Origin of the sequence: Aliidongia dinghuensis (assembly GCF_014643535.1) — a bacterium.
In the GTDB taxonomy this organism is placed as follows: domain Bacteria; phylum Pseudomonadota; class Alphaproteobacteria; order ATCC43930; family CGMCC-115725; genus Aliidongia; species Aliidongia dinghuensis.
In genome coordinates this window covers 225,948-334,922 of sequence record NZ_BMJQ01000007.1, presented here as the reverse complement: position 1 = coordinate 334,922, position 108,975 = coordinate 225,948, and the positions used below count along the sequence as shown (strand labels likewise).

At 66.8% G+C, this 108,975-nt stretch carries 107 protein-coding genes and 1 tRNA gene (1 of these 108 cut by a window edge); 39 read left to right on the top strand and 69 right to left on the bottom strand.

Annotated elements, in window-relative coordinates:
- The first annotated feature begins 162 nt into the window (after window positions 1–162).
- Both IEY58_RS15615 and IEY58_RS15610 read left to right on the top strand, forming a co-directional pair.
- Entirely contained in the window at window positions 163–528 is a 366-nt protein-coding gene (locus IEY58_RS15615) for a DUF2019 domain-containing protein (protein ID WP_189047354.1), read from the top strand.
- 658 nt (window positions 529–1,186) lie between these two features.
- The gene (locus IEY58_RS15610; protein WP_189047352.1) at window positions 1,187–3,298 is read left to right on the top strand and encodes a polysaccharide lyase 8 family protein; all 2,112 of its coding nucleotides are present in this window, start codon (window positions 1,187–1,189) and stop codon (window positions 3,296–3,298) included.
- Window positions 3,299–3,383: 85 nt separating this feature from the next.
- Here the strand turns inward: IEY58_RS15610 and IEY58_RS15605 are convergent, their stop codons facing one another.
- The 8 genes from IEY58_RS15605 to IEY58_RS15570 form a co-directional block, all read right to left on the bottom strand.
- Window positions 3,384–4,310 (bottom strand): phytanoyl-CoA dioxygenase family protein, encoded by a 927-nt coding sequence (locus IEY58_RS15605; RefSeq protein ID WP_189047350.1) that lies wholly within the window; start codon window positions 4,308–4,310, stop codon window positions 3,384–3,386.
- A gap of 78 nt (window positions 4,311–4,388) precedes the next feature.
- Window positions 4,389–5,600: a hypothetical protein gene (locus IEY58_RS15600; RefSeq protein ID WP_189047349.1), complete on the bottom strand. Its 1,212-nt coding sequence runs from the start codon at window positions 5,598–5,600 to the stop codon at window positions 4,389–4,391.
- Window positions 5,597–7,999, bottom strand: coding sequence for a putative bifunctional diguanylate cyclase/phosphodiesterase (locus IEY58_RS15595; RefSeq protein ID WP_189047347.1), 2,403 nt, complete (start codon window positions 7,997–7,999; stop codon window positions 5,597–5,599). Before IEY58_RS15595 ends, IEY58_RS15600 begins: the two co-directional genes overlap by 4 nt.
- Window positions 8,000–8,023: 24 nt before the next feature.
- Window positions 8,024–8,689 carry a carboxypeptidase regulatory-like domain-containing protein gene (locus IEY58_RS15590; RefSeq protein WP_189047345.1) on the bottom strand — a complete coding sequence of 222 codons (666 nt, stop codon included), beginning with the start codon at window positions 8,687–8,689 and terminating at the stop codon, window positions 8,024–8,026.
- Between the two features lie 117 nt (window positions 8,690–8,806).
- Entirely contained in the window at window positions 8,807–9,907 is a 1,101-nt protein-coding gene (locus tag IEY58_RS15585) for an ABC transporter substrate-binding protein (protein ID WP_189047343.1), read from the bottom strand.
- Window positions 9,908–10,093: 186 nt separating this feature from the next.
- Window positions 10,094–11,557: a catalase gene (locus IEY58_RS15580; protein ID WP_189047341.1), complete on the bottom strand. Its 1,464-nt coding sequence runs from the start codon at window positions 11,555–11,557 to the stop codon at window positions 10,094–10,096.
- A gap of 266 nt (window positions 11,558–11,823) precedes the next feature.
- On the bottom strand, window positions 11,824–12,942 hold the full coding sequence (locus tag IEY58_RS15575; RefSeq protein ID WP_189047339.1) for an NAD(P)/FAD-dependent oxidoreductase: 1,119 nt from the start codon (window positions 12,940–12,942) through the stop codon (window positions 11,824–11,826).
- Between the two features lie 11 nt (window positions 12,943–12,953).
- Complete coding sequence (locus IEY58_RS15570; protein ID WP_189047337.1) at window positions 12,954–13,457, bottom strand: CreA family protein; 504 nt, start codon at window positions 13,455–13,457, stop codon at window positions 12,954–12,956.
- 197 nt (window positions 13,458–13,654) lie between these two features.
- On the opposite strand from IEY58_RS15570, the gene IEY58_RS15565 reads away from it, so the two are divergent.
- Window positions 13,655–13,912: an anti-sigma factor family protein gene (locus IEY58_RS15565; RefSeq protein WP_189047335.1), complete on the top strand. Its 258-nt coding sequence runs from the start codon at window positions 13,655–13,657 to the stop codon at window positions 13,910–13,912.
- Between the two features lie 69 nt (window positions 13,913–13,981).
- On the opposite strand, the gene IEY58_RS15560 is transcribed toward IEY58_RS15565, so the two are convergent.
- A complete protein-coding gene (locus IEY58_RS15560) occupies window positions 13,982–14,548 on the bottom strand; it encodes a sigma-70 family RNA polymerase sigma factor (protein WP_189047333.1) in 567 nt (188 codons plus the stop codon).
- Window positions 14,549–14,776: 228 nt separating this feature from the next.
- Between IEY58_RS15560 and IEY58_RS15555 the strand changes: the two genes are divergently transcribed.
- Complete coding sequence (locus IEY58_RS15555; protein ID WP_189047331.1) at window positions 14,777–15,496, top strand: response regulator; 720 nt, start codon at window positions 14,777–14,779, stop codon at window positions 15,494–15,496.
- 97 nt (window positions 15,497–15,593) lie between these two features.
- Here the strand turns inward: IEY58_RS15555 and IEY58_RS15550 are convergent, their stop codons facing one another.
- Window positions 15,594–16,028: a hypothetical protein gene (locus IEY58_RS15550; RefSeq protein ID WP_189047329.1), complete on the bottom strand. Its 435-nt coding sequence runs from the start codon at window positions 16,026–16,028 to the stop codon at window positions 15,594–15,596.
- 334 nt (window positions 16,029–16,362) lie between these two features.
- On the opposite strand from IEY58_RS15550, the gene IEY58_RS15545 reads away from it, so the two are divergent.
- Both IEY58_RS15545 and IEY58_RS15540 read left to right on the top strand, forming a co-directional pair.
- Entirely contained in the window at window positions 16,363–17,316 is a 954-nt protein-coding gene (locus IEY58_RS15545) for a helix-turn-helix domain-containing protein (protein ID WP_189047327.1), read from the top strand.
- A gap of 99 nt (window positions 17,317–17,415) precedes the next feature.
- On the top strand, window positions 17,416–18,204 hold the full coding sequence (locus tag IEY58_RS15540; RefSeq protein ID WP_189047325.1) for a hypothetical protein: 789 nt from the start codon (window positions 17,416–17,418) through the stop codon (window positions 18,202–18,204).
- Window positions 18,205–18,293: 89 nt separating this feature from the next.
- Here IEY58_RS15540 and IEY58_RS15535 read toward each other — a convergent pair whose 3' ends face one another.
- The 3 genes from IEY58_RS15535 to IEY58_RS15525 all read right to left on the bottom strand — a co-directional run bounded on the left by IEY58_RS15535 (window position 18,294) and on the right by IEY58_RS15525 (window position 22,024).
- Window positions 18,294–20,561, bottom strand: a complete 2,268-nt coding sequence (locus IEY58_RS15535) for a tetratricopeptide repeat protein (RefSeq protein WP_189047323.1) — start codon at window positions 20,559–20,561, stop codon at window positions 18,294–18,296.
- An 82-nt stretch (window positions 20,562–20,643) separates the two neighbouring features.
- A complete protein-coding gene (locus tag IEY58_RS15530) occupies window positions 20,644–21,582 on the bottom strand; it encodes a cytochrome c (protein ID WP_189047321.1) in 939 nt (312 codons plus the stop codon).
- On the bottom strand, window positions 21,548–22,024 hold the full coding sequence (locus IEY58_RS15525) for a cytochrome c (RefSeq protein WP_189047319.1): 477 nt from the start codon (window positions 22,022–22,024) through the stop codon (window positions 21,548–21,550). Before IEY58_RS15525 ends, IEY58_RS15530 begins: the two co-directional genes overlap by 35 nt.
- A 391-nt stretch (window positions 22,025–22,415) precedes the next feature.
- Between IEY58_RS15525 and IEY58_RS15520 the strand changes: the two genes are divergently transcribed.
- Together IEY58_RS15520 and IEY58_RS34645 are read left to right on the top strand one after the other, a co-directional pair.
- Window positions 22,416–22,910, top strand: coding sequence for a helix-turn-helix domain-containing protein (locus tag IEY58_RS15520; RefSeq protein ID WP_189047317.1), 495 nt, complete (start codon window positions 22,416–22,418; stop codon window positions 22,908–22,910).
- Window positions 22,911–23,060: 150 nt separating this feature from the next.
- The gene (locus IEY58_RS34645) at window positions 23,061–23,192 is read left to right on the top strand and encodes a hypothetical protein (protein WP_268237576.1); all 132 of its coding nucleotides are present in this window, start codon (window positions 23,061–23,063) and stop codon (window positions 23,190–23,192) included.
- Window positions 23,193–23,286: 94 nt separating this feature from the next.
- Here the strand turns inward: IEY58_RS34645 and IEY58_RS15515 are convergent, their stop codons facing one another.
- Window positions 23,287–23,811, bottom strand: coding sequence for a hypothetical protein (locus IEY58_RS15515; protein WP_189047315.1), 525 nt, complete (start codon window positions 23,809–23,811; stop codon window positions 23,287–23,289).
- Between the two features lie 24 nt (window positions 23,812–23,835).
- Window positions 23,836–24,288 (bottom strand): structural protein P5, encoded by a 453-nt coding sequence (locus tag IEY58_RS15510; protein WP_189047314.1) that lies wholly within the window; start codon window positions 24,286–24,288, stop codon window positions 23,836–23,838.
- A 165-nt stretch (window positions 24,289–24,453) separates the two neighbouring features.
- Here IEY58_RS15510 and IEY58_RS15505 point away from each other — a divergent pair, with 165 nt between their 5' ends.
- The 7 genes from IEY58_RS15505 (at window position 24,454) to IEY58_RS15485 (ending at window position 28,582) form a co-directional block, all read left to right on the top strand.
- Window positions 24,454–25,434 carry a phage portal protein gene (locus tag IEY58_RS15505; protein WP_189047312.1) on the top strand — a complete coding sequence of 327 codons (981 nt, stop codon included), beginning with the start codon at window positions 24,454–24,456 and terminating at the stop codon, window positions 25,432–25,434.
- A gap of 12 nt (window positions 25,435–25,446) precedes the next feature.
- Entirely contained in the window at window positions 25,447–25,653 is a 207-nt protein-coding gene (locus IEY58_RS15500; RefSeq protein WP_189047310.1) for an RNA-binding protein, read from the top strand.
- An 87-nt stretch (window positions 25,654–25,740) separates the two neighbouring features.
- On the top strand, window positions 25,741–26,016 hold the full coding sequence (locus tag IEY58_RS15495; RefSeq protein ID WP_189047308.1) for a DUF7336 domain-containing protein: 276 nt from the start codon (window positions 25,741–25,743) through the stop codon (window positions 26,014–26,016).
- A gap of 24 nt (window positions 26,017–26,040) precedes the next feature.
- Complete coding sequence (locus IEY58_RS34890; protein WP_456057522.1) at window positions 26,041–26,349, top strand: DUF7919 family protein; 309 nt, start codon at window positions 26,041–26,043, stop codon at window positions 26,347–26,349.
- Window positions 26,286–26,441, top strand: coding sequence for a DUF7919 family protein (locus tag IEY58_RS34885; RefSeq protein WP_456057523.1), 156 nt, complete (start codon window positions 26,286–26,288; stop codon window positions 26,439–26,441). The genes IEY58_RS34890 and IEY58_RS34885 overlap by 64 nt, the downstream gene beginning before the upstream one ends.
- A 214-nt stretch (window positions 26,442–26,655) precedes the next feature.
- A complete protein-coding gene (locus IEY58_RS15490; protein WP_189047305.1) occupies window positions 26,656–27,444 on the top strand; it encodes an XkdF-like putative serine protease domain-containing protein in 789 nt (262 codons plus the stop codon).
- Window positions 27,445–27,541: 97 nt separating this feature from the next.
- Window positions 27,542–28,582, top strand: a complete 1,041-nt coding sequence (locus IEY58_RS15485) for a baseplate hub domain-containing protein (RefSeq protein WP_189047303.1) — start codon at window positions 27,542–27,544, stop codon at window positions 28,580–28,582.
- 350 nt (window positions 28,583–28,932) lie between these two features.
- Here the strand turns inward: IEY58_RS15485 and IEY58_RS15480 are convergent, their stop codons facing one another.
- The 3 genes from IEY58_RS15480 to IEY58_RS15470 all read right to left on the bottom strand — a co-directional run bounded on the left by IEY58_RS15480 (window position 28,933) and on the right by IEY58_RS15470 (window position 31,207).
- The gene (locus IEY58_RS15480; protein WP_189047301.1) at window positions 28,933–29,685 is read right to left on the bottom strand and encodes a hypothetical protein; all 753 of its coding nucleotides are present in this window, start codon (window positions 29,683–29,685) and stop codon (window positions 28,933–28,935) included.
- A 107-nt stretch (window positions 29,686–29,792) separates the two neighbouring features.
- A complete protein-coding gene (locus tag IEY58_RS15475; protein ID WP_189047299.1) occupies window positions 29,793–30,233 on the bottom strand; it encodes a hypothetical protein in 441 nt (146 codons plus the stop codon).
- The gene (locus tag IEY58_RS15470) at window positions 30,230–31,207 is read right to left on the bottom strand and encodes an IS1595 family transposase (RefSeq protein WP_189047297.1); all 978 of its coding nucleotides are present in this window, start codon (window positions 31,205–31,207) and stop codon (window positions 30,230–30,232) included. The genes IEY58_RS15475 and IEY58_RS15470 overlap by 4 nt, the downstream gene beginning before the upstream one ends.
- Before the next feature lie 116 nt (window positions 31,208–31,323).
- Here IEY58_RS15470 and IEY58_RS15465 point away from each other — a divergent pair, with 116 nt between their 5' ends.
- Complete coding sequence (locus IEY58_RS15465) at window positions 31,324–31,548, top strand: DUF6471 domain-containing protein (RefSeq protein WP_189047295.1); 225 nt, start codon at window positions 31,324–31,326, stop codon at window positions 31,546–31,548.
- On the opposite strand, the gene IEY58_RS15460 is transcribed toward IEY58_RS15465, so the two are convergent.
- Window positions 31,541–32,383 carry a hypothetical protein gene (locus IEY58_RS15460; protein ID WP_189047293.1) on the bottom strand — a complete coding sequence of 281 codons (843 nt, stop codon included), beginning with the start codon at window positions 32,381–32,383 and terminating at the stop codon, window positions 31,541–31,543. The genes IEY58_RS15465 and IEY58_RS15460 overlap by 8 nt on opposite strands.
- Before the next feature lie 35 nt (window positions 32,384–32,418).
- The gene (locus tag IEY58_RS15455) at window positions 32,419–33,273 is read right to left on the bottom strand and encodes a hypothetical protein (protein ID WP_189047291.1); all 855 of its coding nucleotides are present in this window, start codon (window positions 33,271–33,273) and stop codon (window positions 32,419–32,421) included.
- 421 nt (window positions 33,274–33,694) lie between these two features.
- Between IEY58_RS15455 and IEY58_RS15450 the strand changes: the two genes are divergently transcribed.
- The gene (locus tag IEY58_RS15450) at window positions 33,695–34,270 is read left to right on the top strand and encodes a PEP-CTERM sorting domain-containing protein (RefSeq protein WP_189047289.1); all 576 of its coding nucleotides are present in this window, start codon (window positions 33,695–33,697) and stop codon (window positions 34,268–34,270) included.
- Between the two features lie 300 nt (window positions 34,271–34,570).
- Here IEY58_RS15450 and IEY58_RS15445 read toward each other — a convergent pair whose 3' ends face one another.
- From IEY58_RS15445 to IEY58_RS15410, 8 genes are all read right to left on the bottom strand, one after another.
- Window positions 34,571–34,978, bottom strand: a complete 408-nt coding sequence (locus IEY58_RS15445; RefSeq protein WP_189047287.1) for a hypothetical protein — start codon at window positions 34,976–34,978, stop codon at window positions 34,571–34,573.
- 551 nt (window positions 34,979–35,529) lie between these two features.
- Window positions 35,530–35,739, bottom strand: a complete 210-nt coding sequence (locus IEY58_RS15440) for a hypothetical protein (RefSeq protein WP_189047286.1) — start codon at window positions 35,737–35,739, stop codon at window positions 35,530–35,532.
- 175 nt (window positions 35,740–35,914) lie between these two features.
- On the bottom strand, window positions 35,915–36,418 hold the full coding sequence (locus tag IEY58_RS15435) for an anthrax toxin lethal factor-related metalloendopeptidase (RefSeq protein ID WP_407648405.1): 504 nt from the start codon (window positions 36,416–36,418) through the stop codon (window positions 35,915–35,917).
- Between the two features lie 173 nt (window positions 36,419–36,591).
- On the bottom strand, window positions 36,592–36,954 hold the full coding sequence (locus IEY58_RS15430; RefSeq protein WP_189047282.1) for a hypothetical protein: 363 nt from the start codon (window positions 36,952–36,954) through the stop codon (window positions 36,592–36,594).
- A gap of 2 nt (window positions 36,955–36,956) precedes the next feature.
- Entirely contained in the window at window positions 36,957–38,720 is a 1,764-nt protein-coding gene (locus tag IEY58_RS15425) for a phage portal protein (protein ID WP_189047280.1), read from the bottom strand.
- Between the two features lie 20 nt (window positions 38,721–38,740).
- Entirely contained in the window at window positions 38,741–40,195 is a 1,455-nt protein-coding gene (locus IEY58_RS15420) for a terminase family protein (protein ID WP_189047278.1), read from the bottom strand.
- Window positions 40,110–40,616, bottom strand: a complete 507-nt coding sequence (locus IEY58_RS15415) for a terminase (RefSeq protein WP_189047276.1) — start codon at window positions 40,614–40,616, stop codon at window positions 40,110–40,112. Before IEY58_RS15415 ends, IEY58_RS15420 begins: the two co-directional genes overlap by 86 nt.
- Before the next feature lie 166 nt (window positions 40,617–40,782).
- Window positions 40,783–41,415, bottom strand: a complete 633-nt coding sequence (locus IEY58_RS15410) for a DUF6456 domain-containing protein (RefSeq protein WP_189047274.1) — start codon at window positions 41,413–41,415, stop codon at window positions 40,783–40,785.
- A 125-nt stretch (window positions 41,416–41,540) separates the two neighbouring features.
- Here IEY58_RS15410 and IEY58_RS15405 point away from each other — a divergent pair, with 125 nt between their 5' ends.
- Window positions 41,541–42,209, top strand: coding sequence for an XRE family transcriptional regulator (locus IEY58_RS15405; RefSeq protein ID WP_189047272.1), 669 nt, complete (start codon window positions 41,541–41,543; stop codon window positions 42,207–42,209).
- Window positions 42,210–42,418: 209 nt separating this feature from the next.
- Window positions 42,419–43,483, top strand: a complete 1,065-nt coding sequence (locus IEY58_RS15400; RefSeq protein WP_189047270.1) for an OmpA family protein — start codon at window positions 42,419–42,421, stop codon at window positions 43,481–43,483.
- 108 nt (window positions 43,484–43,591) lie between these two features.
- Here IEY58_RS15400 and IEY58_RS15395 read toward each other — a convergent pair whose 3' ends face one another.
- Window positions 43,592–44,125: a hypothetical protein gene (locus tag IEY58_RS15395; RefSeq protein ID WP_189047269.1), complete on the bottom strand. Its 534-nt coding sequence runs from the start codon at window positions 44,123–44,125 to the stop codon at window positions 43,592–43,594.
- Between the two features lie 525 nt (window positions 44,126–44,650).
- On the opposite strand from IEY58_RS15395, the gene IEY58_RS15390 reads away from it, so the two are divergent.
- On the top strand, window positions 44,651–45,196 hold the full coding sequence (locus IEY58_RS15390) for a GNAT family N-acetyltransferase (RefSeq protein WP_189047267.1): 546 nt from the start codon (window positions 44,651–44,653) through the stop codon (window positions 45,194–45,196).
- Window positions 45,197–45,223: 27 nt separating this feature from the next.
- Here IEY58_RS15390 and IEY58_RS15385 read toward each other — a convergent pair whose 3' ends face one another.
- Both IEY58_RS15385 and IEY58_RS15380 read right to left on the bottom strand, forming a co-directional pair.
- Window positions 45,224–46,294: a GGDEF domain-containing protein gene (locus IEY58_RS15385; protein WP_189047265.1), complete on the bottom strand. Its 1,071-nt coding sequence runs from the start codon at window positions 46,292–46,294 to the stop codon at window positions 45,224–45,226.
- Between the two features lie 85 nt (window positions 46,295–46,379).
- On the bottom strand, window positions 46,380–49,070 hold the full coding sequence (locus IEY58_RS15380) for a putative bifunctional diguanylate cyclase/phosphodiesterase (protein ID WP_189047263.1): 2,691 nt from the start codon (window positions 49,068–49,070) through the stop codon (window positions 46,380–46,382).
- 285 nt (window positions 49,071–49,355) lie between these two features.
- Here IEY58_RS15380 and IEY58_RS15375 point away from each other — a divergent pair, with 285 nt between their 5' ends.
- Window positions 49,356–49,565, top strand: coding sequence for a hypothetical protein (locus IEY58_RS15375; RefSeq protein ID WP_189047261.1), 210 nt, complete (start codon window positions 49,356–49,358; stop codon window positions 49,563–49,565).
- Here the strand turns inward: IEY58_RS15375 and IEY58_RS15370 are convergent.
- The 5 genes from IEY58_RS15370 to IEY58_RS15350 all read right to left on the bottom strand — a co-directional run bounded on the left by IEY58_RS15370 (window position 49,562) and on the right by IEY58_RS15350 (window position 54,087).
- Window positions 49,562–50,887 carry a branched-chain amino acid ABC transporter permease gene (locus tag IEY58_RS15370; protein WP_189047259.1) on the bottom strand — a complete coding sequence of 442 codons (1,326 nt, stop codon included), beginning with the start codon at window positions 50,885–50,887 and terminating at the stop codon, window positions 49,562–49,564. The two genes, IEY58_RS15375 and IEY58_RS15370, sit on opposite strands and share 4 nt — an antisense overlap.
- Window positions 50,888–50,945: 58 nt before the next feature.
- Complete coding sequence (gene panC / locus IEY58_RS15365) at window positions 50,946–51,815, bottom strand: pantoate--beta-alanine ligase (protein WP_189047257.1); 870 nt, start codon at window positions 51,813–51,815, stop codon at window positions 50,946–50,948.
- A gap of 121 nt (window positions 51,816–51,936) precedes the next feature.
- A complete protein-coding gene (locus tag IEY58_RS15360; protein WP_189047255.1) occupies window positions 51,937–52,926 on the bottom strand; it encodes a hypothetical protein in 990 nt (329 codons plus the stop codon).
- Between the two features lie 85 nt (window positions 52,927–53,011).
- Window positions 53,012–53,626, bottom strand: coding sequence for an alpha-ketoglutarate-dependent dioxygenase AlkB (locus tag IEY58_RS15355; RefSeq protein WP_229743743.1), 615 nt, complete (start codon window positions 53,624–53,626; stop codon window positions 53,012–53,014).
- Window positions 53,623–54,087, bottom strand: coding sequence for an MmcB family DNA repair protein (locus IEY58_RS15350; protein WP_189047253.1), 465 nt, complete (start codon window positions 54,085–54,087; stop codon window positions 53,623–53,625). The genes IEY58_RS15355 and IEY58_RS15350 overlap by 4 nt, the downstream gene beginning before the upstream one ends.
- Window positions 54,088–54,245: 158 nt before the next feature.
- Between IEY58_RS15350 and lysS the strand changes: the two genes are divergently transcribed.
- The 3 genes from lysS to IEY58_RS15335 all read left to right on the top strand — a co-directional run bounded on the left by lysS (window position 54,246) and on the right by IEY58_RS15335 (window position 57,644).
- Window positions 54,246–55,784: a lysine--tRNA ligase gene (lysS, locus tag IEY58_RS15345; RefSeq protein ID WP_189047251.1), complete on the top strand. Its 1,539-nt coding sequence runs from the start codon at window positions 54,246–54,248 to the stop codon at window positions 55,782–55,784.
- Between the two features lie 511 nt (window positions 55,785–56,295).
- Window positions 56,296–57,120 carry a cold-shock protein gene (locus tag IEY58_RS15340; RefSeq protein ID WP_189047250.1) on the top strand — a complete coding sequence of 275 codons (825 nt, stop codon included), beginning with the start codon at window positions 56,296–56,298 and terminating at the stop codon, window positions 57,118–57,120.
- 71 nt (window positions 57,121–57,191) lie between these two features.
- On the top strand, window positions 57,192–57,644 hold the full coding sequence (locus tag IEY58_RS15335; protein WP_189047248.1) for a MucR family transcriptional regulator: 453 nt from the start codon (window positions 57,192–57,194) through the stop codon (window positions 57,642–57,644).
- Window positions 57,645–57,727: 83 nt separating this feature from the next.
- Here IEY58_RS15335 and ptsP read toward each other — a convergent pair whose 3' ends face one another.
- The 7 genes from ptsP to IEY58_RS15300 form a co-directional block, all read right to left on the bottom strand.
- Window positions 57,728–59,554 carry a phosphoenolpyruvate--protein phosphotransferase gene (gene ptsP, locus IEY58_RS15330; RefSeq protein WP_189047246.1) on the bottom strand — a complete coding sequence of 609 codons (1,827 nt, stop codon included), beginning with the start codon at window positions 59,552–59,554 and terminating at the stop codon, window positions 57,728–57,730.
- Complete coding sequence (locus IEY58_RS15325) at window positions 59,541–59,840, bottom strand: HPr family phosphocarrier protein (protein WP_189047244.1); 300 nt, start codon at window positions 59,838–59,840, stop codon at window positions 59,541–59,543. The genes ptsP and IEY58_RS15325 overlap by 14 nt, the downstream gene beginning before the upstream one ends.
- 8 nt (window positions 59,841–59,848) lie before the next feature.
- Window positions 59,849–60,256, bottom strand: a complete 408-nt coding sequence (locus IEY58_RS15320; RefSeq protein WP_189047242.1) for a PTS sugar transporter subunit IIA — start codon at window positions 60,254–60,256, stop codon at window positions 59,849–59,851.
- The gene (gene rapZ, locus IEY58_RS15315; RefSeq protein ID WP_189047240.1) at window positions 60,253–61,692 is read right to left on the bottom strand and encodes an RNase adapter RapZ; all 1,440 of its coding nucleotides are present in this window, start codon (window positions 61,690–61,692) and stop codon (window positions 60,253–60,255) included. Before rapZ ends, IEY58_RS15320 begins: the two co-directional genes overlap by 4 nt.
- Before the next feature lie 22 nt (window positions 61,693–61,714).
- The gene (locus tag IEY58_RS15310; protein WP_189047238.1) at window positions 61,715–63,400 is read right to left on the bottom strand and encodes a stimulus-sensing domain-containing protein; all 1,686 of its coding nucleotides are present in this window, start codon (window positions 63,398–63,400) and stop codon (window positions 61,715–61,717) included.
- The gene (locus tag IEY58_RS15305) at window positions 63,369–64,067 is read right to left on the bottom strand and encodes a response regulator transcription factor (RefSeq protein WP_189047236.1); all 699 of its coding nucleotides are present in this window, start codon (window positions 64,065–64,067) and stop codon (window positions 63,369–63,371) included. Before IEY58_RS15305 ends, IEY58_RS15310 begins: the two co-directional genes overlap by 32 nt.
- A gap of 99 nt (window positions 64,068–64,166) precedes the next feature.
- Complete coding sequence (locus tag IEY58_RS15300; RefSeq protein ID WP_189047234.1) at window positions 64,167–64,481, bottom strand: DMT family transporter; 315 nt, start codon at window positions 64,479–64,481, stop codon at window positions 64,167–64,169.
- A 102-nt stretch (window positions 64,482–64,583) separates the two neighbouring features.
- On the opposite strand from IEY58_RS15300, the gene IEY58_RS15295 reads away from it, so the two are divergent.
- The 3 genes from IEY58_RS15295 to IEY58_RS15285 all read left to right on the top strand — a co-directional run bounded on the left by IEY58_RS15295 (window position 64,584) and on the right by IEY58_RS15285 (window position 68,244).
- Window positions 64,584–65,360, top strand: coding sequence for a HugZ family pyridoxamine 5'-phosphate oxidase (locus tag IEY58_RS15295; protein ID WP_189047232.1), 777 nt, complete (start codon window positions 64,584–64,586; stop codon window positions 65,358–65,360).
- A gap of 181 nt (window positions 65,361–65,541) precedes the next feature.
- Window positions 65,542–67,131, top strand: a complete 1,590-nt coding sequence (locus IEY58_RS15290; protein WP_229743742.1) for a phosphoenolpyruvate carboxykinase — start codon at window positions 65,542–65,544, stop codon at window positions 67,129–67,131.
- 183 nt (window positions 67,132–67,314) lie between these two features.
- A complete protein-coding gene (locus IEY58_RS15285; RefSeq protein ID WP_189047230.1) occupies window positions 67,315–68,244 on the top strand; it encodes a hypothetical protein in 930 nt (309 codons plus the stop codon).
- A 428-nt stretch (window positions 68,245–68,672) separates the two neighbouring features.
- Here IEY58_RS15285 and polA read toward each other — a convergent pair whose 3' ends face one another.
- The gene (gene polA / locus IEY58_RS15280) at window positions 68,673–71,519 is read right to left on the bottom strand and encodes a DNA polymerase I (protein ID WP_189047228.1); all 2,847 of its coding nucleotides are present in this window, start codon (window positions 71,517–71,519) and stop codon (window positions 68,673–68,675) included.
- 92 nt (window positions 71,520–71,611) lie between these two features.
- Entirely contained in the window at window positions 71,612–71,803 is a 192-nt protein-coding gene (locus tag IEY58_RS15275) for a zinc-finger domain-containing protein (protein ID WP_189047226.1), read from the bottom strand.
- A gap of 107 nt (window positions 71,804–71,910) precedes the next feature.
- Between IEY58_RS15275 and IEY58_RS15270 the strand changes: the two genes are divergently transcribed.
- From IEY58_RS15270 to IEY58_RS15260, 3 genes are all read left to right on the top strand, one after another.
- Window positions 71,911–72,972: an ABC transporter ATP-binding protein gene (locus IEY58_RS15270; RefSeq protein WP_189047224.1), complete on the top strand. Its 1,062-nt coding sequence runs from the start codon at window positions 71,911–71,913 to the stop codon at window positions 72,970–72,972.
- A gap of 7 nt (window positions 72,973–72,979) precedes the next feature.
- Entirely contained in the window at window positions 72,980–74,047 is a 1,068-nt protein-coding gene (locus tag IEY58_RS15265; RefSeq protein ID WP_189047223.1) for an alpha/beta hydrolase, read from the top strand.
- A gap of 143 nt (window positions 74,048–74,190) precedes the next feature.
- Window positions 74,191–74,267, top strand: a tRNA-Arg gene (locus tag IEY58_RS15260).
- A gap of 51 nt (window positions 74,268–74,318) precedes the next feature.
- Here IEY58_RS15260 and IEY58_RS15255 read toward each other — a convergent pair.
- The 6 genes from IEY58_RS15255 to IEY58_RS15230 all read right to left on the bottom strand — a co-directional run bounded on the left by IEY58_RS15255 (window position 74,319) and on the right by IEY58_RS15230 (window position 80,242).
- Entirely contained in the window at window positions 74,319–74,678 is a 360-nt protein-coding gene (locus tag IEY58_RS15255) for a cytochrome C oxidase subunit IV family protein (RefSeq protein WP_189047220.1), read from the bottom strand.
- Window positions 74,679–74,687: 9 nt separating this feature from the next.
- On the bottom strand, window positions 74,688–75,410 hold the full coding sequence (locus IEY58_RS15250) for a heme-copper oxidase subunit III family protein (RefSeq protein WP_189047218.1): 723 nt from the start codon (window positions 75,408–75,410) through the stop codon (window positions 74,688–74,690).
- Window positions 75,411–75,438: 28 nt separating this feature from the next.
- Complete coding sequence (locus IEY58_RS15245; RefSeq protein ID WP_189047216.1) at window positions 75,439–76,146, bottom strand: cytochrome c oxidase subunit 3; 708 nt, start codon at window positions 76,144–76,146, stop codon at window positions 75,439–75,441.
- Window positions 76,147–76,151: 5 nt separating this feature from the next.
- Window positions 76,152–77,927 (bottom strand): cytochrome c oxidase subunit I, encoded by a 1,776-nt coding sequence (gene ctaD / locus IEY58_RS15240; protein WP_189047214.1) that lies wholly within the window; start codon window positions 77,925–77,927, stop codon window positions 76,152–76,154.
- Between the two features lie 118 nt (window positions 77,928–78,045).
- On the bottom strand, window positions 78,046–78,903 hold the full coding sequence (locus IEY58_RS15235; protein WP_189047212.1) for a cytochrome c oxidase subunit II: 858 nt from the start codon (window positions 78,901–78,903) through the stop codon (window positions 78,046–78,048).
- A 361-nt stretch (window positions 78,904–79,264) separates the two neighbouring features.
- Window positions 79,265–80,242, bottom strand: coding sequence for a malate dehydrogenase (locus tag IEY58_RS15230; protein ID WP_189047210.1), 978 nt, complete (start codon window positions 80,240–80,242; stop codon window positions 79,265–79,267).
- A gap of 224 nt (window positions 80,243–80,466) precedes the next feature.
- Here IEY58_RS15230 and IEY58_RS15225 point away from each other — a divergent pair, with 224 nt between their 5' ends.
- Window positions 80,467–81,645 (top strand): TDT family transporter, encoded by a 1,179-nt coding sequence (locus tag IEY58_RS15225; protein ID WP_189047208.1) that lies wholly within the window; start codon window positions 80,467–80,469, stop codon window positions 81,643–81,645.
- A gap of 32 nt (window positions 81,646–81,677) precedes the next feature.
- Complete coding sequence (locus tag IEY58_RS15220; protein ID WP_189047206.1) at window positions 81,678–82,559, top strand: LysR family transcriptional regulator; 882 nt, start codon at window positions 81,678–81,680, stop codon at window positions 82,557–82,559.
- Here IEY58_RS15220 and IEY58_RS15215 read toward each other — a convergent pair.
- Both IEY58_RS15215 and IEY58_RS15210 read right to left on the bottom strand, forming a co-directional pair.
- Window positions 82,556–83,059: a CYTH domain-containing protein gene (locus IEY58_RS15215; RefSeq protein WP_189047204.1), complete on the bottom strand. Its 504-nt coding sequence runs from the start codon at window positions 83,057–83,059 to the stop codon at window positions 82,556–82,558. The two genes, IEY58_RS15220 and IEY58_RS15215, sit on opposite strands and share 4 nt — an antisense overlap.
- Before the next feature lie 435 nt (window positions 83,060–83,494).
- A complete protein-coding gene (locus tag IEY58_RS15210) occupies window positions 83,495–83,725 on the bottom strand; it encodes a hypothetical protein (RefSeq protein ID WP_189047202.1) in 231 nt (76 codons plus the stop codon).
- Window positions 83,726–83,946: 221 nt separating this feature from the next.
- Here IEY58_RS15210 and IEY58_RS15205 point away from each other — a divergent pair, with 221 nt between their 5' ends.
- Entirely contained in the window at window positions 83,947–85,515 is a 1,569-nt protein-coding gene (locus IEY58_RS15205) for a sigma 54-interacting transcriptional regulator (protein WP_229743741.1), read from the top strand.
- A 13-nt stretch (window positions 85,516–85,528) separates the two neighbouring features.
- The gene (locus IEY58_RS15200) at window positions 85,529–86,317 is read left to right on the top strand and encodes a response regulator (protein WP_189047198.1); all 789 of its coding nucleotides are present in this window, start codon (window positions 85,529–85,531) and stop codon (window positions 86,315–86,317) included.
- A 426-nt stretch (window positions 86,318–86,743) separates the two neighbouring features.
- Here the strand turns inward: IEY58_RS15200 and IEY58_RS15195 are convergent, their stop codons facing one another.
- The 4 genes from IEY58_RS15195 to nadA form a co-directional block, all read right to left on the bottom strand.
- A complete protein-coding gene (locus IEY58_RS15195) occupies window positions 86,744–87,868 on the bottom strand; it encodes a TIGR03118 family protein (protein ID WP_189047196.1) in 1,125 nt (374 codons plus the stop codon).
- Between the two features lie 161 nt (window positions 87,869–88,029).
- On the bottom strand, window positions 88,030–88,878 hold the full coding sequence (nadC, locus tag IEY58_RS15190; protein WP_189047194.1) for a carboxylating nicotinate-nucleotide diphosphorylase: 849 nt from the start codon (window positions 88,876–88,878) through the stop codon (window positions 88,030–88,032).
- On the bottom strand, window positions 88,875–90,419 hold the full coding sequence (locus IEY58_RS15185; RefSeq protein ID WP_189047192.1) for an L-aspartate oxidase: 1,545 nt from the start codon (window positions 90,417–90,419) through the stop codon (window positions 88,875–88,877). The genes nadC and IEY58_RS15185 overlap by 4 nt, the downstream gene beginning before the upstream one ends.
- Before the next feature lie 7 nt (window positions 90,420–90,426).
- Window positions 90,427–91,410, bottom strand: a complete 984-nt coding sequence (nadA, locus tag IEY58_RS15180) for a quinolinate synthase NadA (protein ID WP_189047191.1) — start codon at window positions 91,408–91,410, stop codon at window positions 90,427–90,429.
- Between the two features lie 297 nt (window positions 91,411–91,707).
- On the opposite strand from nadA, the gene IEY58_RS15175 reads away from it, so the two are divergent.
- From IEY58_RS15175 to IEY58_RS15165, 3 genes are all read left to right on the top strand, one after another.
- Entirely contained in the window at window positions 91,708–92,169 is a 462-nt protein-coding gene (locus tag IEY58_RS15175) for a (2Fe-2S)-binding protein (RefSeq protein ID WP_189047189.1), read from the top strand.
- Between the two features lie 3 nt (window positions 92,170–92,172).
- Window positions 92,173–94,356 carry a xanthine dehydrogenase family protein molybdopterin-binding subunit gene (locus IEY58_RS15170; protein ID WP_189047187.1) on the top strand — a complete coding sequence of 728 codons (2,184 nt, stop codon included), beginning with the start codon at window positions 92,173–92,175 and terminating at the stop codon, window positions 94,354–94,356.
- A gap of 73 nt (window positions 94,357–94,429) precedes the next feature.
- The gene (locus IEY58_RS15165; RefSeq protein ID WP_229743740.1) at window positions 94,430–94,810 is read left to right on the top strand and encodes a c-type cytochrome; all 381 of its coding nucleotides are present in this window, start codon (window positions 94,430–94,432) and stop codon (window positions 94,808–94,810) included.
- A gap of 55 nt (window positions 94,811–94,865) precedes the next feature.
- On the opposite strand, the gene IEY58_RS15160 is transcribed toward IEY58_RS15165, so the two are convergent.
- The 5 genes from IEY58_RS15160 to IEY58_RS15140 all read right to left on the bottom strand — a co-directional run bounded on the left by IEY58_RS15160 (window position 94,866) and on the right by IEY58_RS15140 (window position 99,237).
- A complete protein-coding gene (locus tag IEY58_RS15160) occupies window positions 94,866–95,804 on the bottom strand; it encodes an NUDIX hydrolase (RefSeq protein WP_189047185.1) in 939 nt (312 codons plus the stop codon).
- 93 nt (window positions 95,805–95,897) lie between these two features.
- Window positions 95,898–97,766: an aspartyl protease family protein gene (locus tag IEY58_RS15155; protein WP_189047183.1), complete on the bottom strand. Its 1,869-nt coding sequence runs from the start codon at window positions 97,764–97,766 to the stop codon at window positions 95,898–95,900.
- Window positions 97,767–97,945: 179 nt separating this feature from the next.
- On the bottom strand, window positions 97,946–98,137 hold the full coding sequence (locus IEY58_RS15150) for a hypothetical protein (RefSeq protein WP_189047181.1): 192 nt from the start codon (window positions 98,135–98,137) through the stop codon (window positions 97,946–97,948).
- Window positions 98,134–98,877: a COG4280 domain-containing protein gene (locus IEY58_RS15145; protein WP_189047178.1), complete on the bottom strand. Its 744-nt coding sequence runs from the start codon at window positions 98,875–98,877 to the stop codon at window positions 98,134–98,136. Before IEY58_RS15145 ends, IEY58_RS15150 begins: the two co-directional genes overlap by 4 nt.
- 93 nt (window positions 98,878–98,970) lie before the next feature.
- The gene (locus IEY58_RS15140; RefSeq protein WP_189047175.1) at window positions 98,971–99,237 is read right to left on the bottom strand and encodes a hypothetical protein; all 267 of its coding nucleotides are present in this window, start codon (window positions 99,235–99,237) and stop codon (window positions 98,971–98,973) included.
- Window positions 99,238–99,543: 306 nt separating this feature from the next.
- Here IEY58_RS15140 and IEY58_RS15135 point away from each other — a divergent pair, with 306 nt between their 5' ends.
- Complete coding sequence (locus IEY58_RS15135) at window positions 99,544–100,752, top strand: sensor histidine kinase (RefSeq protein ID WP_189047173.1); 1,209 nt, start codon at window positions 99,544–99,546, stop codon at window positions 100,750–100,752.
- A 6-nt stretch (window positions 100,753–100,758) separates the two neighbouring features.
- On the opposite strand, the gene IEY58_RS15130 is transcribed toward IEY58_RS15135, so the two are convergent.
- Window positions 100,759–101,097, bottom strand: coding sequence for a hypothetical protein (locus tag IEY58_RS15130; protein ID WP_189047171.1), 339 nt, complete (start codon window positions 101,095–101,097; stop codon window positions 100,759–100,761).
- 15 nt (window positions 101,098–101,112) lie between these two features.
- On the opposite strand from IEY58_RS15130, the gene IEY58_RS15125 reads away from it, so the two are divergent.
- Window positions 101,113–101,355 carry a hypothetical protein gene (locus tag IEY58_RS15125; protein WP_189047169.1) on the top strand — a complete coding sequence of 81 codons (243 nt, stop codon included), beginning with the start codon at window positions 101,113–101,115 and terminating at the stop codon, window positions 101,353–101,355.
- Here the strand turns inward: IEY58_RS15125 and IEY58_RS15120 are convergent.
- The 6 genes from IEY58_RS15120 to IEY58_RS15095 all read right to left on the bottom strand — a co-directional run.
- Complete coding sequence (locus tag IEY58_RS15120; RefSeq protein WP_229743739.1) at window positions 101,338–101,553, bottom strand: DUF1289 domain-containing protein; 216 nt, start codon at window positions 101,551–101,553, stop codon at window positions 101,338–101,340. The two genes, IEY58_RS15125 and IEY58_RS15120, sit on opposite strands and share 18 nt — an antisense overlap.
- A 164-nt stretch (window positions 101,554–101,717) precedes the next feature.
- Complete coding sequence (locus tag IEY58_RS15115) at window positions 101,718–102,332, bottom strand: hypothetical protein (RefSeq protein WP_189047167.1); 615 nt, start codon at window positions 102,330–102,332, stop codon at window positions 101,718–101,720.
- Window positions 102,333–102,338: 6 nt separating this feature from the next.
- Window positions 102,339–103,727, bottom strand: a complete 1,389-nt coding sequence (locus IEY58_RS34375) for a virulence factor family protein (protein WP_229743738.1) — start codon at window positions 103,725–103,727, stop codon at window positions 102,339–102,341.
- Window positions 103,728–103,735: 8 nt separating this feature from the next.
- A complete protein-coding gene (gene mprF / locus IEY58_RS15105; protein ID WP_268237574.1) occupies window positions 103,736–106,309 on the bottom strand; it encodes a bifunctional lysylphosphatidylglycerol flippase/synthetase MprF in 2,574 nt (857 codons plus the stop codon).
- A gap of 130 nt (window positions 106,310–106,439) precedes the next feature.
- The gene (locus IEY58_RS15100; protein WP_189047163.1) at window positions 106,440–107,501 is read right to left on the bottom strand and encodes a DUF4340 domain-containing protein; all 1,062 of its coding nucleotides are present in this window, start codon (window positions 107,499–107,501) and stop codon (window positions 106,440–106,442) included.
- A 13-nt stretch (window positions 107,502–107,514) separates the two neighbouring features.
- Window positions 107,515–108,975, bottom strand: partial view of a GldG family protein gene (locus IEY58_RS15095; RefSeq protein WP_189047161.1) — the 3' portion only. It continues 510 nt past the right edge of the window; the window shows 1,461 of its 1,971 coding nt (coding positions 511–1,971); the start codon falls outside the window, past its right edge; the stop codon is at window positions 107,515–107,517.

The window sequence follows — 108,975 nt, the reverse complement described above, 5'->3', positions numbered from 1 at the left end:
TCAATTTCCACCTCCTGCTGAGGTGGTTCACAGCGATCTTGTGTGCCTGGATCCAGGTCTGGCCCGCCGACGGCACAGACGCAAAACCCGCCTGAAATATCGCTCAGGCGGGTTCTTCACGGACGACTTGGTAGGTTTGCGCGCGGTTGGAGTGCTGAAATAATGAAACTCGATAATCTAACAATCGACGAACTTGTTGTCCAATTCGCGTCGCTCTGCGAGCAGCAATATCCATCCATGCTCAATGACGAAATAAAGGAATACAATAGAATTTTTGACAAACAAAGCGAAATAGACAAGGAGCTTCGCAGACGAGGACTTCAGGCTCGACTGGCACTGACGAAACTGTTCGACCATCCCCACATTCAGGTTCGACTGATTGCCGCCCAATGCTGCCTGGGCGTGGCACGCGAGCCGGCGCTGGCCGTTCTGCGGCAGATCGTGAAGGACGAAGTGGTCGGCCCGTTGCACCTGTCCGCCGGCATGAGCATCGCCCTTCTTGAGGAAGGGATCACTCATCCGGACTGACGGTCGCTGTTCAGGGCCATTCGCGACGAGCGCGAGCCCGCCCTCGGCTCACGCCAGCGGCAGCCTATTGGCGAACGGGGCGAGGGCCGGGTTCGGCCGGGCCATGACCGGGGCCGGAGGCAGGTGGGGCGAGCGGTTGATGTTGTATTGCGCGACCAGGATGAGCCGCCGGCCCGTCGTGGGGAGCGCACCCTTGTGGAAGCCGAACCGTGTCGGCGAGGAACCAGGTGCCGGCGGCGCCGGCCATATGGACCTCGTTCCCGGCGCCGAAGGCCTTGCGCACCGCATCGTCGCTCTGCGCCCGGCCAGTGTCGAGCAGCGGGCTCGTATGCGAGCCTTCCATGTAGACGTGCGGGCCTGCCGTCTCGTCGACATCGGTCGGATAAAGGAACGGCTTGAAGCCGCGGGGCTCGTCGAAACGCGGCGCAGTGCGTACATTCTCCTTTTGCCCCTTTCACCTGACGATTGCGAATTGATCCACCATCCCCTCCTCGTCCGTTCGCTCTACCGACAGCCGGTCCGCCGGGATTGGGCCCCTCACGGTACGGCCTCGAACCCGCCTGGTTAGAGGCGCCGCAACGCATCACCCTTTATCGCCGCGGGCTGAAAAGCTGAACCGGCCCATCATGCCGCCGTCCGGCGGCCAGAGGAGGAAGGCGTGCCAAGAGTTCTCGCCGTTTGCTGCCCGGGACGCATCGCCGCCATTGCCGTGATTCTGGGGCTTGCCGCAAGCGGCCACGCATTGGCGCAATCGCCGACAGTTTCCAGTGATGCAGATATTACCGTCATCAAAGGCAGGCTCGTTGCCCAGTACGAGGCCGCACCCTATGCCGATGCGTCCCGTTCTCTCGCCTCCCTCGCTGCCGATGGAAGCTGGCCTGACATCAACTATGCCGACCGTTCGCTCAACTGGGATCCGCAGAAGCATCTGGATCGCCTGAAACTGATGGCCATTGCCTATCGAAACCCGAACAGCCCGGATCACGCCTCGGCCGCGATGCGGGATGCGATCGTAAGGGGACTGGCGTTCTGGTACCGGAAAAGGCCCGCTGCCGACGACTGGTGGCACACCGAGATCGGCCAGCAACTGGCGCTAGAACCAATTCTAATTCTGATGGACCGAGATCTGCCGGCCGATCTCCTTCGCTCGGGACTGGCAGACCTGCACGATCCCGTGGAACTGGCGTCTTACCACTTCACCGGAGAGAACCTGGTGTGGTGCGCCACCGAACAATTGGTGCGCGGCGTGTTGCGACCGTCGGCCGAGGACGTGGCGAACGCAGCGAAAGCCATGGAGAGCGTGGCCGCGGTGACGGCCGAGTCTGAAGGGATCCAGTACGATCACAGCTTCCACCAGCATGGCCCGCAGCTCTACGACGGCGGATATGGCCTGAATCTGCTGAAGGACGGCACCGCCAACGCCCGACTGCTGCAGGGCACCCGGTTCGCCTTCGACGCCGCCCATGTCGGCGTCCTGTCCGACCTCCTGCTCGACGGCACGCGCCTGATGGTGCGCGGCCGGATGCTCGATCCGGGAGCGATCGGCCGCGAGATCGCCCGGCCGGGAGCGGGCCAGGAGGCGCCAGGCCTACTCCCGGCGCTCGACGCGATGGCGGAGCTGAACCCGGGGAAGAAGGGCGAATATGACGGCTTGAAGGCGCACATCCAAGGAACGGGGGCGCCCTTCAGTTTTCTTGGCCACAAACACTTCTGGGATTCCGATTTCACGGTCCACCAGCGGGCCGGATATTACGCATCGGTCAAGATGGTCTCCAACCGCACCTACGGAACGGAAACCATCAACGGCGAGAACCTGAAGGGCTATTGGCTTCCCTTCGGCTTCACCACCATCGCCCGGCGCGGCGACGAATATCTGGACATCTATCCCGCCTGGGACTGGGCTCATTTGCCGGGCGTGACCGCTCCCGCCGAGGTGCCGCGCTTCCTCAGCCACGTCGACCAGCAGAACGGCTTCGTCGGCGGCGTCTCGGACGGGACGTATGGCGCGGCGGCGATGAAGGTCGATGTCGAGGCCGGAACTTCTCTCCATGCCCACAAGGCCTGGTTCTTCTTCGACGACGAGTTCGTGGCCCTCGGTGCCGGAATTTCCTCGACGCGGACGGTCGACGTCGACACCACCCTCAATCAAACCTTGCTGCGGGGCAATGTGCTGGTCGATGGCCGGACCGCGCCCCCGGGACAACAGGCGCTGGCGGGCGTGTCCTGGGTGTTGCACGACGGTGTCGGCTATGTGTTCCCGGGGAAAGCCGACGTCACGCTGGGTACGGGTCCGCGCACCGGCAGCTGGTCGGACATCAATTCCCTTCAGCCCAAGGTGCCGGTCACCAAGGACGTTTTTTCCCTGTTCGTAAGCCACGGAACGCGTCCGAACGGCGCCAGCTATCAGTACATCGTGGTGCCGGACATCGACGCGGCGCGTCTTGCCGACTATGCGCGGCACAGTCCGGTGCGGGTTCTCGCCAATACCTCGGATATTCAGGCGGTCCGCCACGACCGGCTGGGCGTTACCGAAATCATATTCTACGCCGCCGGCCGCCTGTCGCTTGATCCGGGGCTGGCGATCACGGTCGACGAGCCTTGCATGCTCCTGTTGGAAGCGGGTGGCGCAGCCGCCAGGCTCGCCGCTGCCGTCCCGCGCGGTCCGTTGCAGCTTCATGTCTCGCTGGAGCGACAGGGCAAGACGCAGACGATCCCCTTTGACGTGCGCGGCGGGCCCGCCCTCGGCGCCAGTTCGGTGAAACAGCTCTGATGGCCTGCGCCTTGCTCCCCGGCGGAAAAATGGGCCCTGCCGGCTCCTCCCCCTCCCGCTCGCACGGGTCACAACCCGTCCCGTCTCACGCCAGCAGCAGCCGGTTGACGAACGGATCGAGCGCCGCGTCCGGCCGGGCCATGACCGGGGCCGGCGGCAGGTGGGGCGAGCGGTTGACGTTGTATTGCGCGACCAGGATGAGCCGCCGCCCGGTCGTCGGCAGCGCGCCCTTGTGGAAGCCGAACGTGTCGGCGAGGAACCAGGTGCCGGCGCCGCCGACCATATGGACCTCGTTTTCGGCGCCGAAGGCGGCGCGTATCGCCTCGTCGCTCTGCGCCCGGCCGGTGTCGAGCAGCGGGCTCGTATGCGAGCCTTTCATATAGACGTGCGGGCCTGCCGTCTCGTCGACATCGGTCAGATAGAGGAACAGCTTGAAGCCGCGGATCGAATCGAAATCGCGGTGATAGCGCTGCGTGCCCTTGGCCGCCGGCCGGTCGCCGTAGGACCACCAGCAGCCGATATTGTCGAGCAGCGGCTTGCAGCCGAGATAGAGCTCGGCCGTCTCCAGCACCCGGCGATCGTTGAAGATCTCGAGCGCATGGGGCGCCTTCAGCACCTGCTCGATGCCGAAATAGCCCATGTTCGTCTCGGTGCTGGGCACCTGGTCCCAGAGGAACGATCCCAGATGGGTGCGATAGGGATCGGTGCAGGGCACGGACTGGAAATAGGCGCGCAGCTCGTCGGTCCAGGCGGTGGGCCAGCGCGGCAGGGTCGGCGTGATGCCCGTGTCATCGAGCGCCCGATGCCACGCGCGCGCAGTCTCGGACGGTGCGAAGCCGGGCGTCTTGGGCTGAGTGAGTGCGATGAGCCGGGCGATCCGCGCCCGCATCGCCGGCGTGGACGCGATCGGCAGCAGGTCGTAGGCGAGCCGCCGGCGGTCGGCGGCGGCGCGGCGCAGGAAGGCCGGGACGGAGGGGATGCGGGTCCGGAAGCGCTCTTTGAGCGGCGTCATGGCTTGTCTCGATTCTTAAGCCCTTTGGGCGCGAAGCGGCCTCAAGCGTAGGCCGGATTTCTTGCCGATTGATTGCCGTCAAAAGAACAGGCGTGCCGAGGCCTGGAACTGGTCGTCGACCGAGCGCCGGGCGAGACCCTGGGTCAGGCGCTGGGCCCGCGTGCTGTCGACCCGGAGCGCCTCGCCGGTCAGCCGGAGCCAGTCGCGCGGCCGCCAAGTGACGGCAAGCGTCTCGGCCAGGCCATGCTCGGTCTTGATATCATCGCTGTCGCCGCCGTCGTTGCCCGTGCCGAACCGGTCGACGCGGCCGGCGATGCGCCAGTCGCCCCTTTGCCAGCCGACCAGCAGATAGGCGGCGTAGAACCGAGTCGTGGTGGACTCCTCCGGCTCATAGGCGACGCTGGTGTCGCCCAGCATGCCCTGGGCCAGGATAGTGAACTCGTCGATCCCGGTCTTGGCGCCGAGGCTCCAGAAGCGGGTGCGCCAGGGCTTGTTGGTGACGCTCGCGTCGAGATCGGCGTCGTTGTCGTAGCGCAAGAGCGACAACTCGCCCCATTCGGGCATCCGCCAACTGGCCCCCGCGTACCAGCCGACGCGATTGTCGACCTCGTCGAACACACGGCTGCTGCGGGCCGCGCCCCACGCGCTGGGCAGCCGGACGCGCCCGCCGAGCGGCGTGATTACGTCCGAGAGGTTCCAGCCGCCGTCCGCGAGCAAGGTGCCAGCCTTGCTCGCGGCACCGAATGTCGCCGCGGTCGCGGTCAGCGTGCCCGCCTCGCCGCGCCATTCGAGCCGCGGCTCGACGCCGATCGTACGCAGCTCTTCGCCGACCCAGCTGTTGATGGCCGACGGCGTGATCGTCCAGGGGCTGGTCCAGCCGACGGCGTCGTTTTCGAGCGAGATCGGCGGGAAGAAGGCGCCGGCCTTGACCGACCAGCGCCAGGGCGTGGTCGAGACCGGGCGATAGCGCAGATAGGCCTCGTCGACGCCGAAGATGTCGCGCTGGCCCGGGTCGTAGCGCAGGTCAACGACGCCGATCAGCGCCGGCGTGATCTGGGCCCAGGGCACCAGGACGATACCGCCGGCATTCGCCTCGAACCCGCCGCTGCCGTAGCGCAGCTTGCCGAAGCCGCCCTTGATCCAGCTCTTCTCGCTGCCCGGCTCGATGAGCCGGCCGTCGACGAAGCCATCCAGGTGCAGCTCGTCACCGAGTTCGAAGGCCAAGGCGCGGCCGATGCTGGCGACCGCCAGGAAAAGGATGAGACCGACCGTGCGCCGGGCAGGCGTCACGAAGCCTCCTGCAGGCGCTTGCCGCGCCAGCGGGCGTCGCTCAGGAAGCGGTTGAACACCTCGGCCGGCATCGGCTTGCCGATATGGTAGCCCTGGCCATAGTCGCAGCCGTAATTGCTGAGAAGCGCCAGGCTCGCCTCGTCCTCGATGCCCTCGGCCGTGACACTGTAGCCGAGGCGATGGCCGAGCTCGACCACGGACTGCACGATGGTGCGGTCGTCCGGCGTTTCGGCCAGCTTCAAGACGAAGCTCTTGTCGATCTTGAGCTCACTCACCGGCAGCCGGCGCAGGTAGTTGAGCGAGGACTGCCCGACGCCGAAATCGTCGACCGAAAGCGCGATGCCCTGGTTCGCGAGCCGGCGCAACACGGCGATCGCCGCATCGGGCTTACCCATGATGGCGCTCTCGGTCACCTCGAGCACCAGATAGTCGGCCGGCACGTCGTAGGCGGCCATGAGCGCGCCGATCCGTTCCGGCAGGCTCTCGTCGGCCAGGTCACGGACCGACAGGTTGATCGAGAGCCGGAGCGCCAGGCCCATCTTGCGCCAGGCCGCGACCTGGCCGATGCCGGCTTCGAGCACCCAGCGGGTCAGGCGCTGGATGTTACCGGTTTCCTCGGCGAGCGTGATGAAGGCATCAGGCGGCACGAAGCCGCGCTTGGGATGGCGCCAGCGGATCAGCGCCTCGGCGCCTGAGATCCGGCCGACCGCCAGGTCGAGCTTCGGCTGGTAGAACAGCTGCAGCGCGTTCTGGTCGAGCGCCTCGCGCAGGTCGCTCATCAGCGACAGGTGCTCCGGCCGGTGCGGATCGGTCGCCGGATCATAGATCGCGACGTGATTTTCCGAGCCGAGCGCGGAGAGCAGCGCCACGTCGCCGTGCAGCAGCAGCTCGGAGTCGGTGGCGCCGTGGATCGGCGCGAGCGCGATGCCGACCGCGGCGGCGCTGTCGATCGTGAGGTCGCCCTCGAGGTACGGCCGGTCGAAATGCTGGGCGATCCGCTCGGCCCATTGATGGGCGCCCTCGGCATCGAGCCCGGGCATGAACAGGGCGAAGGACCGGTCGCCGACGACGCCCAGCGGCACATCGCGCCCGGCCGCCGCGAGCAGGTTCGAAAGCCGGGCACCCGCATCCCTCAGCACCCGGTCGGCGATCTCGCGGCCCACCGTGTTGACAATCTGCTGGTGCCGGGCGAGGCCGACGCTCAAGAGCGCCCCCCGGACATGGGCCGGCGCCAGGAACGGCGCCATCGCGACTTCGAACGCCGCCCGGTTGAGGAGCCCGGTCACCGGATCATGCGAGGCCTGGTAGCGGATACGCTCCTCGCGCTCGCTGATCGCGAGGGCCATGCTGCCGAGCGCCTGGCTCAGCTGCCCGATCTCATCCTCCTGGGGCAGGAGCGGCGGCGGGCTGTAGTCGCCGCTTTCGATACGCCGCGTGGCAGCGGCGAGCTCCTCGACCGGCCGCGCGACACCGCGGGCGATCAGCATGGCGCCGGCGAGCGCCACGACCAGGCCGAGCGCCAGCAGCACGACGATCACGAACATGAGCAGCCGGTACTGCTGCAGCGCCTCGTCGATCGAATAGCCCAGCACCGCCACGACCCGCGTGCTGTCGGCCGGGGTGGCGAGCGGGACGGCCAGCACCAGCTCGTCCTTCTGCTGCAGCACGTTGGTGGAGGTGTCGGGGGTGGAGGTGTCGGGGGTGGAGGTGTCGGGGCCTGTTGTGCCCGCGAGCACGGCGCCCGGCTTCGGCAGATCGGCCAAGAGGCCCGCCGCCGTGCCGGCGACCGGATGCCAGGCACCATGGTCGTCGAACGCCAGCTCGATGGCCTTGGGCAGCGCCGCGAGCTTCTGCAGCTTGCCCAGGAGCGCGTCGTCGAGCGGCAGGTAGACCGCGATATAGGCGATCGGCACCGGGGCCTTCACCGGCACGACGACCAGCCAGGAAGCAAGCCCGTCGATCGCCACCACCGAGGCGCCGCGGCCATTGACCGCAGCGGCGTCGATCAACTCGGGAAAGGCAAAGAGCCTGGTGGGCGCATGCCCCTCGGGGTCGGCGGTGTCGACATCGATCATGCCGTCGAGCCCGACCTGCATCACGCGCGCGGCGCCGACCCGGCGGCCATGGTTGCGCAGCGCCGACAGCACGGTCGGAAGCTCGCGCTGGGCGATCGCCTGGCGCAGCGCGAAATCGAGCGCCAGCACCTGGACGTCGGCGGAGACCTGGACGCCGATCTCGTCCAGCTGGCGGACGAACAGGCCCGCGGCGTCGGCCAGCTGCGCCTTGCCCTGCTCGACCAGGGTCGAGCGGGTGAAGCTGTAGACCGCGGCCGCCGTCAGCGCCTGGACCAGCACCAGGGTCGTCATGAGAAAGACGGTCAGTCGGCGGCGAAAGCCCATGCGGCGCCCAATCCTGGCCATGGCTCAGTAAAGCCCGTGTTCGAGGTCGCGGCGCGGCGGTGCCACCAGCGCCAGCGTCGCCGACAGTTCCGCGCCTGCCGCGGCGACGGTGAGCGTCTGAACCGGCGGCTTGGCCGACGGCCGCACCAGCGGATGCCAGATCCGTACGCTATAGGTGCCGGGCGGCAGGTCGGCGATCTCGGCCCGGCCGTCGTGGTCGCTCTGCGCCACGAACGGCGTATCGGCGACATAGACGAAGGCGGTCATGAAATCGTGGATGTTGCAGCCGATCGCGGCGATGCCCACCGTATCGAAGACGACGGGCGCCGAGCTCTCGCCCGGGCTCAGCATGAATTCGAACTGCTTGACCGGGGAGAAGGAATAGACGTGGTGCTGGGTCTTGTCGCTGTTGCGGAAGACGACGGTGCCGCCCTTCTCGACGGCCACGACATAGGGCACGAAGGTCTCGTCGCGCTGGTCGATGATCGTCGACACGAGCGCCGGAGGCGCCGGCGTCTCGGGGAGTGCCGCCCCGTCCTTCGGCACGAGGCTCACGACCGCGTCGGCGACCGGCTTGCCATGGTCGTCGGCAATGCGTGCCAGCACCCGCGCCGCCGATGCCGGCGATGCGGCCAGCATGAGCGCCAGGATCAGCAAGCCGAGGAAAACCGGGCCAAAATCCTTGTTCATCCAGCCATCATCCATCGCGACGGGACCTCATCACTCTACAACCATCGCGCACGGCAGTCGAAGCCCTTCCCATCTTTCAATTGTCTCAGTCCGCCCCATTCCCGGCCTCGATCGTCGTTAGCCGAGCACGGTCGGCAGAGAGAAGTCATAGGGGCCGCGCGCCCCGGTCAGATAGTGGGAAAACCGCCGGAACCGGATCGCCGACCAGTCCGCGCCCTTGAAGCGCCGGAGCCAATTGTCGAGGTTGGCGCGATCGAGCGTGCCGAACGGGGTTGATTGCGTCAGCGGTGCGAAATCGACGCCCTCGTGGTAGTCGCGCAGCAGCACGAGCGCCCAGCCGCCCAGCAGGAAATGGCCCCCGACCGTGAGCTCCAGGAGTCCGTTGCGGATGGCCGAGATCGCCTCGGTCGACCAGTTGAGCCCACCGATGAAGATGTCCTTGCCCGGCTGGCGCCCCCGCTGGACGGCCGCGTCGATCGCGCCGAGCGCAATCGGGTCGTTGGCGCACCACATGATGGTCGTGTCGGGATAGCGGTCGAGCAGGCCCAGCGCCCGCTGCCGCCCCTCTTCGCGCGTCCAGTCCGAGGTCAGCACCTGTGCGCAGTGCAGGCCCTCGGTGCCGGCGACGGTCCGGCGCAGGCCAACCTCCCGATCCGCAGCGGCCGGCGTCTCGGTGTTGCCATTGATGCCGACGAGCCTGAGCGGCGCCCCGGCACGGCGCGCCGCCGCCACGAGGCCCTGCGCGATCGCCGCACCCGCCGCGACATTGTCGGCCAGCAGCTCGCCGAGGAAATTCGGCGTCTTCTCGCGCGGACGGCCGTAGCGCTCGGCCTCCTCGCCGACGAAGCCGTTGAACACGATCAGGCATTTGAGGCCGCGCGCGAGGCCGGCCTCGAGGATCGGGCCGGCGCTGTGCTGCTCGTTGCCGACCAGCAGATAGTCACCGGGTTCGGCGGCGGCGATGCGTTCGAAGGCGACCTGCTCGGTATAGAGCACCGAGCGCTCGCCGTAGACGACGTCGAGATGGATGTCGAGATCGGCCGCGGCCGCGCGCATGACCGCGCTGACGCTGACCCAGAAATCCTCGTTGGAGCGGCCGGGATTGACGAAGAGCGCTCGCATCGGGCTGAGCGTCGCGGACCGGCCGATCCGCGGCAGCAGCAAGCTCCCGACGCTGGCGAGCGCGCCCGTCAGAAATTGCTGTCGCGAAAGGTCCATCCCCCACCGGTACCGTGAAACCCGCCCCCGCTCGGGAACATACGGCAGCGAGCAGAGGTCATCCAAGCCGGAATATGCGACCGGATTCCCACGGAATCGTTAAGTTTTGCCTCTTGGGCGCTCCTGAGGCGTCGGCCCGCGCCGCCCCCTTGAGGGGAAAGCGGCGCGGGCCTCGGCCAAGGCCGATCAGCGCTCGTTCGGAACCGTGAGCCCGAGAGCCTTGGCGACGCCGGCGCCGTAGGCCGGGTCGGCCTTGGCGCAGTTCGCGATGTGCCGGAGCTTGATGTGCTCCGCCGCATCGCCCATGCCGCGGGCCGTGTTCTCGAACAGCACCTGCTGCTGCGCCGGCGTCAGCAGGCGGAACAGCTTGCCCGGCTGCTCGTAATGATCGTCGTCGACCCGATGGTCCCAGGCCTTGGCCGGCCCATCGATCGGCAGCGGCGGCTCCGCCATTTCCGGCCGGTCGGTCCATTCGCCGTAGCTGTTCGGGTAGTAGTGCAGCGTGCCGCCGGCATTGCCGTCGGTCCGCATCGCCCCGTCGCGGTGATAGCTGTGGAACGGGCACTTCGGCGCGTTGACCGGAATGTGGTTGAAGTTGACGCCGAGCCGGTAGCGCTGCGCATCGCCATAGGAGAAGAGCCGCGCCTGCAGCATCTTGTCCGGCGAGAAGCCGATGCCCGGCACCACGTTCGCCGGCGAGAACGCCGCCTGCTCCACCTCGGCGAAGACATTCTCCGGATTGCGGTTGAGCTCGAGCACGCCGACCTCGATCAGCGGGAACTCGGCCCGGGGCCAGGTCTTGGTGAGGTCGAACGGGTTATGGGGATGGCTCGCCGCCTCAGCTTCCGTCATGACCTGGATGAACAGCTTCCAGCGCGGGAAATCGCCGTTCTCGATGCTGTAGAACAGGTCGCGCTGGTGGCTCTCGCGATCCTTGCCGACGATCGCCTCGGCCTCGGCATCGGTCAGGCCGACGACGCCCTGCTGGGTGCGGAAGTGGAACTTGACCCAGACCCGCTCATTGGCCGCGTTGATGAACGAGTAGGTATGGCTGCCGTAGCCGTTCATGTGGCGGTAGCTCTTCGGGATGCCCCGCTCACCCATGACATAGGTCACCTGGTGCAGCGCCTCGGGCAGGAGTGTCCAGAAGTCCCAGTTGTTGTTGGCGCTGCGCATGCCGGTGCGCGGATCGCGCTTCACCGCATGGTTCAGGTCGGGGAAGCGCAGCGGGTCGCGGAAGAAGAAGACCGGCGTGTTGTTGCCGACGACGTCCCAGTTGCCTTCCTCGGTATAGAACTTGACCGCGAAGCCACGGATGTCGCGCTCGGCATCGGCGGCACCGCGCTCGCCGGCCACGGTCGAGAAGCGCAGGAACGTCGGCGTCGCTTTGCCGATCTCCGAGAAGATCTTGGCCTTGGTGTATTTCGTGATGTCGTGGGTGACGGTGAAGGTGCCGTAGGCGCCCGAGCCCTTGGCATGCATGCGCCGCTCCGGGATCACCTCGCGGTCGAAGTGGGCCAGCTTCTCGATCAGCCAGATATCCTGCAGCAGCGCCGGGCCGTGCGGCCCCGCCGTCTGGATGTTGAGATTGTCGACGACGGGTGCTCCCGTCGCATGGGTCAACTTCCGTCCGCTGTCGTGCTGGGTCATGGGTGTTTCCTCGAAGCTCACGGGGATGGTTCGGCCTCGCGCAGGAGATGCCGCACGGGCTCTGGAACCGGACGTTATCGTTGGCGCGGCGCGAGATGAAATCGATTGATCCACTCAGGTCGATCGAAGAAATCTATCAACTACCGCACAATCGAGACCGGCTCCGCGCTTCGTGCAGATAAAGCGGGTTTCGCGCGGCGCAAGCGGACGGTCTGGAAGAGAGGTGCGGAAAGAAATCTGCGGAATTGCGGACTTAAGGGGAGCGCCTAGGTTCGGACGCTTCCCTCCGCCACTGCCACGACATGGTCGGCGATCGCGAGCGACGCGGTCAGGCCGGGCGACTCGATGCCAAACAGATTGACGAGGCCCGGCAGCCCGTGGGTCGCCGGCCCATCGATGCGGAAATCGGCCGCCGGCTCGTGCGGGCCGCTGATCTTGGGCCGCATGCCGGCATAGCCCGGCTGGAGCGCGCCGTCGGGCAGGTCCGGCCAGTAACGGCGGATCGCGGCATAGAAGCCCTCTGCGCGCGCGATGTGGACCGTATAGTCGATCTGGTCGACCCATTCCGTGTCGGGGCCGAACCGAGCCTGGCCGGCGAGGTCGAGCGTCAGGTGGACGCCGAGGCCGGCATGCTCCGGCACCGGATAGATCAGATGCCGGAACGGCGAGCGGCCGGCGAGGCTGTAGTAGGAGCCCTTGCACAGATAGGCGGTCGGGATCGCAGCCTCGGGCAGGCCTTCGAGCCGCCGGGCAAGCGCCACCGCGCCGAGACCCGCGGCATTGACCAGCAGGCCGCACTCGAGCCGCATCGGCTCCGCCCCGCCGACATCGAGCGACCAGCCGTCGCCCGTCGGTCGGCCACCGACGATCGGCGCATGAAAGGCGACGACGGCGCCCGCGGCCTCGGCATCGCCCTGATAGGCGAGCATCAGCCGATGACTGTCGACGATGCCGGTCGAGGGCGACAGCAGCGCGCCGGTGCAGGCGAGCGCCGGCTCGAGCGCCTGGGCCTCCTTGGCCGAGATCGGCCGCAGATCCTCGACGCCGTTCGCCCAGGCCTTGGCCGCGATGCCGTCGAGCGCCCGGGCCTCGCTCTCGCTGGTCGCGACGATCAGCTTGCCGAGTCGGCTCGCCGGCACGCCGTGGGAGGCGCAATAGTCGTAGAGCCGGCGCCGCCCCTCGACGCAGAGCCGCGCCTTGAGACTGTCCTTCGGGTAATAGATGCCGGCATGCACGACCTCGCTGTTGCGCGACGAGGTCTCCGTGCCGATGGCATCGGCCGCCTCGAGCACCAGGACCTCGCGGCCGGCAAGCGCCAGCGCCCGGGCGACCGCGAGACCGACCACGCCGGCACCGGCGACGACGGCATCGACGCGTTCGGTCATGGCCCCCTCGCTCATGGGTGGCGGCCGGTCCAGGTGGCGTTGGTGCCGTAGAGCGGCACGGTCGTGACGCTCATCTTGGCGCTGGCGTCCTGCACCTGGCGGGAATAGGCGACATATATCAGCGTATCGTTCTTCTTGTCGTAGATCCGGCGCACCGCGATCGACTTGAACACCAGGCTCGCCCGTTCGGAGAACACTTCCTCGCCGGCCTCATCGGCCTTGATGTCGCCGATCACGATGGCGCCCGTCTGGCGACAGGCGATCGAGGAATTGGACGGATCCTCGAACCAATTGCCCTTGCGCAGCCGGTCGATGACGCTGCGGTCGAAGTGGGTGAGATGGCAAGTGATGCCCTGCACCTTGGGATCGGCGATCGCCTCGACGACGATCCGATTGCCGGTCCAGTCGTTCTTGAAGCCGCCGACCTCATCGGCGCGTGCGGTCCCCACCGACACCGAGAGCGCCCCCATCGACATTGCACCGGCGATCGCCGCCGCCACCAGCATTCCCCGCATTAGCCGTTCCCTCAGGTCCTCGAACTCACGCGATGGGGAGCATAACCGGCGGCTGCAGCGCTGTCTTGCGCCCGGCACAGGAGGCCGTCCGGAACTCGGCGGGGATTGCTCCGTTGACAAACCATATGTATCAAATCCAATCGATCGACGCGGACTAACCGACGCCAGACCGACAAGCGTATTCGGAGTTGAGAAATATGGCGACCATTTCTCGCCTGTTCGTCAGCAGCGACGACTTGCACGCGTATGTCGACGAGATGTTGCCGCCGCGCGCCGCAAGCCGGGTCGCGGCCGCGCTCGAACAGGATGCCGAAGCCCGCGCCCGTGTCGCAGCCTATCAGAAGCAGAATGCCGAATTGCGGCGGCTCAATGCCGAAGTGCTGGACGAGCCGGTGCCGGCCGCCATGGCCGAGATGGTCGCGGCCGCGCGCCGGGAGGAGACACGCGGCCGTTGACGATCGCTTGGGGACGGACGGCCGCTAGACCGTCAAAAGTGAGGCCCCGCCTGGTGCGGGGCCATTCGATCAAGCAGCGCTGAACGCGAGATCGTCTTCCGAACGGCGCACCCGGCGCGGTGTCGGTTCCGGTTTACGCTCCGGCCGCTCTTCGTCCGTTTCGCCCATCAGCGCACGCAGCGCATCGCGACCGCGCGACAGGCGGGAGCGGACGGTGCCAACCGGCACGTTCAGGATCTCGGCCACTTCCTCGTAGCGCAGGCCTTCCATGCCGACCAGCAGCAGCACCTGGCGCTGCTCGCTCGGCAGCCGGGCGAGCGCCCGCTCCAGATCGCGGAGCTCGAGGCGCTTGGTCTGCACCGCCGGCGCCACCAGCGTCGGCTCGGTATCGCTCACTTCGACGACCGTGCCCTCGCGGACCGACCGGCGCACAGTATTGACATACTGATTGTGGAGAATGGTGAACAGCCAGGCCCGGAGATCGGTCCCTTCCTGCCACAGGTGAGATTTGGCGAGCGCGCGGGCAAGGCAATCCTGGACGAGGTCGTCGGCCGCCGATGGATCACGAGTGAGAGCGCGGGCATATCGGCGGAGCCGCGGGATTTCCTGCTCGATCCGATTGAAAATGTCGGACATGCTCAATCTCCTCACTTCTTCCTTTGCACCGCAGCAACGAGCGCTGCCAACAGTGCGCATCAGAAATCTAGGGACAGCATGTAATCGCTTAATGTCATCCGAAGGCTGATCCGGTAAGGAATTGTAACAACGGGTAAGGTCGGTTTACACTCGGGGCGGAAGCTTTCGATCCCAGAGGCTTAAGGGTGGCTGGCAGGCAGGGCAGAGATCGACTGGGAGCCGATTGAGGTGGGGAAAACGGCGGACCATATCATCATCGTCGACGATCAGCCGGAGATCTGCGAGCTGGTTTACGACTATCTGACGGGCGAGGGCTATCGCGTCTCGACGGCCAGCGACGGCCAGTCGATGCGGCGCGTCATGCAGCAATACGAGGTCGACCTCGTTCTGCTCGACATCATGCTGCCGGGCGACGACGGCCTGTCGCTCGCGCGCCAGCTCCGCGCCGAATCGGATATCGGCATCATCATCCTGACCGGCCGGGGCGAGACGGTTGACCGGATCATCGGGCTCGAGATGGGCGCCGACGACTACCTGCCGAAGCCGTTCCACCTGCGCGAGCTGCTGGCGCGCGTCAAAAGCGTGCTGCGCCGCGCGTCGGCCCGGCACGAGTCGACCAAGGTCCAGCCCCAGGCCGCCACCTTCAATGGCTGGAAGCTCGACCTCACCTCACGCGAGCTCATCGCGCCGTCGGGCGAGGAAGTGCGCCTCACGACGGGGGAATTCGACCTGCTGGCCGCCTTCGTGGGCAATGCCAACCAGGTGCTGTCGCGCGACCGGCTTCTGGATCTCGCCCGCAACCGGGCCTCGGGACCGTTCGACCGCACGATCGACGTCCAGGTCGGACGCCTGCGCAAGAAGCTCGAGGACGATCCGCAGAACCCGAGTCTGATCAAGACGGTGCGCGGTTCCGGCTATATCTTCACCGCGGCGGTCGACGCGGCCTGAGCGCGCCCGTTCCCGACCGCCCCATTCCTGACCGCCCCATTCCTGACCGCTACGTCTCTGTCGATCCCAGCCCAGTCGCGGGCCGCGCCCTCGCCGTTTATTCCTCGCGCCCGCGCGCGATGCCGGTCGGCGCGCCATGGGAATTGGCCGGCTCCGGCAGGCATTGCTCCAGGTCCTGCATCACCAGCGCCGCCGGCCGGAGCGCCCGGGCGATCTCGATCGTCTCGTCGAACGCGGTCGCGGGATCTCCGGCCAGGGCAGCCGTCAAGGCCGGCAGCAGCCACGCCTTCGCCTCATCGCAGGCCAGAAGCTCGAGGATACCGGCGAGCGTCGCCGCTTCCTGGTAGGCCAGCACCATGTCACGCCCGAGCGCTGCGCCGAGCCAGGTCCGCACATAGTCCGACGTATCGGGCGCGGCCAGAAGGCGCGCGATCCCGCCGGTCTCAGTTCCTCCGAACCGGCCGTCCTGCTCCTTTCCGGAGCCTGATTGGTCCGCCGCGGGCGGCGTTCCATAGGGGGCGCTGTCGACCATGCTTCCGTTCTCGCGCTCGAATCGGGGCGCACCGTCCGGCGCAAGCGTGACGGGCGCGGACGCCACGAGCACACCGCTCGGAGGGAACGAGAGGCAGCAATGATTTGCCGCCCTCTCGTAAAACGTGAGCATATCGAGACCGCTCACGCAATGCCACCCATTTTAATCCAATATGGCAACATTTGCTGCCAAGGCGGCATCACCTTCCCGTGTAGCAAAGCCAGAGGTGGTGGTAAATGTTGCCTGAATGCTGCCTAGGTGGTTCAATATCGGCAACGCGTCCCATGTGCCTGAGCACCCGGCCCGAACACATGGGACCAAGAGCGCCTGAGAGATGAAGACCCGGCCGCTGAACCTTCTGCCCACCAACGCCGACGACGAGAACAGGTCCGCGGAGAGCCCGTTGCGGGCCTTGCGGTTGCGGAGCGGCCTCAGCGTCCGTGAGCTTGCGACCCTGGCGGACGTCGCCTCCTCGACGATTTCCCGGATTGAACGCGGCGACCGCGGCATCGGCGCCCGCTCCCGGCGTCGCATTGCCGTGGCACTCGGCTGTCACGAGCGCGATCTGTTCGAGATCGAGGCGCGGGCAAGCGACGCGTTTACCGATCTGCTGGCGGCACTCTCGAAGCTGATCGAGGCTGGCGCCCATGACATCGCGGCCGACACGGCGGAGCATCTGGCCGCTCGCCTGCGGACGATCGCAGGAGGTGTCGGAGCGGGCATCGAGCCGCGCCCCCGCTTCCTCCGTGACATCGAAGCAGACCCGGCAGGGGCAAGCCAGATCCCGGACTTTGCGCGCGCCCGCTCAATGCCGCCGCGCAGCATCGACGACCTCAAGGTGTTCAGCGGCCGGCTCGAACAGCACGAGGAATTGGGCGACGACGCAGCAGACCCTCGGCACGCCCAGTTGATCGAGACCTGGCGTCAATGCGATGGCGAACTCACCACCGGGTTCCTCGACCATCTGGCCGCCCTCGGCCTGTCCGAGCTCACGAGCATCTATGACGATGGCATCAAAGTGCGCCACATCGGCGACGGCACCGTCTTTTGGACAGAAGCGCAGCGCCGCGCAGTGATCGGCCGGGAGCTCTTTGAACTCGCCGCCCCACCCGAATATACACGTTTAACGCATGATGCATTAGTTGACGCAACCCGCACTGGACAAGTGACGCTGCGGCTTGTTACCTTCAACTCGGGCATCCACTGCGTAACCTATAAGCGAGCGGCATTCTGGTTCCCACGATCTAGACTTGTAGTCGGCTCGCCGGCACTTCAGCCCCTCAAGTAATACATAACAAAATATCTGCGCCACCCCTAGTCGAGTATTTCTGCGAGCACTAGTTGCGTGCATTCTTTGTCCGTACTCAACCTGGGCAAGGAGTCCACCATGCATACCGAATTCCTCGTCGCCAACTGCGGTCTCACGCTGTCGGAGTTCTCCGCCATCGACCGGCTGGACGGTCAGATGTACCAGGAGCTTGCGGCGCGCGACCTCTGGGCCACCTTCTCGGCGGATTTCTACGCCTTGAAGCTGTTCAACGCCTCGGCCCGCGACATGGGCTATGGCGAGTTGGTGCCGATCTATGACCCGATGGTCGAGCATATCGACCAGACGAACGGCCTCTGGCTCGCACTCAGGGACCGGGCCGGCGAACCGGTGGGTGCCATGGCCTGCCGGCTGCGCGAGGTTACGACCGACCTGGCACGGGCCTTCGCGGATTGCAGCTTCCTCATGGGGCCGATGCCGCCGGCCGGCGCACGCTGCAGCGTCGATGCCGTCGATCTCGGCCAACTGCGGGGGCCGCTGGTGTTCGCCGGCGCGCTCTGGGTCCGGCCGGAGCGGCAAGGGGCCTTCCTCTCGAAGCTCCTGTTCCAGGCGATCGTCCGCATGGCGTTCGCCCGCTGGAAGCCGACGGCGCTCGTCTCGCTGGTCGCCGAACGCGACATCAACATGTCGATGCGGATCTACGGCTTCCGCCGGGTCAACGGCCTGGTGCGCTTCACCGATCCCCGTTGGAAGGGCCTGCCGCGCTACGCGCTACTGAGCCTCGACCAACATGAGATCCGTGAGCGGCTCCTGGGGCTGGGCGCCCTGCCGGTGGTTCCGACCGGCAGCGGCCGGGAGGACAGGATTGTCCGAACTGAGCCGGCGCCCGAGCCGATCGCCGCGGAATAAGGCGCTCCAAGTAAAAACAGGAGCGGTTTTGCGATACCCTTTACCGTCTGGGTGGCGCGGGACGCGCCCCAAGGGTTCGTCCCGCACTTTTATGCCGATACTGCACACCACGTCCGCCATTGCGCCCGATACAGCGCCTCGAGCGCCCGGGCGAAGCCCAAGCCGTCGCCGAGCCCTGCCGCCGTCGCGGCCCTGAGTTCGCGCCGGAGCGCCGCTAGCCGCGGCCGATCCTCCGCAAGCGCCACCGCGCGCTCCACATAATCCTCGACCGTATCCGCGATCAGCTCGGGCCGACCGATTGCCTGGAGCATGCTGGCGCTGACGCGCCCGACGAAGGTCCGCCCGCGCAGGGTGACGAGCGGCACGCCCATCCACAGCGTCTCGGCCGTGGTCGTGGCACCCGTATAGGGAAATGGATCGAGCGCCAGGTCGACCTGCTGATAGGCCTCGAGATGCCGCTGCCGCGACGTGGCGCCCTCGATGACCAGCCGGTCGCCGGTGATGTCCCGCCGTGCGAAGGCCGCGATGATGTCGGCGCGCGTCGCCGCGTCGCTGAAGCTCGCGGTCTTGAGCAGCAGGCGCGACTGCGGCACGCGCCTCAAGATCTCCGCCCAGGCCTCGATCGCCGGCGCGCTCATCTTGTCGCGGCGGTTGAGGCAGCCGAACGTGATAGGGCCGGTCTCGCCGGCCGGCAGCGGGGCGACGGGCAGATCGATCGTGCTGCCGTCGAAACAGAGATAGCAGCCGGGCAAGCGCCAGACGCGCTCGCTGTAACAGGGCTCGTCCTCGACCGGGATGATGGTCGGATCGCCGATGATATGGTCGATCGCATCGAGCCCGGTCGAGCAGAAGAAGCCGAGCCAGGTCGCCTGCACCGGCGCCGGGCGGCGTTGGAACAACGGCAGCCGGTGGTCCGCCATATGGCCCGACAGATCGACGAGGATGTCGATGCCGTCCGCGCGCACGAGCGCCGCCGCCGCCGCGTCGTCGAGCCCGGCAATGTCGCGCCAGCCTTTGGCGGCCGCCCGGATGCGCTGGGTGATATCGTCGTCGATCCGGGAATTGCTGTAGCAATGGACCTCGACCGCGGCGGGATCATGGTGGCCGAGGACCGCCGTCAGGAAATAGCCGACCGGATGATGCCGCAGATCAGGCGAAACATAGCCAACGCGAAGCGGCCGGTCCGGGTCGGGCGGATTGGCGTGCCGTCCTTCGACGGCCGGCGTCGGCCACGCGGCGGCCCAGCGCCGCGCCGCCGCGAGCAGGTCCGCACTCGTGATGTTCGGCAGCGCATTGAGCGCGAACATCAGGTGATTGAGCGGCTCGTGGAAAGTCGGTTGCAATGCGAGCGCGCGCTCATAATGCGGCACGGCTTCCGCGACATGGCCCTGTGCCTGCAAAGCGGCGCCGAGGCCGCTTGAGGCCTCGGCATAGTCGGGTGCCAGGGCAAGCGCCCGACGATATTCCTCGACCGCATCGCCCAGTCGATGGATCCGCTTGAGTGCAGTCGCGAGATTGTGGTGCGCAGCCGCATCGTCGGGCGTCACTTGGAGTGCCAGACGATAGCAGGCGATCGCCTCGTCGAACCGCGCCCGCGCCTGCAACACGCCGCCGAGATTGCCGAGCGCCCCCGGATGACCGGGGTCGAGCGCCAGCAGGCGGCGATAGAGCGCCTCCGCCTCGTCCAGCGCACCCGTCGCCTGCAGCAGGTTGCCGAGATTGTTGAGCGCTGGCGCGCTTGCAGGATCGAGCTCCAGCGCTGCGCGATAGCACGCGATCGCCCCCGCGCCATCGCCCTCAGCCTTCAGGGCCGTGGCAAGCTGGATCAGCGTACCGCCATGGCGGGGCCTCAGCGACAAGGCCTGGCGATAGACCTCGACCGCCTGCCCTGTCCGCCCCTGGCGAGCCAGCAGATTGCCGAACAGCAGCCAGCCCTCGGCATCGTCGGGGCGCAGCCGGAGGGCCGCACGATAGTGATCGCCGGCCTCGTCGAGCCGCCCCAGACGGACGAGCGCCGTACCGAGATTGACGAGCGCGTCCGGATAGTCCGCGAGCAGCGCGAGCGCTCGCCGAGCGCTTGCTTCCGCCTCGGCAAGAGCGCCCAGGCTCAGGAGCACGGAGGCCAGATTGTTGTGATAGACCGGGTTTGCCGTGTCGCGCCCGATGGCCGCTTCAATCAGGCCCCGCCCTTCGTCGGACCGGCCGCGCTGATGCAGCAGGACGCCCATGAGATGCAGCGCGTCGGCGTCGTTCGGCCGCGCCGCCAGCAATTGGCGATAGATCGCCTCCGCCTCGTCGAGGCGCCCGGCCCCATGCCGGACGATCGCCGTCTCGAGCAGACTCTCGCGATCCGCCATGCCCCGCCCGCCCCGTTCCGCCTCGAGGTCGGCAATCTAGCAAGCGCCATGCATCACGCGCCATGGCAACGCAGGCGAGAGGTCAGCGCGACGCCGTCGCCGCCGGTTTCGGGGTGGGTTCCTTGGGCGGCAGCGCCCGCAGAAAGACGGCAATCGCATGGCGGTCGGCGTCACTCAGCTTCGCGGTATTGCTGACGACCTCGCGCATCCCGGAGCCGACAAAATCACCGTTTGGGGTGATGCCGTCTTTCAGCAGCGCCTCGATGTCGCTCGTGCTCCATTTGCCGAGCCCATCCGGGTGCGGTGTGATATTCGGTGCGTTCAGCCCGTCCGGCCCGTTCCAGACGCCGGCAAACCGCCGCGCCTTGTCGATGGCGCCCAACGCGTTGCGCGGGCTGTGGCATTCGCCGCAATGGGTGACGGCTTTCACGAGATAGGCGCCGCGGTTCCATTCCATCGACCGGCTGGCATCGCCCAGGAACGGGCCTTCCCGGAAATACAGGATCTTCCACGGCATCAACGCCCAGCGCACGCTGTACGGGAACCGCAGGTCGTGCGGCCGATCGGCGGTCGGCACCGGCGGCTGGCTGAACAGATAGGCCTTGAGGTCGAGCAGGTCCCGGTCGGTCATCCCCGTGAAGGAGGTGTAGGGAAAGGCCGGGTAATAGTCGCGCCCGTCCGGCGACACGCCCTTGCGGAACGCCCGGATGAACTGGCTGTCAGTCCAGGTGCCGATGCCGTGGTCGCGGTCGGGGGAGATGTTAGGCGTATAGAACGTGCCGAACGCCGTCTTGATCGCCCGGCCGCCGCCGAGCGGCGCCCCGCCGTTCTTGCTGTCGGTATGGCAGCTGCCGCAATCCGCGGCCACGAACAGATAGGCGCCGCGGGCGACCGACTCGGCGGTCACCTCTTCCGCTGTGGCGCGCCCGCCTGTCGCAGCCGCCATGACGAGCGGCAGCGCCCACACCAGATGCCGCACGATCAGGTCAGATCTTCGCGCGGAACGCGCCGTGGCAGGCACCGCATCCCTCGCGGCCCATGGTCTCGAACGCGGCCGCGGCCGCACCCCTGTCGCCGGCGGCAACCGCCGCCTGCAGAGCGGCGGCGTCAGCCTGGAATGCCGCGACGATCGCCTTGAACTTGGCCGGATCGGCCCAGATGTCCGGCTTCGCCGCCGTCTTGCCGGAGAAACTGTCGAGGCCGGATCCGGCCGGAAACCAGTTGGGAATCGACTTGGACGTGTTGACGAGCACAGCCGAGGCCGCCGCCGCATCCGCTTGATCGTCACCACTCGCGGTGAAGGCCTTGATCAGCTTCAGCTTGCCGCCCATTTCCTTCATGGCCGCCTGGCGCGCCGCAACGACGGAGCTGAGATCGTCGGCCCTGACGACTGCCACCAGCGCGATGCCCGCTGCCAGCGCCGCTGCGGCACCGAGAGAAAATTTCCAACGCCAAGTCTCCACCGCTTTCAGCCCCTCTGTTCTACCGGTCGGAGCCATCCCTCCCCCGGGGATCTTCTTCCGCCGCGTATCGTGCTGCGGGCCGCGTGGATTGCCAACGCCGAAGTGTGTTACGGCCCTGCGACCCAAAGCAGCGGCTGCCGATCCGGTTCTTTGTTCGTCCGCCGCGCGACGTGCGCAGCGCTTGTTTCCTACCCTCTATCACAATCGCTGCCAACCGCCAGGGTGGAGCATCGACCTGCGCCAGAGAGGCGCAGGCCGCCTTCCCAACGCAACCGGCACGGAACTTGCGGGGCAAAACTCACGGTTGGCAAATCGGGAACGCGGACTCGCTCCGCCGCCCCTCTCTGCGAGGTCAGCCATGGCCCCCTCTCGGAAAGGCACGTTAGCGACCATGACCCAAGAAAATTCCTACGAATGGCGGCTCAGGGGCGAACCCGACCCGGTCGACGTCCATGTCGGCAGCCGCATCCGCATGCGCCGCATCCTGCTCGGCAAGAGCCAGGAGGCTGTCGCAACCCTGCTGGGCGTCAGTTTCCAGCAACTGCAGAAATACGAGAGCGGCGCCAACCGCGTCAGCGCCAGTCGGCTCTACGACATGGCGCACATCCTCCTGACGCCGATCTCGTACTTCTTCGACGAGATGCCGGCGGAGTTGACGTTGCCGTCCGAGGCCAGCGGCGCGGTCGAAAGCTCGACCAAATCCGTGATGAACAATCGCATGACGCTCGATCTGATCCGGGATTTCTATCGGATCAGCTCTCCCCAGCAGCAGCGCTGCGTGCTGGATCTCGTGCGCGCCATGGCGGATGCGAGCGACAAGGACCATTCGATCGCGCCCACGCGTCGCAAGCCAGGCCCGAAGCCCAAGCTCGCGACCGCTCACTGATGGTGGCGGGGCCGCTCGGCCCCGCCCCCTCCTCTTCCTTCTCCACATCACGCGCGCGCCGGGGATAGTCGCCCGGCATTCGGCGTAGAACCTCCATACCAAGACGGCCGCTTCCCTCTCCGACCGGCCGTCAGGCGGGAGGAACGGCGCATGGTCGGATTCGTCCGGGTCGTGATCGGCCTCATCTTCGTCTGGATCCTGATCGCCGTCACGGAAACCGCCGGCATTCCCATCCTGCCCCGCAGCAGCCCATCCGCCTCCCTGGCCTCTTCCGCCCGCTAGGGTGGCGCGTTCGGCAAATTTCGCGGACTGCCAAACCAGATTGCGAAGCCATTGCGAAATGCCTCGCAATTTGCGATCCGTTTCGTCACCAAAACTATCGCCGCATGAGGGCGCCGATCGCCCGATCCTTGGCGGCGGACCCGACCGACGAGCCGAAATAGTAGGTGACGCCGCCGGTCCAGGCGCTGCCCAGGGTTCCGAGCAGGATGTTGAGCAGGTCGCGGTTGCCGCCCGGGACATCATGGCGCGCGAGGAACGCAATCAGACCGAAGAAGCCGGCTGTCAGCAGCATCATGAGCGTGCCCGGAACCCAGTCGTGGGTTGCAGCCTCCCGGCTGCGCGCGCTCGCCCGGTCATCGACGGCGAGCTTGTCCGCCGAGAGATCGAGGTTCCGGAGCGCCAGCTGAAAGTCCGCATCGGCCTTCTTGAGCGCGAGCAGTTGGTCGGGCGAGGCCGTCGCCACCGCGGTCGCGAGCTGCGGCACGGGCGTCGCCGGGTCGAGGCCGAGCGCGGACGCCACGAGGCGCGCAGCGGTGCCGCCGAGCGGACCGCCGACGGCAGTCCCGAGGATGGGCGCCACTGTGGCCAAGGCCTGCTTGGCATCGTCCCACAAGTTCATCACGTGCTCTCCTTGATCGGGGGATTAATATCTGCGGCCGTGCGCGAGCTTGAGGCCGCGGGCGATCGTTTCGCGCGGGTACCAGACCGCCCGGTCGGTCGGCAGCGGGCCGTTCTCTCGGTTGATGATCGCCTGGACGAACCCCATCAGGATGGGCGGCTCGTCGAGAGACACGCGATCACTGGGCCGCTTATCCAGCGAGGCCGCGATCCATCGGTTATAGGCCGGCACGTCGTATTGCTCCGGCGGACGAAAGCGCGACACGAGGCCGGCAATCGTGTGACGTCCCTCCTGATGCTGGTAGCCGAGTAACGTCCGGGCGAGCGCGCGAATCCCCCATTCCGGCCCGGCGAAGACCACGAGGCGCGGATCGATGGACTGGTCCGGCGCCATGCCGCGCCAGTCGATGCCGATCCGCTCGAGCCACCCGGGATTATGAAGGCGAATGCCGCGCGGCAAGGCGCTTCCGATCGACATGCGCTACTCGGCCCCTGCCAGGTGGCGCTCGATCTTCTCGAGCGAGTCATGGACGCCGTCGAGCCGGCTTTCGATCACCGCCAGACGCCGGTCTGTGGCGCGGTTCCCCTAAGGCATCAGGCGCAGCACTGGGGAGCAAAACTCCCTTGGTGAGTTTGCTGCCTAATGCCGCAGATCCGCCAGTTCCAGGAGTACTGGGACGCGCTCTTGGAAGGCAACCTCGCCGCCCGGCGCCACACGCGCTTCGTGCCGGGCGGCCTCAAGTACCAGCCGGTGCGCGACGTGCCGCTCAAAGACGAGTTCGACGAGTGGCTGGCGCGCGTCGTGTGCTTCGCGTTCTCGATCCCGCCGACCGCGTTCGCCCGGACGACGAACCGGGCGACGGCGGAGACGGCGCAGGGCTCGGCCTTGGCCGAGGGGCTGCAGCCCCTCATGGGCTGGGTCAAGGGCCTGATCGACCGCGTCCTGGCGCAAGTGCTGGGCTGGCCCGACCTCGAGTTCGCCTGGGCCGACCAAACGGCGACCGAGCCACAGGCGCAGGCGACGATCGCGGCCGCCTATGTCGCGGCCGGCATCAAGACCCGGAACGAGGTGCGGGCCGAGTTGGGCCTGGCACCGATCGCCGGCGGCGACACGCTCACCACCGCGACGCCGGCAAGCCCGCTGCCAGGCTCGCTCGCCAAGGCCGGGTTCGACCCGGACCAGCCGCGCGACGACCGCGGGCGTTGGAGTGGCAATGGAAACGAAACGGGAACAAACTCCTTGCCGGCCGTGGCAAGTCCGGATAATCATGCTGGCGGGCACTTGGTGCTCGCGCAGGAGTTGGTGCTGCCCGACGCGCTGACCGCGTTCGGCCGGCTGCCGTTCTCTCTGCGCGGCCTGCCCGACGAGGTTCTGAACCAGTTCAAGGAGACGGTGCCGCGCTTGAGCGGCAAGGAGGGAGCGAAGGGGCCGCCGAGTTGGGCGGAAGGATTTCGCCCCATGATCCGCGAGAACGGGAGCGACTTCGCCAAACGGTTGCTTGACGAGCGATACGGGCCGGGCAATTGGGGCAAGGGGCAGACATCGGAATACAATCGGATACAGAAATGGGGCGACAGGAATTTCCGGATCCCCAAGTCGCTGCTCGAGCGCGATGAGATATGAAGGAGCAGGCCCATGACGGTAATTTATGACGTGTGGCACGTCAGGCCCATCGACGACGAGAATGATACCGGGAAGCACATCGGTTTTTTCTCGAGTGAGGAGAGTGCCAAGGCGGCAATCGAGCTGCTGAAGACGAAGCCGGGCTTTGCCGACTATCCGGATGATTTCGAGATCTACGACACGAGATTGAACTTAACCGGCTGGGCCTACGGCTTCTGACGCAGCGGAGCGCCGGCGGTTGCATGTATTGCTTCAGTGAACCGGCGCCCCATCCGTCATCTTTGCAGTGCCAGGGGGCACGATCCCATGAATGTCGTCTACAGCTTATGGCACGTGTATCGGATGGAGCACACCGATTACTTCGATGAGAAAGCGATCGGCACCTATTCCGACCTCGAACTGGCCAAGGCCACGATTGAGCAACTGAAGGATCTCGTCGGGTTCGTCGATTATCCGGACGGGTTCCGGATCTATGAATGTGAGCTGGACAAGCCCGGTTGGACGGACGGCTTCGACCCGACGAAGCCGCCCGAGGAACCGTGGCACCACGCTGGCCAGATCGGCAGGCGGGTCGAGTTCTAGCCCCGATGTCTCTTTGATACGCCGATGTATTTCCCTGACCTCACACCTTACGAATACGGCGGAGCGGAGCTGCAGCCGAACGTGCTCAACGTCGGTTGGCTGTCCTCAGCCCATTCTTTTCCTTGCGGCGCCCCCTCCGATCGGCTGACCGACGCGCTTCGGCGCTTGGTCGCATCTCCGGTGAACCTCTACCGAGGCTCGCATCGGTGCGAATTCTGTCCGCCTCCGCCAACGAAATTGTCTCCCGGCGGAATGCCGATGCTCGCTTCATTGCCTGGAACAAGAGGTACGGCGAGATTCGGATCAAAGCCAAAAGCGGAATTACCTACGTAGCTCCGGTTCTTATATTCCACTATGTCACCATACATGGATACTTGCCGCCGCAGGAGTTTGTCGATGCGGTGATCCAGGAAGCCCAAACTTAACTATCCTCGGACGCACCAACATCGCTCGTTCCAACGAAAACAGCGACGGGGCGCCCGAGGGCAGGGCGGGGTATTCTTTTAGAACAAAACAAGAACTTTTCGCTTGACGCGTTCCGAAACATCTGCCAGAAAATTCCCATCGTTCGAATTGTGCCCGCCCGGCAGTTGCCGCGGCGGGTTTTTTGTTTCCCCGTATTCCCAAGGAGTTAGACCGATGAGGATCTACGCGCCGCTGCAGAAGATCGACGAGGAGCAGCGCATGGTCTACGGCTACGCCTCGACCGAGGCGCTCGACAGTCAGGGCGAGATCATCAAGCGCGAGGCGATCGAGGCGGCGCTGCCCGGCTTCATGCGCTTCGGCAATATCCGCGAGATGCACCAGCCTTCGGCGGTCGGCAAGGCCAAGGGGGCCACGATCGACGACAAGGGCCTCTATCTCGCGGCCAAGATCGTCGATGACGACGCCTGGGCCAAGGTCAAGGAGGGCGTCTATTCCGGCTTTTCGGTCGCGGGCCAGGTGACGGCGCGCGATCCCATGCAAAAGCATGTCATCACCGGCTGCCAGCTGTCCGAGATCAGTCTGGTCGACCGGCCGGCCAACCCGGAAGCCGTGTTCGAGATGTTCAAGGCGGGCGGGCTCGAGAAGATTGGTCGGCGCAATTCCAAGGCCGATCTCGCCCATATCCAGGCGATCCACGATCACGCGGCCGAGCTCGGTGCCAGCTGCCCCGGCTGCGCGGGTGGCGATGACGAGGATGACGACGAGGGCTCGGGCGGCGGTGGCGACACGGTCGCCAAGCTGGCGCGCTCGCTCGGGCGGCTGACCCAGGACTATGCCCGGCTCGCCGCCCGCATCGGCCGGATCGAGGACCAGCCGCTGCCGGCGCGTGGGGCCTTGCGGGCCATCGCCAAGCACGAGGACCAGGGCCGCCATCCGGCGGACGAGCCCGCCGACACGAACGGTCTCATCAAGGCCGCACTCGCCCGCCCTCGCATCTTTTAAGCGCCCGCATCTTCTGATCCGAACCCCTCAGTCCCGTTCGTTCGACCCGGCCCGCGTGCCGGGTTTTTTTATTGCCCACTCGCCCGAAGGATCCCCCATGACGACGACCGACGATACCTTGAGCCTGACCCGCGAGGCACTGGCGGCACCGATGCCGTTCGGGGCACTCGCCAAGAGCTTCACCCAGTCCGCGAGCCCGGTTTCGGGCATCACCTGGTACGATCTCGAGAAGCCGGCGAAGTCGCTGGTGCCGGTCATCACGCCCTTGCGCAACATGATCCCGCGCGTGCCGGCCTACCGGGCGGACCGGGTCCGGTTCGATGGCATGCGCTACAAGATCGCGGTCGGGCTCGACGTCGACGAGCAGACGATCACGATCGCCTATGGCCCGGACGATACGGTCGCGGGCGTGCCGTTCGGCCAGGCGCTCAGGACCGGCGTGCTCGATGGCTGCTACTTGCGCCGCAGCCGCGCCTTCTACACGGCGTGGAACCTGCCGCCGGTCGGCGTCGTGCCGCTGTTCGCCGGCCGGATCTCGACCGTCGACCAGGTTGGCCGCGTCGAGGCCCAGGTCCGGATCAAGTCGCTGCCGGTGCTGCTCGACACGCTCATGCCGCGCAACCTCGCGGGTGCGCTCGTCGGCTACGACGCGAATGGCCTGTTGACCAACGAGTTCGCGAACGTCGTCGGCCGCGTGCTGCCGGGCTCGACCAATCCGAGCTATGTCGGCGGCGATGCCTGGGGCGCGAAAGACGCGATCGACGCCGCCTATAACCTGACGCCGCCGGCCGTGGTCGAGGTGCCTGGCCCGGATGCGACCGCGGCCGAGACTGAAGCCTATGCGGCATATGAGGCGGCGCTTGCGGCCTATAATACGGCCTTCGCATCCGCGCTCGCGACCGAGGAAGGAAAGTGGTTCCGCATCGCGCTCTGCGGTCTGGTGCCTGTCTCTGTTGGCAGCCTCACGGCAGCCGACATCGGCAAGTATCTCGTACCAAGCGCCGCGGCTGACGGCACGATCACGGCGACGGCCGTCGCCAGGGCCGACCTCACGCTTGGCCAGTACATCGATAGTTTCGGGACGATCGAGAAGATGGGCGCCGACGGACGCCCGCTCGTCAACGTCAAGAACGGCTGAGCGCCACCGCCGCGAAACGCCGGCCTTCCCGGCCGGTTAGCCCCAATCCCGAGTACCGCCCGAGGAGCCCGGCCCGCGAAGGCCGCGTGCTCCTTTTTATTTTTCCGGAGTATCGCCGATGTCCCCCTACGATCCTGCGATCCCTGAGGCTGACGCCCAGCCGCGCGCCGCTGCCGCATCGGTGCGCGGCTGGCTGCTCGACAGGCGGATCCCCGTCGCAGCCGTCGTCAGCCTGTCCCTGCAGATCCTGGTTGCCGGCCTGTGGTTCGGGCGCACCGAGGCGCGGCTCGACATGCTGGATGCCTGGGTTCGGGAGAGCCTAAGGCATGAGATTCGCGCATGCAGCAGCGCTATGTGGAATGGTTTCCCTGTTGATCGGCGCCGAGAGTGCCGGTGGCCAGGGCATCGCCACTACACGTAAATCTAAAACTGGATTCACGATCATTACCGAAAGCGTCTTTGTAAGTGATGAAACCCCGAATATATATTGCAGACCTTCTGGCATTAATTTCGCCTTCGACGGTCGTATTATAGATTATAGGCAGGAAAATAAACGATGTCCTGCCCGGCCCAAGCGTTTCTATGCTTCTGTTCTCCGCAGAAATTGCTTTGTCAAGGTCGGATGTAAGAGGGAACTCCCTCACCACCCACGACATTTCTACCTGGAAGTGGTAAGCGGGCGTTTGGCCGAAATTCTTAACTTCGACAGCAAGCCGTCTCTTAGTATTGTCGAGCGGATGCAGTATTTGTCCGCTATTGATGTCGACGTAGGCCCTCAATTGCCGGGTAGCAGTGTCGTCCATCGTTCTAACGGTTCTGCGCAGCCAATAACCTTGATAGGTGTAGACTATGAGCTGAAGGATACCAATAGCGATAGTTACGATCGCGATTCTCTTGGTCCAGCGTTCGAATTTGGCGTCGGCTTCCTCCTTTTTAGCCTCCCAGTCTCTTTCTTCCTTTGTCTTCTCGGGTGGGAGAATTTTTACGAGAGTGGGCGCCTGAAAGGAATTGGCATTATCAGCGCCGGACTCGGCCTGTATCTTATTGGGTGCGGAATCCTCTGTGGCTTGTTCGATGGACCGATCTATTGGCTTGTCGGTCAATGACGGCTCCGCTTGCGCCTGAGCAGGGGTCGCAAGAAGGTGCAAGAGGCAGATGGCTAGGAATATTCGCATGGCGCGGCAAGCATGCCTCAACCATGGCGTGCGGTCTAGGAATGGGTGGCCAACTCCCATCGCGACGGATAGCGGCCGTGCTTGGTGACAAGCTTCCCATCGTTATCTCGTAGCCAGCAATAGACCGAGTTCCGGATGCGGTCGCGATCCTCGACGCTGATATCGGTTAGGCCTCGCTCCGCAATCATCACGTCGGCAATCTCGGCGACCATCAGCGGGCGCGTTGCTTCCCGCAGGACGGCCAACGCATGTCGTGACAGGTGCGCCCGCTTCCGCACGACCTTGTTCGATTGATGCCGCCGCAGATAGACGATCTGCCGCGTGTCGTAATCCGGCTCGACCAGCTTGATGACCGATTCCACGAGCCGCATGTTCTCGCGGACCTTTTGTGCTTCCTCCTCCTTGTAGCCAAGTTCACGGCCCAGCTCGGCGTGCAAGCGGATGAGGCCGGTCAACAGGTACGTGCTCCGCTTCATGCAGCCTCCTTGTGGCGCTGCCAGTAGCCGGCCCAGATCGCGCTCTTGGGATGCACGAGGGCAGCGTTGGTTGCGATCAGGTATTGCTCGCCATTGCTGAGGCGGCGGTTGTCTTCCCGCCAAGCCATCTCGTTGGCGTAGGCCGCGAGGTAGGGACCGGCAACATGGTGATGGATGCCGATCTCGGCCCGGCGCAGACGGGAGAAGAACGACTCCGCTTGGTTCGTGCAGGCGCCGTCATCGCTGTAGGCTTGGGAATGGTTGATGCGCTTCGTCAGGAAGCGGGCTTCCAGGACATCCCAATGCGAGGCTTCGTCGGCATGGACGATCGAGCCGGGCGCGACGTGCTGGCGGATCGCGGCGAGGCCGGCATCCTCGGATTTGAACACGAACGGCAGGGTTCGGCCCTTGCGCTCGCGCATGATCACGACGCAGCGGCGTTTGCCGTTCTGGTTCCGGGCCAAGCGACGATCGCGGCGGTTTTCCTTGTAGTTGCTGGGCTTGATGTAGCCGCCGAAGAAGGCGCCATCGATTTCGACATGGGCATCTTCGCCGCCAACCATGTCGCGCAGGTCTTCGTCGGCCAGTGCCTGGCGGATTTTGTGGGCCAGGACGAAGGCCGTCTTGTACTGGACGTCCAGGTCGCGGCTGAGCTGGAGGGCGCTATGGCCCTTGGCGCCGTTCACGAAGATCGCGATGGCGAGCAGGATATCCCGCACCGGCAGCTTGCGGCTTGAGAAGATCGATCCGCTCGTCACGCTGTACTGATGAGCGCAGCCCTTGCACTTCCAGACCTGGCGCGCGGCCAGGTGATAGGCATCCGCGCAGCCGCAGCGCGGGCAGTAGGGCTTGCCGTTGTTATCGGCCCAGCGGATCGCCTGGAAGGTAGCCCGCGCCTCTTCCTCCGACATGCGCGCAACGGACACTAACGAGAGTGTCCTTGCAGCGCTGGAGAGGAGGAAATGCTGGGCCACGTCGGGTTTGCCATCATGTGCGTTACATATGCACTGAATATGATGGCAGAGTGCATCGTTGTCAATGGCGTTTGTAACGCCTATGATGACAAAAGATGCTTTAGGGACGGCACACGATGAAAACCGAGGATGAATGGGCGGACGAGGTCAAGCGGATCTTGCGGGCCGAGATGACGCGGCGCGGAATTACGTATGATCAGTTGCAGGAAAAGCTAGCAGCTATCGGCGTGCACGAAACGAATGCCAACCTTCGAAATAAGGTGGCCCGCGGCAAGTTCACGGCCGTGTTCTTGCTTCAATGCCTGTCCGCGTTAGATGCAAAAACACTAAATATTAATTAGCATTGGGCCTAGCTCTGTTTCCGATATCTATAGATAAAATATTGATTTCACTGATAAATCTTGCCTCATATCTATCCAGTTTTATCTGGGCAGATTCCGTTCTGTAATGTGCGAGATGATAATCGTATCGCATTGCCACATCTGGTATTTTATCATCGTCGGGCAATGGCCTGTCTTTATCAAATGGTGAGTAGTCATCGAAATCAATTTCTTCGCTAAAACAAGATTTTAATATGTTATTTATCTCGGTTGCCTTCTGCAATCTGTTGGATTCCGCGCGAACCCATAGATATTTATCGGCAAGTCCGCCTTTTACGAGCGCAGACTGAGCAGAAAGCGCCAAAAATTTCTCTTTTGCATCTTTGAAGAACGGGAACTGATTCTCCAGATATTGTTTGCGTTCTATGTCTTTAATGTATTGCGGCTTCTCTGGCTCGGGCGCACGAGAAACGCCTATTGGATCGGACGCAATCTTTGTGGGGATGGGCGCACTGATCGGCGCGGGGTTTCCTGGTTGAGCGGCGGCTTCCCGTTGTTCAACAACTCTGAGCGCTTCCATTAGCGCTAGTGAACCAAGAATGGCTAGAACGGAAACAATTACCGTTCTAGCTGTGAACGATAGTTCCGCCATGCTTCCCCATGCCGCCCAAATTATCCACCATGCGCCTGCACTTACCCAGAAACAAACCCGTGCGCGTCTAAAATCGTCATGCGGCGGATTGATCATGAGAAACGCCCAACCATAGATGGGCGCCGTAAAAAGTGCCGCGATCCCAGCGAAGACGCCGAAAAGGTCCATACTCGCGACGATGCCGCGATCGAGGCGAATCCGCAACTTCTGATGTTCATGCCTTAGGCTCCCCTAAGGCATCAGGCGCAGCACTGGGGAGCAAAACTCCCTTGGTGAGTTTGCTGCCTAATGCCGCGGATCTGCTCCGGCGTCCAGGCCTCCGGCACGCCGATCAGCGCCTCGGGCGTGTTGCCCTCGGTGAAGTAGTGCAGCTGGCTCACCTGGCGCCGGAGCCCGATGTTGACGGTCATCAGGATCTGCTCGACCGGCGAATAGCCGTAGACCCGATGCGGCCGCGGGTTGCGCGGCGCATAGAGGAGCTCGTCGGCGGCATAGTCGACCGCCGGCACGCCCTTGAGGACCTGCTGGTAGGCCGGATCCGGCGGCCGGGGCGTGCGGCCGTCAGGCGAGAGCAGCCGCTTGATCGTGGCGCCGTCGATCACGTCCAGGCCCCAGAGCGCGCCTGAAGCGGTGCGCCGGACATAGAGCGTCGGCGCGTCGAGCACGAACAGGTCCTCGAGCAGCAGGCGGAGCCAGGTGCCCCAGCCATGCTCGCGGTCGGGCGACCGCAGCAGCTCGGTCGCCACGGCCACGCGCGGGTCGCCCGAGCTGCCGCTGCGGGCCCGCACGGTCCAGTCGAGCGCCTCGACCTGGTCCTTGCGCGTCTCGATCACCAGCCGGACCAGGTCGTAGGCGTCGGCCAGACCCCTCAGTTCGGCGAAGCTCGCGCCCTCGTCCTGGCGCGGCTGGAGGCGGAGGTTGAAGCCCACCGGATAATCGAACTGCCGGCCGGCGACCGACGCCGGTGCCTCGGGTGTCAGCGGCGTCGCCGGGCCGAACCAGGAACTGGGCGGGGTGCCGGTCACGGCATAGCGCAGCCCGCCCGCAACGCGCGCGAGCAGGCCCACGCCGCCCGAAGAGGCGGTGGATGGCATGAGATTTCCTTGAGTGGCCGGAAACGAAACGCCCGCCGCGGCAAAGCCGGACGGGCGCAATTCGGACGATGGGAATTTTCTGGCAGATGACTCGGAACCGGTCAAGCGAAAAGTTCTCTTTTTGTTCCAGGCGACCCAGATGCAGCTGCTACAGGCGAAAGTGACGCGTTCGGACTGCCCTCATGTTGCGCCGCCGTACGGGCGACGTGATCCTCGCCGCTCCGAAGGGCGAATGGCGTGGCGAGTTCGACGCAACCGGAAGTTTGTCGGAGAATTTTACACATGCGCAAAAAATCAAATGGCGCGCTCGCATTAATTTATTGAAAAACATAGGAGATTCTCAGATTTCCGCCCCTCGAAAATTTGGCACAGAACGTGCTTCCGCCCTTTCGGACACCATGACATATCCGGGGGGATTTACGTGTCTGTCAGAAAATTCGTCATCGGGGCTGTGCTATCGGCCGGCCTCTGCGGTGCCGCGCGAGCGGAAATCATCGATTTGTCCTACGTTGGTACGCCCACAAATATCGGCTCCTCCAATTACGGTCTGGAGTCGGCTTCCGGCACCGGCACCCTGGCCATCCCCGACGGACTGACCAGTTTCTCGGCGAGCGACGTGACGAGCTTCTCGTTCTCCCTGACCCTGAACGGCAACCCATCCGGTGTTCCGGTCACCGATACCGACCTGTACACCAGCCGAGCCGATCTCCTGTCGCTGTCGGGCACGCTCGATGCCGGGGGCAACCTGCTGTCGCTTGCCTTCTCCACCGCGACGGACGACAGCGGCGACTTCTACTTCCCGGGCGAGGTGCTGTTCATGGCGACCTCTTCGTCGCCGAACGCGTCCTCCACCGGCAACTTCGACATTGGCCCGCTGGACGTCGGCACCTTGACCGCGAGCAGCGATCCCACCACCCCCGTTCCCGAGCCGGCAACGATCGTGATGTTGGGCACGGCCCTGCTGGGGTTTGCTGGCATTCGGTACAAGCGACGCTAATCTCCCGATCGCGGCGCCCGCCTCCATCATCCTCGCATTTCAGGAATCAAGCTCCACAAATGCAAGGATGATCGAGCGCGCCCTCAAACCGCATCTGATTGAGCTGATCGAGCGCTCGCCCGCCGTGGCCCTGCTCGGGCCGCGCCAAGTCGGCAAGCCGCTGTCGACGCCGCACTCGAATTCGCTAGCCCCTGCGCAAACCCGCAAGTCGCCCAAACGTAGGTCGGCTCGTCCCTTCAGGCAGGGTTGCAATGATCCTGAGGCTGCCGCCTCACCGCAGAGGCGTAGCCCGCGCCATCATTAGAGGAAATCGAAAGCGCCGTCGGTGAGCCGCTTCAGGAAATCCAGCAGGGACTCCGCCATTTCCCGCTGCTCGTGCCGCAGATAGATCGGACGCTCGCTGCTCTCGGAGCATAGGATCAAGAAATCGGAGTCGATCATGACATCGCCGAACGCCACATATTTTGCACCGGCAACAGTCGTATCCAGATCGCGCTCCTGCAGAACCCGAGCTATCGGCCATATGAAAATCTGGCTTTTCCTGTCGTAATCCTCGAAGCCATTGAACGTCGAATACAGCTCGAACAAAGCTCCATCCGTACGCGGCCCGATGAGTTGGCCGAGACGGTCCAGATCCGCCTTGCTCGCTGGCGGCGCCAACTTCACGCCACGGGCGAGAAGCGCCGATTGCACAGTGCGCACATCCATCCCTGTTTCCCCTATTCACCAAGAATGCGCTTGATCGCCCGCAGCCTCACAGGACCTGCGTGCCGGTCGGCATAGGGTAGCATGAGCACTCCCGTGCCACCGGAAAGGTCAGGAACGGACCGATAAATCAGACGCGATCAAGAGACGCATCAACCCGGCGCCGGGATAGCTGGCGAGGTCGTCGTCTGGGCTTTACCATCCAACGTCACCGCAGCGCGGCACCCAGCCCAAAGCCACACGGCAAAATAGTCGGGCGAAATTTCGGTTTCCAGCACTCCCTCTTTGTTATAAAAAAATAGATATAGATAACTTAGACCCAGATGGAACCGAAAACTCCTCCGCCCACGGTTCTATAAAGACCTGAGCTGGATGCAGATTATTGTTCGAAAAAAGATAATTCATCGAGTTTTCGCTCATATGAACACCTTTAGTACGTTCGCCAGCAGCGCTGTGCGGCGCACTGCCGCCAGATTTCCCGGATTCGCGTGGGCAACTCCAGCATAGGATCGCTGGAAGTCAGCAGGTTCATTCTTTGCTCCAGCCTCGACGTCCTATTTCGTCCAGGGCGGCACCGGCTTGCTCTCCCCGGGCTTGATGTCGCCGATGTGCTTCTTGATCTCCGCATACTTCGGATCGCTCAGCTCATACCGCAGGAAACCGTCGCCGACCTGGCCGTTCGGGCCTTCGGCCCTCAGCCACAGCACGATCGTGCCATCCTCGAGCATTCGGGCTTCACCGATACTGTCGCGCACCGTGTCCATGTCCGCGCTCCATGCTGAGGCATGTAAAAGTGAAACAAGAAGGAGTGGATACAGAAACCTATGGAGTTTTTTGGACGCCACTGTGACGTCTCCAATATTCGATAAGACTAGGATGCGCCGCCGCATACGCTTCGTTCTTGCCGAAAAATGCGGCGAAATTTTCTGCGAAAGTCTCTTACCGGCCGGCCGAGCCGGGCTGCAGGAAATAAGGGCTCAATCCGCCTTTCGCAGCCTCACAAGCCTCGGCGAAATCGGGCGAGTTCGACAGCCCGCCCATGGCGAAATCGTAGGAGTGCCCGATCTCATGTAACGCGAGATTGACCGACCCATTCGGAAACCGGTCGCTTGTCGCAATGACGACGGTCTTGCTCGTCGGATCAAAGACGCCGGGAACGACCGACCAGCCAGACCCGTCGGACCAGCCGCGCGGGCCGCTCGCACCCCAGTCCTTGAAATAATCCTGCACGGAATTTCCCACCGCTGCGATTTTGGTACCCGCCCCGTAGATGTCGATCAATGCGCCGTCCGGCAATTTCGCCAGCGCGGCTTCGATCTTCCCGGGATCGCCGCCCGCGCTCTCGACGGCAAAATGCGTCGGGCCGATGTCCGCCGGTTCGTAGCCTCCAGGGCCCTGGACTGTGCCGCTGTCGATTGTCCGGGCTTCCGCCGGCCTACGCACGGGAAGATTGTCACTCCCACCCCTCACGTCCTTGGATGGCGGAGCTGAATTATTATCGGGAGCTGCGCCGGCAAGTAACGACGAAGTTCCCGTTTCGCTCCATTATCGCTCCACTGCCCCTGCTCGTCCCTCGGCTGGTTGTTCCAAAGATCGCAAACGCCAATTGCCCCGACCTATGATGCAGGCCAGCGGTGGATGTCCGGGCTTCTCGCCAGATCGAAGCCCTGGAAGTCGAAGATGTACGAGATGGTCTGCTTGCGCCGATCGGCAGGATCGAAATTGTTCCATTGGATGACGATCTCGGCATGCCGCTCTGCCTGGTAGTAGGAGATGATCTCGCCGTCGTCCTCGATCATGCCGACGTCGGCGGCCGCAACGCGGTCCACCTGCAAATTCCGGATTTCATGAAACGAAAGCGCCACATCGACCGCGATTTCATCGTCATCGGTCGCGCATTCCAGGCCGATCCGAAACACGCCGCTTTCCAGGCTCAACTGCCTGACCGTGGCGCCGTCGTAATAAAATCTCGAATTCATGGTCATATCCAATCGCCTGAAGTCAGGTGAGATGCTTTGCTGTTGCGGCGGACCGGTCGCCCATTCTTGTCCAAATATGCATCGCCATCGCCCGTGCTGTCTGGGTTTTCCCGATGATAATGGTCCTGGCCGCGATAACCGGTCTCGCCGGGTTTGCCTTCATCATAGCGGAGCACATCCCCGGTTGTGGGGTTTTCGAATGTGCGATGCCCTTGGGCGGCCGCATCCGGATGCGAGGTTTCCCGATATCCTTGGGCGAGAAGGTCCTCCGGATTGGCCGGCAAAGGCCGGCCGCCGATACCCGGCAGCGGCTCGACCGGCTCCGGCGGCATGAATTCGAGCGGCGGTTCGTCTAGGATGATTTCCTGAGCCGGCGACAAGGCGCCGCTCGCGCCTTCGGTCGCCCATTGTCCGTGGCTGCGCAGTTCGTTTGGCCTGAACCCGGCCTTAGCCACCGTGTCGGACGCCGGGGCACCGAGCAGCGGGGCCGCCGGTGTGGCGGTGGTGAGCGTGTCGCCGCCGACGATGGGGCCGAGCCCGAGCTCGGCGCGCACCTCGTTGCGCGTCTTGATGCCGGCCGCGACATAGGCGGCGGCGATCGTCGCCTGGCTCTGCGGGTCGGTCGCCGTCTGGTCGGCCCAGGCGAACTCGAGATCCGGCCAACCGAGCACCTGCGCCAGGATGCGGTCGATCAGCGCCTTGACCCAGCCGAGCAGCGGCTGCAGCCCCTCGGCGAGCGCGGTGCCCTGCGCCGTCTCCGCCGTCGCCCGGTTCGTCGTCCGGGCGAACGCGGTCGGCGGGATCGAGAACGCGAAGCACACGACGCGCGCCAGCCACTCGTCGAACTCGTCCTTCAACGGCACGTCGCGTACCGGCTGGTACTTGAGGCCGCCCGGCACGAAGCGCGTGTGGCGCCGGGCGGCGAGATTGCCTTCCAGCAGCGCGTCCCAGTATTCCTGGAACTGGCGGATCTGCTCCGGCGTCCAGGCCTCCGGCACGCCGATCAGCGCCTCGGGCGTGTTGCCCTCGGTGAAATAGTGCAGCTGGCTCACCTGGCGCCGGAGCCCGATGTTGACCGTCATCAGGATCTGCTCGACCGGCGAATAGCCGTAGACCCGGTGCGGCCGCGGGTTGCGCGGCGCATAGATGAGCTCGTCGGCCCGGTAGTCGACCGCCGGCACGCCCTTGAGCACCTGCTGATAGGCCGGCTCCGGCGGCCGGGGCGTGCGGCCGTCCGGCGAGAGCAGCCGCTTGATCGTGGCGCCGTCGATCACCTCGAGGCCCCAGACGGCGCCCGAAACGGTGCGCCGGACATAGAGCGTCGGCGCGTCGAGCACGAACAGGTCCTCGAGCAGCAGGCGCAGCCAGGTGCCCCAGCCGTGCTCGCGGTCGGGCGACCGCAGCAGCGCGGTCGCCGCGGCCACGCGCGGGTCGTCCGAGCGGCCGCTGCGCGCCCGCACGGTCCAGTCGAGCGCCTCGACCTGGTCCTTGCGCGTCTCGATCACCAGGCGGACGAGGTCGTAGGCATCGGCGAGGCCGCGCAACTCGGCGAAGCTCGCGCCCTCGTCCTGCCGCGGCTGGAGCCGCAGGTTGAAGCCGACCGGATAGTCGAACTGCCGGCCCGCGACCGACGCCGGCGCCTCGGGTGTCAGCGGCGTCGCCGGGCCGAACCAGGAACTGGGCGGCGTGCCGGTCACGGCATAGCGCAGCCCGCCCGCAACGCGCGCGAGCAGGCCCGCCCGGCCCGCGGAAGTGCCAGGGGTCATGAACGATCCTTTCGTCAGCGTCAGCCCCGCGCGATCTCTTCGCGCAGGAAATCGAGCAGCCCTTGTCCCGGCACGAGCGGCCGGGCATGGGCATAGACGAGGCTGTCGCCCTTGTCGGGCGAGCGGCCGATGCGGGCGATGATCTCGTCCTTGCGCTCGACCAGGATGCCGGCGCTGGCGAGGCGCCAGCGCGGCGCCGTGAGGTCGGCCAGCAATTCGCGGTCCGGCGGCAGCGCCAAGCCGTCGCCAGCCGACGGATCGAGCGCCTCGCGCAGCCGCCACCACCATTCGGCGCGCGCGTTGGCGAAACCCAGTTGCCCCGAACGGTCGCGCGCCGCGGAGCCCGCGGCGCCGTTGAGCGGCACCGCGTGGAGGCCGCGCGCCCGCGCCGCGTCATAGACCGCAGCCCCCACGCCGATCACATCCACCTGCACCGCCGCCTGTGCCGCGAGCAGCGGCACCAGCAGCGCCACGACCGCCTGGCCATCCGGCGTCTCGGCGCCCGGGAAGCTCTCAGGATGCGCGAACCAGGGGCCGTGGCGGGCCGTCACGACGGTCCGGTCGCGCCCGCCGCGCGCGACGTCGACGCCGAGCGTATCGAGCGGTCCGGGCGGGCATTCCTGCCAGCGCGCCTGCGCCGCCAGCACCCATTCCGTCGGGATGACCTGCCAGGGATCATCCGCCTGCTTCGCGGCGAAATCGCCGAACAGCATCTGAGAGCGCAGCGGTTCCGGCAGGGACTGCAGGGTCGCGCGATATCCGGCAGCGATGAGGAACGGATTGTCCTCGACGCGCGCCCGGATGAAGCTCCGCGAGCGCGGCTCGATCCGCTCGCCGCCATGGTCGAAGGCGGCACCGCTCTCGACCTCGACCTCCTTGCCGTCGATCGTCGCGAACCAGCGGAGCTCGCCAGGCTCGGCCGGATTCGGGTGCTGCCGGTCGAGCCAGGGCGCCCAATAGCGGATGACCCAGTCGCCTTGGGCCGAGGTCGGTGGATTGCCGGCCGCGACGACACGACAGCGCCGGCCTGGTTCGGCGCTGCGGTTCCAGCCGATCAGGAAGCGGAACTGCGCCTCAGTGAAATGGGTAATCTCGTCGAATGCCTTCAGGTCGTGCGGCCGGCCCTGATATTTGCGCTCGTCGCCTGGCCGCTGCACTGCGCCCAGTTCCAGACTGCGACCGCCCGGCAGCTGCCAGGTATGGCGGGTAGCACTGTAATGGGCGCCGGGGCCGGTCATCTCGCGCGCCCGGTCCTCGATCGCCTTCAGTTGGGCGAATTCGCGGCGAAACAGGATCGAGCGGCGATGCGCGCCGAGGGCGAGGCCCAGCAAAAGATCGGTCTTGCCGCCGCCGGCGGCCCCGCCATAGAGCAGCACATCGGCCTCGCTGTCATAGGCCGTCCTCTGCGGCCCGGACAGCGGCACCCACACGCCCTTGAGCAGCCCGTCGAGCCTGGCGCGCTCGCGCTTGCTCAAGAAGCCACATAATGCGGCGCACTCGCTCATCGTCATCGAGAGCAACGCCGTCGTCATCCTGAACCTCGTCGTTGGAGTTGCCCGTGTCCACCCGCCGCGCCTTGAGCAAGAGCTCGAGCAGCCGGTCGGAATAGTGCCGGATGGTGACCGGCTCGCCGCCGGCGCCATGCACCGGCTTGCCGGCATAGAGCACCGGCTGCTCGACGCCTTCGACCGCGCGCCGCCGCGCCTCGAGCTCCAGCGCGTCGACCGCTTGGGCCTGCGCCTCGGTCCAGGCGACGGCGAAATCTTCGTCGGCAAGCCGCTGCGCATAGGCGCCGGAGCGCGACACGCCGGCACCGCGCGCAGCGGCGCTGACATTGCCGGTTTCGGCCAGCAACGTCAGGAAACAGGCCCGCTGATGGTCGCTCCAGCCCGCCATCCGCCCTCCTTGCGGGCCTGAGCCAGGCCCGAAAATGAAAGGCCCGCCGCGGCAGAGCCGGGCGGGCGCAATTCGAACGATGGGATTTTTCTGCCCGATGTTTCGGATCGAGTCAATCGGCTTTGTTCATTTTTTGTTCTCAATGCGACCAGTCATGGACGGCCGATCAGCCACGGCTGCGGGCAAGCGCAGGCCGCTCCGCCCGGGCAATCCGCCGCCGGTCATGATAATGGGCGTCGAGCGCCGCAAGGGCCGCCAGCAGGATGCCGGTCGCAACCTCATGGCGCAACGGCCGACCACCCCAGACCTGGCGCAGCGACCAGTCCTTGAGCGTGAGCTCGGCACCGATCACGTGCCACACGACCGAGCCGGCCGGGGCGGACAAGCCGCCCATGCCGGCAACCGCGTCGAACAGGCGCTGCCGCGCATCTTCGACCCGGTCGAGGATGGGCCCGCGCCCGCCGGCCCCCCGCGGCCGCTGCAGATCATTCGCGCTGAGGGGGTCAAATTGGGCAAGGCGATAGTCGCGCCGGAACCGATCGGCGGCCACCGCCCATTCCGGCCGCGCCAGACCGTTGCGGACGAGCCGGCCGATCGTGTCGACCGCCCGACAATGGCGAACCGGCCAGCCCTCGGGATCGCGTTCCTCGACCAGCGTCACGGGATCGTGCCGCTGCCGCTCCGGCGGCGGCAATTCGGGGCCCCCATGGGCAAGCGTCATGCGGCTGATCATCACGGGATCGAGTGCCAGCGCCGCCCGGCGCGTCTTGTGGCTCGGAACATTGGGTAAAGCGGACATTCCCATCTCCAAAATGGACATATAACACACCAATTCGTACTTGCTTTGTTCCGAACCTGCAATTGGCGCGCGCAAAATATTTTCACCGATAGGCACTTGCCCACGCCGCCCCCGATAGGTACAATATGGACATGATGTCCAATCGACTGAAAGAATTTCGTGCCCGGGCCGGCCTCAGCATGCAGGCGCTCGCCGAGCGTGTCGGCACGACGGCCTCTCAGATCAACAAGCTCGAGAAGGGCGAGCGCCGCCTGACGCTCGATTGGATGGCCCGGCTGGCGACGGCCCTCGGCATTGAAGCCGGGGATCTGCTGCCAACGACGCCGTCAACCCCGCCCGCCGCCCCGCGGCCACCGGCGCCCACACCGCGCAGCGAGGCCGCACCCGGCCCGACCCCGCCCGCCCGCGACCCGCGGGATCTCATCCCGGTGCGCAGTGCTGCTCGGGGCGGCATCGAGCAGGAAATGTTCCTGGACGACGGACCGATCGACTACATCGCACGGCCCCATTCGCTTCGCCATGTACGCGACGCCTATTCGATCTACATGGTCGGCGAGAGCATGATCCCGCGCTTTCGACCGGGGCAATTACTGCACATCAACCCGTACAAGCCCGCACAGGCGGGGTCGGGCGTCGTCGTCACGAAGACGGACAACGCGGTCCTGATCAAAGAATTCGTGCGCAGCACGGAGGCAACGCTGGTGCTGAGACAGTACAATCCGCCGCTAGAGCTCAATTATCCGTTGGGCGAAGTGCGCGACCTGCACACGGTGGTCGGCCTCGACGAGCCCTGATCGGAACCGTAACGATCTCCAATGATACTTGGCGCCGAAAGGCGCCGCGCCTCCCGCCGACCGTGTATTTTTAGCAACACCCCCCAAAAAAGCACGGAATCACAACGAACCTTAGACATGCAGGGCAACCTCTGGCCGTATTATAAGTTCATATGCGAGAAGACTAACGCTTTCATTCCGCCTAGACGGCCAATGTGATGAGGATGATGATGAATAAACGTCTGTGCGTCCTGGGCGCAGTTCTGCTCTGCTCAGTTTCCTCGGCCGCGATGGCTCAGCAGCTGACCGGCCCCTACATCACCGGCGGCATCGGCGCTACGTTCCCGCTGCCGATCCAGTCGAAGGGCCCGTCCAATCAGGTGCTCCCGAACAACCAGAGCAGCACCAGCGTCACCTACGACACGGGCATCGCCAGCAGCCTCGCCGGCGGTTGGGAGTTCGGCAACGGGTTCCGCGCGGAACTCCAGTTCGGCACCAGCAACGCCGACATGAATCATGTCGACCATGGCGCGCTGCCCAAGGGCGGCCATGTGCAGACCTATGACTTCTTCGGCAACGTCCTCTATGACTTCTACGATCTCGGCCTGCCGGTGATCCCGCATGTCGGCGGCGGCATCGGCGAGCTCCTGATCCGCAACAACGGCGTCGTAACGCCGGACGCGCAGGTCAACGGCCACAGCTCCGTGTTCGGCTATCAGGCCATCATCGGTGCGGAATACCCGATCACCGAGAACCTGAAGCTCGGTCTCGACTACCGCTTCATCGGCAGCGAGGACACCGACATCAACGAGACGATCGCCGGCCAGGCGGCGGTCGCGCACTACAAGTATTACTCGCACAACATCTTCCTGACGTTGCGCGTTGAGTTCGGCGAGCCGCCGGCCGCTCCGGCGCCGGTCGTCGCCGCCCCGCCGCCCGCCCCGCCGGCCAAGGCGCCGGAGGTGCAGCGTGCGTTCCAGGTGTTCTTCGACTTCAACAAGTCGGACGTCACCGGCGCCGGCGCCAAGGTGATCCAGCAGGCCGCCGACAGCGTGAAGGCCGGCAACCTGACCCAGATCAACGTGACCGGCCATACCGACACGGTCGGCTCGGCCAAGTACAACCAGGCGCTCTCCGAGAAGCGCGCCGCAGCGGTCAAGGCCCAGCTGGTCGCCGATGGCGTGCCGGCCGGCGAGATCGCCACGGTTGGCGTCGGCAAGACCGGCCTCTTGGTCCCGACGGCCGATGGCGTGCGCGAGCCGCAGAACCGCCGCGCCGAGATCGTCCTGCAGTAATCTGCAGGCGGTTTTTTCGCCGCGAAAAGAAGAAGGCGCGCCCCTTGGGGGCGCGCCTTTTTTTCTTGCTCGACGACGGACGTGCGAGCCGCCGGCCGCCTTGGCCCGCTACTTCACGGCGACCGTCTTCTTCGTCCTGCCCGATTTGCGCGATGCCGGCGCCTTCTTCGCGACGCACAGCTCGCCGCCGATCTCGGTCTTGTCGGTCACGTGATCCAGCGCCAGCTGCGACAGGCCGCCGGTATCGGTCGCCAGCACTTGCTGAAACAGCGGCGCCGCATCGGCGCAAGGCGTGGTCGAGCTCATGCTGCGGTCCGACGCCTCGTTCGCGACGCGCGTGACGAAAATATCGAGCTGCTTCTCCGACGCCGCGTTGCCGTAGACCCGCTTGAAATGGGCCCGCAATACGCTCGCCGCGGACTTCAGACGATCACCGAACCGCGCCACGAAGGCGCTATATTGGGCGTCGTAGCTGTGGTCCGGCACGTTCTGGCAAGTGAGCTGAGCCACATTGAGCTCGGTCTGCAGGATCCGCACGTGCGCCGCCTGCCATTCCGCCTCGGTGTAGCATTCCGCGTGTGCCAGCGTCGACGCCAGGACGAGGGACGCAGCGAGCACACCAGACAAAACCCGTTTCGACAAATTCAGCCCCCTTACATGCGCCCCGGACGGCGCCCATCGGACCGGCACTCGTGGGGACGGCCCTGCTACGCGTCCGGCGCGCTCCATCCGGAAGCACCCCTTCCGGTCTACATTCGATCATTGCTCATGGCCGGCACCTGCCGAAACGGCAATGGCCGCGAGCGGTCACAAAATGAATCGACGAGACCGCCCGGAGCAAGCCGTTTTTTCGTGAGCAATTTGCGACGATTTTACCACGCGATCGGCACGGAACAGATCCGCAATGAGATCATGGGCTTGCCTGCTTGACAGTCGCCCGGAGCGTCGTCCATGGTTCGCGTCCCTGACACCTCATTGACGGCCACACTCATGCCGTGTTCGACCCTACGACGACGAACGAGTCTGCGACGCGCCCGACGCGCCGCATCCCGTTCGCCTGCGCCTGGGCCCAGGCCGGCCGCCTCCGCACGAGGCTGGACGGCGTGATCGGCTCTCTCGGCAGCCGGACGGGCCTCCGTCCCTCCGCTGTCCGATGATGAGAGCCCGATGATCGAACTCACCAATGAGCGGCCCGCCGATGCCGCCGCGATCGAGACCCTGCTGGACCAGGCCTTCGGGCCGGATCGCCACGCCAAATCGTCCTATTCCTATCGCAAGCGGGTGAGCCGCATCTGGCCGCTGTGCCAGGTTGCACGCGACGCGGGTGAAATCGTCGGCACGATCCGCTATTGGCCGATCATGGTCGGACCGACCGCGGCACCCGCCCTGCTGTTGGGGCCGGTCGCGGTGCGGGCCGACGCCCGTTCTTCCGGCGTCGGCGGCATGCTGATCCGGACCAGCCTCGCGCGGGCCGCCACTGCCGGGCATCACCTGATCATGCTGGTGGGCGACGAACCCTACTACGGCCGGTTCGGCTTCAAGCCGGCGGAGAACTGGGGCATCTCGATGCGTCGGGAAAATCCGGCACGGGTGCTGGCGCTGCCGATCGGGCCTGCAGCGCTCGAAGGCACGGAATCCATCCCCGTGCCGTCCGGCATCGTCGAACGCTGGCGGAGCGTCCGCCGCCGCGCGGCCAAGACGCTCGCCGCCTGATCTCCCCGCGGCAAGGCGCGACAGCCCTCAGATATCCTGCTCGATCGGTAGCGGCGGCTCGCTGATCACCTCGGCGAGTTCGTCCTCGGTCGCGACGCGGTTGCGACCGCTCTGCTTCGCCTGATAGAGCGCGGCATCGGCGCGCTCGATGAAGACGTAGGGCGGCTCGCCCAGCCGATAGAGGCTGAGGCCGACCGAGATCGTTACGGTGCCGAAATTCTTCTTGGTTTCGCGATTGACGATCGCTTTGCCGCCGATCGTCAATCGCAGATGTTCAGCAACCACCGCAGCCGCGCGCAGGCTGGTGCCGGGCAGCAGGATCGCGAATTCCTCGCCGCCGTAGCGGGCAGCAAGATCGCGCCCCTTGATGCCTTCGACCATGTATTTAGCGACCAGCTTCAGGACCAGATCGCCGAACTGGTGCCCGTAGGTGTCGTTGAAGTTCTTGAAGTGATCGATGTCGATGAGCAGCAGCGCCAGGTCCGTGCCCTGCTCCATCGCCTCCTGCATGCAGAGCTTCAGCTGCGTGTCGAAGCCCTTGCGGTTGCCGATGCCGGTCAAGGCGTCGGTCTGCGCCTCGCGGCTGGCGTCCTCGACCTGCTTGCGCAGCTCGCCGATTTCCTCCGTCGTCTTGCTGAGCTGCCGCTCGAGCACCTCCGCGCGCTCGATCATGTCGCGCGTCTCGTCCATGACCTGGCGGATGATCGCCCGTACGTTTTCCAGCGGGTTGTCGGCGAACAGCTCGCGGGCGGTTTGGCCCAGCGCCTCGCCATACTGGCGCACGCCCTCGCCGGCATTGCCGAGCGTGCTGAGCACGCCGGCCATGGCGTCGTCGATCTGCTGCGCCAGCACCCGAATCCGCTCGGTGTGCTTCATCCCGCCGTAGAAGCGCTCGTAGAGATCCGCCATCACCTCCGGCGTGAATTCCTGATTGTTCGAAATCAGGATCTCGATCGCCCGCCGTGCCGCGGGCGGCGCGTCCGCGGCATAGCCGTACCAGACGGTGAAATTCTCGGGCGTGGACTTGATGCCGCGGCCATGCATCTGATCCAGGGCCTGTCGCGCGAAATCCCGAGCGGCTTCGAAATCCGGATCCATCAGGCCTCGCTCCCCGGCCGAGCCGATCCGCACCAAGGGGATTGCCGGCTCACCCTGCCCCGGCCGTCCCAGCCGTGTCGCCCGCTCATCCGATCACCCGCTTCCTCAGAATGGCTTCGGCGGCGTCGGCCGGAACGGGCCGCGAGTAATAATACCCCTGGGCAAAGTCGCAGCCCAGTTCCCGCAGGCGCTCCGCTTCCTCGGCCGCCTCGACACCCTCGGCCACCACGTCGAGTCCCAGATCATGGCCGAGCTCGATGATCGAGCGGACGAGCCGGAACGCCTCGGGCGCGCTGCTCATGCGGCTGACGAAGGACCGGTCTATCTTGAGCGTATCGAGCGGGAAGCGGTGCAGGTAGCTCAGCGACGAATAGCCGGTGCCGAAATCGTCGAGCGACAGCTCGACCCCACGCCGGCGCAACTCATCGAGCGTCACGACCATGGATTCCGGATCGCTCATGAGCACGCTTTCGGTGATCTCGAGCTTGAGGCGCCCCGGCGGCAAGGTCAGCTTGTCCAAGAGCTTGTGCAGCCGCATGATGCCGGCCCGGTCCGAGATCTGGCGGGTCGACAGATTGACCGACATCGAGAATTTCTGCTCGACCAGGCCGGCCTCAGCCCAGTGCTCGCTCTCGCGGGCGGCGCAGGTGATCGCAAAGAGGCCGAGCGGACCGATCAGGCCCGCCTCCTCGGCCAGCGGGATGAAGCGCATCGGCGGGATCAGGCCCAGCTCCGGATGGCGCCAGCGCATGAGCGCCTCGAATCCCGCGACCCGGCTCGTGCCGTCCGGATCGAGCGTCACGACCGGCTGATACTCGAAGAAGATCTGCCCTTGCCGCTCGGCATTGGTCAGGTCTTTGCCCAATTGCCGCCGCATGTTCGTCTCGCGCAGCAGCGCGTCGTCGAACAGCTCGATCCGCCCGCCGCCGCGCAGCTTCGCCCGGTCGAGCGCCAGGCGCGCATTGCGCAGGAGATCGGCGCCGGAGGCTGCATCGCCCAGGGTCGGCGTCGCGATGCCGACGGAGACGCCGACCGGCATTTCGACGTCGCCCAGCGAATAAGGCTGGGCGAGGTCGGTCATCATGAGCTCGACCATGTCGAGCGCATGGGTATGGTCCGCCACCTCCTGGAGCCAGATCGCGAACTCGTCGCCGCCAAGACGCGAGAGCGCATCCTGCGGCTTGACCCGCGCGGCGAGGCGGCGCGCGACCGCGATCAGCAGTGCGTCGCCGGCGCCCGAGCCCAGACTGTCGTTGATGCGCTTGAACTGGTCGACATTGAACATCAGGACCGCGGTTCCATCGATCGCCCCCGCGGTGTTGCGGGTATCGACGAGGTGGGTAAAGAACGCGCGGTTGTTGATGCCGGTCAGCCTATCCTCGTAGGCGGCATTCAGCAGATTGATCTCGTAGGTCTTCCGGAGCGTTACGTCCGACTGCGAGCCGGCCATCCGGATGGGCTCGCCCGCCCCGTTCCGGAGCGCGATCGCCCGGCATTGCATCCAGCAATACCGGCCGTCGCCATGGCGAATGCGATATTCCGTGTCGAGCTGCGGCGTGTGGCCGGCGACATGTTCGTCGATCTCGCGCCGGAGCCGCTGCACGTCCTCGGGATGGACCCGCGACAGCCAGTCCTCGAGCGTCGAAAGCCGCTTGCCCGGCTCCGCACCGACGATCTCGCGCCAGCGGCTCGAGTAATAGACCTCGCCCGAAGGGATGTCCCAGTCCCAGATCCCGTCGTTGGCGGCGCGCGAGATCAGCGCATAGCGCACCTCGCTGGCGAGCAGCGCCTCTTCCGCCGCCTTGCGATCCGAGATGTCGTAATAGCCGGCGAGAATCGACGGCTCGCCGTTGAAGGTGACCGAGCGCGCGGCGATGAGCGCCCAGAACGTCGAGCCGTCGGCCCGGCGCATCTCGACCTCATGGTTTTCCACCGAGCCGTCGCGCCGCACCAGGTCGAGCAGCCGCCCGCGATCCTCGGCATGGACGAACAGCGCATCCGTGGTCGGCCCCTCGCCATTGTCGGCCAAGGGGGCGAACTGCTGGCGCGAGCGGCGGTTGGAGAAGACGATGCGCTTGTGGTCGGCCGTGGTCAGGATGATCGGGATCGGCAGCGCCTCGGCGATGACCCGGAACCGCTCCTTGCGCGCGATGGAGCGCGGACTTGCGACGAGCGACAGGTCGGCGAGCCGCGCGCCCAGAACGGCGCCGAAGGCCAGCAGATAGACCGACGCCAGCGTCATCAGAAGCGGATGTGCGGGCCAGCTGCCGGTCGCCGAGACGAGCCCCAGGGCATGGACCAGGCCGAAACCGCCGGCGACGGCCAGCGCCGCGCCGGTCGCGGCCCTGAGGTCGATCAGCAACGGTCCGACCCAGGCAAGACCGAGGCCGCTCAAGCCGCCGAGCACCAGCGCGCCGAGCGCCGGCCAGGCCGTCAGATCGAGCACGCCCGTGAGGGCGGCGATGCTCGCGAAATGGATCAGCACGAGACCTGCGCCGATCACGACGCCGGCGAGGACCGACGGCGGTTCATGGCCGTGCCAGGCCCGCGGCACGAACCAGGCGAGGCAGGCGACGAGCAGCAGGGATCCACCGGTCGTGACGGGCTGCAACTGGCCGATCCCGGTGCCGGCTTCGAGCATCAGGAGAGCCAGCTGCAGAGCCCAGAGCACCACGCCGACCGTGAAGCAAGCCAGGACCCGCCGCAGGCGCCCGCGCCAGGTCGCGGTGGACGGGAGATCGCGGGAAGGCGAAGCGGCTGTCGAAGTCTGGCTCAAGATCTGTGGTTGCCCGCGCTGCATCTCGGCAAAGGGTCTGAAAGGACGCCGATTTTTCGCGCGTCGTTCCGCCGAGACGGCGGAACGACGCGGCCTCGCCGCGGAGTCACCGCACATCCCTCACCCTTTTAGCCGCAATGCGCGGTTTTCGCGATGGTTGCGCGTCGCCGATTGAAAAAAATCTCGGAAATTATCGAAAAGAATGTCGCGAAAAATCTTTCGTTAACGAGACCGGGCCATGCTGCAGCATCTGAACCCCGCCGTTTCTGTCGCTGGGAGGTTTCCATGGCACATTTTTCGTCGCAAACCATCGAAGCGCTGGTCGATCTGGTCGAGATCAAGTTGAGCTACTTGGACGTGACTGATCGGGAAGACAGGCTGGAGCTGAAGCGGCTGCAGCACGCCCTCGTCGAGCTGGAGACGGCTCGGCGTGCCGCAGTCCCGCCGCGCCGCGTCCCTGCACGCCGCGCCACAGCCTCCGCCGCGGCACTCTAGGCCTGCGACTCCTCGACGCCGAACAGGCCTTGCGGCCGGTAGATCAGCACCAGGCAGAGCACGCCGAACACCGCGACGTCGCGATAGGCATAGCCGAGATAGGCCGTCCAGAACGTCTCGAGCATGCCAATCGCGAAGCCGCCGATCACGGCACCGGAGAGCGAGCCGAACCCGCCGAGCAGTGCCGCCGTCAGCGCCTTGAAGCCGATGACGAAGCCCATCGAGAAATCGGCCTCGCCGTAATAGACCGAGACGATCAGCCCGGCGAGGGCCGCAAGCGCCGCCCCCACTGCCGACGTTAGGCCGACGGTCCGGTCGATGTTGATGCCGACCATCGAGGCCATGAACAGGTCGTCGGCACAGGCCCGATAGATCCGCCCGATGCGGCTCGACTTGATGATCCAGGCGAAGAGCGCCCCCACGACCAGGGCCAGGCCCAGCACGATCAGCTGGGTATCGCCGATCACGACCGGGAAGCCCGCCTTCTCGAACAGCTGGTGGCGCCCGGTGAAGATCGGGTCCTGCCACTTGTCGTTGGCACCCTGGCCAAGGCGCAGCCCATTCTCCAGCACGATCGCGAGGCCGATCCCGGCCAGGAGCGGCGTCAACCGCCCCTGGTCGCGCAGTGGCCGATAGGCGATCCGATCGATGACCCAGCCCCAGAGCGCCATGACGCCCAAAATGACAACGCCGACAAAACTGAGGAGGGCGGCACCGCGGGCGGCACCCAGCCCGGCGCCGAAGGCCACCAGCAGGATCGTGAGCAGTGCGCCCGCGGCATAGATCTGGCCGAAGGCGAACTGGATGGTGCCGGTCACGCCGTAGACGAGCGAATAGCCCACCGCGACCAGCGCCAGGACTGCGCCCAGCACCAGGCCGTTCAGCAGCTCCTGCACGAAATAGGGCACGCTGCGGCCGGGCGGTGCGCTGACCGGCCCCTGGTCCGCAAGGGCGCCCAGATCGACCGGCACGCCGATCGCGGCGGCGAGCATGATGAGCCGCGGCGGCGACACGGGCACCTGGTCGAGTTCAACCGCTTGCAGTGCCGGCTGGTCATGCAGATGCTCGATCGGCGCGAAGGTGCAGCTGCCGCGGTGGGCCGCCCGACCGGTATGCGGCGTGAGCGCGACCGTCACCGCCCCCTCCGGCCCTTCGGCCGGCGCCACCGCGAAGTCGGTCGGCCCGGCGTCGAGCAGGGTTTCGAGCGCCCGCCCGCAGATGTCGATCTGCTGGGTCGAGTCCCGGCACCCGCCGAGCGTCAATCCCACCAGCAGCAGGACCAACAGCAGCGAGACGGCCCGGTCGAATCGGGGCGGCAACATCGCACAACGAGGGACGCCGGCCTGACGGGCGCCGATCATGGAATGCCGCCCCGCCCGGTCATGCTGCCGAGGCTTCGATCGGGATATTGTCGATGAGCCGGGTTCGACCGATCCGGGCTGCGGCGAACAGCCGGGCCGGTCGCGCCAGGTCCTCGACCGGCACCAGCCGCTCGGCATCGTAGATCGACACGTAGTCGATCGGCCCGAAGCCCTCGGCCGCGAGGCGCGCCTTCGCCGCGGCCAGGAGCTCGGCAAACGGCACCTGCCCGGCGAGCGCCGCGTCGGCCGTCTCGCGCATCACCTGCGGCAGCATCGCCGCGATCCGGCGCTCCTCGGGGCTCAAATAGACGTTGCGCGACGAGAGCGCCAAGCCATCCGCCTCGCGCACCGTCGGCACGCCCACGATCTCGGTCGGGATATCGAGGTCGCGGACCATGCGGCGGACTACCTGCAGCTGCTGGTAGTCCTTCTCGCCGAAATAGGCGCGGTCCGGCAGGACCTGCAGCAACAGCTTCGTGACGACGGTCGCGACACCCTGGAAATGCCCGGGACGGAACGGGCCGTCGAGCCCATCCGTCAGGCGGGACACGGCGACATGGGTAGCGAAACCCTCGGGATACATTTCCTCGACCATCGGCGCCCAGACCAGATGGCCGCCGATCGCCGCAAGCTTGGCAACGTCCTCGGCCTCCCGGCGCGGATAGGCGGCGAAATCCTCGTTCGGTCCGAACTGCGTCGGGTTGACGAAGATGCTGACCACGGCGCGCTCGCCGGCGTCGAGCGCCCGCCGAACGAGCGCCATATGCCCGTCGTGGAGCGCGCCCATGGTCGGGATGAGACCGATGCGGGCCCCTTCGCGGCGCCAGCGAGCGATTTGATCGCGCAGGTCGGCGACGGTGCGGAGAATCGGCGGAGCAGTGGTCGACATCAAAACACGTCCGGATCGACAAACGGGGCCGCGACTATAGGCGCTCCGCCGGGCGGCACCAGAGTCGCGTGCAAGTCACTCCGCCGCATCATGAATCTCGTATCGTCGACGGCGCGCGGGGTCAGGGCGACTCGTCCACCGGCGGCGCTTCGGATTTCGCCGTTGCCGGCAGCGGCAGGCTGAAGGCCTGCGCCATTGCTTCCGACGAGGCGTCGATCAGGCTGGTGAGCGCCTGCTGCCGTTGCGGCAGGGAGACCTGGGCGGCGAGCACCGCCTCGGCGATCGGGTCGCCGCCGGCCGAGCGCGTCGCATCGGCCCTGGCCGCCGCCTTGAGCGCCGAGGCATTGGGCTGCACCGGGCGCAGCACGCCGCTTTCGACATAGCCGGCCGAGCCGTCGTTCAGGGTCAGCTGGACCCAGCCCGGTGCCGCCTCGCCGCCTGGCCCCTGCACGCGCTGCAGCCGGCGGAGGCTGGCGACGCGCGCACCGGTCGACGCCGGCTTCGCATAGATGAGCGCCGCCGCCGTCGCGACATAGGGCTGCTGCGGCGGCGGAGCCGCTGCAGCAGCCCGCGCGACCTTGAGCGCGGTGCCGGGTGCCGCCGTGGCCAGACGGCCGGCAACCTGGCGCAGCATGTCGTCATGCTGCGCCAGATGCTGTGCTGCATCCTGCGCCAGCGCGATCTCGCTGCTGAAGCTCGCCTGCTCGCCAGCGAGCAACGGCGCCATGTCGGCCGCGGCCACGCTGCCGCCGGCAACGCCGCTGCGGATCTCTTCGGCCCGGTCGAAGCGGCAAGCCTTGAGCGTGGCAAAGCTCGCCGTGACATGCTCGACCGTCTTCGTATCCTCGTCGATATCGGTCGACAGGCTGCGTGCTTCCTGGCCGGGATCCGTGGACGCCCGCCGCAGGGCGGCATAATAGGCGTCGGCGCCGCCCGGTTGGTCCTTCGGCAGCGCATTCCGGTCGATCGCCGCGGCGAAATCGGCGCGTTCGACCTGGCAGCTGCTGCTCACGACCGGCTTCGCCGGCTCGGTCTGGCAAGCGGCGAGGCCGGTTAGCAGCGACAGGGTCAGCACCCGACCGAGCGGGGCAAGAAACAAGGAGCGGGTCATCGGCGGTGACGGATCGCGAATGTCCAAGGTTTCAAAATGGTAACGCCACGATACAGGAGCGAGGGGCCTCAAGCGAACTCTTAAGTCATCGCGCTTCGTTCACCCGACGAAAGGTCAGGTTGAGGCGCCGTTCGCCCAGCGCCGAATGGCGGCCGGGCAGGATCCGGTCGACGCCATGATAGGCGAGCCGCGCCGGACCGCCGAACACCAGCACATCGCCATGCTCGAGCAGGAACGAGCGCGTCATCCCGCCGCGGCTGGTGCCGCCGATGCGGAAGCGTGCCGCAAGGCCGAACGACACCGAGACGATCGGCGCCGCACGGTCCTGCTCGTCGCGATCCTGGTGCGCGCCCATGCGCGACTCGATGTCGTAGAGGTTCACGAGGCAGGCCTCGGGCGCGAAGCCCGGGAAGCCTGCCGCCGCGGCCGCCTCGGTCGCGAGCAGCGCCATGGGCGCGGGCATGGCCGGCCATGGCTCCCCGGTCAGCGGATCCTCGGCGACATAGCGATAGCCGTCGCGGTCGGTAACCCAGCCGAGGGGGCCGCAATTGGTCATGGCAACCGACATGGACTTGCCGCCCGGCGTCATCATCCGTCGCGGCGGACAAGCCTCGATGACGGCGAGTGCCGCCAGCAGCACCTCGTCACCGGCAAGCGCCTTGAAGAGCGTGATGCCGGGACCGACGGCGAGCCGCGTCACCAGGCCGCCTCCGCCGTGATCGCCGGATCGACGAGCCGCTGCAGCCTGAGCGCCGCCAGATGGGCAAAGCGCAGCGTCACCGCCTTGCGCCGGGCCGCCGCCAGCCGGTGCTCCGGCGCCGGACGCACGATCTCGGCCCCGAACCCGTCGGCCAGGATCAGGCCGCAATCTTCGGGGATGAGCTCGACCGGGAAGGTTTCCGGCACGGCGAAGAACAGCCGGTCGCAGAATTCGCGATAGTCCGGCCATTTGTGGTCGGCACGGAAATCCTCGATCGACGACTTGACCTCGACGATCGAAATCTCGCCGGTCCGGTCGACTGCCATCACATCCGCGCGCCGGCCGTTGGCGAGCGGCATCTCGGTCAGGCCTGCGAGCCCGTGGGCCGCGACCATGCGGCACACGCCACGCGCCAGCAGCACGCCGGGCTGCACCTTCGCCCCTGCTTCGCTCGGCGCCATGGCTTCGTCCTCGTTTTGTTCCAAAACCGGTTCATAAGAAACCGATTGCCGGGCGCCTGGCAAGGGGCGGCCATGCTTGGGATGCGCCTTGTGGTCCCCATCGACGGCCGCTAGTAAGGGACTTTCATGTTTTCCACTGGTCCAGCGAACGGGACACCATGACTGCCAGCGACCGGCCCGAGGCCCCTGCCCTGCCGCGCGACGAGGCTGCCGCCTTCCGCGCCGCCAACGCGTCCAACGAATTCCGCCAGGCGCGGCTGGGCAAACTCGAGGCGATGAAGCGGCTGGGTGTTAATCCCTATCCGTATCGCTACGAGCGGACGGCGCTCGCGACCGACATCGAGCGGGACTACGCGGATCTCCCGGCCGGCGAGACGACGGAGAAGACGGTCAAGGTGTGCGGCCGCATCCGGGCGATCCGCAATTCCGGCATGTTCATCGACCTGCACGACGTAAGCGGCAAGATCCAGGTGTTCTGCCACAAGGATTACTTGCCGGCGGAGCAGGTCGAGCTCGTGAAGCTCCTGGACCTCGGCGACATGATCGGCGTCACCGGCCTCGTCCGGCGCACGCCGCGCGGTGAGCTCACGGTCAATGCGAGCGAGGTCGTTGTGCTGTCGAAGGCGCTCCTGCCGCTGCCCGAGAAGTACCACGGTCTCTCCGATCTCGAGACGCGCTACCGCCAGCGCTACCTCGACCTGATCATGAATCCGGAAAGCCGCGAGACGCTCCGGAAGCGCAGCCTGATCATCGCCGCGATCCGCAACTTCCTGATCGAGCGCGGCTTCCTCGAGGTCGAGACGCCGATGCTGCACACGATCGCGGGCGGCGCCACGGCGCGGCCGTTCGTGACGCATCACAATGCGCTCGACATGGATCTCTACCTGCGCATCGCGCCCGAGCTGCACCTGAAGCGGCTCATCGTCGGCGGCCTCTCCGACAAGGTGTTCGAGATCAACCGGAACTTCCGCAACGAGGGCGTCTCGCCGCGGCACAATCCGGAATTCACCATGATGGAGCTCTACTGGGCCTACGCCGACTACAACGACATCCGGACCCTGGTCGAAGAGATGGTCGAGCATGCGGCAATCGCCGCCAACGGCACGACCAAGGTCCAGGTCGGCGACAACGAGATCGACTTCAAGGCGCCGTGGGCGCGCCGCTCGATGCTCGACCTCGTCAAAGATGCGACCGGCGTCGATTTCAGCACGATCGAGACGGCCGAGGCGGCGCGCGACGCGGCCAAGCGCCTCGGCGTCAAGCTCGAGGGGCACGAGAGCTGGGGCCAGGCGGTCGAGGCCGTATTCGGCGACAAGGTCGAGCACACGCTGATCCAGCCGACCCACGTCACGGACCATCCGCTCGACATCTCGCCGCTCACCAAGGTCCACCGGGACAATCCAAGGTTGGTCGAGCGATTCGAGACCGTGGTCAACGGCATCGAGCTTACCAACGCCTATTCCGAGCTCACCGACCCGCAGGACCAGTTCGACCGCTTCGCCGAGCAGATGAAGCAGCGCGAGAAGGGCGATGACGAGGCCCAGCAGCTCGACGTCGATTTCATCACGGCGCTCGAATACGGTCTGCCGCCCACGGGCGGCCTTGGCGTCGGCATCGACCGGCTGATCATGATGCTGACCAACAGCCCGGCGATTCGCGACGTGATCGCGTTCCCGACCATGCGTCCGGTCGCCTGAACGGGTCGCCTGAGCGGACACCCCACGGCCGCGACGGGCCGATTCATCATTGGCGTTCGACTTGCACTCTTAGGCGCTGTCGAACGCCACGCGAATCGTCCGCATCTTGACGAACATTTGCGCGAGTCGGCCCTAAGCCGCACACCATTTTCGTCCGCCGCGGGCATTACGTGGCTGTGACTTGCCGCCTCCGGGGCTTTGCTCGCGAGCGAGCACCGACGAGAAACTCGGCTTTCGAGAAGTTTTTTTATGTTTTTTCCGGTTCCCCTCTTCCGTTTATTGTGACAAGGCACTATTTACGGTGTCTAGCAGTCGTTCCGCGTCCCCTTTGGCGACGTGTCCGTGACGACGAAATCCGCCGCAATGGCCGTGGTTTCCTCTCGGAACGTCAACAAAATCGAGAAATTTGACACTATCGACGTGTCGAACGGCTGTGGTCCGGCAAGTTCGGGCCCAATTCCCGATACGGATGATCCCCGTCCGTCGTCGAGTCGTCTAGTGAAGGTTACCAATGACAGCCAGCTCTCCATCACCGGAGACCATTCGTTTCATCACTCGGATTCTCGCAGCCCAGCCCACATCCGTCACGGACGTGGCCGAGACGATCGCGAACATCGTGCGCACCGTCGACAATCTCGGCGCGGCGACCGCCAAGACCGAACGCGCCCCAGCCCGCCCGGCGAAGCCTGCCGTGGTCGAAACCGCGGTCGAGGCGGCGGATGACGACGCTGCCGCGGTGGCGCCGAAGCTTCGCGCCGAGCGCGTCACCGTGACACGTGCGCGCCGCCGGAACGTCGAGGAAGCGCCGGAACCGGAACCACCGGTGGATGTGGCACCGGAGCCGGCGCCGCAGCCGCGCCTGCTGCGCCGGGCCGAGATCGTCCAACCGGAGCATGACCCGGTGGCGGCGCTGCAACCCGTCCGCCAGACCGGTGGCGCCGTGCGCGGCGTCGTCAAATGGTTCGACAGCAAGACCGGCAAGGGCGCCTTGCGCCTGACCGGCGTCTCGGGCGACGTGGCACTCGAGCGCAGCGTGCTCGAGCAGTCGGCGATCAAGCGCCTCTACAAGGACCAGGAGATCGAGGCGACGGTCGAGGATCTGGGACGCGGGCGCGTCAAGCTGCTGACCCTGAGCCTGCCGGGCCGCAGCAGCCCGGCGGCGACCAGTCTCCTGGGCGGCGACGGCACGACCATGGTACGCCGGCAGGCCCGTTCGATCCTGGTCGAGGTCAAGCGCGACGGCGCCCGCGCCTTCAACGCCCGTGAGGAGGCGGAGCAGGTCCTGGGCGGCATCGAGCGGCTGCGCAACACCCGCCGCATGACCCCGTCGAAGTGATGTCCGCGCGCGCCCGGCGGCCGGCGCTGTAACCGTTCCAGCGTTCTCAGTCTCGAGGATAGGATCAAGACATGTCCGACAAGCCGACCCCCTCCAATCACGGCGAGGTGCTGCGCATGGTGACGGATGTCATCGCCAGCTACCTGAAGAAGAACCCGGTCGCGGCCAGCGACCTGCCGAACGTGATCGCGACCGTCTACAACGCCTTCACCACGCCGCAGGCGAGTGCGGCCGAAGCCGCCCCCGAGCGGCCGGAGCCGGCCGTGCCGATCAAGCGCTCGGTCACGCCCGACTACATCATCTGCCTCGAGGACGGGAAGCAGCTGAAGATGCTGAAGCGGCATCTGGCGACGTCCTACAACATGACGCCGGACGAATATCGCGCCCGCTGGGGCCTGCCGCCCGACTATCCGATGGTGGCGCCGAACTACGCGACCCAGCGCTCGACGCTGGCGAAGCAGATCGGCCTCGGCTCCCGCGCCCGGGACGAGCGGCCGGCGAAGGCCAAGGCCAAGGTCGGCTGACGATCTGACGCGCGCCCGGTCCCATTAGATCGGTCGCACGGGTTCATCCAGCAACGCCGCCGGCGTCCCCGACGCCGGCGGCGTCAATATTCGAGCAAAGATGCGATCCGGCCAGGATCCGACTGCGTCATCACTTGGCTCACCAGCCGGTTCGCCTCGGCGATGCTGATCATGCGCAGCCGCTGCTTCACGCGCGGCAGGCTCGCCGGCGCCATCGACAGCGTGCGGATGCCGAGGCCGAGCAGCAGCGGCGTGTAGCGCGGATCGCCCGCGATCTCGCCGCACACGCTGATCGGGATGCCGGCACGCACCGCCGCCTCCGCCGCGAACTGGATGAGCCGCAGCACGCCCGGGTGCAGCGTGTTGTAGAGATAGGCGACCTGGTCGTCGCCACGGTCGATCGCGAGCGCGTATTGCGTCAAGTCATTGGTGCCAAGGGCGAAGAAATCGCACTCGGCGGCAAAGGCATCGGCGGTGAGCGCTGCCCCCGGCACCTCGATCATGATGCCGAGCGGCGGCAGCGGATCGGCGATCCGGACGCCGGCCGCCTTGAGCCGCTCGGCCGTTGCCAGCAGCACCTCTCGCGTCTCGCGCACCTCGGCCAGCGACGAGATCATCGGCAACAGGATGCGCACCGGCCCCTCGGCGCCGGCGCGCAGGATCGCCGCCAGCTGCGTCTCGAGCAGTGGCCGATATTTCAGCGACAGCCGGATCGCGCGCAGGCCCAGCGCCGGATTCGGGCTGTCGGCCGTGATGCCGCGCAGGCTGTAAGCGAGCTTATCGCCACCGATATCAAGCGTGCGGATCGTCACCGGCTTGCCCGCCATGCCGCGCACCAAAAGGCTCAGCGCCTCGACCTGTTCGTCCTCGCTCGGCGATTCCTCGCGGTTCATGAACAGGAATTCGGTTCGCACCAGGCCGATGCCGGCCGCCGCGACTTCGGTCGCCTGGGCAAGCTCGCGCGGCAGTTCGAGGTTGGCCTGCAGCTCGATCTCGATGCCGTCGCGGGTGATCGACGGCAGCTGCCGCAGCCGGTCGAGCTGGCGCTTCTCGCGCAGCGCCACCAGCCGTTCGGCCTCGTATTGTGCGAGTGTCGCGGGCGACGGGTTGATCGTCACCGTGCCGGCCGTGCCGTTGATCAGCACCACGTCGCCGTGACCGATGCCCTGCAGCAGCCCGACGCAGCCGAGCACGGCGGGGATGCCGAGCGAGCGCGCCATGATCGCCGTATGGCTCTCCGCACCGCCGAGCGCGGTCGCGAAGCCGGCAATCCGGCTCGGGTCCATGAGCGCCGTGTCGGCCGGCGTCAGCTCGTCGGCCAGCAGCACCGTGCCCTGCGGCAGCTTGCCGATGGCGGTGAACGGCGTCTTGGTCAGGTTGCGGATGAGCCGCGATCCCACGACGCGAATATCGTCGATGCGGGCGGCGAGATAGACATCGCCCATCAGCGCAAAGCTCTCAGCGATCGCCTCGATCTCGATGCGGACCGCCGCCTCGGCGTTGATCGCCTGGCCCTGGATACGCGCCACTACGCCGCGGACCAGGCGCGAATGGGTCAGCATGGCGAGATGCGCGTCGAGCAGGTAGCCCACCTCCTCGGCCGCGGACCCATGCAGCGCCGCCGACTTCTCCTTGAGCTTCAGGAGCTGGTGGCGCGACAGCGAGATGGCCGCGTCGAACCGGTCGAGCTCGGCCCTGATCTCGTCCGGCGCGATGCCGTATTCCGGCACCGAGAGCGCCGCGATGTCAGAGACATGGGCCGAGCCCAGCGCCAGGCCCGGCGACACGCCGAGGCCCGTCATCACCCGTTCGGGTCGCGCGCCCGTCGGATGCACGCCAGTCGGATGAGCGGCCGTCGGATGCGCGGCCGTCTCTGGCTCAGGGATCCGCGTCTTCTCAGTCTTGCTCATCGAAGGCGTCCGACACGAGGCCGGCCATCGCCGCCACCGCGACGTCGGCCTGCCGGCCCGTCGCACGAATCTCGATCGTCGTGCCGATCGATGCCGCCAGCATCATCAACCCCATGATCGAGCGGCCGCTGACGACGCTGCCGTTCTTTGCAACCCGGATGTCGGCGTCGAACTGCTCAGCCAGCTTAACGAACCGGGCGGCGGCGCGCGCGTGCAGACCGCGCTTGTTGCAGATCGTCACCATCCGGCGCACGGTGACGCCTTCCATCATCTCCTCGTCAGCCATGGCGCGCCTCACCCGCGCGCATCGGCAAGCAGCTGCGAGGCGACGTTGATATATTTCCGCCCGGCCTCCTGCGCGCCGGTAACGGCGGCGCCCAGCGACTCCGTCTGGCGCAGGCTCGCGAGCTTGATCAGCATCGGCAGGTTGATGCCGGCGATCACCTCGATCCGGGCCTTTTCCATCACCGAGATCGCGAGGTTCGACGGCGTGCCGCCGAACATGTCGGTCAGGATCACGACGCCGCGGCCGGCGTCGACCTTGGCGATGTCGTCGAGAATATCCTGCCGGCGCTTTTCCATGTCGTCCTCGGGGCCGATGCAGACGGCGGCGATATTCGTTTGCGGGCCGACGACGTGCTCGAGTGCCGCGATGAATTCGGCGGCGAGCCGGCCGTGGGTCACGAGAACCATTCCGATCATGCGTGTTCCCTTAAGGTGCTGCTGGAAGGGGAGACCGGCTTGTCGTCCATCGGAACCTCGGCATGGTGGTTGACGGGGCGAGAAATATCCCGATGCGCGACCGTGACGGTCTGACCATGGGCGGCGAGCCAGGCGCCGATCCGTTCGGCAACATAGACCGACCGGTGGCGCCCGCCGGTGCAACCGATGGCGATGGTGAGATAGGACTTGCCCTCGTGGTCATAGCGCGGCAGCAACGGCTGGATCAGCCGCACCAGATTGTCGAAGAAGTCGGCAAAGACCGGGTCGGCGGTGATATGCGCCTGAACCGGCGCATCGAGGCCGGTCAGCGGCCGCAGCACCGGGTCGTAATAGGGATTGTCGAGGAAGCGAACGTCGAACACCAGGTCGGCCTCGCGCGGCAGGCCCTGCCGGAACGAGAAGGACGTGACGAAGATGCCGAGGCTCGGCCGGCCGCCGAGCCCGAAATGACCGGTGAGCAGTCGCTTCAGGTCCTGCGGCTTCAGTACGGAGGTGTCGATCACCACGTCGGCGCGGGCGCGGAGCGGCGAGACCCGGTCGCGCTCGAGACGGATACCGTCCATGACCGGGCGATCGCCGGCCAGCGGATGGCGCCGACGCGTCTCGGTGTAGCGCCGGGCGAGCGCGTCGTCATCGCAATCGAGGAACACGAGCTTCGCCTCGATCCGTTCAGCGGCGATCAGCCGGTCGAGTTCGGCAAGCAGGCCGGTGACCGCGAAATCGCGCGTCCGGATGTCGATGCCGACGGCAATCGGCCGGGCGCGCCTGCCCGTGGCGCCGACGAGGCGGGGCAACAGCGAAAGCGGCAGATTATCGACCGCCTCGTAGCCCATGTCTTCGAGCATCTTGAGGGCCGTGGACCGGCCGGCACCGGAGAGGCCGGTAACGAGCACGACGCGCGCCGACGCGACAACCGGCGGCACATCCTGCGTAAGTCCCTGAGCGGGAGAGGGATCGATCATGGCCCTCTGTTTATACCCGATGCGGGGCCCGGCGCCAGCCGTCGGCGATAATCCGAGCGCCAGCAGCAGCTTGATGGGCGCCGACGCCGTGAAAGGATCGAGCGTCAGGATCGGAATCTCCCGCCCCTCGATCATCGCCGTCGCCGGCTCGGGCAGGCGCTCGACCTTGTCCGGCGCGACCAGATCCGCCACGAGCGCGAGCGAGGCCCACGGTCGGTGCGGCAGCGTGCGGATGCCGAGCCCGCGCACCTCGATCATCCCGGCGATCGTCGGCGGTGCGCGCGCCACGATCCCGTCCCCCTCGGCCACAAGCTCGACCTGGTCGTCGGCGACCAACTCCGCGCCGAGTGCGATCAGCCGCAATGCCAGGTCGGACTTGCCGGTGCCGGGCTGGCCGCGCAACATCACGGCGCGCCCGTCGAAGGCGACGACCGTGCCGTGATGAAGCGTCATGGCCGGGCGGTCCAGGGGCGGCTCAGCGCGCGGCGGGCAGACGGACGCAGAAGCGCGCGCCCTGCACCTGACCCGCCTCGTCACGCCGGTTCTCGGCCCAGATCGCCCCGCCGTGCGCCTCGGCGATCTGCTTGGAGATCGACAGGCCGAGACCAGAGTGGGTGCCGAACTTCTCGCCGGCCGGCCGCTCCGAATAGAACCGGTCGAAGATCGCGGCGAGCTTGCCCTCGGGCACGCCCGGCCCCTCGTCCTCGACCGATATCAGCACGTCCGGCCCCTGCCGTTCGGCGCGCACCACGATCCGGCCGCCGGCCGGGCTGAACGACGCGGCATTGCCGATCAGGTTGCGGAACACCTGGACGAGCCGGCCCTCCTTGCCCAGCACCATGAGGCGCTCGCCGGAATCGGGCGCTTCATATTCCAGGACCGGATCCTCCTCGCTGCGCGTCGTCGCGTGGACGTCGACCAGCGTGCCGAGCATGCCGGCGATCGAGACCGGCGTGCGCTCGAGCCGGCTCATCTCGGCGTCGAGGCGCGAAGCGTCGGAAATGTCGCTGATCAGGCGATCGAGCCGGGTCACGTCGTCCTGGATGATCGCCATCAGCCGCTTCTGCTGCTTGGGATCCTGCACGCGCGTCGCGGTCTCGACCGCACTCCTGAGCGAGGTCAGCGGATTCTTGATCTCGTGCGCCACGTCGGCCGCGAACCGCTCGATCGCGTCCATGCGCCGGAACATCGCGGCGGTCATGGCCGTGAGCGCCACCGACAGCTCGCCGATCTCGTCGTGCCGGCGGCTGAAGTCGGGAATGTCCACCTTGCGCCCGTCGCCGTGGCGGATCTCGTAGGCCGCCTGGGCGAGCCGGCGCACCGGCCGGGCAATCGTGCCGGCGAGATAGAGCGAGAGCGCCACGGTCACGACCAGCACGATCATGAACAGCCGCAGGATATCGGCCCTGACCGAGTCGACCTTCTGCTCGAGGTTGGCGCTACCGACCTGCAGCATGACCGCGCCCAGCACCTGCTTGTAGCGCCTCACCGGCACGGCAACGCTCAGGATGAGCCCGCCGTGCTGGTCGGAGCGGACCTCGCGCGTGATATGCCCCTCGAGCGCGTCCGTCACTTCCTCGTAGTTGGCAGCGACGGCCTGGGGATATTCGACATAGGGCGGATGATGGTCGTGCCGGCGGAGCAGGCCCGAGACGCTGTCGACGAAGCGCCGGAGCAAGCCAGGCCCTGCCTCGTCGGGCGGCGGCAACTCCTGGATCTGAATGGAACCGCCGCGGCCCTGCATGGTCCGGCTGTCGGCGATCATGACGCCGTTCGGCAGGAACAGGCGCGCGCGGATCCGCGTCGGCTCGACCAGGCGACGCATCAGCCCCTGGCCCAGGCTCGGCACCAGGACGGGCTGATCGCCCAGGTCCTCGAGTGTGGCACCCTCGCTCAACGCGCCGGCGAAGATGCCGCCCTGGGTCGCAAGCGCCTGCAACTCGGTATCGATGAGGCCCGTCTCGTAGCGATCGAGATAGAGCATGCCGCCGCCCAGGAGCGCCACGGCCAGGACGTTGACGGCCAGCATGCGCCGGCTGAGCGAGAACTGGCCGAACGTACGGGGCCGGGCGAGCAGTTTGCGAACCTTGTGCCCCGCTGCGTCGTCGGGCCGCGGTTGGGCCGCGGCCTCAGGCTTCTTTGTATCGGTAACCAACGCCATAGAGCGTCTCGATATGGCTGAAATCGTCGTCGATCACCTTGAACTTCTTGCGCAGGCGCTTGATGTGGCTGTCGATGGTGCGGTCATCGACATAGATATGCTCGCCATAGGCCGCATCCATCAGCTGGTCGCGGTTTTTGACGTGACCCGGCCGGGCGGCGAGCGACTTCAGGATCAGGAACTCGGTCACCGTCAGCTCGACCTGCTGGCCGCGCCAGGTGCAGAGATGGCGGCTCGTGTCGAGCAACAGGTCACCGCGCGTCAGGAGCGCGTCACCGTCGGTCGAGGGCTTTTCCTTGGCGAGCTCGACCCGGCGCAAGAGCGCCCGGATGCGCTCGATCAGCAGGCGCTGTGAGAACGGCTTGGTGATGTAGTCGTCGGCGCCCATGCGCAGGCCCAGCGCCTCGTCGATCTCGTCGTCCTTGGATGTCAGGAAGATCACCGGCAGGCTGCCCTGCTTGCGCAGGTGGGCGAGCAGTTCCATGCCGTCCATGCGCGGCATCTTGATGTCGAGGATCGCGAGGTCGACCGGCCGCGCCGCCAGCCCTTTGAGCGCTTCCGCCCCATCATTGTAGCAATGGACCTGGAAGCCTTCCGCCTCGAGCGTCATCGAGACCGAAGCCAGGATATTGCGGTCGTCGTCGACCAGCGCGATCGTGTTCGCCACGGGATATGAGCCCTACTCTCAAGTTCTGCCTGGCAAGTTCTATCCGGCTTTATAGACCCCTCGGGCCCCGCCTACCATGGGCGAGGAAAATGGCTTTCTCTAGGCCGCGAGCTTGAGGCCGGCGATGCCGATCAGCACCATCACAAGAAAGCCGATGCGCGCGAGGCTGATCGGCTCGCCGTAAAGCACCATGCCGAGGATCGCGATGCCGGCGGCGCCGATGCCGGTCCAGACGGCATAGGCCGTGCCCATCGGGATCTCCTTGAAGGCCAGGGACAGGAACCAGAAGCTCGCGAAAAGACCCGCGGCCATGACAACGTTCGGGACCCAGCGGGTGAATCCGTTACTCTGCTTGAGCGCCAACGCCCAGACCACCTCCAATACTCCCGCGACCAAGAGCCAGACCCAGGCCATCGCTACTCCTTTACCAAGTGGAATTTGGTTCCCGACTATTGCACGGCACTCATGGAATATCTCGCTTGACCATGAAGTGATGCCGACCACTCTATCGATACCATGACGAGTGCGACGCCCAAGCCGCCGCGTGCTGCAGGCCCTGCCCCCGGCACTCCGCCCCCGATCCCGCCGCACGCCGACGCGTCGGTCGAGATCGTCCGTCGGCTGCTGCGCCGCGCCGAGCGGGGCACGCTCGCGACGCGCCTCGCCGAAGCGGACGGCTGGCCATACAGCTCCCTCGTCATGATCGCCGTCAATCACGACCTGTCGCCGATCCTGCTGCTGTCGGACTTGGCCGAACATACCCGCAATCTCATAGCCGACCCGCGCGCCTCGCTGCTGATCGACGGCACGGCCGGCGCCGAGGATCCGCTGTCGGCCCCGCGCGTGACGCTGCTCGGCCGCATCGCCCGCATCGACGACCGGGCGGCAGCGGCCCGCTACGTCGCCCACCATCCGGCCTCAGCCCTCCACGCTGGCTTCGCCGACTTCCATTACTACCGGCTCGGCATCGAGCGCGCCCATCTGGTCGCGGGCTTCGGCCGCATCCGCTGGCTCGAGGCCGCAGCACTCCTGCCGCCGGTGCCGGAAGCGCTCGTGCGCGATGAACGCAAGCTGATCGATGCCCTGAATCAGGACGTCGACCTCGTCCGGCGCCTCGCCACCGCCGCAGGCGCCAAGGCAACCACCGGTTGGAAAGTTGCCGGAGTCGATCGGGACGGGCTCGACCTGCGCCGCAGCGACCGGTCCCTGCGCCTCGAGTTCGGAGGGCCGGTCGAGACGATCGACGACGCCGTGGCGGCGCTCGAGCCAATCCTCAGACCTGATGCCCGCTAAGCTAGGCGGCGCCTCGGCAAACCGCCGAGCGGATCGTCGCCCAGCACATTGCGTTCACCAATCGGCGATGTCAGTCTCGCCGGATCGATCGGCATGGTTCCAGCGATAATATAGGGACAGCGATCATCGACGCCGAGACCGGCCAACGGTCCGGCGATCGACCATAACGGGAGAAACCCTAGTGCAGAAGCAGAAGGCCCTCGGGCACGGGCTCGTCAATCTGGCGGCCATCCACCGCAATTTGTCCGTCGCGGAGCTCTATGAGCACGCCGTCCGCCAAGGGGAAGGCACTCTCGCCGATGGCGGCGCGTTCGTGGCGGTCACCGGCCAGCACACCGGCCGCTCGCCGAAGGACAAGTACATCGTCCGCGAGGCCTCGACCGAGTCGTCGGTCAATTGGGGCGACGTCAATATCCCGGTCAGCGAAGCTGTGTTCGACCTGGTCCACCAGCGCATGCTGGCCTATTTCCAGAACCGGCAGGCCTATGTCGTGGACGTGTTCGCCGGCGCCGATCCGGCCTATCGCCTGCCGGTCCGGGTCGTGACCGAGCAGGCTTGGCACAATCTCTTCGCCCGCAACATGTTCATTCGCCCGAAAGCCGAGGAACTCGTGGGCTTCGAGCCCGAGATGACGATCCTGCAGGCGCCGGGCCTCGCCGCCATGCCGGAATTCGACGGGCTGAGGTCCCAGACCTTCGTGCTGGTCAATTTCAAGAAGCGCCTCGTGCTGATCGGCGGCACCAGCTACGCCGGCGAGATCAAGAAGTCGGTGTTCGGCTACTTGAACTACATCCTGCCGGAGCGCGGCGTGCTGCCGATGCACTGCTCGGCCAACATCGGCCGGAACGGCAAGTCGGCGGTGTTCTTCGGCCTCAGCGGCACGGGCAAGACGACGCTGTCGGCCGACGCGAGCCGCACGCTCATCGGCGATGACGAGCATGGCTGGTCCGACCGCGGCATCTTCAATTTCGAAGGCGGCTGCTACGCCAAGGTCATCAAGCTGTCGAAGACGGCCGAGCCCGAGATCTGGGATACGACCCGGCGCTTCGGCACCGTGCTCGAAAACGTCATCCTTGATCCAAGGACGCGCGTGCCGGATCTGGACGACGGCCGGCTCACCGAGAATACCCGTGCCTGCTACCCGCTCGACTTCATCCCGAATGCGAGCGAGACCGGCATGGCCGGCCATCCGGACACGGTCATCATGCTGACGGCCGACGCGTTCGGCGTGCTGCCGCCGATCAGCCGCCTCACGCCCGAGCAGGCGATGTACCATTTCCTCTCGGGCTATACCGCCCGCGTCGCCGGCACGGAGAAGGGCCTCGGCAACGAGCCGCAGGCGACCTTCTCGACCTGCTTCGGCGCGCCCTTCATGCCGCGCCACCCGACGGTCTACGCCAAGATGCTGGGCGAGCGCATCGCCCAGCACAAGGTCAAGTGCTGGCTGGTCAACACCGGCTGGTCGGGCGGCGCCTACGGTGTCGGCGAGCGCATCCGCATCGCCCACACCCGCGCCATGGTGCGGGCGGCGCTCGACGGCAACCTGGCCGACGCGGCGATGCGGCAGGACGGGCATTTCGGCCTGCATATCCCCGAAGGCGTGCCGGACGTGCCGAGCGACGTGCTGCATGCCAAGAAGACCTGGCGCGACGACAAGGCCTATGACGAGGCGGCGCGCGAGGTGGCAAAGCGCTTCGAGGTAAACTTCAAGCAGTTCGAAAGCCACGTCGGCGCCGACATCAAGGCGGCCGGCATCTACACGGCAGCCTGAACTGAGGCTGACTGAACGAACATGAAACAAACGACGGCGTCGACCGGCGAAGGTCGACGCCGTTCTATTGCCGCCCGTGTCCGATTCTTCATACGGACTGGTTAATTCGCCGGGCGTCCTGTGGCATCATCCCGCGCGCCATCCTCCAGCGGGAGCGGTGGCCCGAGGATGGAGTCCCACTCATTGCTGAAGCGTCTTTCGAACCCGGTCCGCAGCCTCGTCGTCGTCCTGGGCCTCGCCGCCGCGGCCTTGGCGATGCCGGCCATGGCGCCCCCGGCCGGCGCGGCCACGGTCATTCAGGGCCAGAATGCGCTCGCCGGCGCCACGGCCAAGGTGGCCGGCACGCTCACCGCCATGCCCGCAGGGCAGCCGACCGACCTCAAGCTCGAGGTCGCGCTCACCCAGACCGGCCAGCCGAAGCCGATCACCAAGTATGATGCCGACCTGGGCAAGGCGATGCACATCATCGCCATCAGCGAGGATTTCTCGGTCTTCATCCACCGGCACGTCGAGCATGTGATCGACGGCAACGGCCAGGTCCGCATCCGCTTCCCGAAACCCGCGCTCTATCACATCTATGTCGACGCGATGCCCCACACACTGGGCCAGCAGGTCCTGCGCTTCGACCTGCCGGTGGGCGACGCGCCGGCCACCGGGGCGCCGAAGCTCAAGCCCGGGACGCTTACGGCCGAATCAGGGCCTTATCAGGTGACGTTCGACTCGCTTGATCTTTCCGCGGGCGAACCTTCGATGCTGACGTTGCATATCCTGGAGAATGGCAAGCCCGCCAAGGATTTGAAGCCGTTTCTTGGCGTGGGCGCCCATGTCGTGCTGATCGCCGCCGACGGGCTCGACTATGTCCATGTCCACCCGATGTCGATCGCGGCGATGACTGGTGGCGTGATGAGCGAGGGCGCGATGAGCAGCCGCCACGACATGCCGGGCATGGCCCCATCTCATGATGCCGCACCCCACGAGGCCGGATCGGCCGAGATTTCGCCGGACATGATGCTGCACGTCGCCGTGCCGAAGCCAGGCCTCTACAAGCTGTGGGTCCAGTTCGACGGCGGCCGGACGCTCTACACGCTGCCGTTCGTCGCCACGGCGCACTGACCCAGATCAACCGGCCCCAGATCAACCGGCCCCAGATCAACCGGCCCACAACAACCGGGCCTAGAACAGCACGACCCCCGCAGGGGAACCCGCGGGGGTCGCTTCGCTTGGGACAGCCGCCGGCCGGAACCTCACGGTCGCGGGATCGGCGCGTCTCCCCTACTGGAACTGCGGGCGCTTATGCCCGCGAAACTCAGAAACTTTCGACGTCAGACGAGGTGACCCTCGCTTACGTCGGCGATCCCGAGCGCGGCCACCGCCGCCAGCAGTTCTTTCGACGTTGACACGAGATCACCTCCTTTCGGTTGTTGACAACACCTGCAGCCTAGGCCCGCATGGCGGATCTGCGCAAGAGTTGTAACAAATCTCCCGAGGGTCAATTGATCGCGGGACGGCCGATCGCGGCCGCCCTGACGCCCGCCAAACCCTTAGTGCGCCTCGTCCCAGCTGTGTGCCTGACCGACCTCGACGACGAGCGGCACGGAGAGCTCGATGACCGGCGCGCACGCGCCCTCCATCACTTCCTTCAGCACGGGGATGGTGCGTTCCGTCTCCGACTCGGGCACCTCGAACACCAGTTCGTCGTGCACCTGCAGCAGCATGCGCGCCTTGAGCCCTTCGGCGGCGAGCCGTGCCGGCAACCGGATCATCGCCCGCTTGATGATGTCGGCCGCCGCCCCCTGCAGCGGCGCGTTGATCGCTGCCCGCTCCGAGAAGGCACGCCGCGCCGGATTCGAGTCCTTGATGCCCGGCAGATGGCACTTCCGGCCGAAGATCGTCTTCACATAGCCGTGCTCGCGGCAGAACGCCTTGGTCTCGTCCATGTAGTTGCGGATCTCGGGGAAGCGCTGGAAATAGGCCTTGATGAATTCCGACGCCTCGGCCGGCGTGATCGACAGCTGCTGGGCGAGCCCGAAGCCGGAAATGCCGTAGATGATGCCGAAATTGATCGCCTTGGCGCGCCGGCGCACCATCGGATCCATGCCCTCGACCGGCACGCCGAACACCTGGCTCGCCGTCATGGCATGAATGTCGTCGCCGTTGCGGAACGCCTGCTTCAAGGCCTCGATGCCGGCGACATGCGCGGCGAGACGAAGCTCGATCTGCGAATAGTCGGCCGACATCAGCACATGGCCGGGCTCCGACACGAAGGCGCGGCGGATCTTGCGGCCCTCCTCCGTCCTGACCGGGATGTTCTGCAGGTTGGGATCGGTCGAGGCCAAGCGCCCGGTCGCAGCCCCTGCGAGCGAGTAGCTGGTGTGGACCCGGCCGGTCTTGGGGTTGATCTGCTCGACGAGCGCGTCGGCATAGGTCGATTTCAGCTTGGCGAGCTGGCGCCAGTCGAGCACGCGGCGCGGCAGGTCGTGAGTCTGGGCCAGATCCTCGAGGATGCCGGCGTCCGTGCCATAGGCGCCGTTCTTGCCCTTCTTGCCGCCGGGCAGGCCCAGCTTCTCGAACAGCACCTCGCCCAGCTGCTTCGGCGAGCCGATGTTGAACGGCCCGCCCGCCAGCACATGGATCTCCTTCTCATAGTCGACCATGCGCTCGCCGAAGTCGGCCGAGAGGCGCAGGAGCTCCGCCCGGTCGACCTTGATGCCGGCCCGCTCCATAGCGGCCACGACCGGCATCAGCGGCCGCTCGATCGTCTCGTAGACCGTCGCCATGCGCTCGCGGCCGACGCGCGGCTTCAAGAGGCGATGGAGCCGGAGCGTGATGTCCGCATCCTCAGCGGCATAGTCGCGCGCCGCCTCGAGCGGCACAGCCGCGAAGCCCTTATGGCTCTTGCCGCTGCCGGCCACATCCTTGTACTTGATCGTTTCGTAATCGAAATAGATTAGCGCCAGCTCGTCCATGCCCATGCCATGCGCGCCCGCCTCGAGCGTGTTGGCGAGCAGCATGGTGCAGTCGACCGGCGCCACCTCGATCCCGTAGCTGCGGAAGATCTGGATGTCGTATTTCGCGTTGTGGCCGACCTTGAGCACCGCCGGGGCTTCCAGGAGCGGCTTCAGCCTTGCCAGCACGGTGTCGAGCGGGATCTGCGGCGGCCGTTCGGCGCCGCTGAGATTAAGCTCGCCGGCCGCCGCCTCGCCGACATGGCCGACCGGGATGTAGCACGCCTCGCCCGGCGCCACCGCGAGCGAGATGCCGACCAGCTCGGCCAGCACCGCGTCGAGCGAATTGGTCTCGGTATCGAACGCGACCACGCCCTCGGCCTCGGCCCGCGCGATCCACCGGTCGAGGTCGGCCTCGGTCTGCACCAGCTCGTAGCGTTTCTCGACCTGGGCCGGCGGCTGCGGCGTGTCGGATGCGATCGCGACCGGCGCCACCGAACTGGAAGCCGCCGAGGGCGCCGCCTCGGATGGAGCGGCCATCGGCGCAGCCGCCGTCGGCACCGCCCCGGGATGGCGCGTCTGGACCCGGCTCGCCAGCTGCCGGAAGCCCTGGGCCTGCAGGAAGCCCAGGAGCTTGCCCGGGTCGCTCGGCCTGAGGCCGAGGTCGGCGAGCGGCACCGGCACCTCGACGTCGGACTTGAGCTCGACCAGCGCCCTGGAAATGCGCGCCTGCTCGGCGAAATCGATCAGCGACTGGCGCCGCTTCGGCTGCTTGATCTCGGGGGCGCGAGAGAGCAGCGTCTCGAGATCGCCGTAGGTGTTGATGAGCTCGGCCGCAGTTTTGACGCCGATGCCCGGCACGCCCGGCACATTGTCGACCGAATCGCCGCACAGCGCCTGCACGTCGACCACCTGCTCCGGCCCGACGCCGAACTTCTCGCGCACCTCGTCCGGGCCGATTGCCCGCTGCTTCAGCGGGTCGTACATCGCAACACCGTCGCCGACCAGCTGCATCAGGTCCTTGTCGGACGAGACGATCGTGACGATGGCGCCGGCCGCGCGCGCGAGGCGCGCGTAAGTCGCGATCAGGTCGTCAGCCTCGTAATCGACCATCTCGACCTGGGCGATGTTGAACGCCTCGGTCGCCTCGCGCACAATCCGGAACTGCGGGATGAGCTCCGGCGGCGCCTCGGGCCGTTGCGCCTTGTACTGGTCGTAGAGCCGGTTGCGGAAGGTAATGCGCGAGGCGTCGAAGATGACGGCGATATGATCGGCATCGGTCTCGCCAACCAGCTTGTACAGCATGTTGGAGAAGCCGAGCACCGCGTTGACGGGGGTGCCGTCGGCCCGGTTCAGCGGCGGCAGGGCGTGGAAGGCGCGGAAGATGAAGCCCGACCCGTCGACCAGGTAGACATGACGCGGTGCGACAGGGCTCTCGGACAAGATCGGCTTCCTTCTCTGTTGTTGATCGTCATTCCCCAAATGGCGGAAACGATGGGGGCGGAGACGACAGGCGGCGCAATGCGCGTGGCCCGTTAGTGCGCGTGGCTGGCGCTGCCATCCTTCGGCGCCTCGTAGACGAACAGGCGCGAGCAATAGGGGCACTCGACCTTGCCGGCCGGCAGCAGGTTCAGATAGACGAGCGGATGGCCACCGTCGGCACCGCCGCTGCCGCTGCAGCCGACGGTCTTGGTCTCGACGGTGATGGTTTCGAAAGGCGTGGTCATCGCGTGGGGTATCCCAAGGCATTGGCGGAATAGGGAGCGGGCGGCGCGACCGTGCGCGCATTGACCCTTGTCGGCGCGGGATGATACCCATTGCCCGGACACATGCAATGACTGCCTCTCCCGCCCCCCTTGCCCTTATCGCCGCCGATGCCGTCACAACGGCCCCGGGCCTGCCCGAATTTGCGCTGCAGCTCGACGGTTTGAGCAAGACCTACGCGCCGCGCGGCCGGTTCGGCGCCGTGACGGCGCTCGACCATGTCGACCTCAAGGTCCCGCGCGGCGCCATGTTCGGCCTGCTCGGCCCGAACGGCGCCGGCAAGTCGACCATGATCAACATCCTGGCCGGCCTCGTGGTGAAGACCGGCGGCCGGGCGCGCATCTGGACCCACGACATCGACGAGGAGCCGCGCCAGTCGCGCGCCGCCATCGGCATCGTGCCGCAGGAACTGAACATCGACCCGTTCTTCACGCCGTTCGAGCTGCTCGACCTGCAGGCCGGGCTCTATGGCGTGCCGAAGCGCCAGCGCCGCACCATGGAGATCCTGGAGGCGGTGGGCTTGGCCGACAAGGCCAGGGCCTACGCGCGCACGCTGTCGGGCGGCATGCGCCGGCGCCTCATGGTCGCGAAGGCCATGGTGCACAGCCCGCCGATCCTGGTGCTGGACGAGCCGACTGCCGGCGTCGACGTCGAGCTCAGGCAGAATCTCTGGGCCTATATCCGCGAGCTGAACCGCGACGGCACGACGATCCTGCTCACGACCCATTATCTCGAAGAGGCGCAGGAGCTGTGCGACCGGATCGCCATCATCGATCACGGCCGCCTTGTCGCCCACGACACGACCGAGGCGCTCCTCCGCCGGCTCGACGCCAAGGAGATCATCCTGACGCTCGGCACCGATCCCGAGCCGCTGCCGCAGCCGCTGGCGTCGCTGGGCTTCGAGCGCGTGGCGCCGGCCAAGCTCCGCCTGCGCTACCAGCCGAGCAGCACCGAGCTCGGCCCGCTGCTGGCGGCGGTTGGTGCCGCCGGTTACGGCATTCTCGACGTCTCGACCGAAGAGACCAACCTCCAGGACATCTTCCTGCAATTGACCGGCAGCGGAGCCGACGCGGGCGGCCCGAACGGCGGCGGCCCGAACAGCAACGGCCCGAACAGCAACGGCGGGCGCTGAGAGGCGGATGCGGCGGGCGTCGGTGCGGCACAGTTGGCGCAGCAGCGTCAGGCTTGCGGCCTGCATGCTGCCGGCCCTGCTGCTCGGTGCCTGCGCGCCGCCCGATTTCCAGACTTCGCTGACGGCGGCCCGGCCGCTTGGCCCCGGCCAGATCCCCTACGCCGGGCTGGTCCAGGACTGGCTGGTGACCGACGATGGCGAGGCCCTGGCGCTGCAGACCTGGCTGCCGACCGACGCCCAGGGCAGGCCCGTGCTGCCCCGCGCCGCAATCGTGGCGCTGCACGGCTTCGACGATTATGCCGAGGAATTCGCCGATCCCGGCACCTATCTGGCGGGGCACGGCATCGCCACCTTCGCCTATGACCAGCGCGGCTTCGGCCATTCGGCCCATCCGGGCCTCTGGCCGGGTGTCGAGACGCTGAAGCAGGACCTGCGCACGGCGATCCGCCTCGTGCGCTCGCGTCTGCCGGGCATCCCGGTCTATGCGCTCGGCTGCAGCATGGGGGGTGCTGTCGTGCTGGCGACCCTCGCCGACGGCGGGCCGGACCTGCCGGACGGTGCGATCCTGGCACCGCCCGCGGTCTGGGCGCGCGATACCCAGCCGCTCATCAATCGGGCGGCGCTCTGGGCCGGCGTGCGCGTCATCCCGGACATGCGCTTCACCGGGCGCGGCCTCGGCATACAGGCGTCGGACAATATCCCGATGCTGCGCGCGCTCGGTCGCGACCCGCTCTATATCCATGCGACCCGGACGGACGCGATCTACGGCCTGGTCAACCTCATGGACGAAGCGCTGGCCGGAGCCTCCAAGGTGACGGAGCCGCTCCTGGTGCTCTACGGCGCCAAAGACCATGTGATCCCGAAGGCGCCGATCGCCGACCTGATGGCGCGCCTGCCGCGGACTGAGGACGGCACCCAGCGGCTCGCCTATTACGCCAACGGCTGGCACCTGATCCTGCGCGATCTCGACCGGCGCAAGGTCGACGACGACCTGGTCGCCTGGATCAACGACCATCGGGCACCCTTGCCGAGCGGCGCCGACCAGGCCGCCGCGCATTTCCCACCGGCCTCATAAGAGAGCCGCGATCGCATAGGGACGACGGAAAGGCCGCCGTCTCACCCGCCATGCGATTTAGGGGGTTGAGCCCGACCGCCCGTTCAGGCTAGCTTCGCGCCACTATCCGCGGACCGCCCGCCTTTAGGGCCCCGCTTGGCGCTGCACCCGTAGCTCAGCTGGATAGAGCGCTGCCCTCCGAAGGCAGAGGCCACACGTTCGAATCGTGTCGGGTGCGCCAAATTTCCCTTCACTTCAGTCGTTTCGTGACCTGGGCCGCCAGCCCCCCGCGCTACGGTCCTTTCCCGAAGAAGAGTATGCGGACGAAGAGCGTATAGTCCGACTCGAACATCATGATCCCGACGAACACCAGCACCGCGACCGGCGGTACTAGGATCGCGTAGATGAGCGCCAGGCGCTCCCAGGCCATGTGCATGAACACGCCGACGATCAGGCCGGCCTTCACGACCATGAACAGCAGGATCAGGAACCAGCGGAGCTGCCCCTGGATGTCGAAATAATCGACCAGGTACGAGCAGGTGCTGAGCACGAACAGCCAGGCCCAGACCAAGAGATAGACCTTGATCGAGTGCTCGTGGCTGCTGGCCTGCGCGGTCGCGTGGCCGGGTGCCTCTATGGTTACGTGTGCCATGATGCGCCCCTACCAGAGATAGAACAGTGCGAAGATGAAGACCCACACCAGGTCGACGAAGTGCCAATAGAGGCCCATGATCTCGACGATCTCGTACCGGCCCTTGCGGCTTGTGAAAAAGCCTCGCCGCTCGGTATCGAAATCGCCGCGTAATACTTTGCGCGACATGAGGATGAGGAAGATCACGCCGATCGTCACGTGCGTGCCGTGGAAGCCCGTGATCATGAAGAAGCACGAGCCGAACTGGTGGGCGCCCCAGGGATTGACCCACGGCCGGACGCCCTCGAGGATGAGCTTCGTCCACTCGAGCCCCTGCATGCCGACGAAGGTCGCGCCGAACGCCGCGGTCGCCAGCATCAGCCCGGCGGATTTCACCCGGTCGCGGCGATAGCCGAAATTGACGGCCATCGCCATGGTGCCGCTGCTGCTGATCAGGATGAAGGTCATGATGGCGATGAGGAGCAGCGGGGTCGAGTGGCCGCCGACCGTGAGCGCGAAGACCTCGCCAGTGTTCGGCCAGCCCTCCGTCGTCGACATGCGCACCGTCATGTACGAGATGAGGAAGCAGCTGAAGATGAAGGTGTCGCTGAGGAGGAAGATCCACATCATGGCCTTGCCCCAGGACACGTTCTTGAACACCCGCTGATCGGACGCCCAGTCGGCGGCGACGCCGCGCAGGCCTTGCGCTCGGGCGAGCGGGTGTCCCGTGTCGGTCAGCGCAGGATCGGTCATCTATCCGGCTCCCTTTGCGATTCAAGCGTTACTCGGCCAGCGATCGGCAGATCGCGAGAAAATCGTCCCCGCCGCTCGTGAGCACGGCGAAGAGCACCAGCCAGAGCGCCAGCAGGAAATGCCAATAGGCGGCGCAGAGCCCGAGGCCGAGCCTGAGCTCGCCCCCTTGGATGCGATCACTCCAGACCCGCGCAGCGCTTCGGCCGAGCGCCGCGATGCCGCCGGCCAGATGCAGCCCGTGCACGCCGGTGATGAGATAGAAGAAGGCGCTTGCGGGATTGCCCGTGAGGAAATAGCCGGCCGCCGCCAGCCGGCGCCAGGCGAGGAACTGGCCGGCGAGGAATGCGAGCGCCAGGAGTGCCCCGAGAAAAAGCCCGATCCGCACGCGGTCGAGCTCGCCCTGCTTGGCCGAGATCGCCGCCCATTGCAGCGCCGCACTGCTCAAGACCAGCACGCCCGTGTTCAGCCAGAGCAGCCGGGGCGCCGGCAGCGGCGGCACATCGGAGAACGACATGCGCGTCGAATAGGCGCTGATCAGCAGCGCGAAGAGCGAGCCCACGACCGCCAGGAACACGCCGAGACCGATCGCCGCCGCCGGTACCGACGGGGCGCCGGACCCGGGGAATTCGCCGAGCGCCCCCTCCTCGAGCCAGGGCTTGGCCATGAGCCGCTGCTGCGCCAGCCACCAGCCGGCGATCACCGCGACAACCGCGAGGAACAGGAAGATGGCGCTCATGGGACTTAGCCGGCGCGCGGGGTGGCAGTTTCGGCGAGCGGGGGCTGGTTCTGCGGGATGAAGTCCTCCTCCGCCCCCGGCACGCTGTAATCATAGGCCCAGCGATAGACGACCGGCAGCTCGCGGCCCCAGTTGCCGTGCGGCGGCGGCGTCGAGGGCGTCTGCCATTCGAGCGTCGTCGCCCGCCACGGATTGCCGCCGGCCTCGCGGCCATGGCGCAGGCTCCAGGCCAGGTTGAACAGGAAAGCGAGCTGGGCGGCGCCGACGATGAGCGCCGCGATCGTGATGTAGACGTTGAGTGTCGCGGCCGACGGCGGCACGAAGGCGGTCGGGCCGAGCTCGTAGTAGCGCCGCGGCACGCCCAGGAGCCCCAGGTAGTGCATCGGGAAGAAGATCGCGTAGGCGCCGACGAACGTGACCCAGAAATGCAGCTTGCCGAGCGCGTCGTCCAACATCCGCCCGGTCACCTTCGGGTACCATTGATAGATGCCGCCGAACACGACGAGGATCGGGGCGACGCCCATCACCATGTGGAAGTGGGCGACCACGAACATGGTGCCCGAGAGCGGCACGTCGACTACCACGTTGCCGAGGAACAGGCCGGTAAGGCCGCCGTTCACGAAGGTCACGATGAAAGCAATCGCGAACAGCATCGGCACCGTCAGGTGGATGTCGCCGCGCCAGAGCGTCAGCACCCAGTTGTAGACCTTGATCGCCGTCGGCACCGCGATGATGAGCGTCGTCGTCGCGAAGAAGAACCCGAAATAGGGGTTCATGCCGCTCACGTACATGTGGTGCGCCCAGACGATGAAGCTGAGCGCACCGATGCCGACGATCGCCCAGACCATCATGCGATAGCCGAAGATGTTCTTGCGCGCGTGGGTGCTGATCAGGTCGGACACGATGCCGAATGCGGGCAGCGCCACGATATAGACTTCCGGATGGCCGAAGAACCAGAACAGGTGCTGCCACAGGATCGGGCTGCCACCGTTGGTCTTGAGCATCTCGCCGGCGGTGATCAGGGTCGGCATGAAGAAGCTGGTGCCGAGCAGCCGGTCGAACAGCATCATCACGCAGCCGACGAACAGCGCCGGGAACGCAAGCAGCGCCATGACCGTCGCGGTGAAGATGCCCCAGACCGTGAGCGGCAGCCGCATCAGCGTCATGCCCCGCGTGCGGCCCTGCAGCACCGTCACCACGTAGTTGAGCCCACCCATCGTGAAGCCGATGATGAACAGGATGAGCGAGACCAGCATCACGATGATGCCCCACTCGGCCCCCGGCGTGCCTTGCAGGATCGCTTGCGGCGGATAGAGCGTCCAGCCGGCGCCGGTCGGCCCGCCCGGCACGAAGAAGCTCGCCACCAGCACGAGCACGGCCAAGAGATAGACCCAGTAGCTCAGCATGTTGACATAGGGGAACACCATGTCCCGCGCGCCGACCATGAGCGGGATGAGGTAATTGCCGAAGCCGCCCAGGAACAGGGCCGTCAGCAGATAGATCACCATGATCATGCCGTGCATGGTGATGAACTGATAATAATTGTCGGCCTGGATGAAGTCGAAATAGCCGGGGAATGCCAGTTGGAGCCGCATCAGCCATGACAGCACCAGCGCCACCAGGCCGATCGACGTCGCGGTCAGCGAGTATTGGATGGCGATGACCTTGGCGTCTTGGCAAAAGACGTATTTGGTCAGCCAGCTCTTCGGATGATAGAGCTCGACATCCTCGACTTCTGCCGGCGGAAGCAATCCGGCTCCGCCGCGTACGACATCGACCATCGCAACGCCTCTTCTTTCCGGCGGCGATGCGGCCCGATCCGTTTCAGCCCGACCTGACTAAGCCGACCTGACTAAGCCGACCTGACTAAGCCGACCTGGCTAAGCCCGAACGGGGCCGTCACCGTGCGCCTTCCTCCCCGCTGGCGACGACGGCGGTGCCGTTCGCGGCCAGCTCCTTCTGTTTCCGTTCGCGCAATTGCGCGAAGGTCTGCTGCTTCTGCAGCCATTTCTGGTAATCGCTCTCGCTGTCGATCACGACATTGCCGCGCATCTGCGGGTGACCGACGCCGCAGAAGCCCGCGCACAAGATCTCGTAAGTGCCGGTCTGGGTCGGCGTGAACCAGAAGCGGGTGACGAGCCCCGGCATCAGGTCCATCTTCGCCCGGAATTCCGGCACGTAGAAATCGTGCACCACGTCGATCGAGCGCAGCAGCACCCGCACCGGCTTGCCGACCGGCAGGTGCAGGTCGTCGCCTTGGACCACGACGTTGCCCTGCGCATCCGGGTCCTTGGGATTGAGGCCCAGCGGGTTATCGGCGCTGATGTAGCGGACGTCAGACGTTCCCAGCCGGCCGGACTTGCCGGGCAGCCGGAAGCTCCATTGCCATTGCTGGCCCACGACCTCGACCACGGTCGCATCCGGCGGCACCGTCACGAACTTGGCCCACACGAACAGGCCCGGCGTCAGGAGTGCCGCGACGCCAATCGCCGTGCCGATGGCAAGCTGCCATTCCAGCCGCTTGTTCTCGGGCTCGTAATGCGCGCGCCGGCCCGGCTGATGGCGGAACCGGAACACGCAATAGGCGGTGAACAGCACGACCGCGGTGAACACCGTTCCGGTGATCCAGAACGTGATGTCGATCGTGTCGTCGATATAGGCCCAGTTCGACGCGATCGGCGTGGCACGCCACGGGCTCAGGAGGTGGAACAGCACCGAGCCGATCGCCACCAGGACAAGTATGCGCGCGATAGCCATCCCCGTCTTATCCTCATGGTTGAAGGATAGGGAAATGAACCACAGCCGGCCGCCTCAGGTCGGCCCGACAAATCGCTTCACGCCTCTGTCAATACTCAGTATGCCACAAGGACTTCCGGCGGCACCTCCCGGCGACATGGCCGGGCGCCCGAACGCGTGTCCTACCCTACTCTCGCGCTGATCGTCGAGACAGTCGGCACCGTAACCATACATTGCCGATACACGGCTTCACCGAAGCCCTAAATCATTCATTTTATTAGAATGCAACGCTTGGCGATTGTCAATGCGACGGGCCTCGTCCTTTGGCGAGGCCCGTCTTCGTCATAATATTGGCCCGGTGCGGCCGCTTGTCCCGCCCGGCTCAGAGGGCGGCGACCGCCGCCATTTCCTCGGCGAGCTCGCCCACTGTCCGGTCGAACATGGACTGCGCGAAGCCGTCGAACGTGAGGCCGGCAATTCGCTCGTAGCGGCCGCCGGCGCAGGTGACCGGTACGCCGCACACGAGCCCCTTCGGGATGCCGTAGCTGCCGTCGGACGGCACACCCATGGAGACCCAGCGGCCATCCGTGCCGTGGATCCAATCGTGGAGATGGTCGATCGCGGCGTTGGCCGCCGAGGCGGCGGACGAGGCGCCGCGCGCCTCCAGCACCGCCGTGCCGCGCTTCGCGACCGTCGGGATCAGCGTCTCGCGGTACCAGGTCTCGTCACCGATCAGTTCGGGCAGGCTCCGGCCGCCGGCGGTCGCGAAGCGCCAGTCGGCGAACATGGTCGGGGAATGGTTGCCCCAGACCGCCAGCCGCTCGATCGCCTCCACGCCGACGCCGGCCTTGGCGGCGAGTTGCGAGGCAGCGCGGTTGTGATCGAGGCGGATCATCGAGGTGATGTTCTCCGCCGGGAAGTCGGGTGCGTGCTGCGCCAGGATGGCTGCATTGGTGTTGGCCGGGTTGCCCACTACCACCACGCGCGCATCGCGCCGGGCCGCGGCATTGAGCGCCCGCCCCTGCACCTTGAAGATCTCGGCGTTGGCGGCGAGCAGGTCGCGCCGCTCCATGCCCTTCGAGCGTGCGCGGGAGCCGACCAGCATCGCCGCATCGGCATCGCGGAACGCGGTCTCCGGATCGTCGGTGATCATGACGCCAGCGAGCAGCGGGAAGGCGCAGTCATCGAGCTCCATCACCACGCCGCGCACGGCAGCCTGGGCCTGCGGCAGGTCGAGCAGCTGCAGGATGACAGGCTGGTCCGGGCCGTAGACATCGCCGCGCGCCACGCGGAACAGCAGCGAGTAGCAGATCTGGCCGGCGGCCCCGGTGATGGTGATGCGCTTTGCGGGACGGGACATGAACACTCTCCTTCGCGGAATCGGTCGACGGCATTGATGTAAGACACGAAATGCCGCGCCACCATTCGTCTTTCGCGATTGAAACGATCTGGGTGCCAAGGCGCTTTTTAATCTATTTTTAAGAACAAAATAATCCATCAAATCTATTTTATAGAACGATCTGCTGCCTCCACCTTTCCTCCAGCGCCGGCGGGACCCCGCGGGCCAAGCGAGGAGAATTCATCATGAGCGTGATCGCGGCATTGCCGGCACCGGCCTTGAGCCCGACCAGGAGCGCGCCGCTCGGCGAGATCGTCCGCCGGTTCACCCCGAACTGGTTCACCGTCACCATGGGCACGGGCATCCTGGCGCTCGCCCTCAAGCAGGCGCCGTTCGCCACCCCGGCGCTCGACCGGGTCGCCGAGGCGCTCTGGATCGGCAATACCGGGCTGTTCGGGCTGTTCAGCCTGTTCTACGCCGCGCGCTGGCTGATGTTTCCGCGCGAGGCGCAGCGCATTTTCGGCCATTCCGTCATGTCGATGTTCTTCGGCGCCATCCCCATGGGCCTCGCCACGATCGTGAACGGCCTCGTCGCTTTCGGTATCCCGCACTGGGGCGATCGGGCCGCGGCCCTGGCCACGGCGCTGTGGTGGGTCGATGCGGCGATGGCCGTCGTCTGCGGCGTCGCCGTCCCGTTCCTGATGTTCACGCGCCAGGATCACAGCATGGAGAAGATGACGGCGGTCTGGCTGCTGCCGATCGTCGCGGCCGAAGTCGCCGCCGCGAGCGCCGGCACCTTGATCCCGCACGTCGCCGATCCCGAGGCCGCCCTGCGGTTCTTGGTGCTGGGCTACGCGCTCTGGGCCTTTTCCGTGCCGCTCGCGCTCAGCATCCTCGTCATCCTCGTGCTGCGCCTGGTGCTGCACAAGCTGCCGCACAAGGACATGGCCGCGTCCGGCTGGCTCGCCCTCGGGCCGATCGGCACTGGCGCGCTTGGCCTGCTGCTGCTCGGCGCCGACGCGCCCCGGGTCTGCGACGCCGCCGGCCTCCCTGGCATCGGCGCGGTTGCGGCCGGCATCGGCCTCGTCGGCGGCACGATCCTGTGGGGCTACGGCGCCTGGTGGCTGGCGCTCGCCGTGGCGACGACGATCCGCTACCTGCGTGACGGCATGCCGTTCAATCTCGGCTGGTGGGGCTTCACCTTCCCGATCGGCGTCTATGCGGTAGCGACGCTGGCGCTGGCACGCGGAACCCATGTCGCGTTTCTCGGCACCGTCGGCGCCGGTCTCGTCGTCTGCCTGGCCCTGCTCTGGGTCACGATCGCCGCCCGCACGCTCCATGGCGCCTGGAACCACGCGCTGTTCGTCTCGCCCTGCCTCGCCAAAGGGGCGATCCCCAAGGACCTCGAGGCGGACTTCGGCTAGCGGCGTGCGCGGAGGCTGATATGGTGCCGTCCATGACCCTCGACCAACTCCGCGTGTTCGTCGCCGTCGCCGAGCGCCAGCACGTCACCCGCGCCGCCGAGGCGCTCAATCTCGCGCAGTCGGCGGTCAGCACCGCCATCGCCGCGCTCGAGGGCCGGCACGGCGCCAAGCTGTTCCACCGCGTCGGCCGCGGCATTGAGCTCACCGAAGCCGGCAGCCTGTTCCTGGCTGAGGCACGCGCCGTCCTCGCCCGCGCCGAAGCGGCCGAGCTGGTGCTGGCCGAGCTGGGCGGCCTCAAGCGCGGCACGCTCGTGGTCGAGGCGAGCCAGACGATCGCGAGCTTCTGGCTGCCCCGGCATCTGGTTGCTTTCCGCCGCGCCCATCCGGGCATCGACATCCGGCTCACCATCGGCAACACGGCGCAAGTCGCGACGGCGGTGCGATCGGGCGCCGCCGAGCTGGGCTTCGTCGAAGGATCCGTCGACGATCCGGCGCTCTTGAGCCGGCCGGTCGCGCGCGATCAGCTGATCATCGTTGTCGGGCCCGAGCATCCCTGGGCCGGCCGCGCCGACGTCACACCCGAACAACTGTTCGAGAGCGATTGGGTGCTGCGCGAAGCGGGCTCCGGCACCCGGGCGGTGTTTGAGCAGGCGCTCGCGGCCTTCGGCCTGGCGTCAGGCAGTCTGCGCGTCGCCCTCGAGCTGCCGTCGAACGAGGCCGTGCGTGCGGCGGTCGAGGCGGGCCTCGGCGCCACAGCGCTCTCGGCGTCGGTCGCAGCCTCCAGCATCGAGGCGGGCCTGCTCTGCCCCGTGCCGATTCCGCTGCCGGAGCGCGCATTCCATGTGCTGCATCACGCCGAGCGCTATCGCAGCCATGCGGCCGAGCGGCTGTTGGCGCTGATCGCCGGCGGCTAGTCGGCCCATTCCCGTGGCGGCCCGTCCGCCCGCGCGAGTGCGCTGTTGAAGTAGCGCGGATCATCCGTGACCTCGCGACCGAGCCATGGCGGCAGGGCGACCCGCTGGTCCGGGTGATCGAGCTCGACCTCGGCGAGGAGCAGCCCGGCGAGCGGGCCCTCGAACGCGTCGACGGTCCAGGTTCGGCCGGCGTGGGCGAGGCTGTAGCGCCGCTTCGCGATCATCCGGCCGCCGCAGAACTGCCGCAGCATCGCGCGGGCATGGTCGAGCGGGATCGGATATTCGAACTCGGCGCGCACCCCGCTGCGGGACGGCCCCTTGATGGTGAGGAACGCGCACTCGCCGCGGACGCGGACGCGCACGGAGGAATCGTCGCTGGTCGCAAAATAGCCCTGGGCGATCGCCTCGCTCCGCGCATTATCCCGCCAGCCCTCGCCGGTCACGAGGAACTTCCGCTCGATTTCGACGGGCGCCGAAACGGTGGAGTCGGAGGATGGCATGGCGATTTCCCGGCGCGGATTTTCGATGGAAGATCCCGACAGTGCCGCCATTCGCCGATATGCGCAACGGCCGAAGATGGATCGGGATGCCCCTCTCGTCTGTCGAGATCGATCACCTGCAGAGGACAACGACTGCGGATCGTTGCTGCAGGACGTCGAGGCCGGTGCCGAAGCGCCGCTCAAACCGGCTATCCGAAAGACGCCCCTGACGCATCATAACGTGACGCATCATAAATCGCCGACGCCGGAGCGACGGCCAACCTTGATCAGCGACGGCCCTCAGTCACGGCGACGGGGACGCCGTTCGCGTACCCGAACCGGGATCGGCTGCAGGGAACCCGCGGGCTCGGGCCTGAGCCAAGCGGCTGCCCGTCCGAGCGTCCCGATCAAGATCGCCACCAAGCCCATGATCGCCACTCCTCGACAATGAACAGCCTATAGATAGGAAGCATGAACAGAGATTGCTTGCCCGATTCTTAAACTTAGAACGTTTCGCGCGCCTGCCATGTTCCAAAGATGTGTCAGCGGCCGACGCGGCGTCTGCGGATCGATCCCGTCCGGCTTGTAAAGTGCTATGTCGAGTCCCGGCCGCGCCAGCAGTTTCCGGTAGATCTCGCCTGAGCCGGCGAGGGCCGCCAGCGCTTCGCCGACCGTCAGATGCGCCATGATCCTCCGCCCTGTCTTTTCGCCCCAACGACTTACGCCGACTGCCGTCCGATAGATGCGCCCCGGCAAGCTTAAGGATGAGCTTAGCGGAAATGTCACATTGCTTCCGCTCTTCCGCTCCGAGGCGCGACAAGACGCGACAGGCCGCCGGCGCCCCGCTATCATCGGCGGCAACCAAACATGGTAAACTGGTCGTCGGAGAACGCACCTCGGAGAGGAAAGTGACGGTTCGGCACCCGCTGCTCCTGGTGGAGGACAACCCCGCGGTCGCCCGGGTCTATCTCGAGTACCTGCGGCGCGGACCGTATGACACGCTGCATTGCGAGACTGGCGGTGCGGCGCTGGCGGCACTCGCCGAGAAGGGTTTCGCCGCCGTCCTGCTCGACATCGAATTGCCGGACATGTCGGGCATGGAGATCCTGAAATGGATCGCCCAGCGTCGACTGAACGTCGCCGTCGTCGTCATCACCGCCCACGGTTCGATCAACGTCGCCGTCGAGGCGATGCGCGAGGGCGCCTCTGACTTCCTGGTGAAGCCCTTCGCGCCCGAACGCCTGTTCGTGACGCTCGACAATGCGCTCGAGCGGGTGAACCTGCGCCGCATCGTCGATACGTTCGAGCCGCCCGGCGACGAGCAGTTCTGCGGCTTCGTCGGCAAATCGCTCGCCATGCGCGGCGTCTATCGCATCATCGACATCGCGGCCCAGTCGAAGGCACCGGTCTTCATCACCGGCGAGAGCGGCACCGGCAAGGAGCTCGCCGCCGAGGCCGTGCACCGCCGCAGCCCGCGCCGGGACAAGCCATTCATCGCGCTCAATTGCGCAGCCTTCCCGAAGGACCTGATCGAGAGCGAGATCTTCGGCCATGTGAAGGGCGCCTTCACCGGCGCGGTCGCCGACCGCGAGGGCGCCGGACGCCTTGCCGACGGCGGCACGCTGTTCTTCGACGAAATCTGCGAGATGGACATCGGCCTGCAGGCGAAGCTCCTGCGTTTCATCCAGACCGGCACCTTCCAGAAGGTCGGCGGCACGCAGATCGAGAAGGTCGACGTCCGCTTCATCTCGGCAACCAACCGGGATCCGCTGAAGGCGGTCGAGGCCGGCCGCTTCCGTGAGGATCTCTACTATCGTCTCTATGTCATGCCGCTGGCATTGCCGCCGCTCCGCGAGCGCAGCGAGGACATGCTGCTCATCGCGCGCCGCTTCCTCCAGGAATATGCCAAGGAAGAAGGCCGGAGCTTCCAGAGCTTCGCGCCGGAGACCGAGCGGCTGCTGAGCGAATACGGCTGGCCCGGCAACGTCCGCCAGCTGCAGAACGTCGTGCGCCAGGTCGTGCTGATGAACGACGGCGACACGGTACTGCCGAGCATGCTGCCGGAGCCGCTCGCCCAGGGCCGCAGCGCCCCCACGTCCGAACCCGTGGCGCTGTCCGTCGTCCGCCGCAATGGGCACGCGACGCCCCCTCCCTCGCTCCGGCTGTCGGACTTGAAGCGCGACCTCATCGAGCTGGCGCTCGAGGCGAGCGACGGCAACGTGCTGCAGGCAGCCGCCAAGCTCGAGATCAGCCCGTCGACGCTTTATCGCCAGCGCGAGCAGTTCCAGGATCAACCCCACGATCGGTCGGGCAGCCGGATCCGTGAACTGAAACCGCTGGCGCTCGCGGAGAGCGAGGCGATCGACGCCGCCATCGCGGCGGCGGGCGGCAATATCTCGCGCGCGGCCGCCTCGCTCGGGGTCAATCCCTCGACCCTGTACCGCAAGATGCAAGCCAAGCCGGCTGAAACGCCATGATCGCCGAAACGCCATGATCAACGACGACGCGGCCGACGCGATGGTCATGCCTCTGCCCCTCGGCGGCCGGGTACTCGTGGCCGAGGACAATCCGACCAACCAGGTGATCACCGTTACCATGCTGGGCAAGCTTGGGTTCACGGCGGACGCGGTCGAGACCGGCACGGCCGCGATCGCGGCCGTAGCCTCGGTTGCCTACGACATGGTGCTGATGGACGTGCAGATGCCCGAGGTCGACGGGCTCGAGGCGACCCGGCGCATCCGGCAGCTGCCGGGACCGGCCAGCCGCGTGCCGATTGTCGGCGTGACGGCGAGCGCCTTTCCGGAAGATCAGGCGCGCTGCATCGAGGCCGGCATGCAGGCCGTCGTGACCAAGCCGTTCCGCTGGGCCGAGCTTGCCCGCGCCATGACCCTTCATATCGCGCGCGGCCACGAGCCTTGCTCCGACGACCTGCGCATTGCCGATCCCGCGGCCTGGGAGCGTCTGCTCCATGACGTGGGTCCAGGGCCCGCCCAGGCAATCACGTCGGTCTTTCTCAGCGACAGCCGGGGGCGCCTCGCGCGCATTGCCGATCATTTGGCCCACCACGACACGCGGCTGCTCGCCCGCGAGGCCCATGCGTTGAAGGGCTCCGCCGAGTTGCTGGGCTTCGAGCGCATGACCGAGATCGCCACGCGCCTGCAGAAGCTGGAGAAGAGCACCGTCGGGACCGAGGAGCTCCGCAGCCTGGTCGATGAGCTCAATGCCGCCTTCGCGGCGGTCGCGGCGGTCTGCGACACGCGTCTGGAGCACGACGCCTGACCCGTCGTGGTTCGGGGCTTTGCGGTGGGTGCGCTGATGGCGCTTCGTCCTCGTTGGCGAACCAAAGCCCCGGATTCTGGGCCGCGGCGTAGAGGACGCAGCCCTCCCAAAAGCTTTCGATCAACGCCACCGCCAGGCGCTTCCGCCAACGATCCCCGAGAAACGACGCCCAGCCCGAAGATTGAGTCCGAACCCGAAATAGAGTCCGAGCCCTCTTCTGTTCTCGACGCTTCGCCAGCGCTTCAAGAAGTTCGTAGTAGCTGCGGATATCAGGTGATTTCATAGGAACGCTTCCCTTCATTTCTTATGGGAAGCGAAAATCACTCACCGGAATTACGGCGCGATCTCGGCCAACTGGAAAAGGATTACATCGGTAATTGCCGAAATCGACCGGCGGGCGACCACGCCCGCCGGCCGCCTCAAGGTTCAGTTGCTGCTGGCGATGTCGAACGGATCGACCGGCGTCAGCGCGCCGAACAGGCCGTGCTGGCCCTGTCCGATGCCGGCGGTGAAGAACAGGGTGCGCGGATCGGAAACCGCGCCACCGCCGAAATGCAGCGCCCACAGGCCCGGGATAGTGATCTGCTGGCGCTGCTCGTCGACCAGGATGTGGATGCTGTCGCCGGCCTCGTCATAGGACAGGATGTGGCCGTCGCCGAAATTGCCGACGAGGATCTCGCCGCTCGGGCCGCCGAAGCCGGCCGGTGCCCGGGTGACGGCCCAGGGCGCGTTGAGCGGGCCGCCCGCCGCCAGGCGCTGCACCAGGGTGCCATTGGTGTCGAAGATGTCGACGAAGCCGGCACCGGCGCCCGGCACGATAAAGTTCTTCTGGGGATTCTGCCGGGCATAGGTCACGGCGAGGTTGCCGTCGAGCGCATGGATGCCGAACGGCACGAAGCCGGCCGGGATCGCCGGATCAGTGAAATGGCCCGGCAGCTTGTCGCCGGCCGGCTGGAAGGTCGTGTCGAACACGTCGATCTGGCCGGTCTTGACGTTGGTGGCGTAGAGGAACGAGCCCTTGGTGCTCTCGCCCTGCGCGAGGCCGGTGTAGACGGCACCCGTCTTCGAATTGTCGACGGCCGTGACCGCGTCGGTCGGCGCCACCGGCAGGTTCGGCGCCCAGGCGGCGATCGAGCCCTGGAGCGTCGCGAACAGGAAGACCGAGGTGAGCGCGGTGCCCGGCACCTTGAAGCCCGAAGTCGCGTTCCAGACGAGGCCGGTCGGGCTGGACGGCGCCTGGGCATTGGTCGGGTTCGGGATCGTGAAGGTCGCGTTCACCTTCGTCCCGGTGCCGGTGTAAAGCGTCGAGACGCCGGACGCGCGATCATTGATCCAGAAGGCGCCGCCCGGCTGGAAGGCGAGCCCCCAGGGGTCGAGCAGCAGCGGGTCGGTCGTGGGTGCCACGCCCTGGGTGTCAGCAACGAGATTCGTCCGCTTGTAGGCGAACGGCGTCAGCGAATGGTCTTCGGCAGCGTTGGCGCTAGGCACCAAGGCAGCGGACATCATGGCGGCCGTCAGCGCAGCCGCCAGGAACGACTTTCTCTGTATCATTCGATTTCCTCGTCTTTTCGGATTGGACCTGTGGCTGGTGCGAGACCGGCTCCAGGGGAACATTCACGTATCGACAGAGGAAAACTGGTCCGAGCCGGTTTCAAACCGGCTTCGGGAAGCGAGAGAAGCGTTACAATCACAACAGTTATGGTTGAGGTGGGTCACACCGCATCGAGCCCGATGTCGAGCACGGCCGCACTATGGGTGAGCCAGCCGATCGAGATGAGGTCGACGCCGCTCGCCGCCACGGCCGGCGCCGTCTCGGCGGTGATCCGGCCCGACGCCTCGGTGATCATGCGCCCATCGACGCGGCGCACCGCCTCGCGCAAGGTCGCGGGGTCCATGTTGTCGAGCAGGACCGCGTCGACCTCGAGCGCCAGCGCTTCGTCGAGCTGGGCCAGGCTGTCGACCTCGAGCTCGATCTTGACCAGGTGGCCGACCGCGGCGCGCGCCCGCTCGACCGCCGGGCGAATGCCGCCGGCGACCGCGACATGGTTGTCCTTGATCAGCACCGCGTCATCGAGCCCGAAGCGGTGATTTGCGCCGCCGCCGACGCGCACGGCGTATTTCTGCAGGCTCCGCAAGCCGGGCATGGTTTTGCGCGTGCAGGTGACGCGCGCCTTGTGCGGCCGGATCGCCGCCGTGATCGCGGCGGTCGCCGACGCGATACCGGAGAGATGGCCGAGGAAGTTGAGCGCCACCCGCTCCGCCGTCAGCAGCCCGCGCGCGGGCCCCTCGACCTCCGCGAGGATGTCGCCCGGGGCGAGCGGGCTGCCATCCGGCCGGCGGACCCGCACCTCGACGCGCGGGTCGATCAGCCGGAACGCCAGGATCGCGCAGTCGAGCCCGGCGACGACGCCCGCTTGCCGGGCATTGAGCGCAAGGCAGGCCCGGAGATCGGCCGGCACGATGGCGTCGGTCGTGATGTCGCCGGCCCGGCCGAGGTCCTCGGCGAGCGCGTTGCGGACCAGCGGTTCGACGAGCAGCGTCGGCAGCGGCGAGAGGGTCATGCGGCAAATCCTTCTTCACGGAGGGACTGGAGCCGCCGCAGGGCTTCAGCAGCGTCGAGCGGCCGGCTAAGGGCGAGGGCTGCGACCGGATGGGGATGGTCGGCCCGGTAGTGGCTGCCACGGCTTTCCGGCCGGTCGAGCGCCGCGACCGCCATCATGAGCGCGACCAGCGCCGGTCCTGCGGCCGCAGTCGGGCGGGCGGCAAGCGGCGCCAATGCCGCAATCGCCCGGGTCAGGCCCGTGGCGTCACGCCGAACGCCGACATGGGCGCCGAGGATACGGCGGATTTCGGCGAGCCCGTCCGGATCGGCCGGACGCGTCGACGGGACCGGCAAGTTGCCCTCGGCGTCCGCCGCCTCGTATCCGGACATGTCGCGTGCTGCCGCCTCACCCATGACGACCGCCTCGAGCAGCGAGTTGGACGCGAGGCGGTTGGCGCCGTGCAGGCCGGTCGAGGCGCACTCGCCGGCGGCCCACAGGCCTGCAAGCGCGGTCCGGCCGTGCACGTCGGTCGGGATGCCGCCCATATGGTAGTGGGCCGCCGGCCGAACCGGGATCGGCATGGTGACCGGGTCGATGCCGGCAGCGCGGCAGACCGCGGTGACCGCAGGGAAACGATCGGGAAAGCGCGCGCCGATCGCTTGACGTCCATCGAGGAACACCTGGCGACCGGCCTCGAGCTCGGCCCAGACCGCGCGCGCCACCACGTCGCGCGGCGCCAGCTCCTGCCGCGGCACGCCGGCCATGAAACGCCGGCCCGCCTCGTCGATCAGCACGGCGCCGTCGCCGCGCAGCGCCTCGCTCGCGAGCGGCATCGGATCGGCGCCGACGTCGATCGCGGTCGGGTGGAACTGCATGAATTCGAGATCGACCAGCGGCAGGCCGGCCTCCGCGGCCAGCGCCGGCCCCTGCCCGACGGCACCCGGCGGGTTGGTCGTGTGACGCCAGAGCCCACCGAGGCCACCGGTCGCGAGCAGCACCCGCCCGGTCGGCAGCACGCCGCTCTCGCCATCACCGGCGAGCGCCACGCCCAGCATCCGGCCGTCGGCGATCAGCCGATGAACCGCCGTCGCCTCGAGCACCGTGATCGACGGCGTCGCACGCACCGCCGCCACGACGGCTGCCATGATCTCGCGGCCGGAGGTGTCGCCGCCGACATGCAGCACCCGCGGCCGGCCGTGCGCAGCCTCGAGGCTGGCCAGCAGCCGGCCCTCGACGTCGCGGTCGAACGGCACGCCGTATCTCAGCAGCACCTCGATCGCTGCCGGTGCGGCGCCCGTCACATGCTCGACCATCGCCGGGTCGCACAGGCCGGCGCCGGCGGCAATCGTGTCGGCCGCGTGCAGCGCCGGCGCATCGCCGGGCAGCACGGCAGCGGCGACCCCGCCCTGTGCCCAGCCGCTGGCAGCACCGGCGCCAAGCGTCGCCTTGGTCACGACCACGACGGGACGCGGCGCCAGCGCCAGGGCGGCGACGAGCCCGGCCAGCCCCGCGCCGACGATGACCGGCCGCCCGGCCAGTTCATTCAGGTTCAGCGTCATGATGCGCCTAGCCGATCTCGATCATGCGTTCGACCGACCGGCGCGCCCGGTCGGCGAGATCCTCCGGGATGGTCACTTCCGGCGCCATCGTCTCGAGCGCGCGGCGGATCTTCGCGAGCGTGATGCGCTTCATGTGCGGGCACAGGTTGCACGGCCGCACGAATTCGATGTCGGGATAATCGACCGAGACATTGTCGGCCATCGAGCATTCCGTGACCATCGCCACGCGCGCGGGCCGGCGCGTGCCGACATAGCCCACCATGGCGGCGGTCGAGCCGGCGAAGTCCGCCGCCTCGACCACCTCGCGCGGGCATTCCGGATGGGCCAGCACGACGACACCCGGATGGCTCTGCCGCAGGGTCGCGATGTCGGCGGCGGTGAAGCGCTCGTGCACCTCGCACTGACCGGCCCAGGCGATGATCTCGACCTTCGTCTCGGCCGCGACATTCTTCGCCAGATACTGGTCCGGCAGCATGATGACGCGCGGGACGCCAAGCGATTCCACGATCTTCACAGCATTGCCGGAGGTGCAGCAGATATCCGCCTCCGCCTTCACTTCGGCCGAGGTGTTGACATAGGCCACGACCGGCACGCCCGGATAGCGCTCGCGCAACAACCGCACATCGGCGCCGGTGATCGAGGCCGCGAGCGAGCAGCCGGCCGCCGCATCGGGGATCAGCACGGTGCGGCCCGGATTGAGCAGCTTCGCCGTCTCGGCCATGAAATGCACGCCGGCCAGCACGATCACGTCGGCCTCGACCCGCACGGCCTCGCGCGCCAGCGCCAGCGAATCGCCGACGATGTCGGCGACGCCGTGGAAGATCTCCGGCGTCTGGTAATTGTGCGCGAGCACGATGGCGTTGCGCTGGCGCTTCAGCCGCTCGATCGCGGCGATGTCGTCGGCGAAGAACGGCCATTCGATCGGCGGGATGACGCGGGCCAGCCGGTCGGGCATAGGCGTGCTGCGGGCCGCGGCGGAGAGAACAGGCATCGACTACTCCATTATGCTCATAAGGAGCATTTCAGGTGTCAGAAAAAGCCGGATCACTCCGGCTCTCTTATGCTAAACATGAGCATAACAAGATTGTCAAGCGACCGCCGAGCGTCTCCGCACCTCAACTGGAGATCGACCGGAATCCACGCGGCAATCCCGGTCAACTTGTCCCCATCCGGTGAAGATTCTCGTTAGACAATCGGGGATGGCTTGTATCCGGAGGGACCCTCCCTATTTTTTTAACGCGGCGCGTTCGCGCTGCCCTCTTCTGCTTCTCCATTCTGCGAGAATCCCATGGCCATCTCCTTCACCCTGAACGGCAAGGCGACCACGCTCGATGCCGATCCAGACATGCCGCTCCTGTGGGCGATCCGCGAAGTCGCCGGCCTGCACGGCACCAAGTTCGGCTGCGGCATGGCGCAGTGCGGCGCCTGCACGGTCCATATCGAGGGGCAGGCGACGCGCTCCTGCGTGACGCCGCTCTCCGCGGTCGAGGGACAGCATGTCACCACGATCGAAGGCATCGAGAGCAAGGCGGCGAAGGCCGTGCAGGCCGCCTGGGTCCAACTGCAGGTGCCGCAGTGCGGCTACTGCCAATCCGGCCAGATCATGTCCGCGACCGCGCTGCTCGAGCAGAACCCGAAGCCGACCGATAGCGACATCGACGGCGCCATGAGCGGCAATATCTGTCGCTGTTCGACCTATCCGCGCATCCGGGCTGCGATTCACGCGGCCGCCCATACGATGGAGGGTTGAGCCATGGGTGACGTTTCCGCCTCCGTCTCCGCCGCAAGCCGCCGCAGTTTCCTCAAGGGTGCCGCCGCAACCGCCGCGGGCCTCACCATCGGCTTTCACTGGTCGGGGCCGCTGCGCCAGGCACTCGCCGATACGCCCAAGGATTTCGCGCCGAACGCCTTCCTGCGCGTCGCACCCGACAACACGGTGACGGTGATCGCGAAGCATGTCGAGCTCGGTCAAGGCACCTATACCGGCCTCGCCACCATCGTCGCCGAGGAGCTGGACGCCGACTGGTCGCAGATCCGCGTCGAATCGGCGCCGGCCGACGCCCGCAAGTACAACAACCTCGACTGGGGCCCGGTCCAGGGCACCGGCGGCAGCTCCGCCATGCATAATTCCTGGACGCAGCTGCGCCAGGCCGGCGCCAGCGCCCGCGCCATGCTGGTCGAGGCCGCCGCCGCCGAATGGAAAGTGCCGGCCGCGAGCCTGACGGTCGACAAGGGCGTGGTCCATCACGCCGCGACAAAGCGCCAGGCGACGTTCGGCGAGCTTGCCGACAAGGCCGCGGCGCAGCCGGTGCCGGCCAACGTGACGCTGAAGCATCCCAAGGACTTCAAACTGATCGGCCACAAGCTGCCGCGCGTCGACCTGCCGCCCAAGACCAACGGCACGGCGCAATTCACGATCGACGTGAGCTTCCCCGACATGCAGGTGGCGCTGCTGCAGCGCCCGCCGCTGTTCGGCGCCACGGTCAAGTCGTTCGACGGAACCCAGGCGAAGGCGGTGCCGGGCGTGGTCGACGTGGTCCAGGTGCCGCGCGGCGTCGCCGTCGTCGCCAAGAGCTTCTGGGCGGCGAAGAAAGGCCGCGACGCACTCAAGGTCGAATGGGACGACAGCAAGGCCGAGAAGCGCGGCTCGGCCGAGATCATGGCCGAATACCGCAAGCTCGCGGAGGAGCCGGGCAAGACCGCCCGCAAGGACGGCGATCCGGCGGCGGCGCTCAAGGGGGCGGCGAAGACGATTTCAGCGACCTATGAGTTCCCCTATCTCGCCCACGCGCCGATGGAGCCGCTCGACGCGGTCGTCAAGCTCGACGCCAACGGCTGCGAGATCTGGGCCGGCGACCAGTTCCAGACGATCGACCAGGCGAACGCGGCAGCGACCGCGGGCTTGAAGCCGGAGCAGGTCAAGATCCACACGCTCTTGGCCGGCGGCAGCTTCGGCCGGCGCGCCAACGTGGCGTCGGACTATATCGTCGAGGCGGTTTCGATCGCCAAGGCGATGGGCGCCAACGGCACGCCGATCAAGCTGCAATGGACGCGCGAGGACGACATCCAGGGCGGCCGCTATCGCCCGATCTATGTCCATAAGATCGAGGCGGGCCTCGACGCCAAGGGCCAGCTCGTCGGCTGGCAGCACCGCATCGTCGGCCAGTCGATCATTGCCGGCACGCCGTTCGCGGCGGCGTTTGTCAAGGACGGCATCGACGCGACCTCGGTCGAGGGGGCGGCCAACCTGCCCTATGCCGTGCCGAACCTCGGGGTCGAGCTTATGACGACCGAAACCGGCGTGCCGGTGCTGTGGTGGCGCGTCGTCGGCAGCTCGCACACGGCCTATGCCACGGAGGTGTTCATCGACGAAGTGGCGCATGCCGCCGCGAAGGACCCGTTCGCGTTCCGCCAGGCGCTGCTCGCCCATCATCCACGGCACAAGGCGGTGCTGGAGCTGGCCGCGAAGGCCGGCGACTGGGGCAAGCCGCTGCCGAAGGGCAAGGGCCGCGGCATCGCCGTCGCCGAGGCGTTCGGCACGTTCGTGGCGCAGGTCGCCGAGGTGACGGTGGCGCCCAACGGCAAGGTCAAGGTCGACCGCGTCGTCTGCGCCGTCGACTGCGGCATCCCGATCAATCCGGACGTGATCGCGGCCCAGATGGAGGGCGGCATCGGCTTCGGGCTCGGCGCCGTGCTCTACGGCGCCATCACCATGAAGGATGGTGCGGTCGAGCAGACGAACTTCGATGGCTACCAGGTGCTGCGCATCGACGAGATGCCGAAGGTTGAGGTGCATATCGTGCCGTCGGCCGAGGCGCCGACCGGCGTCGGCGAGCCGGGCGTGGCACCGGTCGGCCCGGCCGTCGCCAACGCCGTATTCGCCGCGACCGGCAAGCGCATCCGCGTCCTGCCGTTCGCGACCGGCGGCATGGCCTGATCGTCGCCCTCACCCCCCGGGGCTCCGCCGCCCCGGGGGATTTCGAGAAAATTCATCCGGAGAAACTGAGACGATGATGCGACACCGCCTTCTCGCCGCGGCCCTGCTGGCCGCCGGCGGCATTTTCGCCTCGGCTGGCCCCGCTTTGGCCGACGGCGATGCCGCGCACGGCAAGGTCGTCTTCGGGCGCTGTGCTGCCTGCCATTCGCTCGACGCCGGCAAGAAGCTAATGGGGCCGAACCTGAACGGCATCGTCGGCCAGAAGGCGGGCGCCGTCGCAGGCTACCAATATTCCAAGGCCATGGCGTCTTCCGGCCTCACCTGGGATGACGCCACGCTCGACAAGTTCCTGGCATCGCCCACCAGCACGGTGCCGGGCACCAAGATGCTGGTCAACGTCGCGAACGCCCAGGACCGGGCCGACGCTATCGCTTACCTGAAGACGGTGAAGTAGCGGTTATAACCTTCCTCTTTCCGCCCCAATGGGGCGGAAAGAGGCGGGAAACGCACTACGCGGTCCGCGACAGCGGCAGCTTCGTTCCGGAAACCGCACGCTCGGCCAGGACCTCGCGGCGGAAGCGCACGAGCTTCGCCGGGCGGCCGCCGGTGCCGACGTCGATCTCGCCGGTCTCCTCCACCAGCCCCTCGGCCTCGACGAACCGGCGGAAGTTCTGCTTGTGCAGCCGGCGGCCGGCCAGCGCCTCGACCGCTCGCTGCAGCTGCAGCAACGTGAACGCGGCCGGCATCAGTTCGAACACCACGGGCCGGTACTTGATCTTGGCGCGCAGCCTGGCGATGCCGGTCGCGAGGATACGGCGGTGGTCGTGCTGCATCGGCTCGCCCGGCACGAGCCGGTCGGCCGGAATCGGCCGGACGCGCGCCGCCTCGGGCACCAGCCCCGCCTCGTACAACAGCTCGAATCGCTGCAGCACCAGGTCCTCGTTCCAGCTGCGCTCGGTCGCGCCGAAGGTTACGGCGATGCGCTGCGTCCGCTGGCGCCGGAGTGCCGACTCCGCCGCCTCCTCCGCCCAGGCGGCGAGTCGCGGCAGGATCGTGTCGACGACGAGGCGATTGGGCCCGCCGCGCCAATCCTCCCAGGGGAAATAGCGATACCAGTTCTGCCAGCTGCTGCCAGGCTCCATGGCGCAGGCCTCGCGCGCGAGCCCGAGGTAGCTGAGCGAGATCACCCGCTCGACATGGCCCGGCGCCCGGTCGCGGTCGGCGAAGGTATAGAGCTGCTCGACATAGCCCAGGGGTTGGCGCGTCTGCGCCTCGACCCAGGCGCGCAGCCCCAGCTCGAGCGTGCGATGGTACGGCTCGAGCGGCCCGGACGGCAGCGCCGCGCCATCGCCGACGACGAGCACGCGCGGCTCCTCCGCCGTCACCGCGACCACGACGGCACTCAGCTCGAGCCGCAACGGCTCGGAAACCGGATCGATCGGAGGCATCCCGCCCTTCATTTGAATACCAATGGTATTCTAGCCGAGCGCGCGGCGCCGACCAAGGGTTCAAGCCCGCATGCCCCCGGGATATCGCCGCCGCTAGATCAGGTCGGCGAGCCTCAGGACGACGTCGCGCGGCGCCTGGTCCGCATGCACCGTCGACAGCGTCACGGCCGTCCCGGGCGCCGCCTTCAGCCGGTCGCGCAGGTCGCTGAGCGGGATGTCCGCAGCATTGATACCGTCGACCGCGACGATGCGATCGCCGATTGCAAGGCCGGCCGCCTCGCCCGGCCCGCCGGCCGTGACGTCGGCGATATCGACCGTCCCGTCCGGTGCGCGCATAAGCCACAGGCCCGACCGATCGAAGGTATCGGCCGTGCGGAGCCCGCCGTTCGGCTGCAGATAGACGAGCTTGTGGCCGTAATCGAGCGTGAGCGTGAAACGTCTCAACAGGTCGCCGCCGATATTGCCGGCGACTCGGGACGCCGCCCCCGCGCCGCGCTCGCCGCCCGCGATAAGGGTGACCGGATGCTCGAGCGTGATCGAGCCGATCTTGAGCGCATCCGCGCGGGCCAGCAGTTCCTTCGCCGGCCCGCCCACACCGAAGCCGGCGGTCGCCCAGCGGCTGGCGTGATAGCGCTCGACCAGATGATTGGTCTCAGCGAAGGGGCGCATGATCGTGAGCGCCGAACGCGCGCCGGTATCAAGCTCGAACTGGCCCGCGATACCGTCGACCGTCGCCTCGATCATCGGCACATGCTCGTTGAAGGTGAACGGCACCGCGACGGCGCCGGGCGGCGGCCGGAACACCGCAGGCCGGATCAAGGTCATCTCGCCCTTGGCATAGTCGATGACTGTCACCGCCCGCTTCGGGATCTCGTAGCCGAGCAGGCCGGCGAAATCGACGCCCTCGACCCGGGCGAGCACGCTGTTGTCGAGCGTGGCGAACACCTGGTCGTGCAACGTGAAGCCGCCGACATCGAGCGAGGGGACCTTGGCGAAACCCATGGCGGCCGCCTTCTCGCCAAAGCCGCCGGCGGGCAACGCACCTTCGGGGTGGATCCCAAACGCCGCCGCATGGGCGTCGTCAAGCAGCGCCGGCGCGCCCGTGTCGAAGATGAAGGTTTGCGGCGCCTGGCCGTCGATCGTGGCCTTCAGATAGATATGGTTGTTGGCGAGCGTGAACGGGATCGTCACCTGGTCCCGGCCGGGCGGGAACGGGTCCGGCTCCGCGGGCGGGGGCGGCGCTCCGAATCGCTGTGCCTTGACGGTGCCGACGGCCTCGAGACGGGCCGTCGTCGCCACCATGTCGAACTGCGCCTCGCCCATCGTATCGCGATTGACGAACGGCAGCAGGACGCCAGCCGCGGCGCGGTAGTCCGACAGGATCTGCGTATGGGGCTGCTCGCCCACGATCTGCACTTCCCGAGCGATCCGATGACTCGCACGGTCGATCCAGATCTCGAACGGATCGGCGTCCTTCGGCGTGACCTTGATCGCGTCGTAGGTGACGCCGTCGGCCTGCCGGTCGCCGACATAGACGCGGGTCGCCGGCCAACGCGACGGCCAGAAGAAGGCATAGGCCGCCCGATAGGCTTGCTGGATCCTGCCCGCAATCGCGGCCTGACTTTCCTCGATCCGGACCTGACTGGTCGAGTCGGCGCTCCAGGAGGTCTTGCCGTCCCATCCTTCGGCACCGGAGAGCGGCCCCAGCACGTAGCGCTGGACGCTCAGCACATGGCGCAAGTCGGTCAGGGTCTCATAGGTCCCCTCGACGCCGTTGGCCGCGATCGCGCCATGCTCGCTGAGACTCTTCAGCCGATCCCAAGCGGCACCGCCCGTCGCCTGCTTCGCCTTGGCAAGCAGGTGATCCGCCCTGGCCGCCGGATTGTCGGCCGCCATCGAGGCCGTCGCAGCGGCGAGCGCAAAACCGATCAAGGCCGGCAACAGCTTGTTCAGGATACCCATTCCGTCCCCCCTCTGGACGAATCCCATGTCCACCCGCGACGCCTCCAAGCATGACCCGTGCCACGCGGACTCGACGCGGGAAGCTCTTGATTTTGCGAGCTTTATCGGGCACGCCTGGATGAAGTGGCGCGATCGCCCACCTGACTTTCGCCGTTTCGGCTATCGATCGGCGAAAAGCGCTATCGGATGGCCTTGCGCAGGCTCGCCACCAGCACGAAGGCGACACCGAGGAACAGCATGGGGCCGCCCCAAACGCCGATTGACAGCGTCGGCAGCAGATAGCCGGCGATCGCGACCCAGACCAAAAGGCCGACGGCCAGGAACAGGTCGTCGACGAACAGGCCCATGAGTTCCTTCAGCACCGCCCTCATGGCCGCACCACGGCGCGCGCACGCGGCTTGACGATCTGGACCAGCAACAGGCCGAGCGCGAGCCAGGCCAGGATCATGACCGGGATCGACCAATCCTCGCCCGGCCAGTCGAGCCCCAGCCCCTCACCGGTCCAGAACAGGCCGAACGACAGGATCATGGCGCCGACGGTGAACTTGAGCGCGTTCTCTGGCACGCGGGCGAGCGGTCTGTGTACCACCACGCCCAGCACGAGCACGACGAGGCCGGCAATTCCCGCGCCGATCGATGCCGGTACCAGCATCCCGCCGGCGGCACCGACGGCGATGACGATGAACACGACCTCGAGCCCCTCGAGCAGCACGGCCTTGAACGCCGTCATGAGTGCCGCGAAATCGGCGGCGCCTTCGAGGGCAGCGCTTTCCTTGGCGAAGGCAAGCGTTTCATCGTGGAGTGCTATGCGCCCGGCGCCGCGCAGGATCGCCTTGCGCAGCCAGCGGGCGCCGAACAGCAGCAGCAGCACGCCGACGGCGAGTTGGAGATAGTGGAGCGGAATCGCCGACAGGCCCGGCCCCAGGACCGCGACCAGCAGCACCAGGGCCGCGACGCCGAGCGCAGCACCGCTCAACGCCGGGCGCCAGCCCCTGACCGTGCCGACGGCGAGCACGATGGTGAGCGCCTCGACGAATTCTACGAGGGACGCAAGAAAGGCCGCCAGCATGGGCGGCCCGGCGTGGCTCCAGACGAGCGGCAGGGTCATCATGAGCGGATCATATCGTCGACCGCGATCGCCCCGTCAACAGAGCGGCTTTCAACAAAGTGCCCTTCAACAAAGTGCCCTTCAACAAAGCGCCCTTCAACAAAGCGAAGGTGCCGCCGTCATCTCGAGATGATCGAACTCGGTGCATTGGCAGATGTCGCGATCGGCCGGGACGGCACGCGCGACCAGCTTGGCGATCGCCCGATCGGGCGACACCGGCTGGCTGGACGATCGGCCGGCGAGCGACGGGAAGGCGAGGACGAACGCGAACAGGGCGAAGACGACCGCCCAGGCAGCCACGGTCGCGCGGGCCCCGCCGTATCGAGGATCGCGTCGCGATCCGTCGAAATTGGGTTGGCGCATCACGAGAACTCCCGAAAACCGGCGGGCATTTTGCACTGCAAACGCCCGCGCTCCGCCGAAAGATGGGGACGCGCAAAAATTAATAAAAGAGCAATATCGCCGCACTGATATGCGGCGCGCGGATGGGTCCGTCTCCGCTGCGGCGCGGCAATTGCTGTGTAAATCAGACGCCGATCGCTGCGCGTACGCCAAAAGTTCAAAAAGATCGGCAGTCGGCAGACTTGCGCCCGGCTTCGCAAATCATCAATCTTTTGCCGCTAGGATAGCGAAGCGTTCATATAAGAGCATTGGGAACCCGGCATCGTCATGGCCGTCCTGCCTCCCGCAAACGCCCCTTGGCGGGCCAATCTTCTGACGCTGCACACGCGCGTGCTGCCGCCGTCGGCGAGCTGTGGCGACGCTTATGCCCTGTTTGCGGCCGACCCCGAGCTGCCGGGCCTCGCGATCATCGACGGCGACCAGATCGCGGGCTCGATCGATCGCCACAGCCTGCTCTCGACCTTCGCCCGGCCGGTCGTACGCGACGTCTACGAGCGGCGCCCCATCGCGCTCCTGATGGATCGGGCACCGCTGATCGTCGATCCCGACACCAGCATCAGCGAGCTGTCGGAACGGATCGGCCGCGACAAGCCGTCGGCGCTCATGAGCGGCTTCATCATCGCCGAGAACGGCCGTTTCATCGGCATGGGCTCGGTACTCGAGATCCTGCGCCTGCAGGTCGAGGAAAGCCGGCAGCGCGGGCTCGAACTCGAGGCGGCGCGGGCCGAGGCGGTCCGGGCCGACGCGGCCAAGTCGCAGTTCCTCGCCAACATGAGCCATGAGCTCAGGACGCCGCTCAACGCGGTGATCGGCTTCGCCGACATCATTCAGAGCGAGATGTTCGGCTCCGGCGAGGGTGCCTGGCGCCGCTACAAGGATTACGCGGCGGACATCGCGACGAGCGGCCGCTTCCTGCTCGACGTCATCAACGACATCCTCGACCTCACCAAGGCGTCGGCCGGCAAGACGGAGCTGCGCGAGGACCGGATGTCGGCGACGGCCCTGCTGATCTCCGTCGAGCGCTTCTTCCGCGAGCGGGCGCGTGCGGCCGGCGTCGCACTCGAGACGCGCCTGCCCCGCGAGGATATCGAGCTTTGGGCCGACGAGACCAAGCTGAAGCAGGTGCTGCTGAACCTCGTCTCGAACGCGGTCAAGTTCACGCCGTCCGGCGGGCGGGTGATCGTCTCCGCGGCGCTCAAGGCCGATAGTGAGCTCGAGCTGGCCGTCGCGGACAGCGGCATCGGCATCGCCGAGACCGATCTCGACCGGATCTTCGAGCCCTTCACCCAGGTCGACAACTCGCTGTCCCGCCACCATGCCGGCACCGGCCTGGGCCTGCCGCTCGCCCGCAGCTTCGTCGAGCTGCACGGCGGCACGATCGGCGTCCGCAGCTGGCCCAACACTGGCACGACCGTAACCGTGCTGCTGCCGGCCGGCCGGGTCTTGCCGGCCGAGCCGATCCGCAAAGCCGTCTAACCGTAATCAGAGCGGCCGATAGCCCTTGTCGGTCATGCAGTTGCGCATGACCTGGGCGCCAGAGTCGGCATCGCCCTGCGACAATTGGGACTGTTGGGTATTGTACTGGCCGAGCCGGCGCCAATCGCTGCCGAGACTCGACGAGATGTCCTGGTCGATGTCGTAGCTCTGCTTCATGACCGCCCGCATCTGGGACCGGCATTCGTTGTAGTCGGCGCTGCGCTGGCTCTCGCTGACGCCGGGCCTGGCCCAATTCCTGGCGCCGGTCGTGCAGGCCGCAACGCCGGCCAGCAGAAGGATTGCCGCCACACGGCAAGAGAGTGTTAATGCATATTCAGGCTTCATAGACAGATGCGTCCCATGCTTCGCATTTCCCTGCTCGCGCTCATCGGTGCCACCGTCGCCGGCTGCTCCGCCGCGGTCGACCCGTGCGACCAGTTCGCACCGCCGGTCGGCCAGCAGCCGAAGGATTGCAAGCCGAAGCCGGCCGCTGCCGACCAGCCATACAAGCAGGCCAAGTATTGCTATTCCAGCCTCGGTCAGGTCGATTGCTATGCCGAGCCGCAGCCCGGCCGCGCCGGCTATCTAGGAACCGGCGACTAGCACCGGCGATCGGCCGGTCGCGACCGCGCAGCGCCGCTCCGCCAGGTGTGCCTTGATCTGCCGCCGCTCGCTGAGGCTGAGCCCGCCCCAGCGGGCGATTTCCTGAAGCGTCCGCAGGCAGCCGCGGCAGAGCCCGCTCGTCGGCTCCAACTCACATATGCCGACGCAGGGTGACGTCGCGGTCGCGTCGCAGATCACATCCGGCCTCGTTTCAAGTATGACAAAATTGCCGGAGAGTAGTAGAGCGCCGCCCCGTCGTCCAGCGGCGCCGATGCGCACTACCTGCGTATAGGTCGAAAGACCGAGCACGCAAATGTAGAGCGGCCGCCGCTTGGCAAACCCCAGTTGTCGATAGAGTTCGATTACGGTGCGGAGTCGGCCGCCTTCTCAGGCGCTTCGTCGCGTACCGGGGTCGCGGCCGGAGCCGCGCGGCGCGGCCAGCCGGCGCGCAGGTCGGTCAGGACCGCGAGCACGGCGAGCCCCGCGCCGCCGATGAGGAACGCCTGGCGCGCCCAGCCGATGCCTGCGATCGCGAGCGCCGCCACGACGATGTTGGCCGAGAGCGCCAGCAGCACATTGCCGTCCGCCCGGCCAATGCCGCGCCAGGCGAGCCAGAGCGCTACGGCCTGCAGCCCCTGGGAGGCAAGCGTCGTGACGGCCGCGGCACCGGCAATGCCGCCGACCTGGTCGATGCCGCCCGGCGGGATGACCCGGCCGACGATCATGACGGCGAAGATCGCGATATTGACCAGGAGCTGGGCCACGAACCGTGCGAGCCGTCCAGGCAGGCGATGGTGGGCCAGGGTCGAGACCCGCGCGTCGAGGATGTTCGACACGACGGAGATCGACGGCAGGGCCAGCGCCACGAACAGAGCAACCCCGACCAGCACCGGGTTCTCCCAGGCGTTCTGGGCGCGCGCGTAGCTCAGCCACAATACGAGCCCCATGAACATCGAGAGTTTCGTGGGGCGCGTCATGGCGGGTCAGCCTGCGCGCCGACGCAGGCCGTCGAGGATATGTTTCGCCAGCGCCGCGTAGTCGCCGTCGAAATGATGGCCGCCGGTCGTCTTGATCTGCTCGACGCCCTGGGCGGTCAGTGTCGGGCAGGCCGTATCGGTTTCGTCCGCGCCGTAGAAGCACTGGATCATGGCCGGCGGCACCTTGGCGAGCTCCGCCTGGTTTGGCAGTGCGTCGGCACCGGGCGCCGCCCCCAGCCAGCCGCCGACCGAGATCTCGAACTCGGCGCTCTTGGAGAGGCCCAGGAGCGACATTTGCACGACATTGCCGCGCAAGTCCGCCGGCAGGCGGTTATAGGCGAAGGGCAGCACGTCGGCGCCGAAGGAATAGCCGACGAGCGCCACCTTGGAGGCGTGCCACTTCGCCATATAGGACTTCATGATGGCGGCAAGCGCCAGTGCCGTCTCCTCCGGCGTCTTCTTGCTCCAGAAATAGCGCAGGGCGTCCCAACCGACCGTCGGCACGCCCTGTTCCCGCAGATTCTCGGCGATCGTCTTGTCGAGATCGCGCCAGCCGCCATCGCCCGACACCACGATCACCATCACCGGTGACGGATGGTCGACCGGCAGCTCGACCAGCGGCAAGGCGTCGAGCCCGGTCAGGTCCATCTCGGGCTTCTTGAGATGCGGCTCGATCAACGCCGCGAGCGCGTCGGCCGGCGCGCCGGTCACATCCTCGGTCGTGAGCGGCGTGCCGCCCAGACCGAGCTCGGTCACATGATTGCGCGATTGAGCGGCTTTGGCGGTGAAGCCAACCGACCAGAAACCTTGCAAATCCGGATGCGGGCCATAGGTGAAGCCGCCGGCGACGGCGCTGAACGGGGCCTTCGTGCAGAGCGGCCGCCCGGTCGGGATCGCGACGGTTGGATCGATCGACACGGCACCGGCGTAGGTCGCCGACGGCACTTGGCTGAGCGCCGCCTCGGCGAGGGCGCCACCGACCCCGATGCCGGCCAGAATCGGCGAGCGATAAGTCGGGTAGGCACGGTCGTGCTGCAGATTGCGGCTCAGCCCCTCGATGTCGCCACCCAGGTTGAAACATTTGTCGGGCAGCTTGGCGAGCGCCGTCAAATAGCCGTGCGTGTCGATCTCGACCACCAGCGCGCCCGCGGCCGAGAGCTTAGCCGCCACGGCATCGTCGGTTTCAGCCGAGCTATCATTGTCCGAGAACAGGTAGACGAGGCCGCGCATGTCGCCCTCCGGCTCGGTCACCCGGATGATGCCGAAACGGCCGCCGTCGATCTGCGCCGAATCGGCCGAGGCCGGCGCCGCCGCGATCAGACCGACGGCAAGGAGGCCCAGCGCGATCAGGCGCTTTACTGGGGCATTCCTGATCGCCGGGCCGCTTCTCGCCATAATGTTCCTCACGTCTTGTTGCCGCCCGCCAGCACGACCACGTCGGCCAAGGCCACGAACGGCCCGATGGCGCCCGAGGCCGCCAGGTATCGGGGCTCCCAGGCCGGATGGAACTTGTTCTTGAAGGTCCGGAGCCCCTGGAAATTATACACACGCCCGCCGTGTTCCCAGACAAGTCCTGCGATGCGATGCCAGCGCGACGAGAGCGGCGTGCGGCCGATACCTGCCAGCGGCGCCATGCCGAGGCTGAGCCGTGCGAACCCAGCCTCGCGCAGGCGCTGCGCGAGCGCCGTGAACAGGAACTCCATGGCGTAGGGCGAGGCGGTCGTCGTGTGGCGCATGATGCCGATCGTCGCCTCCTGGCGCTGATCGGTCGTCATGACGCTCGCAAACGCGACCGGATCGCCGCGCTGGCTCAAGAGTGCCACCGACTGGGCGGCGATGAAGCTCGGATCGAACGCCGCGACCGAGAAGCTCTTTTCCTTGGCGCGCCGCTCGGAGAGCCAGTCATCGGAGATCCGGGTCAAGGTCTGGATGCGGCGCTCGGCCTCCTCCGGCGTCAGCAGCTCGAGCGAGAGCCCTTCCCGCTCCCCGCGCTTCAGCGCATAGCGCAGGCCCTGCCAGCGGCCACCTTGCAGCGTGAAGTCCGAGAGCCGCACGATCGCCTCCTCGCCGAGCTTCAGGATCTTGAGCCCCGCATCGAGATAGAACGGCAGGCTGTCGGCCCGGACCTGGTAGAAGGCGGCGCGGCCGCCGTGCTCGTCGGCCAGCTCGACGAAGCGCCAGATGAGCTCGTGCCATTCCTCGCGTGGGCCGACGGGGTCGTAGAGAGCCACCCAGCTGCGCCCGCGCTTGGCATACATGAGGAAGCTGCGGCCGGAGCCCGAGAACAGGAAGCTCTTGTCGCCCATCATGGCGAGCATGGCCTCGCTGCGCCCCTGCTCGCCAATGATCCGCCCGGCCTGGCCGAGTTCCTCCACCGTCGGCGGCTCGACGCGGCCCGACGCGGTCCGCATCAGCTGCGCGCAGCCCAGGACGAGCGCCAGCACTGCCATGCCAAGCAGCGCGCGCAACGCCCGCGGCGCCTGCTCGTCGAACTCGAAATGCCACCAGAGATCATGGGTGTAGGCGACGTCGCGGAAGGCGAAGAACAGGATCCAGGACGAGCCGGCCAGCACGACCGCGATGCCGACGAACCATTCGACCGTGAAGGGCTGGCGCAGGAACGATGCCGGACGGGTGAATTCCCGGCGCGTCACCAGCAGCATCAGGATGAAGAAGCTGATGACGGCGAGCTCGTCCCAGGCGAGCCCCTTGGTGATGGATAGGAACAGGTTGGCGAGCGCCAGCACCAGCGCCAGCCACCAGGCGCCGTCCAGCCGATGGAACAGGCCGCGCGCCACGAACAGCATGAGCACGCCAGCCAGGCTGCCGAAGAAGCTCGACATCTCGACCGCCCAGAGCGGCAGCAGGTCGTGGAGCGCCGCCAGACGCTTGCCGAATGCCGGCGTGGCGCCCGAGACGATCAGCATGGTGCCGACCGCGAAGGTGAAGACGCCGAGATAGATCGGCGCCAGCAGGCCGGCACCGCGCAGCACGCGCTCGGTCGCCCCGGTCGCGCGCCCGGCGAGCCGCGCCAGCTCGTAGACCGCGAGCAATACGCCCGCGAGAATCAGCGGCAGCAGGAAATAGACCGCGCGATAAGCCAAGAGTGCCGCCGCGGCGAGGCTGGGCGACACGCGGTTGCCGAGGGCGAAGACCACGACCGCCTCGAACACGCCGAGGCCGCCCGGCACATGGCTGATGACGCCGAGCGCTGTCGCCGCGGCATAGATCGCCGAGAAGCTCGCGAAATCGACCCGGCCCTCGGGCAGCAGGAACCATAGCGCCGCCGCGGCGCCGACCAGGTCGACGCCGGTCAGCACGATCTGGACAAGGGTCAAGCCCGCGCCCGGCACATCGATCTGCCACTGCCCGAGCTGGACCGGCGCGCGCCGGACGCCGCAGAGCAGTACCGTGAGCGCGACCGAGGCGAGGGTCGCAACGCCGCCGAGGCGCAGGCCCTCGGCCGGCAGGTGCAGCAATCGGCCGATCGCCGTGCTGGCCAGCACGGCGCTGGCGGCAGCGTAGGCCGCGAGCCCGACGCCGAAGCCGGCCGTGATGAACAGCATGATGCGCGTGATCTGGTCCGGCTGCACGCCGACAGCCCCGTAGGCACGATAGCGCACGGCGCCGCCGGTCAGCGCACCGAAGCCCACGGCGTTGCCGAGCGCCGAGCCGCAGAACGAGCCCAAAAGCAGTGCGGAGCCCGGGATGCGGGCGCCGACGTAATGGAGCGCGCAGACGTCGCGCGCGATGAGCGCCAGGTAGCTGAGCGCCGTCGCCGCGACGGACCACGCGAGCAGGCGGTTCGGCGTGTGCCTGAGCGCATGCACCATGGCCTGATAGTCGATGCCGTGGGACAGGCCATGCAGCAGGGCGAGCACGATCCCGCAGACGACGAGGGCCATGGTCGGCGCCAACAGGCGTCGCAGCCATGACGCACTCCGGGGCCCGTCCGCCGGGACCTCTACCTCCTCCACCCGATCACCTCCGCCGGAAATTCGCGAGAGGTGTAGCGCATAGGGAGCCCTCCTCGCCACTCACGACGCCCGGAGGAACAACAACGGAGCCATGCCAGAACGTTCCGCCGCGGGACCGGCTGCGGGTGGGTCAGGACCCCTTGGCGGGGGCCGGCGGCGCCTGCAAGTCTGTGAGCCTCGTCTCCAGCGTTTTTACGCGCGCATCGGGGATTTTATAGGCCCAACCGCTCGTCCGCTGGGTAATCTCGTCCGCCGGCTTCTGGGCGTCGCCCGAGCCTTTCGCCGCGAATTTGACCCAGGTGGCGCCATCCTGGTCGACGAGCATCACGTCGAGCACCAGGCCCCCGAACGTCTCGACATGAGCGGTCGCGACCGGCGCCGCCGTGAGCTTCGCCGCCGGCTCAACGTCGGTCAGGTCGAGATAGCGGAACGCCGCCGCCACATCGCTGCCGGGGTTGTCCGACTTCAGCTTGAAGTCCTTGGGCAGGTCCTGGACGCCAAGCTTGTCGGCCGCCTTGTCGCGGCTGAAGGTCAACGGCTTGGCGCCCGCCGTAGTGGCCGCGAGGGTGACCAGCTTGATCTGGTCGGCGTCGACGTCAACCAGCTTGCGGTCGATCCAGCTCAGCGTGTCGGACGGCAGGTCGAAGGCCGGCGCCGCGAGCCAGGTCTGGGCCACGTCGGGCTTGCGCATATAGATGCCGTCGTCGTTCCCGGTCAGCCCGTAGCGCCGGCGGCCGACGATCAGCTTGGCAAGGTCGGCGCCACCTGCGTCGCCGAGCGTCACCGCCTTGGCCTCCGAGCCCTTATCGCCCGGGTTGCCGAGATCGAGCCGGTCGTAGAGCTTCGGCCGTTCGGTCTTGGGCTCGACGGTCTTGAGGTCGACGAGTGCGCTCAGGATCGGGCGGAGTGTCGTGCCGTCGACCGGGTAACCGCCCTTGTCGGTCAGCGTCCAGCCGTCGAGCGGCAGCTCGCCCGGCTTCGGCGCCGCCCCTTTGCGCGCGAGCGTGACCGTGCCGCCGGAGCCGGTCACGGTCAGCTTGGCCGCGTTCGCAATCTTGTCCTTGAGGCCCGGGAACACGGGCCCGGTCGCGACGCTCGCGATCTTCGTGCCGCCCGGCATCGGCACCAAGATCGCCGCCGCGCAGACCGGGATCGTGATGAGGGTGAGCGCGATCAGAGTATTGCGACGCATCCCGTTCTCTCCCTTAGGCCTGCTGCGCGCGGCGCTTGCGCCGCTGTGCGCGGACCAGACCGACGACGAGTGCCAAGACCGCGAGCGCCAGCGGCACCAGCGCCACGTCGAGCCCGACCAGCAGCCCCTTCAGCCGGTCGATGTCCTGGCGCAGTGCCAGCTGGACCTGGCGCAGCTGGCTGCGCGTCTGGATGATCGTCGCCGACAGGTCGTTGATCGACTGCTGCTGCTCGGCGGTCAGCGGCTCTTCCTTGCCGTCGGCACCCTTGTTCGTACGCAGCTCCGCGAGCTTGGACTGTGTCTCGCGCAGCTTGTCCTGCAGCTGCTTCTCCTTGGCGCGGTAGCTGTCCTCGGCCTGGCGCTGCAATTGGTCGACCACGGTGAACGGCCGGACGGCCGACCCGCGCGAGCGCAGGCCGATCAGGTCGCCGGTGCCGGCCAGGCTGTCGACCGCGTTCTGCACGAGGTCGCCGTTGTTGGCGAGCGGCGTCGCCGCGCGCTGGCCGAAGAAGTCCTGGACCTGGACCCAGAAGCGGTCGTCGAGCATGTCGGCGTCGGCGACGACGATGATGTCGATCGGCTCCTTCGCCACCTTGACCTGGGTCGGATCGGCCGTGAACTTCGGCGCATCGGACTTGGCGGCATCAGGCTTCGCGTCGTTGGGCTTGGCCGGATCCTTCTTCGCGTCGTCGGGCTTCTCCTCGACCGGCTTGCCGTCCGGGAAGGCGGTGTCGGCCGGCCCGGTGATGCGGGCCGCAAGCGTGTAGCGCTCGCCCGTCGCCTTGAAGCTCGACAGCAGGCCCAGCACATCGGGCAGGCCCTGGACCTTGGCCGTGTCGATCAGTTCCGACTGAGGCGAGGAGCGGACCAGCCACTCGAACTTGGTCTTGGCGTCCTTGATCGGCTGCAAGTCGCCGGCGGTCGCGAAATTGAGCTGGCCCAGCTGACCCGTCACCGGGTCGTCGTGGTTGATCGAATCGCCCTTGAGATTGAGCCAGGCGAGATATTCCGCCGCCTGGACATGCGTGCCGCTGCCGGCGTTGACCCGGCGTGCCGCGACCCGGTCGCCCACGACCTTGCCCGGCACGAGCTCGACGCCCCAGGCCTTCAAGAGCCGGTCGAAGTTCGCCGCCGAGGGGCCGCCCTGCGGGTTGAACATCGACGGATGCGCCTGGGCGAATTCCGCATTGGGATCGACGAAGACCAGTGCGTGGCCGCCCTTCATCACGAACTGATCGATCGCGTATTCGGTCTTGGCCGGCAGCTTCTGCGGCTGGACGATCATCAAAAGATCGACGTCGTCCGGCACCTTGTCGAAGCCGGCTCCGATATCGCGCACGTCGAAGGTCTGGCGCAGCTGGTCGAGCACGACCTGGCTCTGGGTCGGCTGGCCCTGCATGCGCGCCATCGGGTCGCCGTCGAGCGCCAGGCTCGAGACCAGGCCCACGACCTTTTTCTTCGGGAATGCAAGCTG

Coding starts and splice junctions, on each gene's coding strand:
- IEY58_RS15550 (WP_189047329.1), bottom strand. CDS start 16,028: ATGGTCGACAGCGCCCCCTATGGAACGCCGCCCGCGGCGGACCAATCA.
- IEY58_RS15225 (WP_189047208.1), top strand. CDS start 80,467: ATGAGCGTGATCGCGGCATTGCCGGCACCGGCCTTGAGCCCGACCAGG.
- IEY58_RS15545 (WP_189047327.1), top strand. CDS start 16,363: ATGAAGACCCGGCCGCTGAACCTTCTGCCCACCAACGCCGACGACGAG.
- nadC (WP_189047194.1), bottom strand. CDS start 88,878: ATGACCCTCTCGCCGCTGCCGACGCTGCTCGTCGAACCGCTGGTCCGC.
- IEY58_RS15270 (WP_189047224.1), top strand. CDS start 71,911: ATGACTGCCTCTCCCGCCCCCCTTGCCCTTATCGCCGCCGATGCCGTC.
- IEY58_RS15430 (WP_189047282.1), bottom strand. CDS start 36,954: ATGAATTCGAGATTTTATTACGACGGCGCCACGGTCAGGCAGTTGAGC.
- IEY58_RS15455 (WP_189047291.1), bottom strand. CDS start 33,273: ATGCCATCCACCGCCTCTTCGGGCGGCGTGGGCCTGCTCGCGCGCGTT.
- IEY58_RS15415 (WP_189047276.1), bottom strand. CDS start 40,616: ATGGCGGGCTGGAGCGACCATCAGCGGGCCTGTTTCCTGACGTTGCTG.
- IEY58_RS15340 (WP_189047250.1), top strand. CDS start 56,296: ATGACAGCCAGCTCTCCATCACCGGAGACCATTCGTTTCATCACTCGG.
- IEY58_RS15520 (WP_189047317.1), top strand. CDS start 22,416: ATGACCCAAGAAAATTCCTACGAATGGCGGCTCAGGGGCGAACCCGAC.
- IEY58_RS15390 (WP_189047267.1), top strand. CDS start 44,651: ATGATCGAACTCACCAATGAGCGGCCCGCCGATGCCGCCGCGATCGAG.
- ctaD (WP_189047214.1), bottom strand. CDS start 77,927: ATGGTCGATGTCGTACGCGGCGGAGCCGGATTGCTTCCGCCGGCAGAA.
- IEY58_RS15255 (WP_189047220.1), bottom strand. CDS start 74,678: ATGGCACACGTAACCATAGAGGCACCCGGCCACGCGACCGCGCAGGCC.
- IEY58_RS15440 (WP_189047286.1), bottom strand. CDS start 35,739: ATGGACACGGTGCGCGACAGTATCGGTGAAGCCCGAATGCTCGAGGAT.
- IEY58_RS15350 (WP_189047253.1), bottom strand. CDS start 54,087: ATGGCGCCGAGCGAAGCAGGGGCGAAGGTGCAGCCCGGCGTGCTGCTG.
- IEY58_RS15335 (WP_189047248.1), top strand. CDS start 57,192: ATGTCCGACAAGCCGACCCCCTCCAATCACGGCGAGGTGCTGCGCATG.
- IEY58_RS15215 (WP_189047204.1), bottom strand. CDS start 83,059: ATGCCATCCTCCGACTCCACCGTTTCGGCGCCCGTCGAAATCGAGCGG.
- IEY58_RS15230 (WP_189047210.1), bottom strand. CDS start 80,242: ATGTCCCGTCCCGCAAAGCGCATCACCATCACCGGGGCCGCCGGCCAG.
- IEY58_RS15565 (WP_189047335.1), top strand. CDS start 13,655: ATGGCGACCATTTCTCGCCTGTTCGTCAGCAGCGACGACTTGCACGCG.
- IEY58_RS15320 (WP_189047242.1), bottom strand. CDS start 60,256: ATGATCGGAATGGTTCTCGTGACCCACGGCCGGCTCGCCGCCGAATTC.
- IEY58_RS15535 (WP_189047323.1), bottom strand. CDS start 20,561: ATGGCGGATCGCGAGAGTCTGCTCGAGACGGCGATCGTCCGGCATGGG.
- IEY58_RS15570 (WP_189047337.1), bottom strand. CDS start 13,457: ATGCGGGGAATGCTGGTGGCGGCGGCGATCGCCGGTGCAATGTCGATG.
- IEY58_RS15505 (WP_189047312.1), top strand. CDS start 24,454: ATGCCGCAGATCCGCCAGTTCCAGGAGTACTGGGACGCGCTCTTGGAA.
- IEY58_RS15250 (WP_189047218.1), bottom strand. CDS start 75,410: ATGACCGATCCTGCGCTGACCGACACGGGACACCCGCTCGCCCGAGCG.
- IEY58_RS15200 (WP_189047198.1), top strand. CDS start 85,529: ATGATCAACGACGACGCGGCCGACGCGATGGTCATGCCTCTGCCCCTC.
- panC (WP_189047257.1), bottom strand. CDS start 51,815: ATGTCGACCACTGCTCCGCCGATTCTCCGCACCGTCGCCGACCTGCGC.
- IEY58_RS15605 (WP_189047350.1), bottom strand. CDS start 4,310: ATGACGCCGCTCAAAGAGCGCTTCCGGACCCGCATCCCCTCCGTCCCG.
- IEY58_RS15425 (WP_189047280.1), bottom strand. CDS start 38,720: ATGACCCCTGGCACTTCCGCGGGCCGGGCGGGCCTGCTCGCGCGCGTT.
- lysS (WP_189047251.1), top strand. CDS start 54,246: ATGACTGCCAGCGACCGGCCCGAGGCCCCTGCCCTGCCGCGCGACGAG.
- IEY58_RS15245 (WP_189047216.1), bottom strand. CDS start 76,146: ATGAGCGCCATCTTCCTGTTCCTCGCGGTTGTCGCGGTGATCGCCGGC.
- IEY58_RS15175 (WP_189047189.1), top strand. CDS start 91,708: ATGGCCATCTCCTTCACCCTGAACGGCAAGGCGACCACGCTCGATGCC.
- IEY58_RS15125 (WP_189047169.1), top strand. CDS start 101,113: ATGCTTCGCATTTCCCTGCTCGCGCTCATCGGTGCCACCGTCGCCGGC.
- IEY58_RS15445 (WP_189047287.1), bottom strand. CDS start 34,978: ATGGATGTGCGCACTGTGCAATCGGCGCTTCTCGCCCGTGGCGTGAAG.
- IEY58_RS34645 (WP_268237576.1), top strand. CDS start 23,061: ATGGTCGGATTCGTCCGGGTCGTGATCGGCCTCATCTTCGTCTGGATC.
- IEY58_RS15265 (WP_189047223.1), top strand. CDS start 72,980: ATGCGGCGGGCGTCGGTGCGGCACAGTTGGCGCAGCAGCGTCAGGCTT.
- IEY58_RS15595 (WP_189047347.1), bottom strand. CDS start 7,999: ATGGGCTTTCGCCGCCGACTGACCGTCTTTCTCATGACGACCCTGGTG.
- IEY58_RS15275 (WP_189047226.1), bottom strand. CDS start 71,803: ATGACCACGCCTTTCGAAACCATCACCGTCGAGACCAAGACCGTCGGC.
- IEY58_RS15100 (WP_189047163.1), bottom strand. CDS start 107,501: ATGCGTCGCAATACTCTGATCGCGCTCACCCTCATCACGATCCCGGTC.
- IEY58_RS15170 (WP_189047187.1), top strand. CDS start 92,173: ATGGGTGACGTTTCCGCCTCCGTCTCCGCCGCAAGCCGCCGCAGTTTC.
- IEY58_RS15300 (WP_189047234.1), bottom strand. CDS start 64,481: ATGGCCTGGGTCTGGCTCTTGGTCGCGGGAGTATTGGAGGTGGTCTGG.
- IEY58_RS15375 (WP_189047261.1), top strand. CDS start 49,356: ATGGCACATTTTTCGTCGCAAACCATCGAAGCGCTGGTCGATCTGGTC.
- IEY58_RS34890 (WP_456057522.1), top strand. CDS start 26,041: ATGTATTTCCCTGACCTCACACCTTACGAATACGGCGGAGCGGAGCTG.
- ptsP (WP_189047246.1), bottom strand. CDS start 59,554: ATGAGCAAGACTGAGAAGACGCGGATCCCTGAGCCAGAGACGGCCGCG.
- IEY58_RS15385 (WP_189047265.1), bottom strand. CDS start 46,294: ATGGATCCGGATTTCGAAGCCGCTCGGGATTTCGCGCGACAGGCCCTG.
- nadA (WP_189047191.1), bottom strand. CDS start 91,410: ATGCCTGTTCTCTCCGCCGCGGCCCGCAGCACGCCTATGCCCGACCGG.
- IEY58_RS15235 (WP_189047212.1), bottom strand. CDS start 78,903: ATGGCTATCGCGCGCATACTTGTCCTGGTGGCGATCGGCTCGGTGCTG.
- IEY58_RS15220 (WP_189047206.1), top strand. CDS start 81,678: ATGACCCTCGACCAACTCCGCGTGTTCGTCGCCGTCGCCGAGCGCCAG.
- IEY58_RS15490 (WP_189047305.1), top strand. CDS start 26,656: ATGAGGATCTACGCGCCGCTGCAGAAGATCGACGAGGAGCAGCGCATG.
- IEY58_RS15615 (WP_189047354.1), top strand. CDS start 163: ATGAAACTCGATAATCTAACAATCGACGAACTTGTTGTCCAATTCGCG.
- rapZ (WP_189047240.1), bottom strand. CDS start 61,692: ATGACGCTTCATCACGGCACGGTCGTCGCCTTCGACGGGCGCGCCGTG.
- IEY58_RS15185 (WP_189047192.1), bottom strand. CDS start 90,419: ATGACGCTGAACCTGAATGAACTGGCCGGGCGGCCGGTCATCGTCGGC.
- IEY58_RS15310 (WP_189047238.1), bottom strand. CDS start 63,400: ATGGCGTTGGTTACCGATACAAAGAAGCCTGAGGCCGCGGCCCAACCG.
- IEY58_RS15295 (WP_189047232.1), top strand. CDS start 64,584: ATGACGAGTGCGACGCCCAAGCCGCCGCGTGCTGCAGGCCCTGCCCCC.
- IEY58_RS15510 (WP_189047314.1), bottom strand. CDS start 24,288: ATGTCGATCGGAAGCGCCTTGCCGCGCGGCATTCGCCTTCATAATCCC.
- IEY58_RS15400 (WP_189047270.1), top strand. CDS start 42,419: ATGAATAAACGTCTGTGCGTCCTGGGCGCAGTTCTGCTCTGCTCAGTT.
- IEY58_RS15475 (WP_189047299.1), bottom strand. CDS start 30,233: ATGAAGCGGAGCACGTACCTGTTGACCGGCCTCATCCGCTTGCACGCC.
- IEY58_RS15210 (WP_189047202.1), bottom strand. CDS start 83,725: ATGGCGCATCTGACGGTCGGCGAAGCGCTGGCGGCCCTCGCCGGCTCA.
- IEY58_RS15360 (WP_189047255.1), bottom strand. CDS start 52,926: ATGACCCGCTCCTTGTTTCTTGCCCCGCTCGGTCGGGTGCTGACCCTG.
- IEY58_RS15370 (WP_189047259.1), bottom strand. CDS start 50,887: ATGTTGCCGCCCCGATTCGACCGGGCCGTCTCGCTGCTGTTGGTCCTG.
- IEY58_RS15560 (WP_189047333.1), bottom strand. CDS start 14,548: ATGTCCGACATTTTCAATCGGATCGAGCAGGAAATCCCGCGGCTCCGC.
- IEY58_RS15145 (WP_189047178.1), bottom strand. CDS start 98,877: ATGATGACCCTGCCGCTCGTCTGGAGCCACGCCGGGCCGCCCATGCTG.
- IEY58_RS15575 (WP_189047339.1), bottom strand. CDS start 12,942: ATGACCGAACGCGTCGATGCCGTCGTCGCCGGTGCCGGCGTGGTCGGT.
- IEY58_RS15580 (WP_189047341.1), bottom strand. CDS start 11,557: ATGACCCAGCACGACAGCGGACGGAAGTTGACCCATGCGACGGGAGCA.
- IEY58_RS34375 (WP_229743738.1), bottom strand. CDS start 103,727: ATGGCGAGAAGCGGCCCGGCGATCAGGAATGCCCCAGTAAAGCGCCTG.
- IEY58_RS15405 (WP_189047272.1), top strand. CDS start 41,541: ATGGACATGATGTCCAATCGACTGAAAGAATTTCGTGCCCGGGCCGGC.
- IEY58_RS15495 (WP_189047308.1), top strand. CDS start 25,741: ATGAATGTCGTCTACAGCTTATGGCACGTGTATCGGATGGAGCACACC.
- IEY58_RS15135 (WP_189047173.1), top strand. CDS start 99,544: ATGGCCGTCCTGCCTCCCGCAAACGCCCCTTGGCGGGCCAATCTTCTG.
- IEY58_RS15140 (WP_189047175.1), bottom strand. CDS start 99,237: ATGCGCCAACCCAATTTCGACGGATCGCGACGCGATCCTCGATACGGC.
- IEY58_RS15465 (WP_189047295.1), top strand. CDS start 31,324: ATGAAAACCGAGGATGAATGGGCGGACGAGGTCAAGCGGATCTTGCGG.
- IEY58_RS15485 (WP_189047303.1), top strand. CDS start 27,542: ATGACGACGACCGACGATACCTTGAGCCTGACCCGCGAGGCACTGGCG.
- IEY58_RS15500 (WP_189047310.1), top strand. CDS start 25,447: ATGACGGTAATTTATGACGTGTGGCACGTCAGGCCCATCGACGACGAG.
- IEY58_RS15115 (WP_189047167.1), bottom strand. CDS start 102,332: ATGACGCGCCCCACGAAACTCTCGATGTTCATGGGGCTCGTATTGTGG.
- IEY58_RS15130 (WP_189047171.1), bottom strand. CDS start 101,097: ATGAAGCCTGAATATGCATTAACACTCTCTTGCCGTGTGGCGGCAATC.
- IEY58_RS15585 (WP_189047343.1), bottom strand. CDS start 9,907: ATGGACCTTTCGCGACAGCAATTTCTGACGGGCGCGCTCGCCAGCGTC.
- IEY58_RS15165 (WP_229743740.1), top strand. CDS start 94,430: ATGATGCGACACCGCCTTCTCGCCGCGGCCCTGCTGGCCGCCGGCGGC.
- IEY58_RS15155 (WP_189047183.1), bottom strand. CDS start 97,766: ATGGGTATCCTGAACAAGCTGTTGCCGGCCTTGATCGGTTTTGCGCTC.
- IEY58_RS15515 (WP_189047315.1), bottom strand. CDS start 23,811: ATGAACTTGTGGGACGATGCCAAGCAGGCCTTGGCCACAGTGGCGCCC.
- IEY58_RS15540 (WP_189047325.1), top strand. CDS start 17,416: ATGCATACCGAATTCCTCGTCGCCAACTGCGGTCTCACGCTGTCGGAG.
- IEY58_RS15590 (WP_189047345.1), bottom strand. CDS start 8,689: ATGAACAAGGATTTTGGCCCGGTTTTCCTCGGCTTGCTGATCCTGGCG.
- IEY58_RS15325 (WP_189047244.1), bottom strand. CDS start 59,840: ATGGCTGACGAGGAGATGATGGAAGGCGTCACCGTGCGCCGGATGGTG.
- IEY58_RS15160 (WP_189047185.1), bottom strand. CDS start 95,804: ATGCCTCCGATCGATCCGGTTTCCGAGCCGTTGCGGCTCGAGCTGAGT.
- IEY58_RS15410 (WP_189047274.1), bottom strand. CDS start 41,415: ATGTCCGCTTTACCCAATGTTCCGAGCCACAAGACGCGCCGGGCGGCG.
- IEY58_RS15195 (WP_189047196.1), bottom strand. CDS start 87,868: ATGATACAGAGAAAGTCGTTCCTGGCGGCTGCGCTGACGGCCGCCATG.
- IEY58_RS15150 (WP_189047181.1), bottom strand. CDS start 98,137: ATGAGGGCGGTGCTGAAGGAACTCATGGGCCTGTTCGTCGACGACCTG.